Below are 115,343 nucleotides of genomic sequence, written 5' to 3'. Positions count from 1 at the left end.
ATTAGATGACTTTGCCAATAACATCATTGGTGTACGAAATGTATATCAAGGAGAGTTTACTGGTAACAGTGATCGTCAGGGCATCATTAACTTCGTGGCCGCTGCCGATGCGAACTTAGCGACACGTGTTAGCAGTGAAATCGATGATGCCATTATCAAGATCCGCGCTATTGCTGGCAGCAATCAACAGCCTTTCCGCCAAGCGATTAAAGATGATGCGGGAAGAGCTCGAATTCAAGTGGCTGTGGATGCCTTGACTAAGCTGAAAACCACACTTGAGTCTGATGTCATACCATTACTTTCTCGTTGGAAATCTTAATTTCATATTCAGAGCAATGCTAAGGCGATAGAGGTTCTTGGCATTGTCATGAAATGACGCTAAACGACGGAACCCGTTTGGTGAGTTATGTCTTAAGCAGCAAGGATGCAATTGCATAGTTGCTGCTTTGTCATTTTATTTGTGTGAGATTTTTGATGAATAACAGACACGTTTTATTACCTGCATTTTTCATTGGCTGTTTACAGCTGAGCGCCTGTGGTGGCAGTGGCGATGCACAATATGTTGATACACCCATACCTGAACCCATTGTTTATCCTGAATATACGGATATCACTGCCAGCGGCGGCGCAACGACAACCTTTGATGCAGGCAATTCAGGACATGGTTTCTCTACACCATCGGTAAATCTAACAGCGACTGAACTTGCGCTGCACATGGCGGGCGATAAGTTTTTTGAGACTTCTTTTACCACGGCGCCAAACGCTGAACACCCTGAGTTAGATGGTTTAGGCCCCGTATTTAATAACGCTAACTGCAATGCATGCCATCAACGTGATGGACGCAACTCGACTCCACAAGTCAGTGCAGGTCAGGCACGAGTCAAACTGGGATCAGATGCGGGCATCTTTTTGCGGATAAGTAAGGCTGCCAATGACGTCTGTATTAAAGGCGATGTGAGTAATGATTATTGTGCACCCATTCCAGTGCCTGATTTCGGCGGACAACTGTTTCATCGAGGCGTACTGCAAGCACGTGGTGATTGGCAACAGAATCAGTTTATTGGGCAAGCGGATGTTTACTTATCTTATGAGACAAAATCAGTGACTTACCCAGACGGTACTGAAGTCTTATTGAAGAAGCCGCTATTTGAAGTGGAAAACCCCTATGATGCGCCAGGAGAAACTAAGCAAAGCCCCAATTTGACCTCAAATCTTTTGCAAGACGATGTGTTAATGGGATGGCGTAATGGAATGCCAGTATTTGGCTTAGGTTTGCTCGAAGCGATTGCGCAGGAGGATATTTTGCAACATGTCGATGAAAATGATGCAAATCATGATGGGATTTCTGCAAGGGCAAACTATGTTTTTGATGCTGTGAAGGCACAAGCGGGTGATCAGGAACCTGTGTCTTTAGGCCGTTTTGGTTGGAAGGCGAATACCCCAAGTGTGCGTGTACAATCCCTAGGTGCACTGCGTGGCGATATTGGCATAACTAATCCTCTATTCCCCGATGAAAGTATCAAAGGTACGTCGCTACACGATGCTTATCTCACTCGAACTGGTTTTATTGATACAGGGGCAGATGAAAATGGTGCGCCTGAAGTCGGAGCTGAGTTCAGTGATGCTGTTGTTTTTTATGCTGAAACCTTGGCAGTTCCTGCAAGGCGGAATGTCGCTCAACCGAATGTAAGAGAGGGGGCGAGATTATTCACTCAACTTAATTGTACCGCTTGTCATGTGCCCTCTTATACCACTAAAACGAGTGGCGACATTGGTGGACGAGCCATGAGTGATAGCTTAAAAGGACAGAAGATATATCCCTTCACTGATTTATTATTACACGATATGGGCGAAGGGCTCGCCGATGGCCGACCAGACTTTTTAGCCTCGGGAAGCGAATGGCGTACAAGGCCACTATGGGGTATAGGTTTAACTCAGACGGTTAATCCTCAAGCCGGTTTCTTACATGATGGACGAGCCGCAACTCTAGAAGAAGCGATATTGTGGCATGGTGGTGAAGCTGAAAAGAGTCAAATTGCCTTTATGAATTTATCTAAAAATGAACGTGAGCAAGTCATTGCATTTTTAATGTCTTTGTAAAGCGTGACAGGATGATTTGTCGATTCATCCTGTTTACTGTATTTCAGTATGGGCAAACCTCAGGGTTTGCCTTTTTTTGTGAGCTTGCTAAAACTACCGCATATACCTGAGTGGTTTGGGGCTAAGCCCGTGATCTATTTCATGTAAATTGCAGGGTAAATCACCTAATATGAAATATCTTAATGGTTATTTTACTTGGGATTAATCGAGGCTAAATTGAAAAGAATTCTCATCATTTATTCTAGTGTTCACGGCCAGACCCAAAAAATTGCAACTAAGCTCGCGCAGCAGTTAACGGCCTTGGACAATGAGGTGGTTACCGCCGATATCAAGGCCGCTCCCGCGCTCAATGAGTTCGATAAAATCATCATTGGCGCCAGTATTCGCCATGGTAAACATAATCCTAGCTTGTACGAATTTATTGAAAAACATCAAGCTGTGTTGACGGATAAGGTCAGCGGTTTTTTCTCCGTTAGTTTAGTCGCGCGTAAACTTGAGAAAAACACCCCAGAAACCAATCCTTATATGCAGGCATTCTTAAGTAAAATCACTTGGCGGCCACAGTTATTACGCGTTTTTGGGGGTAACCTGAATTACCAAGGTTATAACGCCTTAGATAGAAATATCATCCGTTTCATCATGTGGTTAACGAAAGGACCAACGGATCCTGTTACGAATGTGGAATACACGGATTGGCAGAAAGTGGATGATTTTGGTGAGCAGATCCATCGCGCCTAATTCTGGCATTAAATCGCGGCGCCGCGTTTTGCCCTAGTTCACTTTATTCGCGTTCATTAAGCCGTCACGAATGCATTCATCGCAAAGGGCAAAGGAAGCATTAAGTAGGATGAAAAATATAATGAGTAAACTCAGCTCCTTGTTCCGAGTCATGATGGCGTATCTGCATGTGTGGATTGTGATATCGAGCAGTTTACTCGTGTGTGCCAGCCCGTGGATTTTTATGGGCCGACGGATACCCGATAACGCCGGTTTTTGGGACTATTTGCATGTGTATTTAGGGTTAGCGTGCGCAGTGCTGGGGATATTGTTCTTGCTCAGCAATACCTTGCAGGGCAAATGGCACCAATACTTTGGTTGGCTAGTTGGCGACTGGGCACAGTTAAAACAGGATATGGTTGGACTCACAAAAGGCAAATTCCCCGTCGCAGGCGGCAAAGGGTTATTTAGTGCCATCGAAGGTATAGGCATGCTACTGCTGGTGGCGACAGGGATTACGGGTGTCGTTTGGTTGTTATTTCAAAGCACACCCACAGCGCTGGCGTGGCGCGGTTATCATCAAATTTTTGCGCAGGCTTTTATCGGTTTCTTGATCGTACATTTAGTCTTGGCAGCGAGCCATATTCTCGATTTTATTCGCCAATAATAGGTTCAGAACTAATGTTAAGTACTTGTATTGAAAGCTTGTATCGAATGCGAATAAAAATGGCCTCCCAATTTGGAGGCCATTTTTTATGCTGGCGCGTATCTTGGATTAACGCTTGTACCTTAAACGAACCTTTGTGTCTGGTTTAGCTAAGACGTTGCTGACGCGTCACACCTATCGCGGCGGCAAAGACTAGAAATAACCAGCCTAGGCTGCCACCCGATGAGGTTTTAGCGGTTGCGGCATCTTTCTCAACGGCAAGATAGTTAATTAACCCAATTAGCTCATCTAAGGTTTTGATGCTGTTTAAGTTTACGGCGTATTTATCGTTCACGATAAAGGCGGGGACGCTGTCGATTTTGAATTCATTTTGCTGAGTGCGCCACAGGGCCAGCTTTTCATCGGTGCTTTTGCTATCGGCTAATTCGTCGTATTTAGCGGCATCGACACCAAATTGGGCGAAGACTTTTTTGATGTCATCACGGCTATTAATTTGCGGCTCATGTTGATGGCCTGGTGCACTGTGATCGTGACCGTTTGCGCCCTCAGCACCTTGGATTGCGGTAAACATGGCATGGGTTAAGGCGTCTTTATTATCAAGGCTTTGGATCACGGCCAAAGAGCGCATCACTTCGGTACCAATATCGCTATTCATAAAGTCGACATGCTTATTGTCGAAACTTATCTGTTTGTTGAGGTTTGCCTTGATATCTGGCAAATAGTTGGTTTCCATATTGAAGCAATTATGGCAATAAAATGAATAGAATTCAGTGAGTTTAGGTTCGCTGCTAGGCGCTTTGGCCGAGATTTGAGTGTAATGTGTGCCTTCAACAAAATTGGCGGCAAAGCTGCTCAAGGGCGCAATTGCTAAGGTTACAGCCAAGGCTAATTGTTTAATCATAGTTTCCTCAAATTCGGTGGGATTGAATTCACTGTGTCAGTCGTTGTTATTGTCGACATTCAACGGCCAGCATAAGCGATAGAGTGAGCTTCAACCTAGGAGTTAAGCTAGCCAAAATGCCAGCGTTGACGCATAAGTTCAGGTTAAATGGAAAGGCTTAATTATGACTGAATTGGCCCGTCGCGACTGGGGTAAATCTGTGATCCCAATGGAAGTTTCGTCTTAGATTTACTTTAGCGTCGCAATAGTGCAGACAGGATCACACCGCTAAAGCGATAGGTGTCGATAGGTAACGATTCGATAGGTGTTGATTAATGGCAAGTACTATCGCTGGTGAAATGCTTAGGCAATGTCCCTTAGTGACTGCCACGCCTCGCACACTTCGCGAAAACGCGCCGCATCACCTTCGGGTCTGTCTGGGTGCCACTTGAGCGCTAAACGGCGCCATTGCTTGCGGATATCACGGGCGGTAGCACTCTCGTCTAATTCGAAAACCCGCAGTGCATTACCCTTATTCATCAGATTGATATTTAAGCCAATATAGCTCTTATAATTGCTCCAGAAGGCCTCAAGCAATTCACGCACTACGTTTTCGCTGGTATCGTAGTTATTCCAATCGAGATAATACTCACGCAGGGACGTATCTTGCATAATCAGCAGGTTAACGTTCGATGGGACTAAGCGGAAGATTTGGATTTCCATGGCTTTGACTTGCAGCCATTGCTTTGGCAGTAATATTTCTTGCAGTTCAAACAAGGCGTTCATCAGCAGGAAGTTACGTTTGAATAAATCGTTACCCGGATTTTCATCAAGCTGGTGGATTAGCCCTTGAGTTTGTAATTCTGTGGCTAAATGATGAATTTTCCAACTTTGGTTCGAGGCTTGTAAAACCGTGAGTAATGGCCAAATCAGTGGGTTATCGCCCTTAGTGTTTGCAACTCGAATCGATTGAGGTTCTTCAGTGAGCGAGGGTTTGGCAAATAACATACTGACTGTCCCATCCTAAATTGTGAGTGTGACCAATGCGCCGATAAAACCGCTGGGCTGCAAAAAAGATGACTCGAAACTACGATAAACGATGATCCACTAAGCTATGCCGTTCTGGACTGTGCAGCAAATCATGCCATAGAGGCAAAGTGTAGGCAAAGATGAATTTTAGAGCAATACCGTGGTGGTTTACTCCTACTTTAGATGGTTTCTTGTGCAAATAAGTCGTTAATAGCAGACAGGTTTTAGGATGTTGTTGCTGAAGCGGGTTACTGCGCTAAAAAATATGCCCTTGTTTATATCACATCAAATCAAGGGCATGCTGATTGTTCACTTAAGAGGTAGAACTAGATTTCGGTGAAAATCACCTCTTGTTCTAGGCGAGATTTAGGCAATTTAGCGTTGAAATCATCTTCTGCGTGATAACCCAAGGCGACAACCACGCAGGCGCATAGACCTTGTTCTCTTAAGCCTAAGACTTGATTCATTTTAGTGGCATCAAAACCTTCAATCGGACAAGTATCGATATCTAACACGCTTGCGCCGAGCATTAAGGTGCCGAGCGCTAAATAGACCTGTTTCTCCATCCAATGTTGGGCATCTTTCATCTCAAATTTATGCATGTTGGCGAAGAAAGAGCGGCCATTATGTTGTGCTTGTTTTGCTTCCTCATTAGCTAAGCGGCCATCTTTTTCCTCTTGTTCAAGGATTTGCAGCAAATACGCTTCATCTAATTGAGTGCGAGTGCAGAGCACCACCACATGGGAAGCATTGAGGATTTTTTGGGTATTAAACGCATAATTCTCGGTTGCTTGGGCGATTAACGCTTTACCTTCGGCCGTGCTTGCTAGTACAAAATGCCAAGGCTGTGAGTTTACTGACGAGGGGCTGAATTGCAGTAGGGTTTTGATGTCTGCAATTTTTTCCGCTGGAATCGTCTTTGTTGGATCAAAGGCTTTAGTGGTGTAACGTTTTTTGGCGAAGAAACTTAAATCATTCATGTAACAGCTCCAAATCATCAGGAATACAAATTCAATGGCAGCATTTTAAGCAGGTTCAAGTAAAAAACAATGTGATCAAGACAGGTATTAGTTTCAAAAAATTTTTGAAACTGGATTTAGGATAAGTGATGAAAATGATTGAAACACAAAGAAGCTTAATTGAAGTGCTAGATAGGGATTTTGCGCATTTGTTGTTGAACTACTATCAAGATAATCAACAACATTTAGCGCCTTGGGAACCTATTCGTGGAAGTCATTATTTAACACTTGAATATTGGCAAGAGTCGTTAACTGCGTCGGAGCAAGCTTTTAGCAATGGTAGTGAATTTAAGTTTGTCGCACTGACAAAAAACAGGCAGGAAGTCATAGGCATCTGTAATTTTACAGGCGTTACCCGCGGAGCTTTTCAAGCCTGTTTCCTTGGCTATTCTATTTCACAAAGATTTGAGGGGCAGGGGTTGATGACTGAGATCTTATCTGCAGGAATAGATTACATGTTCAAGGAAGTTGGGCTTCATCGGATCATGGCAAATTATATGCCTGAAAATAAGCGCAGTGCTGCGGTTTTGGCGCAACTAGGATTTGAAAAGGAAGGTTTTGCCCGAGATTACTTGATGATTGCAGGGCTATGGCGGGATCATGTGCTGACAGCAAAAATTAATGGATGAGCTCTCGTATTAAGCTCTGATTTGGCTTTAGGTATTTGAGGGAGATCTAGGAGACTTAGTTGGAATCCTTCGCTCACTGCACGTACTGATCAAGGTAACGGCAGTGAGCGTGATTGTTTTAACTGAATTAAATTCAACTCACTAAATTCAACTGAATCAAATCAGCCAGTCTAGGTTAGCGCAGTACCTTACTTAAAAACGCTTGGGTACGGGCTTCTTTGGGGTGGCTAAATAGTTCATCGGGTGGGCTCGATTCGACCACATAACCGCCGTCCATAAAGATCACGCGATCGGATACATCCCGTGCGAAACCCATTTCGTGGGTGACAATCACCATGGTCATGCCCTTTAGCGCTAAGTCTTTCATCACGTCTAATACATCCCCGACCATTTCGGGATCGAGTGCCGATGTTGGCTCATCGAACAGCATCAAGTCTGGTTCCATCGCTAATGCGCGGGCAATGGCGACCCTTTGCTTTTGGCCGCCCGATAAACTGGCGGGGTAGGCATTGGCTTTGTCACTTAAACCAACCTGTGCCAGTAGGTCGAGGGCTTTGGTCTCGGCTTGAGCTGGCGTCATCAGTTTTAGACTAATGGGCGCTAAGGTGATGTTTTGGATGACGGTTTTATGGGGGAACAGGTTAAAGTTTTGAAACACCATGCCCACTTTTTGCCGCAGTTTATCTACGCAGGCGTTTGGCGCTGTGATCAATTGACCTTCAATCTCGATATCGCCTTGGCTTGGCTGCTCTAACAGATTGATACAGCGCAAAAAGGTACTCTTGCCACTGCCGCTTGGACCGATCACGCTCACCACTTCGCCCTGACGAATATGCTCGCTAATGCCCTTGAGCACTTGGTTATCGCCGAAGTTTTTATGCAGGTTGGTTATTTTAATCACTTTGTTTCAACCTCTTTTCAAATTTCGACAGCACAAATGTGAAGCTGTAGGTCAGGAATAGGTAGATGAGTGCGCAGGTAAATAACGGCACACTGTCCTCGAAGGTGCGGCTACGGATGATTTCACCGGCGCGCATAAGGTCGACACCACCGATAAAGCCAATAACGGCGGTTTCCTTGAGGAGCACGATAAATTCATTACCAAGTGCGGGCAGAATATTCTTGACTGCTTGGGGCAAAATAATCGATTTCATGGTCATTGCTTGGGACAAGCCAAGTGAACGGGCCGCTTCGGTTTGACCTTTATCGACGGCTTGAATGCCCGCGCGGATAATCTCAGAGATATACGCGCCGCTATTGAGACCAAAGGCGATGATGGCGGCGGTGATTTTATCGACATCTAAGGCTGAAAGCACGATGAAGTAAAGGATCACTAATTGCACAACCACTGGCGTGCCACGGATAACACCGACATAAAGATTGGCGGGGAAGCGGATATACCACTTAGACGACATCTTCATAAAGGTGGTGCCAATGCCTAACACTGCGCCTAATAACATGGCGAAGAAAGTGACGATTAACGTCACCTTCAAACCATTTAATATCAGCAGTATACCTATCATGCCGTCTTCGCCAATTGGGCTGAACAGCGAGCTGTTAATTGCGTCTATCATGCTGATATCACTTTATATGGGCAGAAACGAGCGTCTGATATTGGCCGTCGGCTTTCATCTTAGCCAGTGTTTTATTGATGCTAGCCAGCAGTTCAGGCTGCTCTTTTGACACGGCGAAGCCATAAAACTCAGCAGGAAAATCCAGTTTGATCATCTTTAATTCAGGATTTTTAGCCAGATAGTTAGCGGCAGGTTCGCTGTCGAATAACACTAAATCTACCTTTGAATTTTTAAGCTCCATAATGGCTTCGAAACCCGTATTAAAGGCGGTGATATTTTGGGTGTATTTTTTCGACATGATGTCAGCGGTTGTGCCTAACTGCACCGCAAAGTGTTTGCCTTTAATATCTTCAAGCGTATGAATGCTATCGTTATCTTTGTTAACCAGTACCACTTGGGTCGCTTCGTAGTAAGGCTCTGAGAAGTTTACGTTGGCCTGACGTTCAGCGGTAATCGTCATGCCTGAGGCGATAAAATCAATCTTGCCTGAGTTAAGCGCGACGATCAGTGAATCGAATTTCATGTTTTCGACTTTCAGCGTCTTGCCAGCATCTTTAGCGATTTGCTTGGCCAGATCGATATCAAAGCCTTTGATTTCATCACCACTTTGGCCGCCAACATATTCAAAAGGAGGGAAGGCGGCATTGGTGCCAACGACTAACACGTCATCGCTTTTTCCGCATCCAGCTAACAACAAGGTGGCAGTTAAGGTCAGGCCGCCTAATAACATGGATTTTTTCATTTAAGACTCTCTTATCGATTTCACTATCAGTGTGGCGACTATAGGCAGATGAGCATGTTGTGTCAATAATTATGCTTTTAATTTGATTAAAAATTCATTTTATTTTTATGGTTTTCAGTCGCAAGAATGAGGGCCGCTGCTTTCCCGTACAAATTTGTGTATAAGTTGTTTTTTCTGGGTTGAATTCTTGTGCCTTGGTCTATATCTATTGTTACTGTTAGGTTTTTGGCTATCTGTACTTCTGTGGTGTTTATTAGCGGCTTCTCAATGAGAGTGTCATAATTTGAACTATCGTCTATTATTCTTCGATTAAATTGGCTAGTTTAGCCGCTCTTTAACGGCAACCTTAGTTGGTGTTATTCCTATTTTATGCAGTTTAACCCTCTGGTTGATTTGATTATCAAACTAGAAACGATGTTTCAGGAGTCAAAAGTGAACTATCTCAACTCAGCATTAGTGTGTTTAGCCCTGTGCTTATCGAGTGCACTGCAGGCCGAAGAGCAAACTCAGTGGCATTACAGCTTAGGCAGCCATGATTTTGTGGTCGAGGATTCTCACACCTTAGGGGTGAATGCGAGTCTATTGTTAGAACATAAAACCCAAAGCGATATTTTGCTGACGGCGGCGCTGGATGCTTATATAGACGTAGATGTCGATAAACTCGACCCTGACCATATCCCTGTGTGGTTTAAGTCCACCTATGCTGCGAGTGGTGAGTTGTATCTTATTAATCCAGAGTTTTCATTGGGTTGGCAGTTCGATTTACAGGGCAAACGTAATACCGTTAGCTCGGTCGAGAAGCAAGCTAAGGTATTTCCTGGGCTGACGGCTAACTTTGACGGACAACAATTACAGGCCCAGTTGAAGGCGGGGGCGGGTTATTACTATCTCGAAATCGATGACGATGTGCCTAGAACCCGAGGTTACGACCGTGGCGATTTTGGCAATGGTACGTTTGCTTATACTTTTATGGGAAGTGTCGGGGCGGATGTGACGCCTAAGCTACATATGCAGGTTGCCGCGCAGACATGGCAGGACGAGGGCAAATGGTTAGAGAATCAATATCGCTTTGAGCTGAGTTACCAAACCGATTTTTGGCGTCCTAACAGCATGCTCGTGCTGAGCGCCGAGCACACGCAATACAATTTAGATCACTATGCCAAAGTCGATGTTAACTCGGCTGAGTATTTGCCTATTCTGCCATGGGATAGCGATACGCTAGTGCGTTTGAGCTTAGTGATCCCTTGGTAACATAGTGTCACTTATGAGTTAAGTGCTTCTCGACTAAAGCGATCATGGCTTGAGCTGCAAAGGACAATACTTGGTCTTTGCGCCAAAAGAGCGATAACTCCCAGCGCAGCTCGTCACTCGCCAGCGGGATATTCACGACGCCGGGTACACTGTAGCGCCGCGCGATGGAGCGCGGCAATACCATCACCCCAGTGCCCGCCGCGACTAAGGCAATCCCGAAATCGGCTTGGCTGACGCGGGTAATGTTTTTCGGGACAAATCCGGCGTGTCGGCAGGCATTGAGCACTAATTGATAGAGGGTGTATTCGGTTTCGAACATCACTTGAGGATCGGCGCTGAGATCCCTAAACGACAATATCTGTCGGGTGGATAACGGATTTTCCTTGGGAAGCACCACTACCATAGGATCGTTAAACACCCGAATACCATCATAGCCATCATCAAAATCGATAATCCCTGTGGCTAGTTCAATCTCACCCTTTTGGATCGCCGAAGTTTGTTCTACACCGCCACGGACGAGCAAGTGCATGTCAATTTGCGGATATTGCTGGCGATACTTAGCAATAATGGGAGCAAAAATCTCGGCGCTGCCCAGCGGCGCTAATCCCAGATTGAGTTCGCCCGCAGTTAAGCTGCGCTGCGCCGTGAGTTCGGCGAGCATGCGTTGTCGCCCTGCGAGCAGGTCTTTACCGTGTCGATAAACGACTTCGCCTGCGGGAGTGAGTTTGACTTGGGTGCCGCGTTTACCGCGCTCAAGCAGGGTGAGATCGAGTTCTTGTTCTAACTGGCGCACGGCTTTTGATAACGCAGGTTGGGTGAGATGGACTTTTTCGCTGGCTTTACCAAAGCCTCCGGCATCGACGATTTCGATAAAATAGCGAATAACTTTGAGGTCCATTGGGCTTCACCTTTAAATGCATTCTTAAAATTCATGTATTACATTCTTAATATTCATTTTTTTTATCAAATAAGCAAGCCTAGAATAGCCCCATAGAAAACTTTGTTCTAACCGAGAAAATCATGTCATTCCCACAAGCCGCAATACGTCAGTGTCGACATTGGGCTTTGTTATTAACCCAAATCGGCCTCTTCTGTTTACTGTCCTTCGCTTGTCACTGGTTCGCCACTTGGGCACATTCTCCTATTCCTGGGAGTGTGATTGGCTTAGGCATACTCTTATTTTTATTAGGTTTTAAACTCATTCCCGAAAATGCCGTGCAACTGGGTGCCGCTTGGTTGATTGGTGAATTATTGCTGTTTTTTATCCCGCCTGTGATTTCGGTCATTAAGTACGAAGGTTTGTTTGAGCAATACGGCACCAATATATTGTTCACTTTAGTGATGGGCAGTGTGTGCGTGATGTTTGGTACTGGCTTTGTGGTCGACAGAGTGTTTCGTTTTGAGCGCCAACTGAACATCAAAAAGCAGGCCCGTCGCCACGCTAAGGCAGCTTAGTTATGACTGACTCAAGAGTGATGGATTTTGTGTTGTCGCAGACCGGATTAGCCCTATTTAGTTTATTGCTGACGGTATTTTGTTACTTCGGCGCTAAGCGTCTCTATAAGTACCACAGAGTCTGGTGGTTAGCGCCCATAGTGTTGGCGCCGATAGTGATTACCTTATTGGTGTTTAATCTTAAGATCCCGCTGCCAACCTATTTTGAATACACCCATTGGTTGATGGCCATGTTGGCGCCCGCGACTATCGCCTTTGCTTTGCCGATTTATCGTGAGCGTAACTTGATCCGCCAATATCCGCTGACGATAGGGTTAGGTGTAACGGCCGGATTATTTCTGGGGATGATTTCTTCATGGTTGCTGGTGAAGTTTGTGCCTCTGCCGGTGGAATTGTCTAAGAGTTTGCTGGTGCGTTCGGTGTCGACGCCCTTTGCTATGGAGGCCACCAGTGCCTTTGGCGGCGTACCTGAGTTGACGGCCATGATGGTGTTAATCACAGGCGTGATTGGTATGTTGGTGTGCGAGCCGCTATTCAAATTTATGCGGATTCGTACTTCGTTAGGTAAAGGTGTGGCACTCGGCGCCTCGGCCCACGGTGCTGGCGCGGCAAAAGCCACTGAAATCGGCCAGCAAGAAGGCGTTATCGCCAGTTTGACGATGATTTTTATTGGTATCGCTATGGTGTTAGGCGCCCCCGTTTTTGCGTTGATTTTTATCTAGGTTTTGAATTTTATCGTGTGAGTTTTATGGCTTGAATTTACACACCTCAATTTTGGCAAATTTGCCTCTTCGGGCGCTAACACCTTCTCAGTTATGCGCCTTTTTTTTGCTTGTGACCCGTCCTAAATATGGCATGCTGTACCCAGTTGAAATACAAAGTATTCAGGATGATTGCAGATGTCTAATGAGCGAGATAAACCGTTAAAAACACAACAAAGCGTGAGTCTACGTCCGGTTGAAGAAACTGATCTTGAGGCGATTTTTGCCCATCAAAGCGATCCCATTGCTAACCAGCTTGCACAGTTTCCACCAAGGGATCGGGAAGCGTTTTTTAGGCATTGGCATGGGAATATTCTTGGGCAAGTCAATGTGCTAGCGAAGGCTATCGATTTCGATGGCAAGTTTGTGGGCAACATAGGCCATTGGCACAGTGACGGGCAAGCGCTGATAGGATATTGGATTGACCGTGATTACTGGGGCAAAGGCATCGCGACCCAAACCTTAGCGCAATTTTTGCCTTTAGTGAGTGCGAGGCCACTCTTTGCCGAAGTGGCTAAGCATAATCTGGCCTCCCAGCGAGTCCTCTTAAAACACGGGTTTGTGCTGACGGGTCAATTAATTCAAGAGAGCCAAGATACTGAAGCATTGCTCGAATTTGTTTTACGTTAGCTTATAACGGCTCAATCTCGGTATTTATGGCGTATGTTAATGCGTTTATACGCCATAAATCACATCTTCCAATCCTTAAAATCCCTGAACTGCAGCCGCTTTTGTTAAAAGTGTAAAAAGTCGTTCATTATTTTTATTGCCAATGATTCTACTGCCAAAACTCTCTTTTAAAGACGTAGTTGCTGTAGTAAGTCAAAAGACTGGATCTAGCCGCTTGATTATTCAAGATTAGTGACAGGTTAAGCTGGTTTTACATAAGAAAAATCGAGGAGAAACTGCTGATCTTGCAGATAAAAGTCTAATTGCATTCTATTTCTTTCACGGTAGAACTCCTATACTTAGCCAAACCTTGTGCCATAGCACAATCTATCCCTTATCTATTCAGTGAAATCTAAATGAAGATCCGTTTTCTGCTCAGTAGTTTTATCCTTGTATGCAGCAGTCTCACTGTTGCCGCGACAGCGCATTCAGCCGATTCGGCCTCTGTCACTACTAAACATGCCAACAAAAATGCACCCGCTAAAAAAGCACCTGCAAAACAGCAAGAAGTGGCATCGAGTAGCGCTATGGTGGTCGACCTTAAAACCAATGAAGTTTTATATTCGAGTAACCCTAATGCCGTGGTGCCCATCGCCTCAGTGACTAAGCTGATGACGGCCATGGTGACCTTAGATGCAAAGCTGGCGATGGACGAAAAGTTAGCGGTTAATATTAACGACACCAAAGAAATGCGCGGCGTATATTCTAGAGTGCGTATCGGCAGTGAAATTAGCCGTAAAGACATGTTATTGCTGACTTTAATGTCATCAGAAAACCGCGCAGCAGCGAGCCTTGCTCACCATTATCCTGGTGGTCATAAAGCCTTTATTAAAGCGATGAATGCCAAAGCTAAAGCACTGGGCATGAAGAATACCCGTTATGTTGAGCCGACGGGTTTGTCGTACAAAAACGTCTCTAGTGCTAGCGACCTGATTGTGCTGCTTAAGGCCAGTGAAGGTTATCCTATGCTAGGCCAATTGAGTTCGACCGAGAAAAAGACGGTCACCTTTGCTAAACCTAAATACAGCTTAGATTTTCGTAACACTAACCGTTTGGTTTATAAAGATAACTGGAATATCCATCTCACCAAAACTGGTTTTACTAACGAAGCGGGGCATTGCTTAGTGATGCGCACTGAAATGGCAAAACGCCAAGTGGCCTTTGTAGTGCTCGATGCCTACGGTAAATATACCCATATTGCCGATGCAAACCGTTTACGTAACTGGTTAGAGACAGGCAAAGTCACCCCGATCCCTGCCGAAGCTAAGCAATATAAGAAACAGCGTAGCCAGCAGCAATTAGCTAAGTTGAGTGAGACCTAGGCTTTGACCTAGAAGTCGAGCAGGAGCATATCTCTTGCCTTAACGGCTTTATAAAGACTAAAAAACCAAAGGCCAGATGAGCAATCCATCTGGCTTTTGGCTTTTTTAATACTGTAAGTCCTTGATGATTTTTGGTAAATTCCCCGTGGTATTATTACCATAGTGATTGATGTACTCAAGGAAGAAATACGCGTGGCTGTTCTGCTAAAAAAACTTCAACTGATCTATTTTCCCTTCTTATTCATGAGCCTGTTATTTATCTCTGGCTACAGCTTAATCCATTGGCTGTTGTTGATTAAATTTGAGTTTTTTAGCTTAGATGAAGATCTGGTCAATTTGGGATTACCACTGATACTGTCATGGCTCTTGTTGGTTATTTTTCTGAGGCCAAGGCTAAAACTGCTGAAGTTTGTTAAGGATAATTCGCGCTTTTTCTATCTACTTTTCGCCGTGCAGCTCGTGGCTGTGCCTTGCATTATTGCGCAGGAGTATCTTAAAACAGCAACGGGTCAGTTAACCCAATTAGCATCGATCCAAGAATTGTATCTGCATAAAAAGACACAGTATTACCAGTTACAGCAAGCTTATATTGATAAGGCGCAAATTGGTGTGCAGCGAAAGATTGAGGTGACAGGAAAAGGTAACAGTCACTTGAATATGACGCTCTATATTGCGATGCCGATTTTTGCGAGTGGCGCCGATCGTCGCCGAACTTCTGTCTTAGCTTGGTATGGTAAAACTTATCAGCAGGAGATCAGTAATAGACTCGAACCCGATGAAAAAGAACAAGCATACAAGGCATTTTTGACTCAATCCCAACGTGAGTTTGATAAGTTTGACCCGCAAACGTTTGTTTACCTTGAACGATTAGCCCCTTCGTCTCTTAAGAGAGAGTTACTTAGCGCAGCGGAAAAAAGTCCGCTTTATCAAGCTGAATACCCAACGATTGTTATGCCGAAGTTTGAGCCATTTGAAGCCCGTAATGGCAATAAACTCGCTTGGATGCTGATTTGGTTTGTTGCAGGTGCTTTAATCTGGTTTGTGCTCTTGCTACGGGTGAAACTGGATGAAGAAGCGCTTAAAGCTGAAACAGTTACAAAGCGTTTGAATCATGCGGGCACAATCGCCGAGCTTAACGATTTTTTTGAAATGATACGGCCCAAGCCGGGTTTTATTGCAACTCCTATTCTGATGTATCTCAATGTTTTAGTGTTTATCCTTATGGCATGGTCAAGCCAACATTTTATTAATTTACAGGGTAGTTTCATGCTCGAATGGGGGGCTAACTTTCGACCTAAAGTGCTTGCAGGTGAGTGGTGGCGCTTAATCACGAGTACCTTTATCCATGGCGGTTTAGCCCACTTAGCGCTGAATCTTTACGGCTTGTTTTTTGTCGGCAGCTTTCTTGAACCTGTACTCGGTAAGTGGCGACTATTTTTGGCGTATTTGATCACTGGGGTATTGGCAAGTATTGCCAGTATCTGTTGGTATGATGCCACTGTGAGTGTCGGTGCATCGGGCGCCATTATGGGGCTATTAGGCATACTCGTGATTTGGGCTTGGAAAAAGATTTTCCCTCAGGATATCAACTGGATATTGAGTATTAATTTGGCATTTTTTGTGACCATAAGTCTGGTCGCAGGATTATTGGGTGGAGTGGACAATGCTGCCCATATTGGCGGATTGTTGAGTGGGTTAGTGTTGGGTTACCTTTCGCTGGACTTTGCTCGAGGTGCTCGAGGTGCTCGAGGTGCTCGAGGTGCTCGAGGTGCTCGAGGTGCTCAGGTGGCTCGAGGTGCTCGGAAGATTGAGGGCCATAGTCCAGCTAAAAAACGTAAGCCGAGACGCAAATAAGTCGCGCTCGGCTTTGGATTTAAGAAGATTTAGGCGTGTTCAAACATTAGGAATAAGTAAACGATAAACAGCACTATATGCGTCGCGCCATGCAGAGCATTGGTGCGACCGCTGCTGAAGCTGACCTTGCAGACCATTAAGCTGGTGATTAACAGCACCATGTCGGCGGGTGACAAGCCTAAATGCACTTCTTGATCTATCACGCTGCCAATAATTAAAACCGCTGGAACAGTAAGGGCAATCGTGGCGAGCACTGAGCCGAAATACAGATTCATCGCCCGCTGTAATTGATTGTTTAACGCCGCCTTAAATCCGCCCACCGCTTCGGGTGACAAGATCAAACAGGCCACGATAAAGCCACCTAATGCCTGCGGTGCGCCTAAGGTAGCGACACTGTAATTGATTGGCATGGCTAAGGTTTTTGCCAATAAGATCACCACTAGCAAGTAACCAATCAATAGCACGGTATGATAGGCATTACTGCGTAATATGCCGTGGTGTTCCTCGTGATCTTCATGGTCGGCATCGACAAAGAAATGACTGTGGCTCTTGGTTTGTACGACTAAAAATACGCCATAGAGCAGAATCGAAATAATGATCAGCATCCAAGACATGGCTTTAGACATGCTGCCAATAGTGCCGCCTTCGGTAAAATTGGGTAGCACTAAACAGAGTAAGGCGAGGGGAATAATGACGACCAGATAGGATTTTACGCCATCTAAATTAAAATGCTGGGTGTGGTAACGCCAGCCGCCAAGTAATAAGGTGAATCCCACTAAGCCATTGATAATCAACATGACCACGGCGAACATAGTGTCGCGCGCCATCACAGGGTTGGGTTCTCCCGTCAGCATCACTGAAGAGATCATCACCACTTCGAGTGATATTACCGATAGGGTTAAGATTAAAGTGCCATAGGGATCGCCAAGCTTAATCGCTAGCGCATCAGAGTGGCGCACCACTGAGAAGATGGCCCAAGTGACAACGCCCAATAGGGCGAGTGATACGGGAATATAGGTCGAAAGCGCAGTGCCATCGGCGAGTAGGCTATCGCCACCGGTTTTAAAGAATACTAAGGTCAGTATTCCCAGTAGCAGGGCGAACTCGTCTTTCATAAATGTCTTCATAGGCAGTTTGTCCAAAGCGAAAAAAAGGCCGTCAGTATAGACATTGGTTATGGCACACTTTGCATGAAACTTCTTTTAGATTTGGGGTTAAGGATAATTATTTGAGCTAGATCGCTTTTTAATCCTAAACCCCATTTCTAGGTTAGCCGTGGTGCTCGGTTTTAATCAGTTTGCCGAGTTGATCATAGTGATTCCAATCACCTGACTCTCGGTCACTGATGTAACTGCCTTCGGTGCGTTTTTCGCCATTAGGCCAAAAGCTTTGCCATAGACCTTCCTTACGATCCCTCAGATACGTGCCTTGCTCGGCTAACTTGCCATTATTGTGATAATAGCTGGCATCGCCTTCTTTTTGGCCTTTAACCCAAGTTTCAACGAGTTGTGGCTTACCGTTCTGGTGATATTGTTTAACCTGACCATCGAACGAGCCTTTGGCATATGTTGCCTCTAGTTTGAGTTGGCCGTTACTGTAGTACTCCTTCGATTGACCATGGTTTTGCCCGTCTAAAAATTCAGTGCTGGCCGCTTGCATCCCATCCTCAAACCAGCTTTCCCATAGTCCAGTTTGATTGCCTTTATCCATAGTGCCGCTGAGTTTTAGTTGGCCATTATTGGGATAATATTCGGCATACGGGCCTGTTTTATCATTTTTATCATAGGTTTCGGAGCGGTAAACCACTTGCTTAAAGCTGTAAAACTCCCTAACTCCGTGACGCTTGTTTTCCTGCCAATGGCTTTTTTGTTGGATATTCCCTTCTGGAATCGTGCCATAGGTAGGGTCTTTTTCTTCGTAGCGATAATCAATCCACAGACCCGTTTTTTGGTTGTCGAGATATTGCCCAGCAGCACGGCGACGTCCGTGGTAATACTCAATATAATCACCATTGAGTTTGCCATCGGCGAAGGTTTGCTCCCGTTGTTTTAGGCCTTCGCGGTACTGGATCCATAAGCCTTGTTTGTTGCCGTTTTGATATTCGCCTTCCTCATTAGGATCGCCATTGGCATACCAGCGGGCAAAATGGCCATCGAGCGGATAACGGCTGGCATCCTCCTTTTTCTTCGAGGCATAATGGGCGAGTTCGCGAGGTTTGCCATTGTCATAAAAGGATTCATATTGACCAACCCATTGACCGTTAATGCGTTTGCCCCGCTCATTAACAGTGCCATCCTCAAAGTAGGACTCTGATTTACCCGTCAGTTTACCTTCGACATATTCATCTAAGCTGCGCAGTTGACCGTTGCTATGGTAACGGCGTGATTCACCGTGTCGCTGCCCCTGTTGCCATTGCTCAGAAGATTGCAGTTTGCCTGCGCTATAGCGCTCAAATAGTCCATCTCGAATGCCCATGTCGTAGTGGCTTTTTTCGAGTAAATTACCTTCGGCATCATAACGCTCCGATGGTCCATGAAGCGGATATTGGCCATTTTCAGCTAGCGTTGAGTCTTGATAACTGCGCAGTTCCTTAAGTTGGCCATTGTCGTAGAAATACTTTTGCGTACCGGCAAGTTGGTTCTGCTTATAGTTGAGATCGCTGGTGAGGTTTCCTTCGGCATTAAAATATTGCTGCTGCCCATCTAAAGCGTCGTTAACATACTGTTCTTCAACTAGTAATTTACCCGCATCGTTAAATTGCTGACACTTGCCTTGGCGTTGCCCTGCCTTATATTGGCAGAGGCTAGCGAGTTCGCCATTGGGGTAAAACGTCCGTTCTTCACCATCGAGATGATTTAGATTGAACTGGCTGGCACTCGATTTAGTCCCGTCGTCGAAGAAGGTTTCCCACAATCCTTGGCGGCGGCCTTCGGCATCGAAGCGACCTGTCACAGAAACTTGCCCGTCGGGATTTTGCTCTAAATAGGGGCCGGAGAGTTGGTTGTTCGCATAGCTTTGGCTTTGGGATAAAGTACCGTTTTCATAGAAACTTTCCCATTTACCGTGGCGCAGGTTGTCGAGGTAGCTTTCTTGGGCTTGCAGTTTGCCACTGGCATAGAAGCGTTTTACCTGCTCTTTTTTACCGTCTTTATAGTGTGTTGTTTGGGTGAGCTGGCCGCTGCTGTTGTATTCCTTCCATTCGCCCGTGGGCACGCCTTTGGTAAATTGCTGCTCCTCTGTGACTGCACCACTTAAATCGAACAGTCGCCAAGTGCCATCTTGATAACCCTGCTGATAGTTTCCTTCGATAAGCTTGCTGTTATTGGTATGAAATACTTGCCATTTACCATTCGGTATCCCCTGGGAAAATTGCCCTAAGGTATATCCTTGGTTATCGCGGACTATGGCGATATCGCCATTTAAGGGCATGCCAGTGGCGAGATTGTAATAGCTGGGAATTCCGTCTTGCTGACGAATTTCGACCATCATGGAGGAGAGATTTTGCGCGGCCTGCGCATGGAGACTCACTATGCTAGCCCCTGCAATGGCGAGGCTAATCACGCGAAATGGGGTATTGAACATGCTGATTCCTTGTTCTGGGTCTTAAGGCCAAGGTATGTGCGGCCTATATAAGAATCCTAATTTTAAACTGCTTGGTTTATCTATTGCGCTGTGCACTTACATGCAGTGCACAGCGTCTAGGCTTAAGCTAAAACCGAGGGAAAACATCATCAGAAGTGACCACAGGGGGGGGCATTTCCTGATTTAAAAACTGGCCATGATTGTAGCTATTAATCACCCGTATCCAGCCATGATCCTTAAACTCGTATTGTTTACCATCAAGCCTGCCTAGTTCGTCATAATTGGCGATTTGGAGCACATAGTCTTCTGATGAGCGCAATTCCCAATGGCCGACTCGTTTACCTTGGTCGAAGCGACCATACCAATAGCGTCTTTCAGGGTTGGGTATTGGGCGGAAACCGTACTCACCATCGGTAAATATCCAATCGCCATCCTGTTGACCATTGCGGTACACGCCTTTTTCATACACTTGGCCATTATTGGCGTAACGTTGTACTAATCCATCAGGCTTGCCATGTTTAAAGTGAATAGACTCAAGCAACTGGCCTGAGTTGGTCTCGTTATGGTATTCACCGTGGAGCTCACCATTATCATCGTGGCTATAGGTGAGGGTGGCGTCGTCTTGAAATTTCTTCCAAGTGCCTGCTTGTTTATCCTTGGCATATTGACCTTGCTCTACTAGCTGAGTTTTCCCTGTGGCAGGCTCAATTTTTACCGTTTCATAGGCGCCTTCACGCTTACCCGCCTCATAATATTCGCGGGAGAGGGTGATGACATCGTTGTAGTCAAAGGACTTGAGCTGTAAACCATTCAATTGCTTATTGAGTCGCTCCTGGCGCTCGATTAACAAGCCTTTTTTGAAGGTTTCGGAGAGTGACCAGTTTTTGAGTTTGTCTTCTTCTTGAGTCTCAATCAATTGGCCATCGCGATAGCGCTGCTGTTTACGATAAACCCAGCTATTACCTTGGTATTTGCTGTCTGTGGTTTTTTTAATTTGCCCTTGTTCATCGTATTCGATAGCTTGGAGGACATCACCCTTATCGTTGGTCACTTCCTTTAATTTGAGTTGGCCATTTTCATAGTAAGCCAGTTGTTCACCGACCTTATAATCAGCTTGATATTGATAGTGGCGCTCGACCTTGCCATCCGGGAAGTATTCAAAATAATCCCCCTGTTTTTTATCTTTAACATAAGCTTGGGTCGAAAGCAGTTTACCAAAGCCCCAACTCGTTTCGTTGCCATGTTTGAGCCCATCTACCATGGGGATTTCGAGGTGTAAGTTGCCATTGTCAAAGTACTGGGTAACACAAGTACCACTGTTGCAGACCTTGTCCCTAAGATTTCCATCCCTATCAAAGTGTTCGCTCATGCCGACCTTTTTGCCATTTTTAATGGTGGTCTTCATGCTGATTTGACCGTTGATATGGTAGAAAATTTGCTCACCTTCGCGTTGATTGTTAACGAATTGACAGTCACAATCGAGCGAGCCATCTTCTTTGTAGATTTTGACTAGCCCTTGGCGTTGGCCTTGTTTATCAAAATGGCCTTCTTCCTGTAGCTTGCCACTGCTAAAACGGAACTGATAGGGACCATGTAGTTGTCCGTCGGTGAAATTGTGGCCCGTTGCCATGCCGCTAAAGTGCATGACCTCGGTATTGAGATAATAGAGCTCAACTTTAAACTGGCCGTCTTTGACTTCAACGGGTTGTTTTAAATAAAAACTGGCTGCTTTTTTATTTTTTACTGGTTCCCAGCTTTCATCCAGCAAAATGAAATCAGCACTCACTTGGGTGCTAATAAATAACAGTGCTCCAAGGAGCCGTTTTACTGTAAATATACGCATAACCGCTCCTTTTTATGGCAAAGGTTTAAAGGTGAATTCATAGGGGATATCGACGGGCTCTTTGGCGATCGTCATATAACTCACCTTGGCGGCGGGGCCTGCAATACTCAAATAGCGACCATCGACCAGCACCTCGTTTATCCGCTGCTCAGTATTTTCGGGGAGTCGAATGGTTAACAGATTGCCTTGGGCATCTTCGACCTTAAAGTAATTTTTAAGATCGCTACTTGGCTCATTGTCATATCCGGTTTGCGTCAGCCAAGACTCTAAATCGATTAACCAAGGGCGGTCGGTTACAGCCAGTTCTAAAGGCTGCCAATGGATATCACCTTGGCAACGGATCTTACCCTTGATCTGTTTATCGTAGAAAAACTGCCGCACGCGGTCTGGGGTCATCAAACTATAGGCTGCCCCGTTTGGGGCGTTGGGATCAAACTGCCAAGTGACGGGATTTTTACCCTCATTAAAACCTTGATCTATTTCAGGTTTGCAGGCGGTTGCCAAGGCAGCTGACATGGGAATATACAGATTATGACCATTGTCAGTTACAGGTTTTATCCCTTGGATCGTATTGAACTCATTTTTTGCAGCATCTAGCGCCGGATTGATAAAGCTACCTAGGCCAGCGTTGCCAAACTCGGTGGGAGGATTAGCCAGATTTTTGTTGTAGTCGCTAAATTGTACAAAGCGGATCGTCTTGGTTTGAGTTAACTCCGGCTGGGGTTGTTGCTCAATTAACATCAGGGTTTTAGGAATTTCATCCAGCTTGAGTAACAGTGCGTTGCTGGTGAGGTGATGGCTCTCATCGGCTCCAATCAATTGCTCTAGCAGTTCCTTTTCTGTCGCCGTTAGCCAAGAGGGATAATTACCTTCGCGACGGGCCTCAGCCATCATGCCTTTAAATTGTTGGAAAGGCAGATTAATACTCTGATCCTCACTCTGCTTTGACACGACTTTAAACAGTTTAGCTTCGGCATCGAGCACTTGGATTGTTAGGTTGGCATCGCCAACCGTGTAAGGCGTTGCCAGCAGTTCATCCCACGACTTTTCGACGATCTTATTCGTCTGTGGGATAAGCGTTAGCTTGGCAGTAATATGGTCTATCTGTTTGAGTTTATTCGCTGTGTTATCCCAACCTGTAGCAATAATATCGGTTGAGGATTCAATCGAGGGATTATAATTCCTCGCCCAACCTTTACCGTGCTGCCAGAAGTGAATGTCAATCGGTTTGCCGTTAGCATCATAGGCGGTTAAGTCTTCATAACGCACATCGGCTTCCACATATTGCGGACTCATATTGTGGACAAAGCGCAATTGCAGATCTTCAGGGGTATCAGTGCCCCAAGGGCCAAGATTATCTAAAATACCTTGTTGATCAGGTAATAAGGATTGAATAAATACCTTGTTATTGGGGCGATATTCCTGCGCTACATCGCTAATGCGGTACAGCTCCTTTTGCCTATCATCCCTATCGCGCTCAGCATCAAAGCTATCATCGGCATGCCAAAGCGTGCTCATGATGTAAGGGCGATCCTTAGGTGTCATAACGGTTCGGTGGGTGAAGGTACGCCCTTGGCGCTCTTCCCGTTGAAAAAACGCCATGCTCTCTAACCAACCAGTTTTGCGGTTAACTTCGAACTTGCCATAGGCCTTATACTTGTCTTTCTCCCCTTGTAATACGGCGATCAGCTTATCTTCACTGACCTGCTCAACCGTCCAAGTTAAGCGCGCATCCATGGGGGCTTTGATGCTATAACCGACGCTAGGCTCAAGCGCCACAGGCAAGGTTGGGGCTTGTTTAAACAAGTTATTAAGATTTTGCCAGCGCTCAAATAACTCCTTGATATCTTTTTGATCCATCTTGGCAATGGGAGTCAGTTCGCGGACTTCACCATTGTTAAATTCCACATTAAAGCCATCTTTAACCAACTGAACGATTTCATTGGACTTGCCTTTGGGGTCAATATTGCTCACCGGGATCGGCATGCCATAATCGCTAATTTGCAGCAGGTTAGGTTGGATAAAAAAGCGGGCGTTATGGGTTAACGGTGTGGTTAAGCTGGCCGTCTTACCCTCTGCATCTTGTAATTGGTAATCCAGCAGTAATCGTGCCTGCAACACCTTGCGAGTTTCGAAACCATCGTTGAGGCTTATGGTGGAAATAATCTGATACTCGCGATCTGTGGGTATATTCGTCGTAACCGATTCTGAGGACGTCGTTGAGTCATCGCAGGCGGTTAACAAGAGTGTGATACTTGCCACTGTCAGTGCGATTGCGGCGTGAACTGCCTTGTATTTCCCTGTGGCCATTTGTGCTCCCTTGGCTACGCATGTTATTGAAATGTAAATATATTAATCTTGGTTTGGCGACATTATACACAAAAACTATCTGAGGCAATAAAACGACGTCATCAAAATGTGAGCTTAAAAGGCGAGCAAGCAAGGTAAAGAGACTGTCCGTACTTATTTGTTTACGACGAGGTTTAGGTCAGCCTTGCGGCAGTAAAGACGAGCTTAAGCGGATGATTAAGCGGGGCATAAAACAAAACCCAAACCAAGGCGTGCTTGATTTGGGTTTACGCTGGGATCCGCTTTTTCTATTTCGATGCTCGAGATCAGTGATTGATACTCGAGGACAGAAACCTGTTATCGAAAACAAGCTACAGCGAGAGGATCACGCTGGCGATTGCTGCACTCATGAGGTTAGCAAATACACCGGCGGCAATGGCGCGAAAACCATTACGGGCGATAAATTCGCGGCGCTCTGGCACCATGCTACCCAGTCCACCGATCAAAATTGCCATGGTTGAAATGTTCGCAAAACCACACAGGGCAAAAGTGACAACTGCCTGAGAATGGGCACTCAGTTGGTATTCTACTTTCATTAACTGGATAAAGGCAACAAACTCATTGACCACGATTTTTTGGCCAATAAGCGAGCCCGCAGTAATGGCTTCATGCCAAGGAATACCCAGCAGCCACGCCATAGGCGCGAACAGATAACCGAGCAAGAATTCGAAGCTTAACTGGTAACCGAACCATTCACCCACAGCGCCTAACATGCCGTTCAGCAGGGCGATAACGCTGACAAAAGCCAGTAGCGTGGCACCGATCCCCACAGAAATCCGCATGCCAGACATAGCGCCATCGGCTAAGGCTTCAACCACATTGGTGGCGCGTGGCAGTTCGACTGAGGTGATTTCATCTGAGTTGTTTTTGTCATTTTCGTTGGGTGGCATGAGGATTTTTGCCATCAACAGACCCGCAGGTGCTGACATAAAGGCTGCGGCAATCAAATAGTTAAGATCGACACCTAAAGCGGCATATCCCACTAATGTACCGCCCGCGACTGAGGCTAAACCACAGCTCATGACCGCGAAGAATTGCGAATCGCTCATGTGCTTTAAATAGGGTTTGATCACCAGTGGCGCTTCAATCATGCCGACGAAGATATTCGCCGTGGCAGATAAAGACTCGGCGCGGCCCGTGCCCAATAAACGCTGCAGACCACCACCAATAATGTTGATCACCTTAGGCATAAGACCAATATGGTATAGAGCTGAAATCAGCGCCGAGAAGAAGATGATGATACCTAACACATTGATCGCAAATACGAAGCCGACTTTACCCGTGGCGAGATCGCCAAACAGGAAACCAATCCCTTCGTTGCCATAGGCTATCACGCTCGACACGCCCGCCGTAACAGATTGCAATACGGCCTTACCCGCAGGGACGTAGAGCACTAACAGGGCAAATATAATTTGTAAGCCTAGGGCTAAAATCACAGTGCGGTAGGGAATGTTCTTGCGGTTCACTGACAGTAACCAAGCAAAAAACAAGATGCTAATCATGCCTAATATCGCGGTCATAATGGGTTTATTCTTTTGAGTGATAGAAGAAGTCGCGCATTGTAGGCCGAGTCAGCGTAAGGGCAAGTCGAGGGCGTTACTGGGCTGTTACGATAAAAGCGTAGAAAATAGCAACAGTTTAAGTTGCTGTTTATGCAGGATAATAAAAACGATTTTGGCTACTGTTGCCCAGAGGAAATAATATTTGTGTCTGCGGCAATAATAGAAATCACGCCACAGACGACTTTAGGCTGGTGCAGTCGTCTGTGCTGGTTTGAAATGCAGCTTAAGTGGCTGTAGTTTAAATGACAGTAGCTTAAGTGACTGTAGTTTAAATGACAGTAGCTTAAGTGACAGTCTTACCTAACCAAGGTTTGAGCTTTTTATCCCAGTAGGGCGGGTGGCCGATATGGGACTTTAAACATTCGATAATCACTTTGTACTTAGTCGGTAAATGGCGCCGCCTTGGGTAAACCACATAAACGGGCATCTGTTGCAGCGGTTTCCAATCGGGTAAGAGTTGGATGAGCTTGCCGCTTTGAAATTCATCACTGAGTAAATACGTGGCCACATAGCCTATGCCTCGCCCTGCAATCACGGCATTACGCACGGCTTCGGCTAAGTCGACACGGTAATTGCCTGCCACATTGACGGTTTGCTCAAGGTCATCCTTAGCAAAACTCCAGCGATCATAATTACGGCTTTTACTTTGATAGATAACACAATTGTGCTGAGCTAACTCCCGTGGATGGTGCGGGATGCCGTGCTTGAGCAAATAATCGGGGGAGGCAACCACCACAAAGTTAGTCTCGGCGAGGTGCTGGGCGATATAACCTTCGTTCAGCTGTTCATGGTTAGTGATCCACAGATCGAGGCCTTCCTCTAGCATGTCGGCCTTATGGTCGAACAGGCTCAGCTCAAATCGTAATTCGGGATACTTTTCCTGCAACACTTCCAGCGCGGGGATGATGTGTAAGGTGCCAAAGGATTGAGAGGAACCTAGGCGAATCGTGCCGCTAATGTCGTCGCGGGCATCCAGCATCATGGCATCGGCATTTTGCGTTGCTTCAAACACTTGCTCACAATAACGCGCGAATTGCTGGCCAGCGTCAGTTAACACTAAGGTGCGAGTAGTGCGTTGCACTAACAGTAAGTTCAGCTCGGCTTCCAACGCGCCAATTTGTTTGCTGACATAGGAGGTCGAGGTTTTTAACTTAGCTGCCGCTTGGGTAAAACTGCCACTGGTCACCAGAGTGTGAAATATCACCATCTGGCTAGCTCTATGTTGTATCACGCCAAGCCCTCTAGAATCTAAATCGCTATTTTAAGCTAGCCTAGCCCTAACCGACAGCCGTTTGTGCCAATCGTGTGTTATTTCAAACCAAGCTTACAAAACAGCACACGTTAAAGTCAGTTGCCCTAAGTACGATTCTTCCTTTACTCTTTAGTTAAATCTTAACACCCACAAGCTAGGGAAGTGACCTGTGGTTAGCTTGTTCAACGGAGGAATAACGATGACACAGCAAGACAAGCAAGCCGTAGCAGAAACAAGCCAGATGAGTGTTCAGAAAGTACAACCGATACCGCAGGAAGCCTTTGACTGGTATGACGAATATGCCCACGGCATTATCGATCGCCGTGAGTTTATGGGGCGGCTCGCAGGACTGGTGGCGCTAGGGTTTACCTTGACAACGCTCACGGGTGCACTGATGCCCAATTACGCCTTCGCCGAACAAGTGTCGTTTAATGACCCCAGTATTCAAGCCAGTTATGTGAAGTTTCCTTCGCCCAATGGTTACGGTGAAGGGCGCGGCTACTTAGTCATGCCCGATGAGTTATTGCTCGCGGGCAGTGCCGCAGGAGAGCCGAAAACCTTAGATCCCAGTAAAAAAGCCGCAGTGGTATTGGTGGTGCATGAGAACCGTGGCCTGAATCCCTATATCGAAGATGTGGCTCGCCGCTTAGCCGCGCAGGGGTATATCGCCTTCGCCCCCGATGCGCTTTATTCCCTTGGTGGTTATCCGGGCAATGACGATGCGGGCCGCGCCATGCAAAGCAGTTTAGACAGAGCCAAAATCGAGCAAGATTTTATCGCTGCTGCGCAGTTTTTAAAATCCCATCCTCAAAGCAATGGCAAACTCGGTGCCGTGGGTTTTTGCTTTGGCGGCTATATCGTCAATATGCTCGCCGCGACCATTCCCGATGAGCTTAATGCTGGTGTACCTTTCTATGGCACGCCAGCCGCAGTGGAACTGCGTAGCCGCGTTAAAGGTCCACTTATGTTGCAGTTTGCTGGGCTCGATCAGCGGGTAAACGACACTTGGGCCGAGTACGAAACTCAGCTAAAAGCCAACAAAGCCGATTATGTCGCTTATCTTTACCCGAATGTGAATCACGGTTTTCATAACGACTCCACTGGCCGATACGATAAAGCTACCGCCGAGCTCGCATGGGCGCGCAGCTTAGCCTTCTTCGATAATCGACTGCGTGGTGAGTAAAGCTCGGTTCACTCTGATCCCGCTTATTCTGATTAAGTCGATGAGTGACCGATTCTCGCGCTCTATATTAATCAAGCAAAAGCCGACGCTAGCGTCGGCTTTTAGCTTAAATCTCCCAAATACTTATGCGGGTTAGTCGTGCTCGAGGATCACTTCTTTCAAGCTTTGGATGGTCTTCACATCGAGATTACCAGCTTGTGTGCTCCAGGTGAGTCTTAGGTAATTGGCTAAGTCTTTAATCTGCTCGTCGCTTAACTCATCAGCATATCCCGGCATGGCATAAAAGCTGGTGGTAGCGTTGTAATGCTGGCTCTGAATACCTTTTAGTATTACGGCGACGATATTATGAGGACTCGCTTTATCTAAGGTGGCGTTTCCTGCCATCGCGGGGGCGACGTTGGGGCGACCTTCACCATTTTGACCATGGCAACCGGCGCAGTAACCTTTGTAAAGCGTATAACCTGGCAGTTCAGGTTTATGGCCGTTAAAGGTGAGCGCTTGTGGTTGAATATCTTCATCGGTATCGAGCAGATAACTGCTTACCGCGCGCATATCATCATCGGTTAAGTGGCTAAAGCTGTGATACACCACGGGATACATGCCGCCAAAGACAGTGCCTTTACGGGAATAGCCTTCAGTAAATAGCGACTTAAGATCCTCATGGGTCCAGTTTTGCCTGTTAAGCTCAGCGGGGCGAATGTCCGATGCCTCTAGCCCTTCGATAATCGCGCCCTCAAAGTGCTTGTCCTGCTCCATGGCAAACAGCGTGTCTCTTGGGGTGTGGCATTCACCGCAGTGCCCTAGGGCATTGACTAAGTAATTGCCGCGGTTCCAATGCTCACTTTTTTCTTTGCTCGGGGTAAATTCCTTAGCATCGTGTGCGACTAAGTTCCAAGCTTTTAGGCCAAAACGCAGGTTAAACGGAAAGTACACATCATTGTCGCGATTAGCTTGCTTGATAGGTTTAGTACTCATCAGATAGGCATAAATCGCCTGAGTGTCTGCGTCCGTGAGCAGGCTGTAGGAAGTGTAAGGCATAGCAGGATAAAGGTTGCCGTTGACGCCAACACCGTGGTGCATGGCATTAAAAAACTCCTCGTAACTGTATTTGCCAATCCCAGTTTCTTTATCAGAAGTGATATTGGTCGAGTACACAGCGCCAAAGGGGGTTTCGAACGGCAAACCGCCCGCGAGTTCGCGACCGCCGACCGCAGTATGGCAGGCCACACAGTCGCCTATCTTCATCAGATACGCGCCGCGTGCGATGTCGTTATTCGTATTGCCGCCTTCATCGGCAACGCTGCTGGAACAGGCGAGCAAACCTAGCCCTAAACTCAGGAGTAGATTGTGGCTCAACAGATTTTTTATCCTACTAATGTGCGGGAAATAGCGCGAGAAATGGCGCAGATTGGCTGATGTCATCACAGGGTTAGCCCCTTAGTTTTGAGGATCAGATCTTTGACCGCCGCATAGTATTTTACGTAGCCAGTACAGCGGCATACGTGTTCACTCAAGGCATCTTCTACGACTTTTTCAACTTGATCTTTAGCGATAGGTTGTCGCTCTAATCGCTCAAGCAGTGCGGTTGATTCGTTGACAAAGCCCGAGGTGCACCAACCACATTGAAACGAAAAGTGCTCTAAAAAAGCCTCTTGCACTGGGCTCAGGGCGGTGATTTCGCCAAGGGAGTTTTGTCTAGCATGACCTTCGACAGTGCGGACGCGTTTACCATTAAAACGCTCTACACCATTGATGCAGGTACGAACCACTTCACTCATGCCTTGCTCGTCGTCGACGATCACAGTACAGGCGTGGCATACGCCTGCGCCGCAACCAAACTTAGTGCCTGTGAGGTTCAAGTATTCATGTAGAAACTCAATCATCATCACACCATCGGCGACTTCAATCGGGCCTACGGCTTGGTTATTAATGGTCAGTTTAATAGACTGGCTCATGCCATGGCCTCCTTAATTTTTTTCGCTGTCATAGGTAAATCGTAAAAGCGGACATGGGTTGCTTGATACACGGCTTCAATCAGCGCCGCGACCACAGGGATCATCACCACTTCGGCGATACCACGGCTGGGATCGTTATCAGATAACTGCGGCAATATGGTATGACGTTGATCCCACACGCCCACATGCCGCGCTAGCGGCACCTGATAGCGATTGAGGTTCCACGTACCATTGCCAGCGCCGGCTTCAAATGGCGGTAAGCCTTCATGCAGTGCATGGCCAATCCCCATCGCAAGGCCACCTTGAATTTGCCCTTCGACTAATTCTTTAACAATCACTTTGCCCGCCTCTAACCAAGTATGAGAACTCAGCAGCGTGACTTCGCCATTGCCTTCGTTTACGGCAACTTCAACCAAAGTGGCGCAGGGGGCGTAGTAAGTCACCATGGCATTGTTCAGTTCGGCCTTGGGATAACTCATGGCTTGACGATCGATCAAGTGATAGCCGTTAGACTTCATGCTGGCTTGGCGCGCTTTGATACTCATAGTCGTGTCGGAAGTGGCCGCAAACGTCGCGTTCCCTTCGCCGTATTGCAGCGCCAGCGCATCGAGTGCTAAACGCTCTTTAGTGCCAAGAATGTCGAAATCGGCTTCGGCCCAAGCCCAGCGATTAAAGGCATGACCCATCACGCCGACCACTAAGCCCATGTCGTGGGCGCGTTTCGCGAGGATATCGATCGACAATGGCGGAAAGCCCAAGGCGGTTAACTTGCCATCGACCCAGCGACCATCGCGGGCGTTATGCAAATTAGTCGAGCCCATTGGCGTGTTAAAATACAACTCGTTCCAAATCGATACCGCCGCAGGCCACAGGCCGTGACGATAGATCACGTCGGCGGCGATGCGGGTGACATGGCTTTGATAATAGGCCGACATAGATGCCGACGAGGCCATGGCTTTAACCGGTGTCCAGCGTGGATTGGCCGCCATTTCATCTTGGCGTTGCTGCGAAATAATATAAGGATTATCGGTTTGCACTAATTGCATCGCATCCCAAATATCCACTTCGGCGAGTTTTACCTCATCGGCAAAGTTGCCGAGGGCATCGCTGACCACCACGGCTTGGGAGGTTTGCGTGCCAGTGCCCATTTCGATAAAGCCGATTTCTAGGGTGATTTTACCGTCTTTCGCTAGGCGAACCGCCGCACTTGGCGCCGCTGCACCTGTACCATAATCTTTAGTGGCGATACCAAAACCGACGCCGTAACGCATCCCCGGATGTTTGGCCTCATAGTCCTTTTTATTCACCGCACGGTTTTGCCACACGGGATCTTGTTCGGCCATGTCGAGCATTTCGCGGTAACGCAAAGTGCCGTTAGGGATCGCGCCTTGCGTATTACGCTGGCCGGACTCCATCACGTTGGCGGCGCGCAGTTTAAAGGGATCAACCTTTAACTCGTCGGCTATCTCGTGGATCATGCATTCCATCGCCGTCATCGATTGCAGCGTGCCATAACCGCGCATCGAACCCGCATCTGGGTTACGCGACGCATAGGCGGTGGCGATAATATCGTTGCGCGGTGTGTAGTAAATGCTTTGCATCGCCGTCGCGCCAACTGAGGTTACAGACGGAGTAAAGTTGACTCGTCCACCGCCGTCGACTGTCATCTGCGAAGTTAAGGCTTGGATTTTTAAGGTCGATTTATCCACCGCTAAGCGGCTTTTCATGATGAACGGATGACGTTTAAGCCCAGACTGGAATTGCTCGAATCTGTCATTGGCGAGTCGGATTGGCCCCTTGGCATAAATGGCCGCGAGCACGCCGTAATAGGGGAATATCGAATGGTCTTTCGCGCCAAATCCACCGCCGATATAAGGCGAGTGCACCACCAGATGTTTTACCTTGCCTGCCAGTGGGCCAGATAACAGCATGTGCACTGCCATCTCTTGAAAGTCCTGCGGCGACTGCGAGGTAATCACAGTATGAAATGTTTGGCTAGTTGCGTCATACCAGCCATTGAAGGCTTCGGGTTCCATCATCATAGGATCGATGATCTGGGTGCGATATTCCCGCTCTAACACTTGCCATTGTTGATTAGCTTGGGCGCTAGCAATCTGCTTATCTATCTCGCCCGCATAATAAAGCCCGCGCTCAGACACTGTTCCTTTGGCATTCGGATTGCCTAACCATTCTGGCTTGCGATCTTTTACGCTAGGGAAAAATAGCCCATCGTGGAGCGGGCTATATAAATCTTCCCTTGCGCCATTTTCACCTTCCACTCGAATAAGGCGCCAGCTAGCGTACGGGTCTTTGGTGTCCGACACAAACGGCGTTTGCTCACCAAAGCGCAGTAAGGTCTGATCAAATTGCAGCAAGGACTTAGCTTGCTTAAAGGCGGGGAAACTGTCGAACAACAATATTGCCACCGCATGACCTAAGTAGTCGGCGGTTTGCCCTTCGGCCAGCAACATGTTGTCACCGTAAAAATCGGGCAGCTTGATTTTATCACGGGCCAGATCGGCCGCAGTGATCACTTTATAGGGCTTAGCAGACGCGGGCAGGTGGTCGAGGGAAAAGCCTTGATAAACATGGGATGCATCGGCAGCGCGTAGAATAAAAGCGTAACCTTGCTGCTTGGGCCAGCCTTCCATGTCCATAGCGCGGTAATCACGGCCATAGACCTTTTGGCCTGTGACCTTCGCTATGCCGTCGTTACGAAACTTAGGTTTGGATTGACCATTAACCTGAGTTTGCCATTGGGCTGCCAGTTCAGGTGAGACAATTGCCGCATTCGCGCGACTCATTTCCCACAACAAAGGGGCCGAATATACGGCAACCCCGCCAATCACACATTGCTTGATAAAGGTCCGGCGTGATGTATTAGATGGTTCCATATCTCAACCTCAGTTGTGCTTCCGTGTCATATCAGCCGCGCTGCTTGGTATCGCCCGATATAGGCTTGTTGTCGATCGACTTTTTATTGATTGTTGCGACATAACTTTGATAAACACTGAATGTAAATTTACATTAGCCACGTTAGCATGTAGGGCTGAAAATGCAAATTTAGGTCGCAAATTGCAGCAGTTTTAATCAAGCAAAATTCGTGTGTAGCACCTGTGTTATCAGGCTTCTACAGTGATGTTCGCACTGTGATTCAACTCAGTTACGTTATGGCGGTATTTTGTTCAGCGCCCTTTGCTTAGTCCCCCTTTGCTAATGTGTTCACTGAGCCCATTTTCCCATGTCAAAATTGGCTCGCTTGCCAAAACAGACCGCCTGACACAGCGAGACTTCATTGCCACTGCAAGATAAAGCGATAGTGCTATTTGATGGCGACAGGTTTAGTCACATGCAGTCATATCAAAATGGTTAAATCAGCGCTTGCTTAATTACTTGATTTGTAATGCTAAAGTTATAGACAAGTGTACGCTATGTCGCTATCTTAGGTTTTTAACAAGGATGAGCTTTAATCGCGTACCCGCGATTCGAGTCACTTGCATCAGGACGATGTGTCTTTTCTCTTTCTTAGATACCCAACTCCTCCTGCAAATTCGTGAATATACTTTGGCACTTATGCTTGTTGCCATAGTGCTTATTGGCATTTTGCCCAATGTTCAGCAGTTGACGTTTTGAGCTAGTGCGACCTTGTTTTAATTGATGGCTTGGCTGACAGGTGTTGGCGAAGTGCGGTAGCAATGGGGAAGCTTTGTCGGTTCACAATTTGTCGTTTCACAGAGTAGTGAACTGGTAATTTTGCGGCCTAGCGGCCGAGGTGAATCAAGGTCGTGGGTCTTCAACCCACACCCGACCAAGAGGGGATCAACAGCAATTCCCTCTTGGATCTCCCTTGCCGCCCCCCAACGGAGTTGAAAGCCCCTTGTGCTCATTGCCAAATTTGCTATCGCTTCCGAAGGATGCGTCCCTGCACCTGCGAAAGCTAGCTCGCCATCTATGGCGAGACTCACGCAATTTGCCTATTCGCCCTGCGGCAACTCCGAGGGGAAATGTATTCTGCGGCTATTGTGTTCGCTTAGTATTTGGTGTGATTAAAGTTTTGATACTGGGCTTCATAGGTGCAGTCAGCAACATCTTAATGTTGCTCGGATTTTAACGGCATAAATCGCATTTTTATCGGTAATGGACTTTGGAAGTTAGGGATGAAATCAGTTTTACAAATTACGTTAGGGATCTTGTTAGCGGGCTTGGTCACTTTATTAGTGCGAATTGGCTATTTGAGTTATGTCGAATACCGCCTGACACAAGGGCTTAATGAGTTTGCTATGCAACAAAAGCAAACGGAACTTGCTCGCCAGCAGGCTGCGAAAGATCGCCAGCTTGCTGAGTATCAGATTCAGCAAGAGTTACAGCAAAATGCGGCTGAAAAATCCAGACTAGCCAAGCAAAACGAGGCCGCTCGAATACGCAAAGCTGAAGCATGGCGCAAGTATTATCTAGTCCCCGAAGACTGTAAAAACTTTAAGTCCGACGAACACATGGTCAATTGCATCAACCACAAAGCTGATGCAAAAGTAGAATTTGATAGGGCGTATAATACAGGAACATTAGTTCTGACGAAGTAAAATTGAAATTCAGTATTTTTTGTTTATTTAATATTCACTATTTTGATATGAAGAGCTCGATGTAATATCGTTAAGGTGAGACGTTCTCTGGCCAAAGTTATAAATAAAATTAGTCAAAAGGTTATATATGTATAAAGTAAAGGAAGTTAGTATAAATGGCTTTTGGTATCGGTTAAATGCTAACTGTAAATTTAATGATAATGTAAATATAATAATAGGCCGCAATGGCACTGGCAAAACAACATTCATGAATATATTGCATTCAGCACTCTCTGTGGATCTGGATGGTCTTGCTGAAAATGATTTTAACGAGGTGGAAATAAAACTAGCTCTTAATCGTAGGAGTAAAACTATTAAGGTTAAAAAAATACAAAGTGATAACTCATATTTTTGTCATATAGAATATCAGATATCTACTAAAAAGTTTAATCTTAGAGCGATTAATCAAGATGAACAACGGATGCCAACAGCATATAAACGAAGATTTCTTGAAGAGGCATCATTATTAAGAGATGAGTTGGGTAAGTTAGTGTCATTAACATCTTTGTCTGTGTATAGATTAAGGAATGGCGATGACTATGAGGTTAAAGGTAAAAATGGAAAGAAGACTATTTCACCTGTGGATTATAAGTTGTCACAGTTAAAATCTGAGTTGACAAAATACCAGTTTGAGCTTGCATTAAAAGCAAGAGCTATTTCAGCCGAGTTGCAAAAAGATGTGCTAGCCTCAATTCTTTATTCTGGAAATAAAGATACTGAAATATTTATCCCCAAGAATTATAACAAAAGCAATGAAAAAAATAGTTTGATTTCAGCATATAGCAGATTGAGTGCAATGGATTCTAATATTAGGAAAAAAATATCATATCATACATCCTCTATAGAGGAAGCTGTTGATATGTTCAGGCGTTCGGAAGAAAAGCCTGATTTTTCAGAAGTGAATTTTGCTGCATTGGAGGCTTTTGTTAGAACTAAAAAAATTATTGATATGTCACTGCAGGCAGAGGAAGAAACCAATCTTATTTATAATCAAATAGCTCTTTTTTTAAAGATATTAAAAGAGTTTATGCCAGAAAAGAGTTTTAATTTTGAATCTAGCGAATTGATAATAACTAGAGCAGATAGTAATGAGATTTCCAGTGATAAGTTATCATCAGGAGAAAAGCAGTTGCTGATTTTGTTAATAGAAACCTTGTTGCAGAAATCTGAACCATATATTTATTTGACTGATGAGCCTGAACTGTCGTTGCACATTGAATGGCAGAGAAAAATAATACCTGCAGTTATACAGTTAAATCCTAATGCTCAGGTTATTGCTGCAACGCACTCACCGGAAATTGCTTCAAAATTTAGAGATCAAATAATTGATATGAAAGGTGTCGTTAATGTCTGAGTGTGAGTATTCAAATGACGCACTAAATGTGATGAGTCTTTTTTACTCAGCAGATAAAATATTATATGTTGAAGGAGAGGATGATGTGGTTTTTTGGGAGTTTATTTTAAGTTATTTTAAGGTGGGCAGCTTAAAGGTTCAAGATGTTGGGTGAAAAGAGGAACTTAGTAAGATAGTTTCTAAAGTTATTTTTGAACAGATTGATGCACTTATTGCTTCAGACCTTGATTTTTCTATTTTTGGTCCTGATCACGTTGTAAGTGATAGCGTAATATATACATATGGTCATTCTATTGAGAACTCATTTTTATGTGATGATGTTATTTGTAAGGTAATAAAGTCTCATGGAAGAATTAAAAACGATCCAGAAAGTAGAGTTGATTGTAATAATTGGATTTTGAATTTTTTTCAAGATTTTCATGATTTAATTATTTTTGATATATTAAATGTTTTAAAATCTACAGGGTTAGATGTTGTTGGTGATAATTGTACGAGATTTATGAAATCTCAGTTATCGCCCGCTTCATCAGCGGAGAAAATAAAGACACATATGGTCAAGTTTAAACTAAATGAAGTTTTTGATGTTCATAAAGTTGAAATAGAGGAAAAGATCACGCAGTCTAAGAGAATATCATCAGATTTTATAAGAGGGCATTTTTTGTTTTCTGCTGCATTAAAGTATACAAATCATAGGATTAAATCTGCTCGTTCAAGTAAAAATATATCTGTTAATGCCTTCTTTAGTAGCGCGATCCTCGCATTTGAAACAGTCTTTAATGAGCAGCATCCACATTTTAACCATTATTCATCTGAAATACAGAGGCTAAATATTTAAGAATGGATTTGAGGGGCATAACTCTTTCAATTTGAAAAGTTAAATCTAATGCCACAGAAGTTCACAGATCCCCTGCAAAGTTGCTGAAGGGCGTTGAAGACTTTTTATTAAAAGAATAGAGCGTGACGCAGACAGGACGTCTGCGTAGCTTTCGGTGAAGGGGCGAATGAAAATTGATGATTTTCGTGCTTATGAGCGAGAGGCAGGGATTGCCGAACTGGAGGGCTTTACAGGGATGTAAAGCGGAACCATCGGAAGCGTTAGCGATTTTCGAATAAGCACGAAGCCACTAATCAATGCATGTAACTTCGCTAGGGGCGGCAAGGGGAGATGCAAGAGGGGGATTGCTGTTGATCCCCTTCTTGCCCTGGTGTGGAATGGAATTCCACGATTTTGATTTTGTTATTTATTTCAAAAGATAAGGTTTGCAATAGCTCGAAACAGAGCAGATTTATTGGAGGTAAATTGAAGTTTTTAGTGATTATCTTCGGCATAGCTGTGTCGATATTTATGCATGGAAGTTGGTTGTCTGTCGATAACAAATGGTGGTGGGATTTACTGTTATCTTTCAATGTAAAAGCATTAAGTGAAAACTTGGGGATGGTTGTATTTTGCTTTTGGATACATCTTCCACTGATGATCATATTTTCTTTAGTATGTGCTTTGATTATTAATCGAGTTGGGTATCCAAGGTATTTTATTTACTCTGTGTTAGGTACTTCATTTTTTACATTTGTTGTGCTGCCATCACTGCCTGTTTTCGATGTGTTATTAGCTGGCGGGATGAGCCCATTACGTTTTATCGATATCTTTGTAAAAACACTCATGTTTCTGACCTTGTTCTTTGTTTTTGATGGACTTGCAAACAAGTGTAATAGGCTTAATTTATTGGGTTAATTTTCACTTTCAAGATGTTTTGCTGATTGTGTTTATTGATTTATTTTAGGGATGATTTAAGAGCTTTATGAAAAAAATTAGTTTTTGGGGTATGAGCATAGTGCTTGCTTTGACACTTGTTATCGGCCTTGCAGTTGATTTGATAGTTGAATTTAAGTCTGAATCGATTTTTATGCAGATGAATATTTTTAGCTTCAAGTTATTATTTTCGTTACTTAGCATGCTTTGTGTATATATTGCTATTGCAGTCACTTTTAATTTTAAAGTGTTACCTATGCTTATAGGTAAAGATTATCCGTCAAATTACTTTAGGTGGTCTAAATTTCGATATCTAGAAGTTTTCTTTTTATTTAACCTATGGTCTATGGGTGATCTGCAATATTTCACCGTCGTAATAGTTAACTTTGCTTTGGTTGAGTTGACTCACTTATATTTAGTTTATAGAAGTATCAATAATAAGCTTGAGTCTACTATATAAATTGGTAAGTTGAGGGTAATAAGGCTTGTGGCGTTGGCATAATTCTTTCAATGCGAATAGTTCACTCTAATGCCACAGAAGTTCACCGATCCCCTGCGAAGTTGTCGAAATACGCAGATAGCTCTTAGTTGTTAGAGTGGGGCCGTGGCGACATCATGGATGATGGCGCAGGCTCGGGGGCACATGGATGTGCCATCTGAGCCGTTAGGCGATTTTTATTGGAGTATGAGACAGGTAACTAATGCATGTAACTTCGCTAGGGTGAGTGCTGCGTAGCAGCGTTTCGAACGAGAGCTAGGGATGGCGAACTGGCAGTTAGACATGGACGTTGTTCGGCAAGGGGAGATGCAAGGCGAATAATCACCTTTTGTGATTGCGCTTATGGGCGAGAGGCAGGGATGCCAAACTGGCTGTTGTATATGGATATACTTGGGGATTGCTGTTGCTCCCCTTCTTGCCCTGGTGTGGAATGGAATTCCACGACTTTGATTTTGATTTAAAAAATCAAACGAAGTTTGAATCAGCTTCTAAAACCGCGTTAGCGTAATCCAAACCCCGATGGTGATTGCACCTAATAGCGAGAGGCAAGGATTGCCGAGCTGGCTTTTGTGTATGGATAATCTGTTCAACCACGTTTATGTAACACCATAAATGTATTTTTATAGGGCATAAGGATTTTAAAATTAGACAGTTAGCTGGTTGGTGAATTGGCCAACTGCATTAACCACTTTTTGTGCACCATCTTGAATCTCTGACATAACCTCACCCGATTGGGTTGAGAGTGTTAACCCCTGTTGCGCTTGTTGCTTACCTTGCTCAATCATATTGACTGCACTTTCGGTTAACATTTTATTTTTTGATACTACCTCTACAATTTCCTCTGTCGCTTTACTGGTACGTGAGGCAAGTTGCCTGACTTCATCTGCAACGACTGCAAAACCGCGTCCTTGTTCTCCTGCGCGAGCGGCTTCAATTGCTGCATTTAAGGCAAGAAGATTGGTTTGATCGGCGATGCCACTGATACTTTTTACTAGCTCACCAATCATTTGAGATTGCTTATCTAATGCTTCAATGCCTTTGGCTGCATCATTCATTTGCGTCGCTAATTTATTCATCATCACAACTGTTTCTTGTAGCACTAAGCTCCCTTTTTTTGCAAAAGCATCGGTTTGTTGGGATGTGCTATAGGCTATGTCAGCCGCTTCGGATACGGCCAGTTCTCTGTTGACTTGATCTGTGATAACAGTGGCAAATTTTACGACTTTGTAGAGTTCGTTGTAGCTATCAAAAATAGGATTATAAGAGGCTTCTAACCAAACGATACGGCCATAGCTATCCACACGTTTAAAGCGATTCGCGACAAATTGTCCCTTGCATAGCTGATCCCAAAAATGCTTGTATTCTATTGAGTTATATTCTTCTGGTTCGCAAAAAATTCTATGGTGTTTACCAACAATTTGATTCTTAGTGTATCCCATCGCATTTAAAAAGTTATCGTTAGCAGTAATGACTGTACCGTCTAAGTTAAACTCAATAACAGCGGTAGAGCGCTGTAATGCTTGGTTTAAATCTTCATGTTTTTTCGAGCTTTCAATAGTACGGGTTAGATCGTTTGCATAAATAGAAAAGTGTTTTAACTTGCCATTACTGTTTTTGACGGGCTGTAAAATGGCTCGTAACCAAGCTTCCTCACCATCGCCCTTAACAATTTGCAGTGCGCCTACCCAATGCTCGCATTGCTTTATGGCATTGCACATTGCTTTATAATGACTTGTGTTTCGAGCTCGCGCTGGCACCATTTCCGTTAAGTGTTTGCCGATAGGTGAGCTTTTTTGAAATAACATGTCGTCAGTAAAATTAGCGTTGATTGCGATAATTTTTCCATCAGCATCTAACGCTAATACTAACATCTCACTGTCAAGGCTTTCCCTAACTTGCCGCATTGAAAATAACTCTTCTTTCAATTGTTCATGTTCAGCCTTTAATTTTTTGTTAAATATGATCATATTGATTTCCAAGAAGTCTTAAAACGTCATTTTTATGATGAGAAACTGAGTATAGTCGATAATTTTTTTTCTACTTATACGATGCAGTCTGCTAATTAGATCAAATTGTTATGCCGATAGCTTTATATATCGCCTTTAGCGTTGAACTAAGGCTATATCACTATCACGTTGTTGTGGAGTCATCATTTAGACTTACTGGTTGGTTTTTTGAATACTGTGTTTGGATATTTTTTTCTCAAGCAGGAAGGATGTGTAATTGTTCATGATATTGAATTTATTGGTTTATTTCTTTATGGTTTAAGTGTTGTTGGTGTTGGGTGTGTATATCACGGTTTATTGTGGGTAAGTTATTATTTCGGGTCTTAGTATGACCTATGAATATACCGTAATTATTCAGAAAATCACTTTGTGTGGTCTACATTTCGATATCTAGAGTTCTCCACCCACTTCACTAGTCGTTAATGGGTAACGGCCATATTCCATTATCGGAATAATCAATTTCGCTTTGGTTGAGTTGATTCACTTGTCTTTAGTTTATAGAAGTATCAATAGTCATCTTGGGTCAACAATATAACTTGGTAAGTTGAGGACAATAAGAAGTGTGGAACTGGCATCACTCTTTCAATACGAAAAGTTAACTCTAATGCCACAGACGTTCACCGACCCCCCCTTCTTGCCCTGATGTGGAATGGTAGTCTACGACTTTGATTCTGATCTTGGTTTCAAAAATGAAGTTTGAGCTATTAGTGCATGCTACTTCGCAAGGCGCGTTTTGGCTGCTGCTGAACAGATAAGCAAGGAGGATAGGGTGCACATCCTCCTTGGTCTACGTTTGATTTCCATAAGCAGAGCTTAGATTACTCCTTCAAAAATCTTCAGCGTTTCCCTTAACCTCCTACTTGATAATTCGCTACAGTCCAAAGCCACCGTCGATATCTATGTAGGCATTGCGTAGGCCAATACTGGCATCGGAGATGAGATAGTTAATCGCCGGAATAATGTCTGCTGGCGTTAATACTCTGCCGACAGGGGTGGTGCTCAATGACTCAAAAAAGCCATTGATGGTAGCGTCATCCATGCCGGCTTTGGCTTGGATTTCGGTTGCGGTCACCCCGGGGCGCACTGAGTTAATGCGTATGCCTCGGGCTGCAAGTTCAAGATTTAGCACTCTTGCGAAACCTTCAAATGCGGCTTTGCTGGCGCTGTAAACCCCCGCTTCAGAAAACGCTTTTTGTACTGCAACGCTAGAGATAAATACCACGCTACTGGGGTTGTTTAAACAGGGTAATAAGGCCTGTAGGGTGAATACTGGGCCAGTAAAGTTAATCGCCATTGTGCTGTGAAAGTTATCGGCACTCATCTGCTCAAACGGTGCTGGGTAAAACACGCCAGCGTTTAAAATCAGGCCATCGAGTGTAATCTCATCCCTTGCTAACTGTGCAGCCATTTGCTGGATTTGCGCGATATTGGCGCTGTCACACAGCACTGGGATAACATTGCCGTCAAGTTGCTTTACGGCATGGTATAAGCGGCTTTGGTCGCGGCCTGAGATGATTAACTTCGCACCTTGTTGCAACAAAGCGTGCGCGGTCGCCAAGCCAATACCCGCAGTGGCGCCTGTGATTAAAATTGTTTTATTGTGAAGACTGGTTTGCATCTGTGTGCTCCTGATGAGTGATGAGTCCGTGGTGAGTCGTGAAGCTTGACGCAGAAAAGCATAACTCGGAGAATGGTTTCCAATAAGGTATGTAATAAGAAATGAATTGTTTCTTTACTGGAACCAATATGGCTATTGATACTTCGGCATTGCACCTGCAATTACCTAATTTATATATATTTCGTTGTGTCACTCAGTTAGGCAGTTTTCAAGCCGCTGCTGATGCGCTGCAGTTGCCTCGTTCGTCCGTTAGTAAGAAAATTGCCCAGCTTGAACACCAACTTGGGCTTAGGTTGTTGCAGCGCAGTACGCGCCAGCTCAATTTAACCGATTCGGGTACTGAGTTGCTGGCCATCACCGATTCACTAACAGAATTGCTTAGCAATACCGCTAAGCTCACCGAGCAAGCGCAAGCTAAACCCAGTGGGCGGGTAAAAATCAGTAGCTCAACCATCCTAGGTCAACGCTATCTGCTGCCTTTACTGCCTAAGCTGAAACAACTTTTTCCCGAGATAGTGATAGACATCAATCTTGATGATCGCGTGGTCGATTTAATTGAGCTAGGGATAGATATTGCGCTGCGGGTCGGTGAGTTGCCCGATTCTTCATTGGTCGCGCGCCGTATCGGTACGAAATCATGGGCCTGTTTTGCCAGTCCCGCCTACCTTAAGCAGGCCGCTAAACTTGAGGTGCCCAGCGATTTAGCCGCGCATCAATGTTTAATCTTTCGTCATCAAAAGCTCGCCATGGATTGTTGGCACTTTCGTAGCCCAAATGGCGAAATTGAAACTCAACACATTGTGGCATCAAGCTCCACGGATGATGGCCGAACCTTAGTCGAACTTGCTTGTATGGGCATGGGGATCATTCGGGTCGACCCCATGTTAATTCAGCCAGAACTGAGAGCCAGCCAGCTAGTACCAGTGTTAGCCAAGTGGCAACACACAGATCCTGCGCCGATTCATTTAGTGTGTTTAGGAAAAGATGCGCGAAGCCGCGCCGTCAACGAAGTGTGGCAATATTTAAGTGAACACCTCAGTCAAGCACTCGCTGCCATAGAAAGTGACACCAATCGCTCATCAGTTATGAGGCATAACACTTATCTGTTAGAGGTTGAATAGGCTTAATTTTTTCACTGCGAAAAGTTAGCTCTAATGCCACAGACGTTCACCGATCCCCTGCGAAGTTGCTGCGTAGCTTTCGGGGACGGGGCGAATGGAAATCGGTGATCTTAGTGCTTATGAGCGAGAGGCAGGGACAACCGAACTGGAGGGCTTTACAGGGATGTAAAGTGGAGCCATCGGAAGCGTTAGTGATTTTCGAATAAGCACGAAACAAGTCTTTTATGTGATTGATTTTTTTAATGAAGCAATTCATAAAAGAGAAAAGATAGGACATGCATAACTCTTTCAATGCGAAAAGTTAACTCTAATGCCACAGAAGTTCACCGATCCCCTGCGAAGTTGCTGAAGGGCGTTGAAGAAAATAGCGTGACGCAGACAGGACGTCTGCGTAGCTTTCGGGGGGAAGGGACGCCCCATCGGAAGCGTTAGCGATTTTCGAATAAGCACGAAGCCACTAATCAATGCATGTAACTTCGCTAGGGGCGTCTTGGAGAATCCAAGGAGGATAGGACGAGCAGTCCTCCTTGGTCGGGTGTGGGGTGAAGCCCCACGACTTTAACGCTTAATTCAAACGAAGTTTGAAAGTTTAAGCCCTGCGGGTGATTGCAGATCCCAATCACTCGGGATCATAATCCAACACTGGCGCCAGCCACTTCTCCGTTTCGGCAATGCTCATCCCTTTGCGCTTCGCGTAATCTTCCACTTGATCGCGGCCTATATTACTCACGCCAAAGTAGCGCGATTTCGGGTGGGCGAAATACCAGCCGGATACTGCCGCTGTGGGGAACATGGCGTAGCTTTCGGTGATATTCAAGTCGATAGTTTCATCGGGCTTGAGCAAGTCCCATAACAAGCCTTTTTCTGTGTGATCAGGGCAAGCTGGGTAACCCGGTGCTGGGCGTATGCCTTTGTATTTCTCGCGTATTAAGGCTTCGTTACTTAACTGCTCGTCGGCCGCATAACCCCAAAATTCTTTACGTACCCGTTCGTGCATCCGCTCGGCAAAGGCTTCGGCCAAACGGTCGGCTAAGCATTTGAGCATGATGGCGTTGTAGTCGTCGTGGTTGGCTTCAAAACGCGCCACATGTTCGTCTATGCCGTGGCCTGTGGTCACCGCAAAGCCGCCCATGTAATCGGCGACGCCTGAGTCTTTTGGTGCAACAAAATCGGATAGGCAGAAGTTGTCGTTGCCGACACGCTCAAGCTGCATCCGCAGGTGATGTGTGGTCATTTCAACTGTGGTGCGCGACTCATCGGTATACAGCTCAATGTCGTCGTAATTGACGGTATTGGCAGGGAATAAGCCAATAACCGCTTTCGCCGTGAGCCACTTTTCTTCGATGATTTGCTTGAGCATGGCCTGACCATCGGCGAACAGCTTTTGCGCTTCTTCACCGACCACTTTATCGGTGAGGATTTCAGGGTAATGGCCGTGCAGTTCCCACGAGCGGAAAAACGGTGTCCAGTCGATACGCTCGACTAGGTCTTCTAACGGATAATTATCAAACACTTGGCGACCGAGCACGTTTGGCGTGAACGGAGTGTAGTTGGCCCAATCGTGTTGGCAGCGGTTTTCACGCGCCGCTTCGAGTGACACTATCTCTTTGCGCTTGGCTTGGGATAAACGCTTAGTGCGCATGTCGTCGTATTCGGCATAGGTTTCGTCTATAGTCGCTTGGCGAGTCTCGTTGTTGATGAGCTTACTCACCATAGGCACGGCGCGGGACGCATCGGCAATATAAATAGCGCCATGGGGATAATGGGGCGCAATCTTCACCGCTGTGTGGATTTTCGAGCAAGTGGCACCGCCGATAATCGCCGGAATGGTTAAGCCTTCACGGTGGAAGGTTTTCACGTTATGCACCATTTCGTCCAGACTCGGCGTGATGAGGCCCGACATGCCGATGATATCGATATTGTGTTCTTTCACGGCGTCGAGAATTCGCTCCACCGACACCATCACACCTAAATCGAATACCTCAAAACCGTTACAGGCGAGCACCACGCCGACGATATTTTTGCCGATATCATGCACGTCGCCTTTTACCGTCACCATCAAGATCTTGCCGTTAGATTGGCCTTCGACCTTTTCCAGCTCGATATAGGGGTTTAAGTAAGCCACGGCTTTTTTCATCACCCGCGCCGATTTCACCACCTGCGGCAGGAACATCTTGCCCGAGCCGAACAAGTCGCCGACCACGTTCATGCCGTCCATCAAGGCGCCTTCAATCACATCCAGCGGACGTTTCGCTTCTTGGCGAGCGGCTTCGGTATCTTCATCAATAAATTCGGTAATGCCTTTGACGAGCGCATGGGATAAGCGTTGGCTCACCGGCCAGCTGCGCCATTCTAAATCTTCTTTCTTGCCCACCTGCGCGCCATCACCGCGGAATTTCTCTGCGATTTCAAGTAACTGCTCGGTATTACTTGAGCCTTCCACTGGGCAGGGCAAGTTAAGCACCACGTTTTCGACCCGCACTTTAAGCTCAGGATCGATATCGTCGTAAATGGCTAACTGACCCGCGTTGACAATGCCCATATCCATGCCGACTTTGATGGCGTGGTACAGGAAAACGGCGTGAATCGCTTCGCGCACTGGGTTGTTACCGCGGAATGAGAACGACACGTTCGATACGCCGCCCGAAATCATTGCGTGGGGCAGGGTGGCTTTAATTGCTTTAATGGCATCAATAAAATCGACGGCATAGTTGTCGTGTTCATCGATACCGGTGGCGATGGCAAAAATGTTCGGGTCGAAGATGATGTCTTCTGGCGGAAAGCCGACCTTATCAACCAGCACCCGATAAGCGCGGGTACAGATTTCGATTTTACGCGCCTTAGTGTCGGCCTGACCTTGCTCGTCGAATGCCATGATAATGGCCGCCGCGCCGTAGCGTTTCACTAAGGTGGCTTGCTCGATAAACTTGGCTTCGCCTTCTTTGAGGGAAATAGAGTTAACTATGCCCTTGCCTTGAATACATTTGAGGCCAGCTTCGATCACTTCCCATTTAGAGGAGTCGATCATAATAGGTACGCGGCTGATGTCGGGCTCAGAGGCAATTAAGTTTAAAAACTTGTGCATGATCTCGGCGCCATCGAGCATGCCTTCGTCCATGTTGATGTCGATGATTTGCGCGCCGCTTTCAACCTGCTCGCGGGCGACATCGAGCGCTTGCTCAAACTTGCCTTCTTTGATCAATTTTAAAAACTTAGCCGAGCCTGTGACGTTGGTGCGCTCTCCCACGTTAACGAACAGGGATTGGGCATCGATAGTCAGTGGTTCCAAACCTGCCAAGCGGCAAGCGACTGGAATGTCCGGCAAAATACGTGGATCGTGACGGCTCACTGCTTCGCGGATCACGCGGATATGTTCAGGCGTACTACCACAACAACCCCCGATAATATTGAGCATGCCTTCGCGCGCCCAATCTTCGATCACATTCGCCATGTCTTCTGGGGTTTCATCGTAACCGCCAAACTCGTTCGGCAGTCCCGCATTCGGATGCGCCGACACATAACACTCACTGATGCGGGATAATTCTTCCACATAGGGGCGTAATTCTTTTGGCCCAAGTGCACAGTTAAGACCGATAGATAAGGGCTTGATATGGCGCAGGGAATTGTAAAAAGCTTCGGTCGTTTGGCCAGTCAGTGTGCGGCCAGAGGCATCGGTAATGGTGCCCGAAATCATGATAGGTAAGCGGTCACTCGAATGCTGACCAAATAAGTCATCGAATACGGATTCAATCGCAAACAGCGCGGCCTTGGCGTTTAAGGTATCGAATATGGTCTCGACCATAATGATATCCGCGCCGCCTTCAATCAGTGCCTTAGTGGATTCTCGGTAAGCGCTGACTAACTCATCGAAGCTGACGTTACGATAGCCTGGGTCGTTCACATCAGGGCTAATCGAACACGTACGGTTAGTGGGGCCTAACACCCCGGCGACGTAGCGTGGAATGCCTGTGGCCGCAAACACTTCATCACAGGCTTCACGGGCGAGGCGCGCGCCGACTAAGTTAATTTCGGCGGACAGCGACTGCATGTCGTAGTCAGCCATGGCAATAGTCGTAGCATTAAAGGTGTTGGTTTCAATGATGTCTGCACCGGCGTTTAAGTAGTCGGTGTGAATTTGTTTGATGATGTGGGGTTGCGACAACACCAATAAATCGTTGTTGCCTTTGACGTCAGTGTGCCAATCTTTAAAGCGTTCGCCGCGATAGTCCTCTTCTTCCAGCTTGTAGCCTTGGATCATAGTGCCCATGGCACCGTCTAAGATCAGAATGCGCTCTGCAAGCTGTTTGCGAATGTCTGCTAATATCTGGCCGGCTTTAGTTGAGGGTATCGTCATAAATAATTACCTTAAATACAGCTAAGTTAAGTCCAAGCATCGACCCTTGTTATGCAAAGTGCATTTTATTCTGGTCTATCGACATTTGTTTTTGGATACTTGTTTTTTATAAAATGTTTTTGGACATTTAAACGTATAGACGTCCATAATACGCGACTTATGATTGTCAGGGCAAGGTCAAAATTGACTGACGACAATTGAGTCCTATCACCACTTTTCACCCAGTTTAACGGCTCTTTTTGTAGGACTAGTTGTAGGGCTAGGGCGTAATTGAGTATATAGGACGACGGGTCTAATGTGGGGCTTCAACAAAATTTGCCATGAGTGATAGACATAGGAATACGATGAAACAAGTTCGATTGTTATTGTTACGCCACGGTGAGTGCGAAGGCGGCGCCATTTTACGCGGCCGTGTGGATGTGCCTCTAAGCGAAAAGGGCTGGCAGCAAATGTCGGCAGCGGTTGAGTCACAGGCCAGCGTGTGTAGCGCGATTTATAGCTCGACCTCACGCCGCTGCGCCGAATTTGCCCAAGCCTTTGCCGCCGAGCTGCATTCGACGGCGGCGCTGGTATCTGAGTCAAGGCCATTGCAGGCGCAGCTTTTATCGGGTTTACAGGAAATTGATTTTGGCGATTGGGACGGTCGTCGGCTCGATGAACTGTATCAACAAGCGGGCGAACATTTAGCGGCCTATTGGCAAAACCCTTGGCAAACACCGCCGCCCAATGGGGAAACTATGGCCAGTTTCGAGTCGCGGGTGAATGGGACGATTGACCAGATACTCGCCGCCGAGTTTGAACGGTTGATTCTCGACTCAGATAACGCCGAGCAGGCAGTGGGCGCTAGTGTGGGTACGAGCGAACTGGCTGCCAAAGTATGGGTCGTGACCCACGGCGGAGTGATCCGTCACTTAATGGCGCGCGCCCTTGGGGTTGAACGGGCGGTGGGCTTTTACAGTCAACTCGATTTACCCGTGGCGGCCGTGGTGAGCATTAATGTGCTGCAAGATGAACACGGCGTTTGTTACTGGCGTTTAGATTGGCCGAGCGGGCGCTGCGAGTGATCCGCGTTGCCCTAAGGTGAAGATTTTTCTTGTCTTACCAGCGTGATTGTCGATTGCCTATTAAGGTAAATATAGGATAATGCTTTTTCCTGACGTCCCCTGACGCACGCGGCCTTGCAAGGCTGGTGGCAGTGTACCGGATGACGTCACAGAAATAGGTGTTGGGAGTTTTGAGTCGTGCGAGGGTGTTCTGTGGCAACTATTGCCGAGGCACGCTGCAAAGGCTTGAAATCAATCTCAACATAATAGGGAATCGGGGCTGACTGCTCGTCAGTCAGCCCGAACTGTGCCCGCAACTGTGAGTGACTTTTTATATTGTTTTCAATAGAAAAGTGACGAGTCAGGAGACCTGCCTATTTCTGTTATCGCTGCGTGCAGCCTTAGTTCTCGAGCGGGTGACTCGAGGGAGCCGATGACAATGTGCACAACCTTTTTTAATTCAGGTTTGGACTCGCTAGGAGCACCGCGTTGGTGAAACTCTCTGCCATCCAAACGAGCCATGCTTTGAATGACAGCGACACTCGCCCATCAGCGAGCCAGACGGTCGCGCTCGATGTCAGCCAGTTAAGCTGGTGTATCGATGGCAAAACCATTCTTTCCAATATTAACTTTGCGCTGCCAACGGGGCAGATGTTGGGTTTGATTGGGCCTAACGGTGCGGGTAAGTCTAGCTTGCTACGCTGTTTGTATCGCTTTGTTCGCCCGACTCAGGGCAAAATTACCTTGTTTGATCAAGATATTGAGCGCTTGTCGCCCAAGGCGTTTGCTTGCCGCGTCGCTGTAGTGCAGCAAGACACGCCGCACTATTTTGATTTAACCACAGAGCAATTGGTCAGCATGGGCTTAACGCCGCATAAGGGCATGTTCGATACCAATTCGAGCTGTGATGGCGAGCGCATTGCAAAGGCATTAGAGAAAGTCGGCCTGAGTCATAAGATGCATCAACAGTACGAGCACTTATCCGGCGGTGAAAAGCAGCGTGCCTTGATCGCCCGCGCCATAGTGCAGCAGCCACAACTGCTGATCCTCGATGAGCCAACCAACCACCTCGATGTGCGTTATCAAATTCAAATCCTCGAATTAGTGCGTAGCCTTGGCATCAGCGTGATTGCCTCTATTCACGATCTCAATTTAGCCAGCGCCCTGTGCGACAGTTTATTGTTGATCCATAACGGTGAAGTCAGCGCTATGGGCACGCCAACTGAGGTATTAACCGAGGCGCGAATTGGTGATGTGTTCGGCGTGTGCGCTCAGGTGTCGACCCATCCACAACATAAAAAGCCCTTAATCAGCTACTTTTATGGCTACCATGATTCGACGCACAACATGGCTAATGCTTTGGCTGAGCGAGGCGAGGGCGGATGATTCAGGGAGTAAACAGCATTTCATCTTACATTTGGGGCGTATCGTGACACCTTTGACGAGACAACAACTGATGCTGGTCGCATTAGGCATAATCACTTTGATAACCCCCATTGCCGCCACGAGTTTTGGCGCGGCGAACATCAGTTTTATGGATGTTATCCAAGTGTTTATCAATAAAATGGCCAACCTCACTCAAGCCAATGGCATGACGGAGCGCATCGTGATGGAGCTCAGACTGCCGCGTATTTTACTGGCCTTTGTGGCGGGTGCGGGCTTGTCTTTGGCGGGCAGCGTGCTGCAAACCGTGACCCGCAATCCATTGGCCGACCCTTATCTGTTTGGCATTAGCTCAGGCGCGTCCTTTGGCGCTGTGGTGATGTTGACGTTATTCACGGGCTCTGGATTTTTTGAGAATGCGGGTATGGCGGCGAACTCGGGGATTTTTAGTGGTTCGGGCGCCTTGTCAGGGCTACTGTGGTTTAGCTTGCCCTTCGGCGCTTTTATTGGTGCCAGTTTGTCGGTACTGATAGTGCTGGCCTTGTCTGGCCTTGGGCTCAATAGCCAAGTGGAGCGCATGTTGCTCTCTGGCGTGGCGACCTCCTTTATGTTCGGCGCGCTAACGAGTCTGCTGCTGTATTTCGCTAGTCCGCAGGCGACGGCTTCTGTGTTGTTTTGGAGTTTAGGCAGTTTCGCTAAGGCCAGTTGGTCCTTATTAGTGCTGCCGACACTGGTGATTGGCGCGAGTTTGTTCATTATTTTAGGCATGAAACGGCAGATCATGGCGTTGCAAGCGGGGGATGAAACGGCGCATACCTTAGGGGTGAATGTGCCTAAGTTGCGACTCAATATGTTGCTGCTCTGCTCCTTGATTACCGCGATTTTGGTCGCTACCTGCGGCGGGATTGGGTTTGTCGGTTTGATGATCCCCCACACAGTGCGCATGCTGTTTCCAGGTCGTCAGCCGATTATTTTAACGGCGCTGGTGGGCGGATTATTTATGGTTTGGATTGATGTGCTGGCGCGCTGTTTGTTGGGCAATCAAGAGTTGCCCGTGGGCATTATCACAGCGGCCATAGGTAGCATGTTCTTTTTGCTGATTTTGCGTAAACGCAGAGTCATGCCGTAAGCACCTAGTCAGAACGTAATCCTAGAGTCATCTAGCAAGCGCAGACTGGCGGGATAATCAGCATTTTTGTTGATATCTGCCCCGCGATTGGAAATGCAAAATTGGACATGTTAGTCATAGACGCAGGATGCGTTGTGGTTATTTAAGATAATAAGTGGAGTGTGGATGTCTCAGTCAGCCGTGTCTTTTCAAATCAGCCCTGTGAGTAAAACGCAGGATCCGCTGATCCAGCAAAAAATTGATCTTAAGACTAAGCCGCCCGGCGCCTTAGGTCAGCTTGAATCCTTAGCCTTACAGATTGCCCGCGTGCAAGCGACTGATTTGCAACAAACGGATCAGCCACAAAATACTGTGCTGAAAATCGTTCATCCAACCATGTTAGTGTTTACGGGTGATCATGGTATTGCGGCAGAAGGCGTGTCGATTGCCCCAAGCGAAGTGACGCGCCAAATGGTGCAAAATTTTGCCCATGGCGGCGCGGCGATTAACGTTTTTTGTCGGCAGGTGGGCTTTACGCTCGAAGTGATCGATTGCGGTATTTTAACGCCAGTCGAAGGGGTTGAAGGCATTATTGATCAACGTCTTGGCGCGGGCACAGGGGCAATTCATTTAGAGCCCGCTATGGCGCTGGAAACCGTCGATAAAGGCTTTGCGATGGCGCGCGATTTGATTGAGCGTCACCATCAAGCAGGTTGTAACTTAGTCGCCTTTGGCGAAATGGGTATAGGCAATACCTCGGCTGCGGCAGCCATTATGGCGGCGATCATGCAGCTCGATGTGATTGATTGTGTCGGCCGTGGCACGGGCATTAATAGTGAAACCTTAGAACGTAAACTGATGCTGATTGAGCTGGCGTTATTGCTGCATCAAAGCGCCTTAACTGGGCCAAAATCAGTGTTAGCTTGCCTAGGAGGTTTTGAAATTGTGCAGATGACGGGCGCGATGTTAGCCGCCGCCGAGCGCAAAATGCTGGTGGTTGTGGACGGTTTTATCGCTACTGCTGCGGCATTAGTCGCGGTGCAAATTGCCCCCAATGTGCGCGATTATTTGATTTTCGCCCACCAGTCAGACGAGCAAGGCCATAAGCGGATGTTAGAATTTTTGCAGGCGAAACCTTTATTATCACTCGGGCTGAGATTAGGCGAAGGTACGGGCGCAGCCTTGGCGTTGCCGCTTATTCAAGCCTCAGTAAATTTTTACAATCAAATGGCGAGTTTTAGTGATGCGGGGATTGAGGCTGTTGTATGATGTGCTCTGCTAAGTCGCTTATTTTACTTATTTAAAATAATAACTTTTTAGCCAACCGTTTTAATCTTAAACCTTGCAGCAAGTGTTAATTCACTAAGGATGCTTTATGTCAGAACGCGAAAGCTGGCACAAAGAGATAGATTTGTTTTTAGTTGCCATGGGCTATTTTACCCGCATTCCTATGCCTAAATGGGTCGAAGTCGATAGCGATAAGTTGAATAAGGCCAGCCGTTATTTCGGTCTCGTCGGTCTTTTGGTCGGCCTGTTAAGTGCCATTGTATTTTGGCTGACGCAGAACTGGCTCCCCGCCGGCGTCTCTGTGCTGTTAGCTATGTTGGTTGGCGTCTTGCTCACGGGCGGATTTCACGAGGATGGCCTAGCCGATACCTTCGACGGTTTTGGCGGTGGTTGGACGGCGGAAGACAAACTGCGGATCATGAAGGACTCGCGCCTTGGCAGTTATGGTGCACTGGCGTTGATGTTGGCCCTGCTGCTGAAATGGCAGTTGTTAGTCGAGTTGGCATTGTACGATCCTGTGGTCGCGGGCTCGGCGCTTATCGTCGCGCACACAGTGAGCCGCGTGGTATCAGCCAGTATCATCTTTAGTGAAAAATATGTCCGCGATGACGAGACCAGTAAGTCTAAGCCGCTATCGCAACATCAAGGCATTAATGAGCTGCTTATCCTGATCGCCAGCGGCGTATTAGTGTTGTTATTCCTCAAGGGGTTAGCGGCATTGTCATTGCTGTTAGTGATGATAGGACTGCGCCGTTTGATCATAATGATCTTTAGACGCCAGATTGGCGGTTACACGGGTGATACCTTAGGCGCGGCGCAGCAAATAGCTGAAATCGTGTGTTATTTTGTATTGCTCGTTGTGGGTAACATACTGTGATCCACCTCGTCCTAGGCGGCGCCCGTAGCGGTAAGAGTCGCTACGGTGAAGCCTTAGTGCGCCAGTACACTGCGCTCGGCTTCGATGCCTGCTATGTGGCCACGGCGCAGGCGCTGGATGATGAAATGGCGACCCGTATCGCCAAACATCAAGCGGGACGGACGGACGATGGTATCGAATGGCAATTGTTTGAAGAGTCGCTCGCCCTTACGGCACTGTTAAAGCGCTTAGCAAAACCTGGGCGAGTGATTTTAGTAGACTGTTTAACCCTTTGGCTAACGAATCAATTACTTGCATCGAACCTTAACATCGATGATGAACCCGCGCCGACTGAGTGGAATGCGACTGACTTTGCCACTTCCACCTTTGCCGTTTCAACCTCTGACGATAAAGCTCATGCGAGTTGGCAGGCCGAGAAAACCGCTTTTGTGGATTCCCTCGTCGAGCTTGAGGGAGTGGTGATTTTGATCAGTAACGAAGTCGGTTCTGGCATAGTGCCCTTAGGTGAGTTGAGCCGACAATTTGTCGATGAAGCGGGCTGGTTAAATCAAGCCGTGGCGACCTTAGCGGACAATGTCACCTTAGTGGTCGCTGGTTTACCCTTAGCATTGAAACCTCTTTAGACTTTGGGCTCAGTCCACGTTTTAAGCTTAAGTTGCATACTTAAGTGATTTTTGACTGAGCTGTTATGTTAATGACTGCAAACTAGAATAAGCCTTTTAAACCTATGTCCTCTCCAAACACAGACAACACAGCCTGTGCTAATGCACTCGATACCGCTGACACTCTTGCAGTTAATACGCCAGCAATTAATACGCTTGCGGTTAATTCACCTCGGCGCGCGGCAGTCTTGATGGTGCAGGGCACAACATCGGATGCGGGCAAGAGCACCTTAGTCGCAGGCATTTGTCGTTTGCTCGCCCGTCAGGGGATTAAGGTTGCGCCTTTTAAGCCGCAAAATATGGCGCTCAATAGCGCTGTCACTATTGATGGCGGCGAGATTGGCCGCGCACAGGCCTTGCAAGCCGTGGCCTGTTATCTTGAGCCCCATACCGATTTTAATCCCATACTGCTTAAATCAAGCTCGGACACGGGCGCGCAAATTATCGTTCATGGCAAAGCCCTGACAACACTCGAAGCCTCGGCCTTTTTTGGACCTAAATCTAAGGATTACAAGGCAATGGCGCTTGGCGCTGTGCTGGAATCATTCGAGCGATTAAGCGGTCAGTATCAAACCATAGTGGTTGAAGGCGCGGGTAGTCCGGCGGAGATCAATCTACGCGAGGGCGATATTGCCAACATGGGATTTGCCGAAGCCGTAGATTGTCCTGTGATTATCATTGCTGATATCGATAAGGGCGGCGTATTTGCCCATTTGGTCGGGACCTTGGCCTTGTTATCAGAATCCGAACAGGCGCGGGTAAAGGGCTTTGTGATCAACCGTTTCCGTGGTGATATTAGCCTGTTGCAATCTGGCCTCGATTGGCTTGAAGCTTATACGAGCAAGCCTGTTTTAGGCGTGTTGCCTTATCTGCATGATTTACATTTCGATGCCGAAGATGCGCTGATAAGCTCGCCGACTAAAGGCGCTAACAGCCGCTTAAAAGTGCGGGTATTAGTGTACCCAAGGATCAGTAATCACACGGATTTTGATCCGCTGCGGCTGCATCCCGATATTGATTTTGACTATGTGTCGTTGCAAACCCAAGCCGCGAGTCACGCGACTCATTTGCCCGCCGCCGATTTATTGATCTTGCCCGGCAGTAAGAATGTGCGCGCCGATTTAGCCTTTTTACGCCAGCAAGGTTGGGATAAAGATATTGCCACACACCTGCGTTACGGCGGCAAAGTGCTCGGCATTTGCGGCGGCTACCAAATGTTAGGCCAAAGCATTGCCGATCCCTTAGGCATTGAAGACTGTGCGGGTGATACCGCTGGACTTGGCTACCTGCCGCTGAGCACAGAACTCAAAGCCGAAAAACAGTTACGGCGAGTGAGAGGTGAGCTAACGTTACTTGGGCAAAAGGTTGCTGTTAAGGGCTATGAAATCCACTGCGGTGAATCAAGCTATCTTATCCCTAGGCTTGAACAAACGAATGCGCCCTTGCAGTTAATCCCTGATTCCACATCTATGAGCTTTGCCGATGGCCTGCAAAGTGATGACGGGCAAATCCTTGGCACTTATTTACATGGGCTGTTTGATAGCCCCGATGCGTGTCAGTTGATTTTGCGCTGGGCGGGATTAAACGATGCTAAGGCGATAGATATCAATCAAATACGTGAGCAGCAACTCGATCGTTTAGCCGATGTGTTAGCCGAGCATTTAGACATGCAAAAATTACAGCCAATTTTAGAAGCATAAGTTTTAAAAGCAGACATTTTTAGCCGCAGAGTGAAGAGAAGACCATGACAGCACAGAACGACAACGAACAAGCGCAAATCAAGGCCGAACGCCACAAGGCTCGCCAACAGAAAGTGAAAGCCGGTGTGGATGCTAAAATTGCCGCCGCCCAAGAAGAGAAGGGCATTTTGCTGGTATTAACCGGTAACGGTAAAGGCAAATCGACCTCAGGTTTTGGCACTGTTGCCCGCGCCGTCGGTCACGGTAAAAAAGCCGCGGTAGTGCAATTTATCAAAGGCACTTGGGAGTGCGGTGAGCGCAATTTACTCGAAGGTGCAGGGGTTGAGTTTCATGTGATGGGCACAGGTTTTACCTGGGAAACCCAAGATAAAGAAAAAGATACCGCCGCCGCTGTACTCGCTTGGGAAGCCGCCGAAGCCCTGCTGCAAGATGAGTCGATTGACTGCTTGATGCTGGATGAGCTGACCTACATGGTGAGCTATCACTATTTAGATGTGGAACGTGTGCTTAGCGCACTTAAAAATCGCCCACCCATGCAGCATGTGATTATCACTGGCCGTGCTTGCCACCGTGCCATCATCGAGCTTGCAGATACGGTCAGCGAAGTGCAGCCGCTGAAACACGCCTTTGAAGCGGGTATCAAGGCACAGCAAGGTTTTGATTACTAATCGAACCTTAAATGTCGGCGCATAAGTGACGCAGCATTGTTGGTTGCAATGTTAAGTAAGACGCGCGAATGGCTTTAGTACAGGCATAAAATGCGCTAAGTTTGAGGACTAGTAACTGCCTATTAGTGACTAGCAACTAGCGACAATTTGTTGTTAGCTACTATGGGTTAGCCTCTAGCCGTTCAGTGTTCAAAGCGTTCTCAAGGATGATCCTATGAATAAGCGTATCGTGATTTGTGCCGATGGGACTTGGAATCGGCCCGAGAAAGATCTTAAGGTCGATTTCCCCACCAATGTGCTGCGCCTCGCGCGTGCTATCAGCCCGATAGCGGCTGATGGTAAACCCCAGCAGGTATTTTATGATTGGGGTGTGGGTTCCTATTACGATCAAACTATCGGTGGTGCGACAGGGCGCGGTTTACATAAAAACATCATGGATGGGTATCGCTATATAGTGCAAAACTATTCCCCAGGCGATGAGATTTATCTCTTTGGTTTTAGCCGCGGTGCTTACACTGTGCGTTGCTTGTGTGGCTTGATTAATAACTGCGGCATACTTAAACGCCCCGATGCGGCGTTGATTCAACAAGCTTTCGACCACTATAAAAAAAGCAGTGCGCCCTTTGCGCCTGATGGTGAAAAATCCCTCGAATTTAGAGCGAGATACAGTCATGAATCACGGGAAATCAAGTTTGTTGGCGTGTGGGATACCGTGGGTGCTATGGGGATCCCTATTTCATTTTTAGGCTTGTTCGAAGATAAAGACGAGTTTTACGACACTAAAATTGGCCGCAATGTGCGCGTTGCCCGCCATGCCTTAGCCATAGATGAACATCGCAGTGATTTTGAGCCGACTATTTGGCAACTACGCGACAATATGGACATGCAGCAAGTGTGGTTTGCGGGCGCCCATAGCAATATTGGCGGTAGTTATAAACCCGATAAAGACGGTTCATTGTTGTCGGATATTGCACTGTTGTGGATGATATCCGAGGCGCAGAAATTTAATTTAAGCCTAGAGCCACACTTAGCCGCGAGTGTGCATCCAAATCCGCTCGCGACCTTACATGACTCGAGACGCAGTTTTTATCGGATAAAACAGGAATATTTACGACCACTCGACCCTGAGCAAATCCCAGTACTTTTGCATCATTCGGTGAAGACCCGCTGGGATCAAGATCCTCAGTATCGCCCCAAGAATCTACAAACTTATATCGAACACTATGGCTGGCCAGAGCAGCTAGTTTAACTCTATAACCCCAAGTGACCTGAAGCTACTACGCCTGCATCTTCAGGCGGTTTGGGGATAAATACTAAGGCATATCATGATTAAGCGACACTTAGCTGGACTCGTTTTTGGGCTCAGCTTGTTTTTTCCCCATAGCGTATTGGCCGAGCCCGCTAAACGCATTATTGCGCTCTCGCCCCATGCGGTGGAAATGCTTTACGCCATAGGTGCGGGCGATGCCATAGTGGCCGCAACCGATTATGCGGATTATCCCGAGGCGGCAAAAAATATCCCGCGTATTGGGGGTTACTATGGCATTCAAATGGAGCGGGTGATGGAGCTTAATCCCGATCTGATTGTGGTGTGGGATTCGGGTAATAAAGCCGAAGATATCAACCAGCTTAGGACGTTAGGATTTAACCTTTATGGTAGCGATCCTAAAACCTTAGAAGGCGTCGCCAAGGAGCTTGAAGAGTTAGGCCAACTTACGGGGCATGTTGAAGAAGCAAGCAAGGCTGCGGCCGCTTATCGCGCTGAGCTTATCCGATTGCGGGTTGAAAATGCTAAAAAATCAGAACCTAAGGTATTTTATCAACTCTGGTCGACCCCCTTGATGACAGTCTCTAAAAACAGTTGGATCCAACAGATCATCAGTGTGTGCCATGGCCAAAATGTGTTTTACGATGCTGCCAGTGATTATCCGCAAGTCAGTTTAGAAAACGTCTTGCTGACCTTGCCCGAGGTGATTTTGCAGAGTGAAGAAGAAGGTAATGTGAAAGGGGTTGATTGGCGCCAATGGCCAGAAATTCCTGCCGTGAAGAAACAGCATATTTATCAACTCAATGCCGATTTATTACACCGCGCGACGCCCAGAGCTTTACTTGGCGTTCAAGCCTTATGTGATGCCTTGGATAAAGCGCGTTAAATAAAAACGCCTGACAGATTATTCCGTCAGGCGTTTAGTCCGATGTCGCTATTGTTTAAGGAGTTAGAAAGGTGCGTTTATATCGACCACATCAATCAGCTTGTGGTTTACAAACTCTTTCAATCCTAAATCAATCAACTCGCGGCCATAACCTGAGCGGCGCACGCCACCAAAGGGCAAGTCGGCCTTGACCATAGTCGGATGATTAACAAACATCATGCCAGTGGAAACCTGTTTCGCGACCGCGAGCCCGCGCTGGGTATCGGCGGTAAACACTGAGCCACCCAATCCAAAGGGCGAGTCATTGGCGATGGCAATTGCCGCTTGCTCATCTTTCACCCTGTGGATACTGGACACAGGGCCGAAGAATTCCCAATAGAAGGCTGGGTTATCTGGCGTCAGGTTTGTCAGTATTGTTGGTTGCACAAAGGCGCCTTGCTGCGGCACTTTTGGCCCCACTTCGGTCGCGGTTGCGCCGTGTTTTACGGCATCACGGATCTTCTGCTTCAACTCATCGGCCGCACCTTGGGAAGACAGCGGTGCCAGCGTGGTGGTGGGATCCATAGGATCGCCCGCTTTTAACGCTTCGATTCCCTTGATATAGCCCTGCATAAATTCATCGTAAATGGCTTCAACTAAGATCATCCGCTTAGATGAGGTGCAGACCTGACCCGCATTCCAATGACGGCCAAATACAGCCCAGTCGATGGTTTTGGGGAGCTCGGCATCTTCCAGCACGATAAAGGCATCTGCGCCACCCAGTTCGAGGGTGGACTTTTTCAGCGCCTTACCGGCCTGAGCCGCAATGTGCGATCCCGCATCTTCTGAGCCTGTGAGGGCGACCCCATGCACTTTGGGTGAGTTGATGATCTGCCCTATTTGTTCTCGGGTGGCGTACAGGTTTTGGAATGCGCCTGCGGGCAGTCCGGCATCGCGCATTAAGCCTTCAAAGGCCGCAGCGCACTGGGGCACGTTGGATGCATGTTTGAGTAGTAAGGTATTTCCGGCGGCAAGCTGCGGCGCTAAGATGCGCGCAATTTGGTAGTAGGGAAAGTTCCAAGGTTCGATGGCCAATAATACGCCCAGCGGTTCGTTAACCAGTATCGCTTCACCTTCGGCGGGATCGGCAACCGGCAGTTTTTGCGGTGCCAGCAGTCGCTCGGCATGTTCGGCGTAGTATTCGAAAATTTGCGCCGACAGTTCGACTTCTGCCTCAGCTTCTGCGGTAACTTTGCCCATTTCTAAGGTCAGCAATTTAGCGTAAGCAGGCTTGCTGTCTCTGAGGATGTGAGCGGCTTTAGTGAGTACGGCGGCCTTGTCGGCAAAAGGCGTGGTTCGCCAACTTAAAAATGCCTGATGGGCGGATTCTATCGCCTGCGTGACTTCGGTATCTGTTGCATTTGGAAATTCTTTAACTAGCTCTCCCGTAAAGGGATTGATCGTTGCATAAGCCATATGTTCCTCCAAGCGTTCAACGAATAGAGAGTAAATGCCAACTCTTGGCATTGAGGGTGGAAATATCGTGTCTGTTGTCATCTCCCTTGCCATCTTGCTGACCATAGAGGTGAGGCAAGGGGTTGATTGATGAGCTTTAAACTCGCGCAGTGGCAGGCTGAATTTTAGCCACATTCGTTAATGTTGATAAACATATCAAAGGGATAATGGGCGCCTGCCAGAGGCGTTGTTAACTGTTTTAAACCGTAAGCTTTTTATAGCGTTCAGCCATGGCATTGGCGGCGATCATGGCTTGGTAGACATCGTCGGCAGTTAACTGCCTCGGCATATTGCCCATAGTGTCGCCCTCTGCGCAGGCTATCTCAGCCACTTTGCGCCACTCTGCTTCGACAAAGGTTTTCAGCCCCAAATCGGCGAGCGTGAGCGGCAGTCCCGCGGTTTTGATGATGTGGATAACGTTATCTATTTCGCTTTTTGGGGCATTTTCGAGTACTAGCTGGGTGAGCAAGCCAAACACCACTTTCTCGCCGTGTTGGGCTTTATGTAGGTCAGCTACTGCCGACATACCATTGTTCACAGCATGGGCTGCGGCTAATCCGCCCGCTTCGGCCCCGACACCACTGAGATAAATCGTCGCTTCAATGGTTTGCTCAAGTGCGGGAGTGACTATCTTGTTTCTCACCGCATCCATAGCGGCTTCAACATTTTCAGTCAGTAACTGATAGCAAAGCTGCGCTAATCCCAGCCCAGTGCGGGAAGGTTTTTTCAATACGAGATTGACACCATCGGACTGATAACAGGCGCGGGCTTCAAAGTAAGTGGCCAGAGCATCGCCTATGCCTGCTGCAAAAAATCGGGCGGGAGCCGCGGCGATAATGGCTGTGTCGGCCACAACAGCATCAGGATTTTGTGGCAGAAACAGATAGCGTTCAAACTCACCGGTTTCGGAATAGATCACGGCAAGTGCCGTACATGGCGCATCGGTTGAAGCAATGGTTGGGTAGAGCAACACTGGCCGTTTTTGATAGAAGGCGACGGCTTTGGCGGCATCTAAGGTTTTTCCCCCGCCAACTCCAACAATTACATTGGTATGATGCTGCTCTGCCAGCGCACCTAAGCGCTTTATCTCGGCTTCGCTGCACTCATAGTTGAATTTTTCGAGATGGTTGCTGATCCCATTTTGATCCAGCCCTGCGACCGCTTCATTCTCAACTCGGCTGAGGATAAATTCATCGCAGATGATAAAAGCATTGTCACCAAAGTCCTTAACATAATCATGCATTTGAGCTAATAAGCCCTTGCCGATAATGAATTTTTTAGGGGAAGTGACGGTACGCGGAACGACAGTGCTCATAGAGCCTCCTTTGCACTTATGACGGTTATCCTTTCATGCTTACCCTAGCATACGCTTAATTTATCGTCGCAGCATGAGTGGTGGTAATATTTTTATTATTCAGCGTAAATTACTACTTTAGTGCTTAATTATTAGATTAAAAATGTGGTTTATTATTTTATAGGTCGAGTTAAATGCTTGGGTGTTTCTTTCTGGTTTTTTCTGGTTTAAGGCAGGGGTGAGGGCTCCGAGAGCGAGGTGAACTCAGTTGGTGAAGAGATGTAAGACGGAGCGGGCGAGCTGATTTAAGACTGAGTGGGCGAAGCGATGTAAGGCATCTAAGAAAGTGATGAAAGCTAAAACTGGATTGTGTGAATAGCGGAAATGCCTGCTGTGGAAAACAGCATAGTCATTAATTTAATGGGAATTTATTACCTCAAACCCGCCCTAAGCCTTGCTCGCTGTTCATGCTTTATGTGATGCTCTGTACTGTCGTTAGTTTGTGTCCTCGCTAGATGCAATCGTTAGCTGAGATAAAAGATAAGTAATCAAGGAGTGAAGATGGCAGAGCAGAATGCGTTAGGGCAAGAAGCCAGTAAAGGCACGTTAATATTCCTCTGTGGCAAAATGGGCGCAGGTAAATCCACCTTATCGCGACAACTTGCCGAGGCCGAAAACCGCGTTTTAATCTCGGAAGATGAATGGCTGGCGGCGCTGTATGCCGATGAAATTAATGATTTTGATACTTACCTGAAGTATTCCGCTCGTCTTAAACCCTTGCTTAAAAAGCATGTGCAGGAACTGCTCTGTTCGGGTGTGTCTGTGGTGATGGACTTTCCCGCGAATACCGTGAATCAGCGCCTGTGGTTTCGTAGCATTTTTACCGATTGCGGCGCCCCCCATAAGTTGATGCATTTGAATCACAGTGATGCGCTTTGTTTGAGCCAACTCGATAAACGCAGACAAAGTCACCCTGAGCGCGCTATGTTCGATACCGAGGCGATGTTCTGGCATGTGAGCGGTTATTTTCAGCCGCCGACTCTGGATGAAGGCTTTGATCTTGAGGTGATTGAGAGCTAAATGATTGAAAAATTGATTGAAAGCCAAGCGATTGAAAGCTTAGTGACTGAAGCTTAGTTACAGAAGCAAGTGACAGAATAAAAACAATAGGGAATATCATGTATCAAGTGCTTGAAGACGTTGCCTCAGCCAATGATTTTATCCGTTTACGGCAGATTTCGGGGTTAAGTCCTCGGCCATTGGCGGGCGCTATTAAGGCCTTACCTAGGAGTTTATATGGCGTGCAGATAAAGCTTGCCGATCAAACTGTGGGTATGGGGCGTGTGGTTGGGGACGGCGCGCTGAACTTTGAAATTGTTGATATTGCGGTCGATCCTGAACACCAAGGCAAAGGTTTAGGACGGCTGATTATGCAGCACATTATGGCCTATCTTGACCGTGAGGCTTTTGAGGGTGCGTATATTACCCTGATGGCCGATGTGCCTGAACTCTATGAAAAATTTGGCTTTAAATTCAGCAGCCCCGCAAGTGAAGGCATGTACATAGTAAAATAACGCTGTTAACCCATACACTTTTAACTAAAATTCTCGTAGCGGCACTCGCAACAGGACTCGACGCTGTAGAGCTTAAACAGCAGTACTCGCAGTAGCAGAGCTAAAACAGCAGAACTCAAACAGCAGATCTAAAACAGTAGAGCTTGAATAACAGAACTCGAACAACAATCAAAGGAAGCTTAACCTATGAATACTTTACTTATTTGCCTATTTGTTGCCATGTTATTGCCGTATCTGGCGAAAGGCCCCGTCGCTTGGGCGATGGCCAAGGCGGGCGGTTATGATAATAATCATCCCCGCGCCCAGCAAGCACAGCTAACCGGTTTTGGTGCTCGCGCCTTGGCGGGGCATCAAAATGCCTTCGAGTCCCTGTTAGTGTTTGGTCTGGCGGTATTAGTGGTTATCGCCACGGGCAAAGTGAACCCCACCGCTGAGTGGCTGGCAATTACCCATGTCGCCGCCCGCTTTGTGTATCACATCCTATACCTTGCCAATAAAGGCACCCTACGATCCCTCTCATGGTTTGTCGCTATCTTCAGTGCCTTCGGGATTTTCTTTCAGGCTTTTTAATGCTGGGTATTAAAGGACTTGGGCGAGATTTTTAATATTTTCCCGCAGCTCATCGGGCGTATGAGCTGCATAACCCAGTAAGATCGCTTGCCTTGGATAGGGCGCTTGGCAATACCGAGACAAAGGTTGCGCCCCTAAACTGAGTTGGCGGCATTTGTTGATCACTTCGTCTTCGGTTAAGCCGCCTTTTAGCCAACACACGAGGTGAATCCCTGAATCTGAGGTCTGAACTGACAATTTGTCGGGCAGATACTGCTCAATTGCAGTGATTAACGCCGTTTGGCGCGCTAAGCAGGCTTTTCGCACTCGCCGAACATGCCGCGCGTAATGTCCCTCTGCGATAAACAGCGCCAATGTGGCTTGTTCTAGGTAAGCCGTGTGCGAGTCGGCGTAATGTTTGGCAAGGTTAAAGGCGTCCACCAGTTTAGGCGGAACGACGAGAAAGCCGAGTCGTAGCTCTGGTAATAGCATCTTGGAAAAGGTGCCTGCGTAGATCACCCGCTGTTGTTTATCGAGTCCCTGCAATGCCTGTATCGGGCGGGCGCTATAACGAAACTCGCTATTATAGTCATCTTCTAAAATCCACTTATTCTGCTCAGCGGCCCAATCGAGTAAGGCTAATCGCCGTGGCAGACTAAGCGTTCCGCCGAGGGGGAACTGATGCGAAGGTGCGGTAAAAGCCAGTTTCACTGAGGGCCATTGCTGTATCGCCTCGGCTATCTTTGTACCTTCATCATCAAGGCTAACTGGGCGGACTTGCAGATTTTGCGAGAGAAAAGCGCCTAAGGCGCCATCGTATCCGGGTTCATCGAGCCAGACTTCATCTCCCTGTTGTAGCAGTACCTGTGCCGTGAGATTAATGGCTTGCTGAGTGCCATTGACTATGATGATTTGCTCGGGCGTGCAATTTAGCCCTCGGGTTTAACGGGCATAGTCACTGATCGCTTCGCGTAATGGTAAATGCCCAGCACTATGGCTATGTTTCCCCTGCGTTTTGCGCGATTGTCGCCAGACCCTGCCTAGCAGGCGGCCCCAAAGTTGGTGCGGGAAAAGATCAACACATCCCACGCCTATGTTGAACATGCTGTGGCGGGTATTTCCCTTGTCCCTCAGTCGCGCCATCTCCAGCAACTGTGGATTGAGTTCCAATGCAGAATCAAAGGCTTGAACGCTGACATCACTGCGGTTTGGGATATCGATCAGTTCGTCGGGAATCGTATCAGACACATAGGTGCCTGAACCTGGCTTAGTCAGCAGGTAGCCTTCATCAATTAGGCGATCAAACCCTTGCAGTACTGAGTTTCGCGAAATCTGCATGGTTTCCGATAAGGCTCTGCTGGAGGGCAGCTTCATTCTAGGATGCAAGCGTCCATCGAGAATCGCCTCTCTAAAGGCATGGTAAAGCTGGTCTTTGAGGATGCCATCTTTGAGTTGCAAGTGAGGGAAGTTGGATTGTGATTTTTTCATAAGCCAAACTGGTACTGTAAAAAATACAAAAAGTGTACCTTATGTGGTACCGCAATTGAATCTAGAATCCGGTTTCAGCAAATCTGATGACAATATTCATTCCCAAGGAGCGAGCCTATGTCAAATTCATCACTCACTGTAACCATTGAACAGGTTAAAGAAACAGACTTTTCACTCTGGTTACCACACTGGCGTGATTACCAGACTTTTTACAAAGTGGCACTTTCGGAGGCGATCACCCAAACCACTTGGCGTCGGTTTTTTGATCGTCAAGAACCGCTTTATTGCGCCGTTGCGAGGGAGGGCGAAAACCTGCTTGGTTTTGTGCACTTTGTGTTTCATCGTTCCACTTGGGCGGAAACTGAGTATTGCTACCTTGAAGATCTGTTTGTCGCCCCAGCGGCGAGGGGCAAGCTTGTCGGTAAGCAACTGATTGAGTTTGTTCAGCAAGCGGCGAATGAGCGAGACTGTGCACGCTTGTATTGGCATACACATGAGACGAATCACACAGCGCAAAAACTCTATGATTGGATTGGCGGTAAGTCGGGCATGATTGAGTATCAAATGCCGCTCTAGCTGCCGCGGCATCTATTATCTGCCGCTTGCTGTTCTAACAAGTGAATCCGAATCCTAATGCTTTCACCATTAGGATTTGATCTCTATGACTTTGGGTTGTCTTTCAATACCTTTTCTATCGCCTTAAATTCCATGTTGTGGAGGGCGTTATCAATCCGCTGAAATCCATGTGATATATGCATTTCACTTAGAAAAATCAAAGTCGTGGGGCTTCACCCCACACCCGACCAAGGAGGACTGCTCGTCCTATCCTCCTTGGATGCTCCATGACGCCCCAACGGAGTTGAAAGCCCCTTGTGCTCATAGGCAATTTTGCTATCGCTTCCGAAGGATGCGTCCCTGCACCTGCGAAAGCTAGCCAGCCATCCATGGCTGGACTCACGCAATTTGCCTATTCGCCCTGCGGCAACTCCGAGGGGATGGTATATTCCTTAGACTCTGGCGTTATTGGTCAACTCTTAAGGCATAAAAGTTATGCTTATCCTAGTTATGTCCCGACTTTCCTTTAGTGCTACACAACTAGTGGGTGATTTCTCTGCCTAGAAAGGGCCCAACACTGTCGTCATGGTGGAAAACTTCCACGCTAAAAAAGGCAAGGCCGCGAACATTGAATATTGCTACTACATCAACTCCAAAGATCTCAGTGCCGGGCAAGCGATAAGAGCTCATTGGGAGATAGAATCTATGCACTGGATCCTAGATGTAAGTCTGCAAGAGGATGCCTGTCAAATCTATCGGGAAAATGCAGCAGAAAACTTGGCGGGTCTTCGTCATATGGCACTTAATATGCTGCGCGCTGAAACAACCAAGATAAGCGTGCCAATGAAGCAGAAACGTTGCATGATGACCCCCAGATTTTCTGGAATGCGTGTTATTAGCTGGTTTTGCCTCTATGGCCAATTAATGCACACTCATGTGGATGCGTTGGGATTAAGCTATGCAGCGCAGGAACGCAACCGTCAATAGCCATACTCATCAGTTGCTGTTTTCTGTGATATTGAACTTAAAACGAATTTTGTGCAAATATAGCCAAAAGGTGAGAAGCCTATTTATTGACACTCAAGGAGGAACGCTTGTGACTGATTTGAATAAAAATGCTCGAGATTTAATTGAATATTATTGCTCTATGGAAGTTGCTCCAGAGTATGCATTACTAGTCAAAGGTTTTTGGGGGTGCGGCAAGTCACATCTAGTCGAAGATGTTATTAGTAAAATGAAAAGTACTAATAGTGATCTCAAGTTTCTTCGAGTCAGCCTTTATGGCATTGGAGATATTACAGATATCGAAGCAAAGTTTTTTGAGCAGCTAAACCCTATCTTATCTAGTAAAAAAATGATGTTTGCTGGTCAAATTGCAAAAGGAATTTTAAAGGGAGCGTTAAAAATTGATTTGGATGGTGACGGAAAGGCCGATGCATCTGCAAATATTAGTGTTCCCGAAATAAATCTAGCTAAATATTTAACGGATACTAAACATTGTATTTTGGTTTTTGATGATCTTGAACGATGCTCAATGGATATTCAAGTTATCTTAGGTTATATCAATTACTTTGTAGAGAAGGATGGCTATAAAGTTGTTCTCATAGCAGATGAGTCGAAACTGATAGCGTTTTCGAATTCAAATCCCGAGTCTCAGATAAAATATCAAAAAATAAAAGAAAAGCTTATTGGTAAAACAATAGAAGTGAAACCAGATGTCGAAGGTGTATTTGACTATTTTGTAAAAAATCTGATTTCACTCGCTAACCAAAAAGCACTTGCTAAGTATAAAGCAGTCATAATTAGTACCTTTATCCATTCTGGATATAACAACCTAAGATCATTAAGAAAGTGCTTTCTAGATTTAGAATTGTGGTTCAGTAAGTTAGACGCTGATATTAGGGATAAAGAAGAGCTAATGGAGCATTTTCTTACTTTATTTATCGCGGTTTCAATGGAAGTGCATGCCGGAAGTTTACTTACTAATAATGTGGGTAAATTTTTCGGTTATGATTACCAGCGGAATGATAACTCAGAAAAAGAGGTAAATCCTGACGCGAAAAATAAGGGAAATTTACAAGATAAATATCCAATTGATTTTTATGATTCAATTATTGATATAAGTATTTGGAAAGAGTTTTTTGAAAGTGGCTGTACGAATTTTGTGCAAATAAACGCTGAATTTAGAACTTCTAAATACTTTGCTTTTGAACAGACTCCTAATTGGAAAAAATTATGGTACTTCTACAATTTAGATGATCATGAATTTACTAAGCTACAAGCCTTGGTAATCACAGAGTTTAATAACAGAGAATATCAGAATCTATGTGTATTAAAGCATGTTGCAGGTATGTTTTTGCGGCAATCACAATATGAGTTATTGAATAAAACGCCGCAGGATATTGTTAACGATGTGGAAGCTTATCTATATGACATTAAGAAATTAAACCTTTTTGAAATCACTGATGACCAACTCGAATCATTAAATGGATTTGGTTCATACCAAGGTTTAGGTTATACCTGTAGAGAACATCCTGACTTTCAGTTAATATCAAAATGTATTAATGATTATGTTATTAATGCTAATGAGAAGATAACGCAAGTGGATTCAGTTAAGTTAATCCAAATCATGAATTCAGACCCGAAACAGTTTATTTTATTTTTTGAGTGGTCTGACAAACAAAAACACTACAAAAATAAACCAATATTACAATTTATAAAACCTGATGAATTTCTTAATGCTTTTTTAAATTTACCAAATGAAACCAAGCGTCAGTTTATACCAATAATCAAAGATCGTTTAAATCAAGTTCTTGGTAAAGACCATGAGTTGTACCCTGAATTTGAATGGTTTAAATTGTTTAAAGAACAGCTTGAAGGCCATCTAAAGACTGCTTCAAAATCGATATCTACCATAATCCTTGAGTTTGTAATTCAGCAAATATCTGAAAATATTGATTTTATTGAAAGGCGGCTGACACATGACACATTGAGCTAATCCTGTATATTTTTAAAAAAGTCGGGACAGACATAATTCTTTTCAGAATAAGTGGCTAACACCGTGGCTACAGGAATACGCCAATTCCCTGCGAAGTTGCTGAAGGGCGTTGAAGAAAATCGCGTAACGCAGACAGGACGTCTGCGTAGCTTTCGGGGGGAAGGGACGCCCCATCGGAAGCGTTAGCTATTTTCGAGTAAGCACGAAGCCAGTCACTAATGCATGTAACTTCGCTAGGGACGCCGGGGGATTTCCAAAAGGGGAATAGGCGCTTTTTCCCTTTTGGTCGGGTGTGGGGTGAAGCCCCACGACTTTGACTTTTCTTTTAAAGACAATGATAAAAAAACCAATCAGTTGGTTGCAAAACTCCACATGGCTTGAATCAATCCATTATTAACTTCAAACACCACCATTACCTCAAAGGGTTGATCCCTAATCCCGCTGATGCGTTCGTGATCGACGACTTTATTGCCCACCACCATACGGCTGACGATTTCGGCATGTAAGTTGGGCAGGTTAAAGCGTTCATTCTTATAGAAGTCACTAAAAGCGGCTTTACCTTGGATGACGGGCGCTGTTGCGGGTGGACGATAGATGCACACATCATCACTGAATTGGGCGACAAAAGTAGCGAGATCGCGCTGGTTATAGGCTTCAAGCTGAGCTTGAACCAGCGCTTCTGGTGAGCTTTCTACTGCTTTGGCTTTAGTTCTGGCACTTGCACCGATGCCTGTGGCTTCAGTCATATTCACTATCCTAATGTTTTTATTACAACAACTTAAGCTGTGTTTGTCCCCATTGGGTGGCGAAAGGCATCGCCTCCTGCGGACTCAGGACAAACTCCTGTTCGCATCCATCGCCGCGGGGTGTTTCCCAGAATTTGATGGTCTTTGCCTCAAGGGTGAGCTGATAATATCCCGAGCCGTCTGATGAGGGACATTCTGGATCTAACTCTTTACCTGCAAACAATTTTTCTCTTAATGCTGGGGGTAAAGGATGGCTCATACCATCGAGCATGCTTTGCGGTTTGGTGTCGGCGAGAAACCACTGCCACGGGTGGAAAGGTTTGCCGTCGGTAAGGGAGAAACTCACAAATTCTTGGCTGATACCATTGGCGCCATAACCTGCGGCCCAGCGATATAAGCGTACACTGAGCCAATGTTGATTAATAAAAATTGGTTCGGCAAAGGTTTCGTCAGTCACAAAACTGCCCATTTGTGCCAGCATTCTGCGGCGGGTGTCAAAGGTTTGTGCTAGTTGGGCTTCATCGGTGAGCTTATGTTCAAGCCATTGATTAATTGCCAAGATCCCCGTTTGTGGGCCTTTAAATTCGATCCCTACTTCTGTACCGAACGTCAGCGGGCGATACTCAATATTTTCATAGGGTTGCCATTTCCCTCGGCTGAGTTTTGGCCTTGTTTCTAGTGGCAGGTTATACGTATCGGCGCCGCAATCTTCTATATAATCTGGGCTGATTGCTCGCTCAAGTTGTACGGGGAACGATTTACTCGCGCTATCTTTAAACCAATGGCCGCTCAGTTTTTGTGGCGTGACAGTATCAAACTGCCAGTTTCCCGTGTTGCCTTCTTCTTTCCACAGTTCATCTTGCTGCTCGAGCCTTATCGGCGTTAAGTAGCGTTGATAGTAATAACTGCCTGTTCCATATTGATTAAAGCAAACTCTGACTTTGCTTTTGCCTAATTGTCCCTGCCAGATCCCCGTCAGTTCATTGGCCGCAAAGGTCGGTAAGGGGAGCGTGGAAGCAAGCAACAGGCTTGAGGATAAAACCGAGAACAACATCCTTGTTTGCATACATATTTTCTCTTAAAAGGTCATAGGTTAGAGCTGTATTTTAAGCGAGAGACACTAGCCGATTGTGGTCTAAAAATCAAAATGAATCTGGGGCATAAAAAAGTCGCCCGTAGGCGACTTGATGTTAAAGACTTAAGGCTTACTCAACCTGCCAATCAATGGCTTCGCCTGCACGAATCGGCACTACGTTAGTGTCGCCCAGCGGGTAAGTTGCAGGGACATCCCATGGTTTTTTCACTAGCGTGATCGTGTCGGCGTTACGTGGCAGATTGTAAAAATCTGGGCCATTGAAGCTTGCAAATGCTTCGAGTTTATCTAGCGCATTCACCGATTCGAAGGCTTCGGCATATAGCTCAATTGCGGCATGGGCCGTGTACGAACCCGCGCAGCCACAGGCGGCTTCTTTCTTATCTTTAGCGTGGGGCGCCGAATCTGTGCCTAAGAAGAACTTCTTGCTACCGCTTGCTGCAGCGGCCAATAACGCCTGCTGGTGGGTATTGCGTTTTAAAATCGGTAGGCAGTAAAAATGTGGGCGAATACCGCCAGCCAGCATGTGGTTGCGGTTATACAGCAAATGGTGGGCTGTAATAGTCGCGGCAACATTATCAGAGGCTTGGGTGACAAAATCGACCGCATCCTTAGTGGTGATATGTTCAAGCACGATTTTAAGTTCTGGGAAATCGGCAACGATTTTGCTGAGGATATTTTCGATAAAGACGCGCTCGCGGTCGAAAATATCAATCGATGAATCCGTGACTTCACCGTGCACTAAAAACAACATACCGACTTCTTGCATGGCTTCGAGGGCTGGGTAGATGTTCTTCAAATCGGTTACGCCTGAATCCGAGTTGGTCGTCGCGCCCGCAGGGTAGAGTTTCGCGGCGACAATTTTACCCGAAGCTTTGGCTCTGCGGATTTCATCTGGGCTAGTTTTGTCAGTTAAATACAACACCATCAAAGGTTCGAACTGTGAGCCCGCTGGCACCTGCGCTTTAATGCGGTCGTAATAAGTCAGTGCGGTTTCGGTATCGATAGCGGGGGGCACTAAGTTTGGCATCACGATGGCGCGGCCCATATAGCGGCTGATGTCGCGCACTGTATCTTTAAGCTGGGCGCCGTCTCTTAAATGAATATGCCAGTCGTCTGGGCGAGTGATTGTTATTGTGGTCATAGGGTTTGGTCTTTTGATCGTTTTTGCTGCGAGGGTGGCAGGATCTTATGTGGCAAGGATTTTACTGTAAAGGGAAACTCGGTAGTTTCGGCCAATAAATCTGTTAGGACATGTAATTGAAGCGCTTAGCCACATGGCCCGCGCTATGTCACTGTTTTTAGCATCGGACACTTTTGATTAATCTACAGCGGACACTTTTCGATTTAAACCCCAGTGTCCGCGGACACTTTTATCAATTAAATCAAGTTAACGTTATGAATAATATTATGTTTACTGATTTGGCATAGGCTTTGCTATCTCTGTGGTATAGATTTCGAATAGTGTCCGTTGATTGCGCTCCGGCACTGATGATTCCGACAGGGAAGCGAGTAAAGCCATGATTAAAGATACTAGCGGCCAAGATACCGTACTTGTGCCATCGTCCACTAAACGTCTTAAGTTACCTCTGTTGATCGGCGGTTGCGCCTTATTAGTCAGTGCCTTAGTGTGGGCGAGCTTGGGCGCAGATAACGTGAGCAAATCCTTAAGCCGCAGCGACATCACCACGGCAACACTCTTTGTTGGAACCTTAACCCGCGATGTTGCGACCACAGGTAAAATCGTGGCGGCGAATGCGCCTATTTTGTATAGCACTGAGGAAGGCACAGTCACTCTGCTGAGTAATCCTGGCGATAGCGTTAATAAAGGCGATGTGGTTGCCAAGCTTGATAGCCCAAGATTAACCAATCAGCTAGAGCAGGCTAAATCGATTTTGGCAGGAATGCAGAGTGCGTTAGAGCGTGCCAAGTTGGACGCGAGACGCGATCAACTGCAAGTAAATCAAACCTTAGACATGGCCGCGGTGGATTTAGAAGCCGCAGACAGGGAGCGCCGCCGGGGTGAGTTATTAATTACAAATAAGCTGATCAGTGAAATCGATTACGAGAAAGGTAAGGACGATTTACACAAGGCTAAGCTTAAATTTGCCCATGCCGAGCAGGAAGTGGCGCTAACAAAAGACACGCTCACCTTCGAAATTAAAAATAAAGCCTTAGAGGTCGAGCGCCAAACCCTTGCCGTGCATGAACTCGAACGCCAAGTTGAAGCTTTGAATATCAGAGCGCCCGTGGGCGGCATTATCGGCAACTGGATCACAGAGCAGAAAACCCGCCTTAGCGCTAACCAACCGATTCTAACCGTTGTGGACTTAAGTGCCTATGAGGCCGAACTTGCGGTGCCTGAGTCCTACGCCGACGATTTAGGTTTGGGCATGGAAGTTGAGCTGAGTTTCGGCAGCGTGAAGTTAATGGGCAAGTTATCGTCCATCTCCCCCGAAGTGCGTAACCGTGAAGTGACCGCAAGGGTGCAGTTCGTTCAAGATAACAGCTTGAAACTGCGTCAGAACCAACGTATCTCTGCCCGAGTTTTACTGGAGCACAGACCCGATGTACTAATGGTGAAACGCGGCGCCTTTATGACTAGCGGTGGTGGCAATGAGGCTTACCAAATTGAAGGCGATTTAGCCAGCCGCCGCGAGATCAAACTCGGCAGTACCAGCATGAGCCAAGTCGAAGTACTCGAAGGCGGTAAAGCCGGAGATGAGTGGGTGATATCCAGTGTCGAACCTTTTAATCAAGCAGAACAGGTCAGGATTCATTGATGACCGATATTCGTAAATTACTAAATAACCAATCTGATGAATATAACGGCGCAGCGATCAAGGTGAATGACGAAACCTGCTGCGACATGGACAAGAATAGGAGCCGAATATGCGTGATAAACAATTTGATTTCAGTGTGTTGATGTCATCAAAAATGTTTGGCGTGTTGGCCTTACTGCTACTGGTGGTCGCGGTGGAGTTGAGTATTGGTGAAGCCAATAGCTGGTTTTTCCTTGGACTGAATATCTTGGAATGGACCAATCCATTGGAGGAGGTTCGCCAAGTGGGTGAGGTTTCACTCGAAAGTGCCGACTTTATATTGGGCGTTTTTGTGTGGCTTGTAGAATCTGTCGTTGAGCCATTTTTCGGCTGATGACGCTGCCATGCATCACGTCGTTTAGATGCAGCGTCAGGGCGTAAAATTGATTTGATTATTTTAAGGAAATTAACATGTTATCAATGAAGAGTGTGAGCAAGGTTTTTAAAACGGATTTAGTGGAAACCCACGCCCTGCGCGATTTTAACCTCGAAGTGAATGAAGGCGAGTTTGTTGCGGTAACGGGTCCTTCTGGCTCAGGTAAAACGACTTTTTTAAATATCGCGGGTTTGCTCGAAGGTTTTACCCACGGTGACTATTTTCTCGATGGCATTAACGTGTCTAACCTGAGCGATAACAAGAGCGCTGCTATCCGTAACGAGAAAATCGGCTTTATCTTCCAAGGCTTTAACTTAATTCCCGACCTTAACTTGGCAGAAAATATTGAAGTGCCGCTGCGCTACCGTGGTTTTAATGCCAAGGAACGCCAACGCCGCGTACAGCAGGCATTAGAACAAGTGGGTTTAGCTTCACGACTCAAGCATTTTCCCACTCAGCTTTCGGGCGGACAGCAACAAAGGGTGGCGATTGCCCGTGCATTAGCCGGTGAACCCCGCTTCCTGCTCGCCGATGAACCGACTGGTAACCTCGACAGCTTAATGGCGCGCCAAGTGATGGAATTACTTGAAAATATCAACCAAGCGGGCACGACTATTATCATGGTGACCCATGACCCTGAACTCGCTCGCCGCGCCCAGCGCAATATTCAAATTGTCGACGGTCAAGTGTGTGATTTTACCATGTATCAGCCCCATGGCAGTGTACAAACTGTGGCGACCCCGCACCCATTAGACAAACTTGTCGCCAACGCTGACTAAGGATACGCATTATGTTTTTTTATTATGTTGATTTAGCTTGGCGCAGCATTAAGAAAACCCCTGCGCTCTCGCTGTTGATGGTGTTGGCGATTTCGATTGGTATTGGTATCACGATCACCACGTTAAACGTGTACAAGATGATGTCGTTTAATCCTGCGGGTGAACGCTCAGATGAGTTAAATGCGGTACAGCTTTGGAGCCAAGGCCCCGATTCTTGGGATGAGTTTAACTCGTTAGTGACTTATCAAGATGCGATGAATCTGCGCAACAATACCTTACCTAAACGCCAAGCGGCGATGTTTCGTACTGGGATGGCTGTGCAAACGGAGGATGCTAATTTTGCGCCTATTTTAGAAAGCATTCGGGTGACGGACAGCGACTTTTTTAAGCTGTTTGACGTGCCATTTTTGTACGGCAATGTGTGGGATAAATCCGTTGACACTGAACCTGCTTATCAAGTGGTGATTAACGATAAACTCAATCAAAAGCTGTTTGCGGGCCAAAACAGTGTCGGCAAGGTTATCTATCTTAATCGTAAACCTTATCAAATAGTGGGGGTGATTAAAGCCTGGGACCCTAAGCCTAAATATTATGATCCTACTAACGGTGCTTTTAACGACACAGAACAAATTTTTGTGCCGTTTTCGCTGACACCTATCGAAGAGTTTGATGTATGGGGTAATACCTCGGGTTGGAAGTTTGAGACGATGAATAGTTACAGCGATCGCCTTAACTCTGAAAAAGTGTGGCTGCTGTATTGGGTTGAGTTACCCAATAAAGATGCAGTAACCAGTTACCGTTCTTGGCTCAGTAATTATGTCGCAGAGCAAAAAGCATTGGGCCGCTTTACCGATAAAAAATCTGCCGCTGACTCAGTCAAAGTCTCCGATGTCGCGACTTGGCTTGAATACAATAATGTGGTGCCCGAAGACAATAAAATCTTGGTTGGCTTGAGCGTACTATTTTTAAGTGTTTGTTTAGTCAATATATTAGGTTTAATGCTCACTAAGTTCCTCAAGCGAGCGCCTGAAGTTGGGGTACGCCGCGCAATCGGTGCTAGCCGAGCCCAAATCTTCGCTCAATATATGGTGGAAGTAGGCATGATAGGTTTATTAGGCGGCTTACTGGGACTCGCTTGGGCCTACGCGTCACTTTACGGCTTATCGGCACAGTTTGAGGTCTCGAAGGGGTTAACCCATTTATCGGCGAGTATGTGGATTATCACTCCTAGTATTGCGGTAGGCACAGCCTTGTTGGCTGGCTTGTATCCCGCGTGGGTCGTGTGCCGGACTAAACCTAGCGTTTATCTGAAAAGCCAGTAAGGGACTTATTATGTTACATATTAAACCTATTCTCAGCAGTTTGTTGCGCAGTAAAAGCGGTCCTGTCTTACTGCTTATTCAGATTATTTTGTCTGTGGCAATTGTGGCGAACGCGAGCTTTATTATTCAGGAGCGTTTAGCCCTGATGCAGCGCGTTTCGGGAGTCGAAGAGTCTGAAGTCTTGACCTTTAGCTTGTTCAACTTCGATCCATTGATCGATAAAACCGCGCAAAACAAAATTGATCAGCAAATTTTACGTGGGCTACCCAATGTGATTGATGCGACCTCAACCAATATGTTGCCATTAAGCGGTGGCGGCTGGTCGAGCACCTTCAATCTGGGGCCCGATCCGGATAGCGCTAAATCGACACCGCAATTTGCCATGTACTTAGGGACAGATCACACCCTTGAGACCTTAGGCCTTAAGCTGATTGAAGGGCGTAACTTTTACCCCCATGAACTTAAGGACAATCTCGATAGCCCGAGCCGATTAGCGATCATCTCCAGCGCGTTAGCGAAAGCGATTTGGCCTGATGAATCACCACTTGGCAAAGTGTTGTACGAGGGTAAAGATGCACAGATCACTGTGATAGGGGTTGTCGATAAACTGCAAGGCGCGTGGATTGACAGTTCTAGCCTTGAAAACAGTGTGATTCAAAATGTGGATTATGGCAGCAGTTCTTACATGGTTCGGGCCAAACCTGAGTTTCACGCCGAGCTTAAAGATGCGATAAAAAAAGCGTTGCTGGCCGAGAATCCTAACCGAGTTCTCGATGGCTTTAAGTCAATTGAGGCCTTAAAAGATAGCTCATACCGCGATCATAAATTGATGATTACCGTGTTGATCATGATGGTGGTGTTGCTGCTGCTGATCACCTCGCTCGGTTTAACCGGTATGGTGATGTTTAATATCCAGCGCCGCACTAAGCAGATAGGTACCCGCCGTGCACTGGGTGCGAAAAAGCGCGACATTGTCAGTTACTTCCTCGTAGAAAATTATTTGATTTGCTTAGCGGGAGGCGTGTTGGGCGGCTTGTTAGCGATACAGTTAGGGCAGCAGTTAATGAAAATCTATAGCTTGCCTATGTTGGATTTAAGCTACCCATTATTTACTGTGGCAGGTTTGTTTATTGTCACCACGCTGGCGGTTTACTTACCGGCGCGTAAGGCGGCAAATATTTCGCCAGCAACGGCAACCCGCAGCGTATAGCGAAATATTTGATGTCACTCAAGGTACGATAAAAGCCCAATAAAAGTGCGATAACAATAGGATGTTATTGCACTTTTTGTTACTTTACGGTTAATAGTTTTATATAGGACAACACTCATACTTATGGATACTATCCTCATCGTCGACGACAATCACGCCATCTGCCAAGCCCTAGGTTTGATGCTAGAACTCAATGATTATCGGGTGCTGACTTGCCATAGTCCGGAGGACGCCCTTGGATTATTGGCGACGCAAGATGTGGATTTAGTGATCCAAGATATGAACTTTACCCGAGATACCACCTCGGGCGAGGAAGGCAAGCAACTGTTTTACGCCCTGCGCGAACGCCAAGGGGATCTGCCGATCATTTTGATGACGGCGTGGACGCAACTCGAAACCGCCGTTGAATTAGTCAAAGCGGGCGCGGCCGATTACATGGGTAAACCTTGGGATGACGCTAAGGTGCTCAATAGCATTACCAATTTGATTGCGCTTTATAAACTCTCCCGTGCTAACCATCGTCTCGAACGGGTGAATCATCAACGCCAAGTGGCGATCGCCGATGCGGACCTCTGTGGGATTGTCTTTGGTAGCGGCGCGATGCAGCGTTGCATTGATTTAGCCTTACAACTGGCGCGCTCCGATGTGTCTGTCCTCATCACTGGCCCTAATGGTGCGGGTAAAGACAAGCTTGCCGATATTCTCCATGCTAATTCTCCCTTAAAAAACAAGCCTTTTATCAAGGTCAATGTCGGCGCTTTGCCGATGGATTTATTAGAGGCAGAGTTGTTTGGTGCCGAGGCGGGGGCTTTTACGGGGGCGACTAAAGCGCGTATTGGTCGCTTTGAAGCGGCCGACGGCGGCACACTGTTTTTAGATGAAATCGGTAACTTGCCCTTATCTGGCCAAGTAAAACTGCTGCGCGTGCTGCAAACCGGTGAATTTGAACGCTTAGGTAGCCATAAAACCCAAAAAGTGAAAGTGCGGGTGATCAGTGCGACCAATGCGGATCTGGCCCAAGATATTGCCGAAGGGCGTTTTCGCGAGGATTTGTTTTACCGCTTAAATGTGATTGAACTGGCGTTGTCACCATTGAATCAACGTACTGATGATATTTTGCCTTTAGTACAGCATTTTATCGGTAGCGATTTTAGCTTGAGTAAGCCTGCATTGCAGGCGTTGTTGCACCATCGCTGGCCTGGTAATGTGCGTGAGCTGGAAAACGCCTGTAAGCGAGCGGTATTGTTGGCGCAAAGCCATGTGCTGACTGAAGCTGACTTTGGTTTAGCACCTGTCATTAGTACCGTAAGATCTGCGACTTCCCATATTTCGGCAGCTTCTGCGCCGCGACACTTAGATCAGCGACAGCCCGAACCGCGCAGCTTTGAACAGAGACAATCTGATCCTCAGCCCGTTTATGTGCCAAGTTCTATTCCCGCTAATGCCACTTTTTCTGATAGCTCTGCCCGCGACCAAACACAGTCGACTAATGAGGCGATAGAGGTGAGTCGCGAAGATATCGAAGCGGCGCTAAAACAGCACCATGGCGTGATTGCTCGGGTCGCCAAAGCGCTTGGGCTCAGTCGTCAGGCGCTGTATCGGCGCATGGATAAGTTTGGTTTAGATAAGTCATAGGCCAAGTGCAGATGCTAGTTTGTAGCTTTTAGACAACAGCTTCTAGGCGAGAGAAAGGCTATTGATTAAGGAATGTCAGTGTTAATCCGAACTAAAATTATCATTTATTCAATGGTTTGCTGCGCATTTGGCGTCTTGCTTAGTTTTGTCTTGGTGAAATATATCTCACCTGAAACTTCGGCTGTCGCCACATCTAAGGCAATCGAAATCCCCGATGTGAATGTACAACTCGACTTTGCTGATCTGGAAAAAACCACTGCTGCCATTGAGCTTGCCCTTAAAAATACTGAACAATTGCAGCTAGCGGCAGCAATGCAAGCGCGCCAGAGGACCGAGCAGATTAAGGCTGAACTGCAAAAACTTGAACAACTTAAGCAAGAACAGTTACAAATAAAACTCTTCAAGTTAGAACAACTTAAAGAAGGGCAGTTTAATTTCAGCGCCCATATTGCAGAGCCTTTACGAGTAGAACCGCTCTCGATTTTACCGCCCAAAGCCCCAGCATCCCCTGTGGCACCCACTGAAATAGCAGACAACGAGCGAGTCTCGAGTTTAACCTTAGGTGAAGCTTTACTGGTGTTATTGCTCGCTTGTGGCGCGTGTGGCCTAAGTGTCGCTTGGTTAACACGGCATCTGGGTCGTAGCTTGGATTCCCTCGAAATAGGTCTGCTGAACTTTAGCGATAATGATTTTAGTGTGAGTATTCCAGAACATGGTGAAGGTCAGCTACAAACCTTGGCCCAGTTATTTAATTATTCTGCGGCAAAATTACGCCAAGAAAGGCAATACATTTACCAGCGAGAGTTGTTGCTGGATAAGGTGATCCAAAGCTCTCCCAATGTGATGCTATTGCTCGACGATCATCAGCGACTCATTTACGCCAATGATGCGGCGCGTCACCTATTCCATAAAAAGGGCAAAATGGAAGGCTTGAGCCTAGATGAATTGCTGCTGGACTTGCCCGAGGTATTGGCCTTGGCGCTTAAACATGAAAAGAACGGCCTCTTTGCTATGGGCGAAGATGATGTGGAAACTTGGTATCTGAGTCGTGGTCAATTTTTATTGAATAACCAACAACATAACTTGATTTTACTTAAGCAGATGACCCGTGAGCTTAATCGTCAAGAGGTGGCAGTGTGGAAGAAAGTGATCCGCATTATTAGCCATGAACTTAATAACTCAGTGGCGCCCATCGCCTCTATGGTGAACTCGGGGCGTTTACTGACTAAAGATCTGGATAATCCAAAACTTAAGCTGATTTTCGATACCATAGAGAATCGCACTGGCCATCTGAGTCAGTTTATCTTCAATTATGCCCGCTTTGCTAAGCTGCCGCTCCCGCAGCGACGTCAGGTCAATTGGACACAATTTACGACTCAGTTAACCCAGCATTATCCCTTTAAACTTACGCATGATTTGCCTGAGGTCGATGGCTATTTCGATCAAGGACAGTTGGAGCAAGTGCTTCTCAACTTGCTAAAAAATGCCCATGAATCGGGTTCAAACCCTGAGGATGTCACCCTGTCGATTCGGCAACAAACCTTAGTGGATGGTGCTGGTTTCAGTATTGTTATCGAGGATCGCGGTACTGGCATGTCAGGCGAAGTTTTAGAGCAAGCGTTGTTGCCGTTTTACTCGACTAAACAATCGGGTACAGGGCTTGGTTTACCTCTGTGCCGTGAAATTATTGAAGCCCATGATGGCAGTATTAGTATGCACAATCGCAGTGACGGTGGCCTGTTGGTTCGGCTGTGGTTACCACAATGACTATGGTTACCACCATGGGGCCACAATAATCCGCACGTTTTGTATCAGCACAGCAATGCGACCCTAGGGTCGCATTTTTATTGCTTCTTCATTTGTTTGTTTACCCTATGACTCCGGTCTTAACGGCTTCTTAGCGTATTAGCCAAATGGGCTATTTTTGCCTTTTTACCTTAGCTCTTCGGGCTAATTTGCCCCCCAGCGTAATGACGGGGGATCTTCAACCCTGTTAACCTGCTTTATCGAAAATTGACGCTAAAACTCCCGTTGTTAAAACAGAGGTTGGCGCGGTTTTTAAGGTTCGATTAAAAGGTTAAGGAGGGATAAGTGAAACAGTTCAAACAGCGTCTGCTTACTTACGTTTTATGTCCATTCCTGCTGCTGGCTTCCCCTATCACTCTTGCCGACAACGACATTGAAATTAGTGGCTTAGTGATAGATAGAACCTTGACTCGGTTTGGTAAGGATTTTGGCTTCTACTACTCAAGCTATTGGCGCGAGCTGCCCTTTACTCAAGGCTTTAACGTGACCTTGTATGAGACAGTGTTTCCGCAGGCGGGGACGGTTTTAAGCTTAGAAGTCAACGGAACACGGATTTACACCACCCATTTTGGTCGTCGTGCAAATCCGGTTAAAGAGAGTGCAGAGCAGGCGATTTTGATCACGATTGATTATTTAGCGCAAGTCAGAGCCAATGCAATAACAGGTGATTTTTCAGGAACATCGGACGATTTTTAGGATAATAATAATGACATACAGGACGTTACTTGCCCTTGTCACGCTATGTGTGGCAAGCAGTGGCCAAGCCACTGAATTGATCTATACGCCAGTGAATCCCAGCTTTGGCGGCAATCCACAAAATGGGGCTTTCTTATTAAATAAAGCCCAGGCCCAGAATGACAATAAGTCCAACTCGTCCGAGAAGGACTTTATTACTCGCTTTAAAGAATCCTTAGAGCGTAATCTTATCAATTCTATTACCCGAGGGATTGCTGATGGTGAAATCACCGATGGTGATTATAATACTGGCGATTTTCGTATAGAAATTAACTCTATAGGAGATAAAGTTATACTGACTATCACTAATATTGCCACGAATGAAGTGACAATCATTGAAATGTCAGCGTTTGGAGGTGGCAACTAATGGCCCGTCTAGTGTTAGTGAGTTTATTACTGTTAAGCATGTCGGCCTGTAGCTTGATCCCCAAACCCGATTTGAATATCACGCCTGCCGAGGTTAACCCCTTGAGTGAAGTGATGCGTGGGCTGCAAACTCAACCAGGACCTAAGTTTCCCATTCCAGTTGCTGTGTATTCCTTTCGCGATCAAACTGGCCAATATAAACCACAGGCGAACGTGAGTTCGTTTTCGACCGCCGTGACTCAGGGCGCAACCTCTATGTTGATGCAGACCTTGCTCGATTCTAAATGGTTTACCCCAGTGGAACGTGAAGGGCTACAAAACCTGCTGACCGAGCGCAAAATTAGTAATAAACAGAGCGGTACTAAGGGCGATGAAGTGCCCGTATTATCCACCGCCAGATTGTTACTCGAAGGTGGCGTCATTAGCTATGAGACTAACACCAGCACAGGCGGTAGCGGTGTCGAATACTACGGCATTGGCGCTTCGGAAATGTATCGTGAAGATCAGGTGACCATTTATTTGCGCGCCGTCGATGTGCACACAGGTAAAGTGATGATGTCGGTTTCGACCAGCAAACGTGTTTTATCCCAAGAAATGCGCGCTGGCTTGTTCCGTTACACCAGTTTAAATCGCCTCGCTGAGGCAGAAATCGGTTTTACCACTAACGAGCCAGTACAGTTTTGCGTGTTGCAAGCCATTGAATTAGCGGTCGCTGAGCTGATTGATAAGGGCATTAAGCAAGGCTACTGGAGTCCAACTCAAGTCACCCAGCCAGTAGAGAAAGCGCAGGAATTGAGTCAGAGTTAGGCGCTAGACGTCGGAGTTAGATATCGCTGAAAGCAGGCCTCTGCTTTAACTCTTAGTCACTATATGTGTGAATACGTAAAAGAAAACCGAGCCAGTTAAACTGACTCGGTTTTGTATTGGATTAAATTCTGCTGTGGTTGGACGTTGGCAGTGTTGTGGGCTGTGTGGTGTTAGTTCGCTTGCATGGCCTTCCAAAACAGTTCAAAACTGGCATCGCGATACCTTGTATTCGTACCTAAGTGCGGGTTATCGATAAAGAATCGGGTTGCCGCCAGATATTGGCCATGGCAGTTTTCTAGCATCAGCTCCAGCGGATAGTGGGCGATTAATCCCTCTATTTGTCCTTGCTTAATCAGCTCGCTAATAAAGCCTAAGATGCTGTTCATCGCCTGATCGCGCACCTTAGTGGCAATCATGGGCGACATTGAATATTGCTGAAAAAACAGCTGTTTGACAGGGTTATCCAGCGACCAATCAATCGCACTTTGCCATAGTTGTAGGGCATTGAGCTTTAGATCGCTGCCATTATGAGTGTTCAACAGCAAGGCATCGGCAAACTCTTGTTTTATGGTAAGAAATAAAGATTCCATCAAGGCTTCCTTGGAAGGGAAATGATGGAATAAGGTGCCCGTTGCTACACCTGCTTGCTTAGCTATCGAGGCCGTGGACGTGCCATGAAATCCTTGGCTGACAAAGAGTGCTAAGGCAGTGTCGAGAATGGCTTGGCGTTTATCTGTCATGGTTTTTATAGGTTGCGGCGTTAATGGCTGATTCAAGATTTATCCCCCAATGACTAGCGCAAAAATAGCTTCATTAAGATGCGCTGGATAACAGTGCCGTAGGGCGGGTGCACAAATTTGCCTGTGTTGAATCGACCACGGCTGAGTACCGTTTTAGCGTGGCTGAAGGTTAAAAAGCCTTCCTTACCATGGTAATGCCCCATGCCAGACGGGCCGATTCCGCCAAAGGGCGCATCGTCGGCGGCGACATGGAACACGGTTTCGTTAATGCACACGCCGCCAGAATGAGTCTGTTGGAGGATTTTTTGCTGACTTTTCTCATCGAAACTCATCACATACAGCGCTAGCGGTCTTGCTCTGTGGTTGATGTACTGAATCGCTTCATCTAAGGTGTCGTAACTAATAATCGGTAACAATGGGCCAAAAATTTCTTCTTGCATCAATAGCATATCTTCACAGGTATTCGTGATTAGCTGAGTCGCGAGTTTACGATGTTGACTATCGATAGCTTCGTCTGTCGCCGAAATAACATGGGCACCCTTAGCTTTCGCGTCGTCGAGCACTGTCATCAAGCGGTTAAACTGACGTGTATTAATGATGCTGCCATAGTCTTTGTTGTGGTTTATCGCGCCGTACATGGCATTAAATTTAGCTCGGTAGGCGGCAATAAATTCATCCACTTGGGCTTTAGGGCATAGAACATAATCGGGTGCCACACAGATTTGTCCGGCATTCAAACACTTACCATAAATCATTCGTTCTACTGCTATCTCAAGCGGCATATCGGGGGCGATAATGACTGGCGATTTACCGCCCAATTCGAGTGTCACTGGGGTGAGATTATTGGCTGCGGCGCGCATCACATGACGGCCAACTGTGGTCGAGCCGGTAAAGAGTAAATGATCAAAGGGTAGGGCTGAAAACGCTGCGGCGACATCGGCTTCACCTTCTACAACTGCCACGTGGGACTCATCGAAGACGTGTGCCAGTAGTTGTTTGATCACTTGGTTAGTCGCAGGGGTGAATTCAGACAATTTGAGCATGGCGTGATTACCCGCGGCAATGGCGGTCACTAGCGGGCCAATTGATAGCATGACGGGGAAGTTCCACGGCACTATGATGCCGATAACGCCCACAGGCTGATAATGCACAGTGACTTTGGCTGGGGCGAGCAAGATCCCCGCATGGCGAGCGCTGGGTTTGAGCCATTTTTTTAGATTTTTCAAACTGTAATTGATGTTGTTGATGACTGGCATAATGTCTGATATTAGGCTGTCATCAATCGATCTATGGCCATAGTCTTGGCTTAAGGCTTCGACTAAAGGCGTTTTAAATTGCAGTATGGCCGCTTTAAGTCGAGTTAATTGGTCCACTCGCGTAGCGTAGTTTGGATTCGGCGCCGCTAAATAACTGCTGCGTTGGCGTTGGAGCAATTGAGTCAGTGGCGAGGCATTAAGCTGTTCGGTGGCCATATTCATAGTGGTCGCTCCAAGGGAAATGGTAGGCTGAGTCTTATTCGGTACTTTATTTAACTAATCGTCTCGATTGAGTCTTTTATTAAATCAGTACCGACTGATTAGTCGGTTTATCCTAGCTTGCTTAGTGAGATGGTGCAAGTTATCTGATGTATTTTTGAGCAAGATCACGGCTTATTGAGGCGTTAGCTTTTACACTAATTCAAGGGTTGTTGCATAAGGAGTATGTATGGCATTGTTAAAGCACGGAATTACGATTGGTATTGAACGCTATGGTGATGATGATTTTTTTGTTGCCTTTAAGGCCATCGGTACTTTAACTCATCAAGACTACGAAATGATGGTGCCAGTGTTGGAGTCGGCACTGGCGGGCGTAAAAGATCCTGATATCTTCGCCTTAGTGGATGTGACCGAGTTAGATGGCTTGGAATTACAGGCTGCTTGGGATGATCTGAAACTTGGGGTGAAGCATATTCGTCATTTCGAGAAAATAGCCATAGTCGGCAAAACGACTCTGCAGGAAGTGTTGGCTAAATTGGCAAACTGGTTTACGCCTGCTGAGGTCAGATTTTTTGTTGATAATGGCGACGCCGTTGCTTGGTTAAAAGACTAGTTACTCAGTAATCCATTAGCATCATAGAAGGAGTACAGAATATGCGTACAGGTCAAATACTCTGGCCCACAGATTTTTCGGAAACTGCGGCCCATGCACTGAGTTATGCCATTGAAATGGCTAATCTATACCATGTAGGACTCAAAATTTTACATGTAGTTGAACAGCCGATCGGTGATGAAAACTTTATGATTCTATCGATCACTCCAGAAGAGTTGGCTAAGAGCATGGAGGACGCGGCCGCAATTAAGATGCAGGCGCTGTTAGCCGGGTTAAACACTGAGCTTCCTGTCACGACCTTGATCCGCCGTGGCGATCCTGTGTATCAAATTTTAGAAGAGGCCAACAGTAAAGATATTGGCATGGTGGTGATAGCGAGCCATGGCCGAACTGGGATTTCGCATTTTTTACATACTAATGTCGCAGAAGCGGTCGCTAACGGTGCGGCTTGTCCTGTGCTGGTGGTGAAATAACTGAGTTAGTAGCTTGACTCAATAAACCCGAAGGACGCTTATTGCGTCCTTTCTTTTTGATTGATAAAGAATATTTAATTGAAATGGGTACGCAAGAAGCATAGCTAACTACTATAAATTAGTGGTATTTTGGCTTTAATAGATAGCCTGATTAAAACTCAAATGATGGATAAGCTTATGCGTACTCAAGAAGTGTTATGCCCTACGGATTTTTCATCCACCGCAGCCCATGCGCTCAAATATGCGGTTGAAATGGCTAATCTTTATCATGTTGATATTCGATTGTTGCATGTGACAAGTCCTGCCCGTGGCGCCCATTGCTATGGTATTGCGGTTGATATTCCCGCCACATTGGAAAATGAGCTGCAAGCTTTTGTCGATGCAAAAATGCAAAGCATACAGCAGGAAATGCAACAAGGCCTCACCGAGGGGCTCAATATCAAGCTCGTGGTGCGTCATGGTGATGCGATTGATGAGATTTTAGCGGAAGCCGTCGATGTAGGTATGGTGGTGATTGCTAGTCATGGTAGCAGCGGTTTAGCGGATTTTTTAAAGCCACATGTCACACAAGATATTGTTAAGTATGCTAAGTGCCCTGTGCTGGTGGTGAAATAAAGCGCTTAGATAAGACTTAGTAAGAATCGTTTTTAATGATTTTAGGTTCTGTTAATTTGGTCGACGCCTCAGCTTCAGTCTCGAAGGACATCAGGCGTCGATATTTTTCCTGCAAGGCCACTAAGCTACCATCTTGGGTAATTTGTTTGAGTCCCACATTAAAATCATCCCGAATTTGTTCACTGAGAAAGGCAAACTTATATTCTGTTGGTGGAAATATTTTGTGGCAAATGGCCTGTTGTTTTAAATCTTTCTCAGTGAGTTTTCCCTCAAGGTAAGCCTGCTTTAAGTAATATTTGAAGATGTTTTTATCCATCACTACGACATCGGCCCTGTGTTTCATCAGCATATAAACCTGCTGCACTTGCCTTGCTTGTTCTTGGTAGCCGCTATTAGCCTTAGCCATTTTGGCAAATTCTTCCCCCAATAACGATGATGCACGCTGAAAGGAAACGACTTGCTTGTTATTTAAGTCGTCTATATTGTTGATAGTAAAGTTATTATCTTCTAGGCTAATAGCGCAGTTTTGGTAGGTTATCGCAACATTGGAGTAAAAGACGTTGTCGAGCATGCCATCTTTAATGTTGATGATACCATCGAGTTTACCTTCCCTGAGTTCATGGAATGTACGCGCCAGTGGTAAGTATTGGATAGAAGCGGTATGGCCTTTAACAGCGAGGGCTTGGTTTAGTAATTCGAGTTCGATTCCGCTATTGGTTTCTTGGATAACATAAGGTGGAATAGACAGGCTGACACCTATCTTAATTTCTGCCGCTTGGCAAAGCTGAGCGCCGCATAAGGTGAGAAACCCCATCAATTTAAAGCGGTTACAACGAGCCACTGAGCTATTTGGCTTATTTAGATTTTGCGTCATAAGTTACCAATACCTCCGCGGTACACACTTACAGCTGTGTTTGTTACTCGCCAGTCTTTCCATGACTCTATTGAGTAAGTGTAGTGTGTCTGTGAACTCAGCACGGTTTTATTTATTCAAATACGCTAAACAATGGGCGAATTAAAAAGATGAGCCAGGTTCGCGCAGAAAGGCGATTTCCTCTGCTGTCGATTCTCTGCCTAAGATGGCGTTCCTATGTGGATAGCGGCCAAATCTGTCGATAATTGCCTTATGTTGCAGTTCAAATGTTAAGTTGGCTACCGCCGCTTCACGATTAAACAGTTTAACCGCAACTTGATGGATCATTGCCGACTCGCTGTGCATATAGGGCATAAAGAGAAAGGGGACTTGTTTAGGTTTGAGTGCTAAATCAACCTGTTGGGCAACAGCTTCTTGAGCGAGCACTAAAGCGATGGCATCGGCTTCGAAAGCGGCAGGCGTATCTCGGTAAATATTACGGGAGAATTGGTCGAGCACTATGATCTCCGCTAATCGGCCTTGGGGCGTGACTCGCCAATGGGAAAGCTCTCCACGCTTAGCTTGAGCTAATATGTCCCCAAAGCGCTGTTTGATTTGTGCATCAAATTCAACATCTTTAATCCACCAAAGCTTTGGTTCAATTTCTTCAAACCAAAATGTCAGTACTTGTTCGGCTGTGGTTGTCTGGCTCATTTTAGCGTCCCTTCATAGGTGATGAGTGCTGTTAGAAATAACAGTTGTTGGGGGATAATGACAAGTTGTTTTGCTTGATTTAGGAGAGATAGGTTAGCAGAAAAACTGATCATCTTTCGTAAGTATTTAGTGCTGGCTATTGCCTTATTGCCTGAATATAAAGTAGTTTTGATGATAATTACTTTAGTCTCTAGGCAGGTCTTTCTATGTCATCTTCAATGCCGGTATCGCAACAAGTTACGAAGCAACATAAGGCGTTTTTGCGTAAGCTTTATTTAGCGCATTTGATGGATGATGACCGCCATAATCTATTATCACTCAATAAGTTAACTGGAATGCCGCGCCGCACCTTACAGGATGCCATCGCCGCATTTGAGGATATAGGTATTCGAGTCGAGTTTGTCCAGGAAGGCAGTCGTAACAATGCAGGTTATTACCGCATAGTGACATGGGGCCCAATCAGTAGTGCATGGGTTGATACCCATCTCACTGAAATCGCCGATCTGATTGGTGTTGTTGAGAGTGGCGAAACGGCAGCATGAAGCGGTAAATTCTGAGTTCGGCAATCACGTCATAACATAATAGGCGGCAAATCCTGCCCAACTTAGCACGAGTAGAGCGATAGCAACCCAAGTGGCTCGGGTGAACTGACTCTGGGAGTCGATGATCTCGTCAGCATCGTCTAGATTATCTATGTCGTTCACTGTGCGAGTTTTTGCTTTCAACTGTTGTTTACGGGCTTTATCCCGCTCACGGGCTTTAGCTTTAAGCAGTTTTTTATACTCGGCGATGCCTTTTTCAATCCCTTGGGCAATGAGCTTAGTTTGCTCTTTAGTTTGTCCTGGCTTTTGAGTGGCTTTGGCTGCGGCCAGTGCTTCTTGCTGAGTTTCTGTCGAGATAGTGGGTTTCATCTGGAAGTTGCCTAAATTGTTGCCGTTTGAGTTAATGCGGCTTGAGTTAACGCGCCTGCGGCTGAAATATACTCGTGAATACGAGAGCCAATATGCCCGCGAAGCTGCTCGCTCATTCGTTAGTCAAAAGCGGGCCCAATATGTTATTGCCAGATTATACCCACATTAGACATTAAAACTTACAGCCAATATCTTCATTTCATTAAAAAATCAGCGGATGTCCACCCTGTGGAGCAGCAAGGTACACAGGTTCATAGTCCCATACTTCCCGAATGGTATTGACCGACAAGGCCTCAGCTGGCGCGCCTTCGCTTACGATTCGCCCTTGTTTTAATACGATTAATTGATCGCTATAGCGAGCGGCTTGGTTGAGATCATGCAATACCACTATCACAGTGTACGCCTGTTGATGAGCTAAGTGTTGGGCTAACTCAAGCACTCTGTGTTGCTGGGCGAGATCTAATGCCGATGTTGGCTCATCCAGTAATAGTATGGGCGGGAACGGCGATTGACTGAGTTGAGTCAAGACGCGGGCGAGCTGGACTCGCTGTTTTTCGCCGCCGGAGAGGGTTGGATAACTGCGCTTAGCCAGATGGGTTAAGCCCACTTGCGCTAGCTGCTCGGCAACTAAGGTTTCCCCCTCTTTATGACTAATAGTTAAGGGGTAAAGACCCATAGAGACCACTTCAGATACTGTGAAGGGAAACGTGAGACTGGCGTGTTGTGGCAGTACGGCTAAGGATTTTGCCAGTTCGCGCCTGGGCCAATCCGCCAGTTGGCTATGGCCTAGGCGGATACATTGCCTTGGCGTACTGATTTCTTGGCAAAGGGCTTTGAGTAGCGTCGATTTCCCCGCGCCATTGGGGCCGAGTAGGGCGGTTACTGCACCGGGTTTAAATTGCACATTAATATCGCTGAGCACCGTTTTCTGCCCAATGCTGACATCGAGCTGACTAATGCAGAGCTCAGTGCGCTCAAACTGTGCATTAGCTGAATGAGTTAGATGTGCTCTAGGTGCTAATTCAAAATCTGATCTTGATTCTGATTTGGCATAGGAAGTGGCAGTCATAACGCCTCGCTTAGATGAGCTTACTGCGTTGTTGCAGTAGTAAGAAGATGAAGAATGGCGCACCGATGAGCGCGGTCACTAACCCAACCGGTAACTCTGCTGGCGGCAAGAAGGCGCGAGCGCCGATATCGGCTAAGGCTAATAGGGCTGCACCTAAAAGGGCGCTGATGGGCAGCAGTTGGCGATGATCTGGCCCTAACATCATCCGCACTAAATGCGGTACCACTAGGCCGATAAAGCCAATAATTCCGGTCGCTGCGACGCTTACGCCAACGCCTAAGGCGCAAAGTAAAATAAGTCGAAGCTTGAGCCTATCGACATCTATCCCTAAGTGGCGCGCTTCGGATTCGCCAAGCAATAAGGCATTGAGCGCCGCCGCATCTTGGCGAAATAGCCAGCTTAGTAATGCTAAAGTCACGAGACACAGGCTGACATACATCCACTGCGCACCTGCTATCGAGCCCATCTGCCACAAGGTTAAGTCACGTAGCGCCATGTCGTTGGCAAGGTACGTGAGCATGCCAATTCCTGCGCCTGCCAGTGCTGCAATAGCGACCCCCGACAGTAGTAATAACACGACCGATGTTCCGGTTGGGCTACTGGCGAGGCGATAGACAACAAGGGTGGTGATTAAACCCGATACAAAGGCACTGATGGGGATCATGAATGGATTTGCATTGGGTAACAGCACGATACAGATGGCCGCGCCAAGAGCTGCGCCAGATGACACCCCGATAATACCGGGATCCGCCAAGGGATTACGAAACAGTCCCTGCATCACTGCGCCGCATTGAGCGAGCGTGGCGCCCACCGCCAGTGCCAATAATGTCCGCGGCAAGCGAACAGTGTTGACTACCAGTTGTTCGTGGGGCGCAATATTGCCGATGTTTTGCTGGGTCGCCCAATTAAGCACTGCGCTTAGGGCATCCACTAGGCTGATACTGACAGGCCCAGTGCTGACCGAGAGTAAGCAGCTTAGGGCTAACAGTGTGACTAAACCGGGCCAGAGCCAGCGATTGAGGAACATCTCAACTATCCTTTCTATTTTTATCAGGTGATTAATCTGGTGTGTGAGTCAGTGGCGCTAATCTGCGAGTCCGATTAGTGGCTTATACAAGCCATTCAAATAAGTGACTCATATAATCAACATGAGCTTCCCTGATGAGTGACGGTATTGATAACTATGCAGGTTACTGATTTTGTTTGAGCAACGTGCTAGCAAGCGTATCGGCTGCGCTAATGGCGCTGATGCCTAAACCGCCGAGAAGGGCTTGTGGCGCGAGTGTTTGTATATGGCCGTTTTTACCCGCGGGGGTATGGGCAATTAGCGGCATCTCTTTTATCAGTTCTTGGGCAATTTGCGCGTTAGTTTGCTCGGCGGGTTTATCGCTGCGCTTTGACAGCAAGATAATGTCGGGCTGCAAGGACAAAATCCCTTCCTGAGACATACTTTTGTAGCCATCAAACTCGGCGATATTCTGTGCGCCTGATAGCGCGATAATGGTATCAGCGGCAGTGCCTTTACCGCCGACCCGTGCGCCACGGCCTTCTTGTAGCAGCATAAAGAGGATTTTTGGCTGAGCGCCAGCATCGCTTATTTGCTGTTTTTTATCCGCCAAGCTTTGCAGTTGTTGATGTAAGTCCTGCTTTAACTTAATGGCGTTATCTGGGCGATTGAGTAATTGACCTAAGGTATCCACATTGCTCATTAGCTGCGGCTCATCGTTCGTTGCGGGTAACTGCACAACTTGGATATGGGCTTGTTTTAATACATTGAGCGTGGTCTCAGGCCCCATGACATCCGAGCCGACAACGAGTGTTGGCGAGAGCGCAATAATGCCTTCGGCGGAGAGCATTCTGTGATAGCCAAGCTTAGCCACATGGGCTAAACCTTCAGGTACATAGCTGGTGGAATCTATGGCGATCAGCTCATTACCCGCATCGAGGGCGAGCACGAGCTCAGTGACGCCCGTGCCCGCACTCACGAGTCTTATCTCATGTTCAGAATGCGTTTCAGCACTAAAGGCGCTGGACGATAGCAAAGCCGCAAATGCTGAGGCGATAAATACCACTTTGCTTAATGGCTTAAATCGGCTTAACGGATTAAATGCGCACTTAGGCTTATGCGGATGGCCAAGGGCGCTAGTATCTATTTTTAATGACATTTTAGTTGCTTGAAACAACATGGTTGAACTCCTAATACAAACTTGTTCGCCACAGGCTTAGATACAGTTTCTAATCATCAGACTCTTAAAGTAGTGGCTTTAAAAATCAATATGTTAAGTTCAGTAGATTAAAATCAGTAAGTTAAAAGTCGTGATTAACTGCCTGCATCTTTTCGTGTTGGTTTTGGTCTTTAGCTAGAGAGGCCGTACTAGCTGTCTCTGGCTCATTATTTAGCTTGCTCATTTGGCTTTTGGGGGCTGATAGCGGGCTTGGCAACGCGCTAATGCTCCATCAATATTTGGGTCTGGCTGATGGACTGCGTCTGTAGCAGCGCGAGCAGTTGCATCAAAGGTTCCACGGGCGCGGCCTTATCGGCGGCAATAACTACGGTCGCCTCCGGCATAGTCTTAAAATGTGCGGTAAACGCGGCGGTAAAAGTCGCTAAATCATCAAATGTCTCACTATCGATTGCCCAATAAGGCGCTGTCGCCATGATATTGATGGCAATCGTTGGCTTATTGTCGATTGCAGTGATGGCCGAACTTGGGCTTTGCGGCACATCTACCGGCAAGCTGAGTAGTTGGGTGTTTGCCGTCAGCAGTAGAAATACCAACACGATAAAAATAATGTCGATTAACGCGGTTAAATCTAGGCTCGGAAGTTGCTCAGGCGAAGCAATGCCTGCCTGCGAGCGCGGTGATGCATCTGCACTTATCATGTCTGTGGCTCAATCTGGGAATGAGAGTTGAATGCCGACTTTTGCGCAGTGCTGCTGTTGCTGACTTGGCTGAATGCTTGGTATTGATTGCTATCGATTGAAATATCTTCGATACCCGCTAACCACAGATTGAGCTGATTGAGCACGTGCCCTGCGCGCAGGCATTGACCTTGAGCCCAAATGCCAAAAAGATGGGCGGCGGTAATGGCGGGCACTGCGATAATAAGTCCGGCGGCTGTGGTGTTCATCGCAAGGCCGAGTCCGGCGCTGAGTTGCGCTGGGGTAACTGGGCCTTGTGATTGCCCAAGCTGGGCAAACATGTCGATGAGGCCTAGTACGGTGCCAAGTAGGCCGAGTAATGGGCTGATAATGCCAATCACTTGTAAAACCTTGAGTCCGGCTTGCAAGTCGCGTTGCTGTTTGTTGAGCCACAGACTGAGTAATTCTTCCCTTAGCACTTTGGGCTGGTGGACTTGTTTGAGTAACAAGGTCGCGCCACGGGCGAGTAAATCTTGCTGTGCGCTGGTTTGTGTTAGCAGCGCGCTGACGTTTTCAGTGGTCGCCGTCGAGCTTGATTGGCGCAATGACGTTACCCAAGCCTGTTTTTTCGGCCAGATTGATAGCAGAGTTTGATGCAAAAACAAGGCGCTACGTTCAAGGCAGATCATCAAGGCCAAAAAAGCACATAACAACAAGGGCCAAGTCAGCACGCCAAGCTGAGTCTGTAGGGTTGAGAAATCAGTTATGGGCATTAAGCCTCTCCAATCGATTGAAAAATCAGTTTTATACGTCAGTGAGTGGATCAAAAAGTGAGCTTGACTATAGCTAACTATTTAGCGCTTTATCTTTTGTACTGCAGGCTTTCCTGCTGCCTGTTTTCCTATGGCTAGCTTTTCAGCGATAAGATTGAGGCCCGCTAGTTAAGCGCGAAACGAATCGGCACTCTGACCTTGTAGTGACTCGCTAACCTTGGCGTCGGCGCCGCAAATTGCCAGTTTTCAACCGCAGCGATTGCTGCTTGATCTAGCAGGCTGAAGCCTGAGCTTGTGACTAACGTCAGTGCCAGTTGCTCGCCAAGTTCGTTAAACATCACTTCTATGGTTGCAGTGCCTTCGAATCCTTTCTTACGCGCTATCCGTGGATAAGTCGGTTGCGGTGGCGCTGTAGCAAACAGCGGTTTGGCTAATTCCACTATGTTCGTTTGGAGGCTGTCGTTAAATGGGGCATTGTCAGATGCTGCACTGGCCACATTCTGGGTAGCTTTTGCATCTAGTTCGGCTACGTTAGCGATTAAATTCGTTAGTTCATGTGCTGTTTTGGGCTCTGTTTTTAGCTCTAATTCTTGTTCAACATGTTCGGGTCGCTTATGTGCTAAAGCGTTCTTCACTAAAGGATCTGCATCTGGATGACTTTTAGTCGTGGGCTTTGCGGCTGAAGATTTTTTGACTAACTGGCTGTCAATTCGTTGATCCGCTTTGGTTTTTTCAACAGCCTCGATAACCGTTTTATCGACAGATTCCGCTGTTGATACTTTTCGCGCGGTGCTGTTTACGCTTGCTAGCTTGGATTCTGCTTGCGTTATGGGCTCGACATTGGCGTTGTTGCTTGTCGCAGCAGAAAAATTGAGGGTGACACGATTCGCGCTGGGAGCGTTCGATGCTTGATTTGCACTCGATGCTTGGGCGCTTTGCAGCATAGTGATAGCAGGCTGCGAGGCGATAACCCCCGTTTGTATGGCAACAGTTAACGCGCCAAAGGCAAGATATCGTTTCGGTGTCACAGCAACCTCTTTTTCCTAATAAAGCACTTCTGCTCATTTATCTTCGCTAATTAAGATATCTCAATATAAACAAGATCGCAAATGATAATGATTTGCATTTGATCTATTTTGTTATCTCAGGTAGAGTGCCTGCAATAGCTCGAATGAGCGCTTAAAAAAACAGCTAAACCGACAATTTATCCTACTTCATGGATACTGATTGCCTTGGACTCTGTCTGGAAAGGGCTCAAATTTGAAAGAGCCTAATTTGGAATGGAGCATCTGTAACAGACTCAATCTCAAAAGGATTGGTGTTTGGAAAGAGAGTCTGGGGTCAGTATTGAATTGCACGGATATAGCTGATTATCACTTGAGGATGAAGAGATGAAGAAAAAGCCGTTAGTGATCGCCATGGCGATAGCACTGAGCAGTACGGCCCTAAGTTTTACGTTAGCGGCAGAAGAAAATGTTAAGCCTGTTGTGCAAGGTGATGCGGATAAAAAACTCGTTACGACAGAGTTTGATGAAGTGTTAGTGAGCGCAACCCGCATCAGCGAGAAAGCCTCCGAAACCAGCCGCAGCGTAGCCGTGGTGGGTGAAGAGCAACTTGCGGTAGCTCAAGCATCATCCGTGGCTAATGCCCTTAAAAACGAGGCCAATATTACGCTGACGAATGGCCCAAGAGCTTCATCTCAAGGGGTTGAAATCCGTGGTTTAAGTGGCAGTCGAGTGCTGCAGACGATTGACGGCGCAAGACAAAATACCGGCTCTGGCCACAGAGCAACTTACTTTATGGATCCTGAGTTGCTGAAATCCATAGAAGTGCTGCGCGGTCCAGCCAGTAGTTTGTGGGGCAGTGGCGCACTGGGTGGCGTCGTCGCGCAAAATACTAAGTCAGCGCAGGATTTCTTAGCGCCCAATGAAACCTTTGGTGGCTATTTCAAACAAGGTTATGAAATCAATGGCTCGCGCACTAAAACCAGTGGCGCGATTTATGGTCAGCAAGACAGTATCGATTGGTTACTGAACGGCTCATACACCGACTCTAACAATATCAAAACCGGTAATGACGAAACCCTAAGCAACAGTTCATCCCATGGCAGCAGTGGTTTAGCTAAATTCGGTTGGCAAGCCGATGAGGCATCACGCTTAGAGTTATCTGCGAGAGTTAATAAGATCAATGAATTAGTGCCAAGTAATCCTTCTGCGGCAGCCAGTAATTCAATACCTTTGGTGCGTCGCAAGACAGACGATCAAAATATCACCTTAGATTACAGTTTCAATCCAGCCAATAACCCGTATCTGGATACTAAGATGCAAGTGTATTGGAACAGTACCGACTACGATGAAGACCGTATTACTAAGGGCCAGCTAGACAGCACTGAGTATCGCACTGTGGGCATTAACCTCAATAACAGTTCGCGCTTGGGCAATACATTGTTGACCTACGGCGTTGATGGCTTCCGCGATACTATAGAGACGACGCGTGATGATTCGGGTCAAGTGGGCCAGCGTCCGGGAAATATTGATGGTGAAACCACAGTATGGGGCGCTTTTACACGGGCAGATATTGAGCTTATTAAGACGTTAAACCTGGATGCAGGTCTGCGTTATGACAGCTTTAAAAATGATAGTAATAATCTCAATTTATCCTCCGATGATAATGAGTTATCGCCATCACTAGGGCTAGTTTGGCAGACTCAATCTTGGTTGACCTTAAGTGCCCGTTACGATCAAGCCTTCCGCGCACCTTCGGTAGAGGAAATGTATTCTAGCGGCACCCATTACTGCATTCCACCTATTCCGGGATTTTTGCCCCAAGGTCTATGCAACACCTTTGCGACCAATCCGGATCTAAAGTCTGAAAAAGCCCGCAACAAAGAAATCAAAGCAGACTTACGTTTCAGTGAGTTAGCCGGTGATGATGAATTAGCGTTGACGTTCAACATCTTCCGTAACGATGTGGACGATTTCATCGTGCAGCAAGTGTCTAATCCTTGGCATGGTATTCCTGGGTTCGAGCAAACGACCTCATGGAATAACGTCGAAGACGCGCGTTTAACTGGCTTTGAAATTAGCGGTCGTTACCGAATTGGCCAAACTCGCTTAGCGATGAATTATGGCCAAACCCATGGTGAAGATCGTAAAAATGGCGGCGATATTGAAGGTATACCCGCCAATAAATTTAACGTTGATTTATCCCAAGGCATTATGGAAGGCGACATGAAGCTCGGCACTCGCGTCACTTATGTGGCGACGCAGTCGAATACGCCTGATGGCTTCAAAGTGGCGAAATACGACGATTACACCCTATGGGATGTGTATGTTGCGTGGGAGCCGACTATGGGCGCGATGGCGGGTGTGAGAGTGGATTTTGCCATCGAAAACATCGGCGATGAGAAGTACCAACAAGCGTGGCAAACCTTGTATCAACCGGGTCGTAATATGAAGTTATCGGCGCGCTATATGTTCTAAGCCCAGCATTAAAGTGCTGACTTCCGTTTCGGCAAATGCTTAGTGTTAAATCTGAGCAAGCGGTAAACGGGAGTCAGCGTTTAATGCCAAGCCACTCAATAGTCACTACCGCTGGAGACAGTAAAATGAAGATGACACTCGATAGCGAGCTCGATGTCGCGCCAGATTTAGGCTCTGAGCAACGTCAGCTAAGTGAGCAAAATCAGCTAAGTGAGCAACAAACGCAACTGCGACAACGATTTGAGCAACAAGCTGATTTAATGCCAGCGCAGCTCGCCAGTGAATTAGGCATTGCCGAGCTCGAAGTCGTTGCCGCCTTGCCGCCCGAACAAGTGGTGTTTGTGCCGTTAACTCAGCTCGATACATTACTGCAAGCCTTACCCGAATGGGGAAAGTTAACCACTATTGTGATGTTATCGGGCAGTGTATTTGAATTTAAAGGGGATTTTCCCGAGGGAAAATATGCCCACGGTTATTATAACCTCTACAGCAAGGGCGACGGTTTGCACGGGCATCTCAAATTAGATGCCATGCGTGGCATCGCTTTGATCAGCAGACCTTTTAGAGGCAGCGAGAGCCATTCGATTAACTTCTTCGGCAGCGAAGGGGAGGTCGTATTCAAAGTATATTTAGGTCGTGATAAACAAAGAGCGCTGTTTCCTGAGCAAGTTCGCCAATTTAAAGCACTCGCGACTGCCTTTGCCTCGGTGTAATCACACCTCTGAATTGCAGCATTAACGACAGTATTTAAGGAACACAGCAAATGAAGCCTGAAATGACCGAACAAGAACAACGTTTAAGAGACAAGCTTTTACCTGAGATAGAAGCCTTCAAACAGCAAAGGGAAACCTTACAACTGGCCACGCTAGGTATTGATGGCCAGCCGAATGCGAGTTATGCACCCTTCGCACTGGCCGATGACGGTTTTTATATTCTAGTGAGTGACTTAGCCCGTCATGGTCATAACTTAAAGCACTCATCTAAGGTCTCTGTGATGCTTGTTGAAGATGAAACCGCCGCAAAATCGGTTTTTGCCCGCAAGCGTTTGACCTTCGATGCGATTGCCGAGGCCGTGCCCCGCGATACGCCGGCCTTTATTAAGGGCGTTGGTGTGTTATCGGCTCGTTTTGGTGAAATGTCCGATAACCTTGCGGCGTTAACTGATTTTAACTTATACAAGCTCGCGCCCCATCAAGGTCTTTACGTGAAAGGTTTTGGCCAAGCATTTAGCCTGAGCGGCGCAGAGTTGTTAGATGTGGATTGGAAGCGCGATGGCCACCATGGCACGTCCAAAACACCGGCAAACCAGCAAGTCGCTTAAGTCGCGCTAAGCGATGGCAATAAAACCAACCCGCACTCGTTGCGGGTTTCTTTTATGCTTTTCTTTTGAGTAAAACCACCCTTTGCCCTTGAATTTACCCGCAACAGGTAGCATCTCTTAAGCAAAGCTGCGCGGTTAACGGCTTGCAGATACCCAGTTCAGGCGAATGTTATGCTTGAATGGCAGTTCCCTACCCGATGGATATCCCAGTGACCGAGCCGACCGTCGAATTAGCTAAATCTTCCGAACCCATTAAAGCGGGCGCAGAGCCATTGCCCGAAAAGTTAATTCCAGTCACGCCTACAATAAGCGCTGATGCTTCGAAGGTTAAACCAACCTCAGCGCAGCAAAGATCGGTATTGCCTTGGATTATGGGTTTTCTTAAACCCTACAAACTGAAAGTCGTCGCGGCGATTATTTGCTTGATGATAGGCTCGCTCGCTTGGCTATCATTGGGCCAAGGTGTGCGCTTAATGGTTGATGAAGGCTTTGTGCGTGACAATGCGCAGCGGCTGAATGAAATCATACTGTTAGTGCTCGGAATTACCGCCGTCAGTGGCACAGCGGTGTTTTGCCGCTTCTATTTAATGACTTGGCTCGGCGAGCGGGTCAGTGCCGATATTCGTCTAACTGTTTACAATCAACTGCTTAAACTTTCGCCCGCCTTTTACGCTAAGGTTCGCACCGGCGAAGTGATCTCCCGTTTTACCGCCGACTCTACTTTGCTGCAAACCGTGGTGGGCTCGAGTTTATCTATGGCACTGCGCTCTAGTGTGACGGTACTTGGTGGTTTAGTCATGATGGGGATCACCAGCGTTAAGATGACCTTATTAGTGTTATTGGCTGTACCTTTAGTGTTGGGACCTGTGATCTTTTTCGGCCGTAAAGTGCGTACGCTGGCGCGAGAAAGCCAAGACAGGGTTGCCGATCTCGGCGCTTATGTTGATGAAACACTTCATGAAATTCATACGGTACAAGCCTATGGTCATGAAGATAAAGACCGTAGCTTATTCAATACCCGCGTCGAAGATGTGATGTCTGCGGCAAGCGGGCGGATCCGTTACCGTGCCTTGCTGATCTCAACCGTGATGTTTTTAAGTATCGCGGCGATTGCTATGGTGACTTGGGTCGGTGCCCACGATGTGATGGCGGGTAAGATGACGGGCGGCGAGTTATCCGCCTTTATGTTTTACGCTGTGATGGTTGCAGGCGCTGTGGCGACCATTAGCGAAGTAATCGGCGAAATTCAGCGGGCTTCTGGCGCCGCCGAGCGTTTAATTGAACTGGCTGAAACGCCAGTGGATATTCCCGTTGCAACTCATCCTATTGTTTTACCCGCCAAGGTCAGTGGCGAGTTAATGATTGAAGGACTCAACTTTGCCTATCCAGAGCATGATGCCTTAGTGCTAAAACAGCTCAATATGGCTATTGCCGCGGGTGAGCGGGTCGCCTTAGTCGGCCCAAGTGGCGCGGGTAAGAGTACCTTGTTCCAGTTATTGCAGCGCTTTTATGTGCCTAGCGCTGGCAGTATTCGACTGGAAGGAATTGATATTGCTAAGCTTCTGCCACATGACCTTCGGGCGCAGTTTGCTCTGGTGCCGCAGGACTCAGTGATTTTTGCGACCAGCGTACTTGAAAACGTGCGTTATGGCCGAGTCGATGCGACTGAGCAAGAAGTGATTGATGCTTGTATTGCAGCCCGTGCCCACGAGTTTATTAGCGAGTTTACTGACGGTTATCAAACCTATTTAGGTGAGCGTGGCGTGCGGCTTTCTGGTGGGCAAAAACAGCGGATCGCCATTGCACGGGCGATTTTAGCCGACAGACCCATATTGTTACTCGATGAAGCGACCAGCGCTTTAGATGCGGTAAGCGAGCAGAAAGTGAAGCAAGCGCTGGACGTATTGATGGCGGGTAAAACCACCTTGATTATTGCCCACCGCTTATCGACGGTAATCAATGCCGATAGGATTTTTGTGTTCGATAAGGGCGAGATTGTTGCCTGCGGACGCCACCAAGAGTTGATGCAATCGAATGCGTTATATCGTGAATTTGCCAGTCTGCAATTGTTAACCGAAGAGGCCAATGCCAGCGCCTTGAATGAGACAATTTAGGTAAAATAAAACCCAGTTGCTAGCCGAAACGCTCAAGCTAGCTCACTGGGTCTTTTATTGTGCTTTTGTTGCTAAGCTTTGTTAATCAGCTTTGTCTTTAAGTACGGCACTGTAAGTACTGCACTTTAAGTGCGGTCTTCAAGCCTTATCTTTTAGCTCGCGGCGCAGAATTTTTCCTACGGTACTTTTAGGTAATTGCGTCATAAATTCAATGACTTTTGGCAATTTATAGGCGGTCAATTGCTCTCGGCAATAGGTTAGAATGGCCTCTTTAGCCTGTTGATGATCTTGGCTATCATCCTTGAGCACGATAAAGGCTTTAACCGCTTCGCCCGAGTGTTCATCTTTTACTCCCACCACGGCGCATTCGATCACACTTGGATGGCTCGCCAGCACGTTTTCCACCTCGTTGGGATAAACGTTAAAGCCTGAGACTATGATCATATCCTTTTTGCGATCAACAATTTGATGGAAACCTTCCGCTGTTGCTATGGCAATGTCACCGGTTTTAAAGAAACCCTCAGGAGTCATAGCGTTGGCGGTTTCCTGCGGATTATTCCAATAACCTCGCATCACTTGTGGGCCACGCGCGGCTAATTCACCCGCTGTACTTAAGGGAACTTCAAGGTTGTTTTCATCTAAGAGTTTAACTTCAGTGCCAATCACAGGTTTACCAATAGTGCCAAGCTTTTGATAACCTGGCGCATTGAGTGAAATCACTGGTGAGGTTTCAGATAATCCATAACCTTCGCTGATCATATTGCCTGTGGTCTGTTGCCAAATATTCGCCGCTGCAGCAGTGAGTGCAGTGCCGCCAGAGATAGTGATTTTTAAGTGGCTAAAGTCCAGCGCCTTAAACTCGGGTTGATGGCATAGGGCGACAAACAGGGTATTGAGGCCTGCAAATCCCGTGAAGGGGTATTTGGCGAGTGTCTTAATTAAGCCACTAATATCCCGTGGATTTGGAATTAATACCGAGCAACCGCCGCACTCGAAATACAGCACTAAGTTCACCATAAAAGCGTAAATATGGTAAATCGGCAGCGGCGCAACAAAGATATCTTCCCCTTCGGTGATCACGCTCGCGATGCGGGATTTTACCTGCGCCGCATTGGCGAGCATATTGCCGTGGGTCAACATGGCACCTTTCGATAATCCGGTCGTGCCACCTGTGTATTGCAACGCCGAGAGGTCGTCGAGATTTGAGATAAATCGGCTAAAAGGAAGGTCAGCCCCTTGCTTTAAAATCTGACAAAACTCGACATTCTTAAGCCCTGTTTTTGGCTGCACATGCGGATCGATCAAATCTAAAGGATGGGTGGAGATGACGAGTTCTATTTGAGTGCTGTCGATGACTTTGGCCAAGGTCGGCAATAGGTCGGATAACACCACGAGCGCTTTAGCACCAGAATCATTGAACTGATGAATAAGCTCGCGCTCGGTATATAAGGGATTCGTATTAACAAGGATAAGCCCAGCCCTGATTGCGCCGTAGGCCGCGATGACAAATTGGGTGATATTGGGCAATTGAATGGCGATGCGATCGCCGGGTTTGAGTGTGGTCTTATTTTGTAAATAGGCGGCAAAGTAACGAGAGTCGCGTTCTATCTCATTAAAACTGCTGGTTTTACCAAGGCAGGCATAGGCGGGTTTATCGCCATAACGCAGGCTGGTTTTCTCGATCAGATCGACCAGTGATGAGTAGTCTAGTTTGAGTTGAGAGTCTTGATCGTATGCCATGCTGAACTACCTCAAAGATGATGTTTATTAGTTGTTATTATTCTGGAGTTAAACAGGTGTTTAGATTAGAGGGTGTTAGCACTAGAGGTCAATGCTTATCGCGAAAAACATCGCTATGCCAATAACGGTATCTTTATGTAACAAATAGTATTTTTACTCTAAAGCTGAGGCGTTAACGATAGCGTAATTATCGTATCATCGATAAAGCGTAATAAAGCGTAAAGGGAGAGCATTCGAGATCTGTCTTTTGGGGATGAGTGTTTGATTTAGAACGGCGCTTAGGTTGATTCCCCAAGCGCCGATTTAGCGGTTAATGTAGACGGTTACCGATATTAACCGCTAAAAGAAGCCTAGGGACTGAAGAATCCAGTTTCTTGACTCACTTGCTGGCTTGGCTGCTTCACATCCGTCACCGAGAATTGGATCATTTTACGCCCCGAAGGGATGGCATCCTTATCGGCTAATACTGTTACTGGGTAGTCCACTTGCTCGCCCGCGGCCAAGGTAATAATAGGATCGGCAATCAAGCTAAAGGGCATTTCACTGTCGACGGCGAGTTGATACTGCTTAGTGTCCTGCGTTTTGTTGCGGATCTTCAGCTGATAGGTATTTTCAATCTTATTGTCAGCCGTTTCGCGGTACAGGCTCTGACGGTCTCGGATCACGTTAAGCTGGATCTCGCTGCGGCTATTTAAATCTAAACCTATCACTATCAGCATGATCACGACCGCTGCGCCATAGCCTAAGAATCGCGGCGAGCGCCAATAGGAGTAGTTGACTCCCTTAAGATCATTCTCACTCATGTAGCCGATAAGGTTCGGTTTATAATCGAATTTCAACATGGTTTCATTACAAGCATCGACACAGGCACCGCAGTTGATGCACTCATATTGCAAGCCGTTACGAATATCTATCCCTGTTGGGCAGACTTCGACACATAAATTACAGTCAACACAATCACCAAGATTACTCTCTCTGAGATTGGTTTCTTGCTTACGTTTACGCGGGCCGCGGGATTCACCGCGCTTGGCATCATAGGTCACGGTTTTAGTGTTGGCATCGAACATTACCGCTTGGAAACGTGAATAGGGGCAGCAATGTAGACACATTTGCTCACGCATCCAGCCCGCATTCAGATAAGTACAAATGGCGAAAAACCAGACCCAGCTAGTCACCCAAAAGCTGGCATTGCCCGTAAAAATGTCGATATAGAGTTCGCGGGCGGGTATGAAATAGCTGATAAAACCACAGCCAGTGAGCAGGGCGGCGAGACCCCAAAGTAAGTGCTTGGTGCTTCTTTTACCGATTTTGCTGCCAGACCAGGACGCTTTATCGAGTTGCTTGCGTTTGTTGCTGCTGCCTTCGATGCGCGTTTCTATCCACACATAGATAAAGGTCCACGCCGTTTGTGGGCAAAGATAACCGCACCAAACACGGCCCCAGAACACGGTAATAAAAAACAAACTAAAGGCCGCGGCGATAAAAATCCATGCAAGTAGGGTAAAGTCCTGTGGCCAGAGCGTGATGCCAAAGAAGAAAAACTGTTGCTGGCTGATATCTAACAATATCGCTTGGCGGCCATCGATGGAGATAAACGGTAGGGCGAAAAATAGCACGATCAGCAGGCTATTCATCATGGTTCGCAGGCGCTGAAAATCACCTTTCTGCTCACGAAAATGGATGTTGCCTGAGGGCGTATTGCTCCCTGTTGCAGTTTCGCTGGAGAGGATTTTAATCGGAATGTGCAGCTCGACTGAGGAAGGTTTCGCGCTCACACTTTTATTCACATTTGGAGAATTGGGGGTAACTTCGCTCTTGGGCATAAAAGGGTCCTAACGGCTTAAATAAGATTCGCCTCCCTATAGCAAGCGCTAGGCCAAGTTTTAACTGATTCAACCTTATGATATATATGGTTATTTTAATGCTTTGGTTAGATGTTGATCGCGATATATCACACATTGGCGATATATCGCGTTTTTTGCTTGTGTGATTTGAGTTATATTTCACTCGATTGACGTTGGATCCCCAGTTTTTTCATCCGCGATCTCAGTGTACTTGCGGGAACGCCTAGCACATTCGCCGCGCCGAGTGGGCCGGATATTCGCCAGTTTAAACGCTTAAGGGTTTGTTCTATATGCAAGGCTTCCGCTTCTGCTAAGGTTTGTCCTTGGGCCTGAGCTAAGGGGTTATTGCTCGGCATCGCATGGATCTGCAAAATATCGCCTTGGGAAAGAATGGCTTCGCGTTCGAGAATATTTTGCAACTCGCGCACATTGCCCGGCCATGTGTAAGCCATCAGTTTTTGTAACCCTTTTTGGCTCACGCCGCGGATTTTTTTACCTAACTTACGATTCAAATTATGCAGTATATGGCTGACGAGTTCGGGGATATCTTCAATCCTCGCACGCAGTGGCGGTACTTGAATTGGGAATACATTCAAGCGGTAATAGAGATCCATCCGAAATAATCCTTGCTCGACTCGCTTGAGTAAGTCGTGGTGACTGGCGGCGACCAAGCGAATATCCACTTGTATGGTTTCGCTGCCTCCGAGGCGTTCGAAGGATTGCTCTTGGATGACCCGCAGTAGTTTTGATTGGGCTTCTAAACTGAGTTCTGCCACTTCGTCGAGGAACAGTGTGCCTTGGTGAGCAAGTTCGAAGCGACCTTTACGGCGGCTGGTGGCACCGGTAAATGCGCCTTTTTCGTGACCAAAGAGTTCACTTTCTAACAAGGATGCCGAAAACGCGGCGCAGTTGACACTGATCATAGGTTTATCTTTGCGGCGACTGAGTTGATGTAAGTTACGGGCTACAAGTTCTTTGCCTGTGCCATTTTCACCACAAATGAGCACAGTACTGTCGGTATTGGCTACCATATGCAATTGCTGGATCATGTGGCGGATCACGCTACTGCCACCCGAAATATCCACATCACCCGTTTTGTCAGCTAGTTCTGCCTGTAGGTAATGATTCTCGGAGGCAAGTCGCTCCGAGAGCGCTTGCACTTGCGCCAACGCTTGACGTAATGACTGCTCCGTTTGCTTTTGGATACTAATGTCACGAAATATCGCGACTACGCCAATGAGTTCATTATCACGGTAAACGGGCGTAGAACTGTAATGCACGGGAAAGCTACTCCCATCTTTACGCCAGAACACATCATGGGTGATTTCGCGGGTAATGCCATCCTTTAATGTGTTGTAAATTGGGCAATCTTCTTGGGGATAATGGCTACCATCGGCATGGCTGTGATGATGACAGTTATGGATATTTTTGCCCAGTAACTCTTCATTTTTCCAACCTGTCATGCGTTCAGCCGCGGGATTGATAAACACCGCATTCCCGCTTAAATCAAATCCATAAATACCTTCACCGACAGCGTTAAGCAGTAACTGATTTTCAGGCAAGAAATGCTTATCGACTGATTTTTGATTATTGACCGAAATCTTATTTGTCATCTGCGGTACTCAAGCTTGGCTGGTATTGCCCGAGTATACCTTAAGTTGCATGTCGCGATATATCGTGTCTTTGATTGAGTTAGTGAGTATTTCCCACTTTATGGTGACTTATGGGTTTTACATTTTGGCGCCCTAAAGTGCATTTTACCTAACGACACACCTTAAAAAATATTCACTTATAACAAACTGATCTAAAAGAGAAATGACTAATATTCATTCAAAAGTCTGATTTAATATTGGATATTGTCTTATTTATGTTATAAAAATGTTCTTGTTATGTAAAAAATAACTTTGTATTGACCGTAGTTGCAAGGTTTAGGGATGAGAATCGCATAAAGCAGGTCAGGTATTCTAAAAAAATAATAAGCAGTTGGGATGAATATGATGACCTCAAAGAAGCAGAAGTTTGGATTAAGTGCAGTCAGTTTGGCGATTACATTAGCTTTGTCTGGTAGCTTCATTAGCCCGCAAGCCATGGCTGAGGAAGAAGACGCTGCTGTTAAAAATGAAGGCGTGGAAAAGATTGCGGTTGTTGGTTCACGTGCGGCACCACGCTCAATCGGCGATTCCCCCGTTCCAATTGATATTATTAGTAGTGACGACTTAAAAAAGAATGGTTCCACTGACATGATTGATATGTTGGTGACCTCAGTACCTTCGTTTAACTCTCGCGCTCAACCCATCAGTGATGCGGCAACCTTAGTACGTCCCGTTAACTTACGTGGTTTGCCTTCCGACAGTACCTTAGTGTTAGTCAATGGTAAGCGTCGTCACCGCGCAGCTGTGATTGCGTTCCAAGGCGGCGGCATTAACGATGGTGCTCAAGGTCCTGATATTTCGGTTATTCCTGGTTCTGCATTGAAGCAAGTCGAAGTGCTGCGCGACGGCGCTGCGGCGCAATACGGCTCTGATGCGATTGCTGGGGTAATGAACTTTGTCTTAAAAGATAATTCCGATGGTGGCTCCATCACAGTAACCCAAGGTGAATATTACGAGGGTGACGGTGCCACAACCACAGTCGAAGGCGATGTTGGTTTACCGCTGACAGATAATGGCTTCGTTAACTTAAGCTTCCAGTATAAAAATGCGGATGCAACCAGTCGAAGTGTGCAGCGTCCCGATGCGGCTAACTTAGCAGAGCAGGGTAATACTGCGATTAATGACCCCGCTCAAGTATGGGGTAATCCTGAAATCAATGATGACTACTCAGTGTTCATCAACTCAGGCTTAGACATTAATGCCAATATGCATGCCTATGCCTTTGGTAACCTGTCTTCCCGCGATGCTGTGGGGGGATTTTATTATCGTAATCCGCAGGACCGCAGTAATGTGTATACCCCTCCAGAAGGCGGTAACTTATTAGTCGGAGCTATAAATGGTGATCAATCGTCTTGCGTGCTAGTGCCAATTCCTAAAAATGCGGACGGTTCTGATGGCAACGTGTTAGATACAGACGCATACAAGGCGATGGTTGCCGATCCCAATTGTTTTGCCATGAACCAAATTTTCCCCGGTGGTTATACACCGCAGTTCACTGGGACCATTGAAGATATGTCTTTCTTCGCCGGTGTAAAGGGCGATATCGGCGAGTGGAATTACGATTTCAGCGCCGGTACCGGTAGTAACAAAGCCAGCTTCGGCCTTAAAAACTCGTTAAACCCATCATTGGGATTAGATACCCCAACTGATTTCGATACCGGTGCCTATGAGCAAGTTGAAACCACAGTTAACTTAGACTTCTCGCGTTTTATTACTATAGGCGGCATCGAAGACATTAGTTTTGCTTCTGGTTTTGAATGGCGTAATGAGTCGTTTGAGATTTTTCAAGGTGATGAAGCCTCTTGGATTGCCGGCCCCTATGCCGAGCAAGGCTTCAGCATCGGCTCGCATGGATTTAAAGGCTTTGGCCCAGAATCTGCGGGTAAAAATTCGCGCCACAATATTGGTATTTATACGGATTTAGAAGCCTATTTAAGTGATGACTGGTTACTCGGTTTAGCGCTGCGTTACGAAGACTTCTCTACCTTCGGCGATACGTTAAATTACAAGCTGACGGTGCAGTATTCTGCAACCGACGAATTGTCATTCCGCGCTTCACACAGTACGGGCTTTAGAGCGCCAACTGTGGGCCAAGAAAACGTCGTCAACACACAGACATCGATTATTGATGGTCAGTTGATCCAGACCTTTATTGCACCACCCACCGATCCACTTGCGGCATTTTATGGCGGGGAAGTGTTAAAGCCTGAAGAGTCAATAAGCTATGCGCTAGGTGCTGTCTATGAGTACGAAAACTTTTTCTTAACGGTCGATTATTACAACATTGGCGTTGAGGGCCGTATTGCGCAGTCGAGTAAGATTGATGTTGAAGCTAAAGACTATGATGCACTGCGTGCAGCGGGCGTTGAGTTCCCTGAGTTGATCCAAGGCGTGAGTTATTACACTAACGACTTTGATACTACCACTCAAGGTATCGATATCGTCGCCTCCTATGATGCGGAAATTCTGTCGGGTAATGCTAAATTTAGTCTTGCCTATGGTTGGACCGATACCAGCGTTGATAAATTCGATCCAGAAACCACTGATGAAGGTAAAGTTCGCCGTTTAGAAGATGGTATTCCAGCGCATCGTGCAACCTTAAGCTGGGCGCAGTCATGGGATCAATTAAGCATGTCACTGCGTGGTAACTACTTCGGTGAGTACTATGCGACTCATGCTGATGATACCTCTGATTGGGGTTCTGAAATGGCCGATGCTGCTGTCACCATAGATTTGGAAGTGAGCTATGAGTTATTTGATGGCTTAACGCTGGCGGTAGGGGCAAATAACCTATTCGACCAAAAAGCGCAAAAGCTGAAAGTGGGCGATGATTACGCTTATTCTCAACTTGGTGGCGTTTACTATGAAAGTGGGCCGTTCGATTACAACGGTGGCTTCTACTATGGCCGTGTAAATTACCGTTTTTAATGAGTAAGCCAATTTATAGAAGCGATTTCTAACCCACCTTTCAAGAAATTTGGCTTTTATAGATTTGAAGTGAAGTGAGCAAAAAGGCTGCAGTGCAGCCTTTTTTATTGGTTGATTTTTCGTTAGCTGCGATTCGTTTGTGCGGCAGCAAGGCCATTCAACACATCACTCATACTGAGTTTTGACGGCAAAAGAATGCCATTGGGTGCGCTTGGACCGTAGATTTTATTGTATGGCGTACCAGGTACACCTTCATGGCGCATATAGCTTTCAATCGTTTTGTTGGCCTCACTCCAGTTGCCTTGCATCAGGATAATGTTGTCTGCCATTAAGGCATTCACAATTTGTTCCCTGTGGGTAACTTCGGCTTTATTGGTTTGGCAAATGGTGCACCAATCTGAAGTAATATCGACAAATACGGTATAGCCTTGGGCAACCAGAGGCGCAATTTGCTCGGGTGCTAAGGTGTGCCATTGCAGTTTTTGATAGGCTTGATAATCCTCGCCTTTATGCACAAACCCAATAATCGCGCCAAGTCCTAAGGCGAAAAATCCCAGTACAAATATCACCGCCAGCGGTATGGTTTTTCCTTTTTGTCTTTGCCAAAGCAGCAGCAAGATAGCGCCGATTAATAGACAAAGAATGATAATACTGATCAGAGTAATAGTGCTCATAAAACTTCCTGCTGGAGAATGGCGTGCCTTTATTAAACATTGAGGCTTAGGAATACAGACTTAGATTCGTGCTTATCTTAGCGGTTAACGGCTTAAAGCAGCATGAATTTATGGGATTTCATTTGAGCTGCCCTTTGACGCATTCAGTTGCAATTGTGTTTTGCGCCTGCTGTGGAGTCTTTGTAAGCTGGGCAAGATGATAGTTACCGCTATAACAAAAATAAAAGGAAATAAGATGACACCTTTACCATCGTGTCGACGCTCGTCGGCTAGGCCGCTTTGGTCATTATTCGTGTTGCCGTTGATCGTATTCTGCTCGAGCCTGAGCTATGCCGAACCCGCCAAAAAGGCCGAAGATAAAGCCGACAAGCTTGTCCCTGAGGTGGTTAAAACCGAGCATAAGATGACGATTCAAGGGCAAAAAGTCAGTTATCAAGCGATCAGTGGCGAGACTATTTTAAAGGATGATAAAGACGAACCGCTGGCGAGTATTTTCTCTATTAGCTATTTACGTAACGATATTAAAGATAGCAGTACACGCCCAGTCACTTTTATCTTTAACGGCGGTCCGGGTTCGGCCTCGCTCTGGTTGCACATGGGCTTATTCGGTCCTAAACGTGTGGTGGTGCCGGATGCAAAGGACGATGGCGCAGCACCTTATCGCATTGAATCAAACGATTACTCTATGCTCGATGAGTCCGATCTCGTGTTCATCGATCCCGTAGGTACTGGCTTTAGCCGCGCTTTGGGCGATAAAAAAGGTGCGGATTTTTGGGGCGTGAAAGAAGATGCCCAGTCGATTGCCGAGTTCATTCGCCGCTGGTTGATTGAGCATAAACGTTGGAACTCCCCTAAATATTTGGCCGGCGAGAGTTACGGTACTACTCGCGCGGCAGCACTTGTGAATGAATTGCAGGGCGGTTGGACTGACATTTCGGTCAATGGAATTATGCTGATTTCATCCATTCTCGATTTTAGTCATGCCCGCTACCAGCCGGGTAACAACCTGCCATACATTGGTTTTTTACCGACCATGGCGGCAACGGCTTTTTACCATAATAAAGTCAGCGCTGCGGATAAAGCTTTAGGGCTGGAGGCTTTTATTGAGGAAGCGCGCCAGTTTGCGATCAAAGATTATGCCCTCGCGTTGTTGCAAGGCAGCCGCTTAACCCCCGATGCCTATCAAGCGGTACGTCAAAGTTTGGCGCGTTTTACGGGGTTAAGTGAGCACTATTTAGATCGTGTTAATTTGCGCGTGAGCGCCAGTCGATACACTAAGGAGCTGATCAGAGATCAAGCTTTGACGATAGGGCGGTTAGACAGCCGCTACACAGGTAAAGACTACGACAGTGGCGGCGATTCAACCGACGATGACCCATCAGGTTATGGGATTGATGGCGCTTATACGGCTGCCATGCATCAATATCTGTATGACGATTTGGGCGTGACCTTATCCCGTCCTTTCAATGTACTTTCCGTTGATGTGAACCGGAGTTGGAATTGGAATATCAGTGGTAAGCAGATGCACTATGTCAACGTTGCGCCTTATCTTGGTCAAGCGCAGCGTGAGAACAAAGATCTGCGGATTTTTGTCGGCAATGGTTACTTTGACTTTGCGACGCCATTTTTTGCCACCGAAAATACCTTTGCCGATAACGGCATAGATAATAGTCGTGTGAGTATGCATTACTATAAAGCGGGACACATGATGTACGTTGAGCCCGAATCCTTAACTCAGTTAGTGAAGGATATCCGTGCTTTTTATCAGCCTAAATAGCCGTTAATTTATCGACAAACGGATGGATTAGCGTTAACGCCTTAATGGCGCAATGCTAGAATAGCAAGCAAGTTTAAGGCCCCAGAGTTTAACTACATCAAAGGGGCCTTTTTATTCGGCGTAAGGTGTGTTCAATGAGTTTTAGTACTTGGTTAGGTTTATTGGCGATTTGTTGTTTGGGGGCTATGTCGCCGGGCCCAAGTTTAGCTATGGTGGTGCGCCATACCTTAGGCGGTGGACGGGGCAAGGGCATAGTGTGTGCGTGGGCACATTCGATAGGCATTGGGATTTATGCGTTGGTGACGTTACTCGGCTTAGCGGTTGTACTTAAAAAGGCGCCCTTAGTCTTTAATGGCATTGCGATTCTCGGTGCTTTGTATCTGGCTTGGATGGGAGTTCAGGCGCTGCGTTCCAAGGGCGGTATGCAAGCTAAATTGGCCGCAGGGGAGGCGACAGATACCTTGACCGCCGCCCGTGATGGTATCGCCATTTCCTTATTTAATCCTAAAATCATGCTGTTTTTCCTCGCGTTATTCAGCCAATTCGTGATGGTGGCCGACAGCATGACGGCTAAAGCTTTAATCGTTTTTACCCCTTTAGTGGTCGATGGACTTTGGTATACGCTTATCGCTTTATTGTTATCCCACTCAAGCGTGTTGCCTAAACTACGGGAAAAGGCAGGGTTAATTGATAAGTTGTCCGGCGTGGTGTTGATACTGCTGGCATTCCGCGTGGTATACACGCTTTAGTTATTGATTGCAGGTCATCTGTTTCAACAAACAAAAACGCCATCAATCGATGGCATTTTTTATGTTTTCGCTATGCATGAAAGGCGTGCTTAGCCTTTAAACATTTGCACTGAATTGTCGGTCTCTTCTGCCACCGCTTCTTGGAGAATTGGCGGATTCGCGATGTGATCGTCTAAGTTGTCACTCAGCATTTCTTTGAATTCACTGCTAAACCATTCTAATGCACTTTCTTTCTCGGCGCCGAGATCCGCTGATTTAATTGCGGCTTCGAAGGCGTTAAAACGTGCCGCGGCAAAACGGAGTGCTGTGCCCACTTTACCTACATCTGCTTCTTGTTGACTTAGCTGATTGGCTAAGGCAATAAACTGATCGGCAAGTTCGTAAATGGTGGTGTTGCTCGTGTCGGTCATGGCGTTCACTCTAAAAGTAACAGATTAAAGTTCGATTCTAACTTAATTGACGTAAGAAGGAATCGTCAGGCATTAACTATTGGGATCTGTGTCGGTAATGACGACTCCGGTTTGGGAGTCATAACTGATCGAGAGTTTGTCGTTTGTTCGATAGAAATAAGTGCACTGGCCAGGATTGGTATAACTGGCTTTGTAGTCGGTTTCTGTCGCATCAACATTTAAGCGCGAGACACTCGGTTGGGTATTTTGGAATAATACTTCCCATACCGAGATACAGTCTTCGACATTATCAAGCGACGGTGAGGCTTCATTACCAAAGATATAGTGCTGTGCAGGCCAGCCGAAGGCGTTAAAATCCACTTGTTCAGATTGCGCAGTGCCAAATACGGGTAAGTCTTCTTTTGGACCTGAGCCCACTTTTACCGCCCAAACGGAGCGGGCCAGATTAATGGCTGACTTAAAGCCACCGCCTGCGGCTTTGACTGTGGCGATTTGCGCATCTTGCTGCACATTGATAAATTTTGGCAGGGCCACTACCGCTAAAATACCGAGCACTATGATGACCACCACAAGCTCTATTAAGGTGAAACCCGTTTGATGTCGTTGTATCAATTTATCAGAATGTTGGATCATCATGGCGTATTAGACAGTGCGAGAATGGGCGCACTATAGCATTTAAATTCGAATGTTTTAAATTGAAAGTCTTAAAGCGAAACACTGCAAACATAGCCTTATCACTTATCGACAAGCATAACCTTCAAACTTGCCATTCTACTGCAGGGCTTTTAAGCTAACCCGATAATAGGATTGAGGAAGTAAAATCGTGACTCAGGCGACATGGCAAACATTTATCGATGAGCAAAGGGCTTTGCCTTATTTTCAGCAACTAAGTGCATTTGTAGACAATGAACGTAGGGCTGGGAAAGTGGTTTATCCCCCCGAAGCCGATGTTTTTAATGCTTTTACTATGACTCCGCTTGAAAAGGTTAAAGTGGTATTGATTGGCCAAGATCCCTATCACGGCCCAGATCAAGCCCATGGTTTATGCTTTTCGGTCAAACGCGGTATTAAACCGCCGCCTTCCTTAGCCAATATGTACAAGGAATTAGCGACAGATATTGATGGCTTTACCATTCCATCCCACGGGGATTTATCCGCATGGGCGGAGCAGGGGATATTAATGCTCAATACGGTGCTGACCGTTGAGCAAGGCAAGGCGCACTCCCATGCCAAAGCGGGTTGGGAAGTGTTTACGACTGCCGTGCTGGAATTATTAAATCGCCAGACTCAGCCGATTATCTTCGTGCTTTGGGGCAGTCATGCCATCAAAAAAGGTCAAGTGATTAACGCACCGCAACATCAAGTGCTTACTGGGCCGCATCCTTCACCTTTATCGGCCTATCGGGGTTTTTTTGGCTGTGGGCATTTTTCTCAAGTGAATCAATTATTACTTGAGCGGGGCGAGGCGCCGATCCGCTGGCAGGTTTAATCTTAGGGTTGCGGGTTTGAGGCAATAAAAAAGGTCTTACTGAGTAAGACCTTTTCTTTGGGCTAAAAATGAATTAGCGAGTAATCAATGATTACGGTCGACCGAAATCTTAGCTAGCGCAACTAAGGCTTGCTTGTAGTCGCTGTCGGGTAGAATCGATAATGCCTCGATGGCTTTCTCTGATTCTTCAATCGCTTTTTGCTGGGTGTAGTTTAACGCGCCGCAATGGTGCAGTGCTGCCACTATTTTATCTATGGCCTGTGTACCATCGCCTTGCTCAATTGCTTGACGTATGAGGTGTTTCTCTTCGTCTGTGCCATGGGCAATGGCATAGATGAGTGGCAGAGTTGGTTTACCTTCAGCAAGATCATCACCTATGTTCTTGCCTAGCTCATCACTGTCGGCGGTATAGTCGAGTAAATCGTCGGTAAGCTGGAAGGCGGTACCAAGGTATTTACCATAGTTACCTAAGGCGGTTTCTTGCTCTGGCGTCGCACCCGCTAACACACCCGCAAGCAGAGTGGCCGCTTCAAACAACTTAGCGGTTTTGCAATAAATGACCCGCATATAGCTTTCTTCTGTGGTGTCAGGATCGTTGCAATTCATCAGTTGTAAGACTTCGCCCTCGGCCAACACGTTCGTGGTATCCGCTAACACTCTGAGCACTTTCATGCTGTCGAGTTCAGTCATCATCTGGAATGAACGGGTATAAAGAAAATCCCCGACCAGCACGCTGGCGCTATTGCCGAACAGTGCGTTGGCGGTTTCTCGTCCGCGGCGCAATGTCGATTCATCAACTACATCATCGTGGAGCAATGAGGCCGTATGGATAAACTCAATAATCGCCGCTAGCTTAAGATGCGCTTCGCCTTCGTAGCTCACCGCACGCGCGGCTAATACCGACAGCAGAGGACGAAGACGTTTACCACCACCATTAATAATGTAAAAACCTAATTGATTAATTAGGGCGACATCTGATTCAAGCTGTTTATATATCAGCTGATTGACTGCTTGCATATCAGTGTCAGCCAGTTGACGAATAGCGTTTAAATCCATAGTAGACTCTGGTTGTGGGGTCATTACGTACCGGCCCCTGTTTAGGCTCACGTGTTATAATGAAATGAATTTTACCTAAAATTCTGACATATGACAGCACTAGCTCAACTAATGTGAGAGTTAATCCGGTCTTTTTTTATTCTTTCCTAATTAGGGCTTGCCAGAGTTATATTCTTCGCGTAAACTCCGCGCCCATTGTCAATAAAGTTTTTATAGCACCCTGCCTCATCCAAGAATGAGCCCGCGTGTTAGGAATTGGAGTAAAATAGCTATGTACGCTGTTTTTCAAAGTGGTGGTAAACAACACCGTGTAGCCGAAGGCCACACTGTTCGTTTAGAAAAGTTAGAAGTTGCAACTGGTGAAACTATCGAATTCGATCAAGTTCTTTTGATCGCTGATGGCGAAACAGTGCATGTTGGTGCTCCTTTAGTAGCTGGCGGTAAAGTCGTTGCTGAAGTTGTAAGTCACGGTCGTGGCGATAAAGTAACTATCGTTAAGTTCCGTCGTCGTAAGCATCACGACAAGAAAATGGGCCACCGTCAGTGGTTCACTGAAGTTAAAATTACTGCTATCAACGCATAATAGGAGTCTAACTCATGGCACATAAAAAAGCTGGCGGTTCTACTCGTAACGGCCGCGATTCAGAAAGTAAACGTCTAGGTGTTAAGCGCTTTGGCGGTGAATCAGTTCTAGCTGGTAACATTATCGTTCGTCAACGTGGTACTAAATTCCACGCTGGTGTAAACGTAGGTATTGGTCGT

At 46.6% G+C, this 115,343-nt stretch carries 99 protein-coding genes, 4 pseudogenes and 1 riboswitch (2 of these 104 cut by a window edge); of the genes and pseudogenes, 59 read left to right on the top strand and 44 right to left on the bottom strand.

Annotated elements, in window-relative coordinates:
• The 4 genes from Q4Q50_RS08195 to Q4Q50_RS08180 form a co-directional block, all read left to right on the top strand.
• A protein-coding gene (locus Q4Q50_RS08195) for an imelysin family protein (protein ID WP_311899008.1) crosses the window boundary here: on the top strand, nucleotides 1-319 show its 3' portion. It extends 842 nt beyond the left edge of the window; 319 of the gene's 1,161 nt are visible here — the last part of the coding sequence; its start codon lies beyond the left edge, outside the window; it ends in the stop codon at nucleotides 317-319.
• Nucleotides 320-474: 155 nt separating this feature from the next.
• On the top strand, nucleotides 475-2,100 hold the full coding sequence (locus Q4Q50_RS08190; RefSeq protein WP_311899007.1) for a di-heme oxidoredictase family protein: 1,626 nt from the start codon (nucleotides 475-477) through the stop codon (nucleotides 2,098-2,100).
• Nucleotides 2,101-2,316: 216 nt separating this feature from the next.
• Nucleotides 2,317-2,838 (top strand): menaquinone-dependent protoporphyrinogen IX dehydrogenase, encoded by a 522-nt coding sequence (hemG, locus tag Q4Q50_RS08185; RefSeq protein ID WP_311899006.1) that lies wholly within the window; start codon nucleotides 2,317-2,319, stop codon nucleotides 2,836-2,838.
• 118 nt (nucleotides 2,839-2,956) lie between these two features.
• A complete protein-coding gene (locus Q4Q50_RS08180) occupies nucleotides 2,957-3,484 on the top strand; it encodes a cytochrome b/b6 domain-containing protein (protein ID WP_311899043.1) in 528 nt (175 codons plus the stop codon).
• 145 nt (nucleotides 3,485-3,629) lie between these two features.
• Here the strand turns inward: Q4Q50_RS08180 and Q4Q50_RS08175 are convergent, their stop codons facing one another.
• The 3 genes from Q4Q50_RS08175 to nfsB all read right to left on the bottom strand — a co-directional run bounded on the left by Q4Q50_RS08175 (nucleotide 3,630) and on the right by nfsB (nucleotide 6,373).
• Nucleotides 3,630-4,385: a DsbA family protein gene (locus tag Q4Q50_RS08175; protein ID WP_311899005.1), complete on the bottom strand. Its 756-nt coding sequence runs from the start codon at nucleotides 4,383-4,385 to the stop codon at nucleotides 3,630-3,632.
• Between the two features lie 342 nt (nucleotides 4,386-4,727).
• Nucleotides 4,728-5,372, bottom strand: coding sequence for a DNA-J related domain-containing protein (locus Q4Q50_RS08170; RefSeq protein ID WP_071940128.1), 645 nt, complete (start codon nucleotides 5,370-5,372; stop codon nucleotides 4,728-4,730).
• A 347-nt stretch (nucleotides 5,373-5,719) separates the two neighbouring features.
• Complete coding sequence (gene nfsB / locus Q4Q50_RS08165; protein ID WP_311899004.1) at nucleotides 5,720-6,373, bottom strand: oxygen-insensitive NAD(P)H nitroreductase; 654 nt, start codon at nucleotides 6,371-6,373, stop codon at nucleotides 5,720-5,722.
• 128 nt (nucleotides 6,374-6,501) lie between these two features.
• On the opposite strand from nfsB, the gene rimJ reads away from it, so the two are divergent.
• Nucleotides 6,502-7,041 carry a ribosomal protein S5-alanine N-acetyltransferase gene (gene rimJ, locus Q4Q50_RS08160; RefSeq protein ID WP_311899003.1) on the top strand — a complete coding sequence of 180 codons (540 nt, stop codon included), beginning with the start codon at nucleotides 6,502-6,504 and terminating at the stop codon, nucleotides 7,039-7,041.
• Nucleotides 7,042-7,216: 175 nt separating this feature from the next.
• Here rimJ and Q4Q50_RS08155 read toward each other — a convergent pair whose 3' ends face one another.
• The 3 genes from Q4Q50_RS08155 to Q4Q50_RS08145 are packed head-to-tail and all read right to left on the bottom strand — an operon-like array spanning nucleotide 7,217 to nucleotide 9,357.
• Nucleotides 7,217-7,942 carry an amino acid ABC transporter ATP-binding protein gene (locus Q4Q50_RS08155; RefSeq protein WP_028761645.1) on the bottom strand — a complete coding sequence of 242 codons (726 nt, stop codon included), beginning with the start codon at nucleotides 7,940-7,942 and terminating at the stop codon, nucleotides 7,217-7,219.
• Nucleotides 7,935-8,615, bottom strand: coding sequence for an amino acid ABC transporter permease (locus tag Q4Q50_RS08150; RefSeq protein ID WP_115335381.1), 681 nt, complete (start codon nucleotides 8,613-8,615; stop codon nucleotides 7,935-7,937). Before Q4Q50_RS08150 ends, Q4Q50_RS08155 begins: the two co-directional genes overlap by 8 nt.
• 7 nt (nucleotides 8,616-8,622) lie before the next feature.
• Entirely contained in the window at nucleotides 8,623-9,357 is a 735-nt protein-coding gene (locus Q4Q50_RS08145; RefSeq protein WP_311899002.1) for a basic amino acid ABC transporter substrate-binding protein, read from the bottom strand.
• A gap of 432 nt (nucleotides 9,358-9,789) precedes the next feature.
• Here Q4Q50_RS08145 and Q4Q50_RS08140 point away from each other — a divergent pair, with 432 nt between their 5' ends.
• Complete coding sequence (locus Q4Q50_RS08140) at nucleotides 9,790-10,608, top strand: hypothetical protein (protein WP_006082864.1); 819 nt, start codon at nucleotides 9,790-9,792, stop codon at nucleotides 10,606-10,608.
• 7 nt (nucleotides 10,609-10,615) lie between these two features.
• On the opposite strand, the gene Q4Q50_RS08135 is transcribed toward Q4Q50_RS08140, so the two are convergent.
• Nucleotides 10,616-11,506: a LysR family transcriptional regulator gene (locus tag Q4Q50_RS08135; protein WP_012088404.1), complete on the bottom strand. Its 891-nt coding sequence runs from the start codon at nucleotides 11,504-11,506 to the stop codon at nucleotides 10,616-10,618.
• A gap of 122 nt (nucleotides 11,507-11,628) precedes the next feature.
• Here Q4Q50_RS08135 and Q4Q50_RS08130 point away from each other — a divergent pair, with 122 nt between their 5' ends.
• The 5 genes from Q4Q50_RS08130 to Q4Q50_RS08110 all read left to right on the top strand — a co-directional run bounded on the left by Q4Q50_RS08130 (nucleotide 11,629) and on the right by Q4Q50_RS08110 (nucleotide 16,669).
• Nucleotides 11,629-12,063, top strand: a complete 435-nt coding sequence (locus tag Q4Q50_RS08130; RefSeq protein WP_006082862.1) for a CidA/LrgA family protein — start codon at nucleotides 11,629-11,631, stop codon at nucleotides 12,061-12,063.
• 2 nt (nucleotides 12,064-12,065) lie between these two features.
• Complete coding sequence (locus tag Q4Q50_RS08125; RefSeq protein ID WP_311899000.1) at nucleotides 12,066-12,785, top strand: LrgB family protein; 720 nt, start codon at nucleotides 12,066-12,068, stop codon at nucleotides 12,783-12,785.
• Nucleotides 12,786-12,962: 177 nt separating this feature from the next.
• A complete protein-coding gene (locus Q4Q50_RS08120; RefSeq protein ID WP_259483545.1) occupies nucleotides 12,963-13,454 on the top strand; it encodes a GNAT family N-acetyltransferase in 492 nt (163 codons plus the stop codon).
• Nucleotides 13,455-13,849: 395 nt separating this feature from the next.
• On the top strand, nucleotides 13,850-14,815 hold the full coding sequence (gene pbpG / locus Q4Q50_RS08115) for a D-alanyl-D-alanine endopeptidase (protein ID WP_220592148.1): 966 nt from the start codon (nucleotides 13,850-13,852) through the stop codon (nucleotides 14,813-14,815).
• A 192-nt stretch (nucleotides 14,816-15,007) separates the two neighbouring features.
• Nucleotides 15,008-16,669, top strand: coding sequence for a rhomboid family intramembrane serine protease (locus Q4Q50_RS08110; protein WP_311898999.1), 1,662 nt, complete (start codon nucleotides 15,008-15,010; stop codon nucleotides 16,667-16,669).
• A gap of 29 nt (nucleotides 16,670-16,698) precedes the next feature.
• Here Q4Q50_RS08110 and Q4Q50_RS08105 read toward each other — a convergent pair whose 3' ends face one another.
• The 6 genes from Q4Q50_RS08105 to Q4Q50_RS08080 form a co-directional block, all read right to left on the bottom strand.
• Nucleotides 16,699-17,796, bottom strand: coding sequence for a calcium:cation antiporter (locus tag Q4Q50_RS08105; protein WP_259483547.1), 1,098 nt, complete (start codon nucleotides 17,794-17,796; stop codon nucleotides 16,699-16,701).
• A gap of 142 nt (nucleotides 17,797-17,938) precedes the next feature.
• Nucleotides 17,939-20,251: a toxin-antitoxin system YwqK family antitoxin gene (locus Q4Q50_RS08100; RefSeq protein ID WP_311898998.1), complete on the bottom strand. Its 2,313-nt coding sequence runs from the start codon at nucleotides 20,249-20,251 to the stop codon at nucleotides 17,939-17,941.
• A 127-nt stretch (nucleotides 20,252-20,378) separates the two neighbouring features.
• Nucleotides 20,379-22,094 carry a toxin-antitoxin system YwqK family antitoxin gene (locus tag Q4Q50_RS08095; RefSeq protein WP_311898997.1) on the bottom strand — a complete coding sequence of 572 codons (1,716 nt, stop codon included), beginning with the start codon at nucleotides 22,092-22,094 and terminating at the stop codon, nucleotides 20,379-20,381.
• A gap of 12 nt (nucleotides 22,095-22,106) precedes the next feature.
• A complete protein-coding gene (locus tag Q4Q50_RS08090; protein ID WP_311898996.1) occupies nucleotides 22,107-24,404 on the bottom strand; it encodes a hypothetical protein in 2,298 nt (765 codons plus the stop codon).
• Between the two features lie 350 nt (nucleotides 24,405-24,754).
• A complete protein-coding gene (locus Q4Q50_RS08085) occupies nucleotides 24,755-25,963 on the bottom strand; it encodes a NupC/NupG family nucleoside CNT transporter (RefSeq protein WP_311898995.1) in 1,209 nt (402 codons plus the stop codon).
• 325 nt (nucleotides 25,964-26,288) lie between these two features.
• A complete protein-coding gene (locus Q4Q50_RS08080) occupies nucleotides 26,289-27,236 on the bottom strand; it encodes a LysR family transcriptional regulator (RefSeq protein WP_126491273.1) in 948 nt (315 codons plus the stop codon).
• 220 nt (nucleotides 27,237-27,456) lie between these two features.
• On the opposite strand from Q4Q50_RS08080, the gene Q4Q50_RS08075 reads away from it, so the two are divergent.
• Nucleotides 27,457-28,440 carry a dienelactone hydrolase family protein gene (locus tag Q4Q50_RS08075; RefSeq protein WP_311898994.1) on the top strand — a complete coding sequence of 328 codons (984 nt, stop codon included), beginning with the start codon at nucleotides 27,457-27,459 and terminating at the stop codon, nucleotides 28,438-28,440.
• A 132-nt stretch (nucleotides 28,441-28,572) separates the two neighbouring features.
• On the opposite strand, the gene Q4Q50_RS08070 is transcribed toward Q4Q50_RS08075, so the two are convergent.
• The 3 genes from Q4Q50_RS08070 to Q4Q50_RS08060 are packed head-to-tail and all read right to left on the bottom strand — an operon-like array spanning nucleotide 28,573 to nucleotide 33,289.
• Nucleotides 28,573-29,862 carry a c-type cytochrome gene (locus Q4Q50_RS08070; RefSeq protein ID WP_311898993.1) on the bottom strand — a complete coding sequence of 430 codons (1,290 nt, stop codon included), beginning with the start codon at nucleotides 29,860-29,862 and terminating at the stop codon, nucleotides 28,573-28,575.
• Nucleotides 29,862-30,395 (bottom strand): (2Fe-2S)-binding protein, encoded by a 534-nt coding sequence (locus tag Q4Q50_RS08065; RefSeq protein ID WP_006082848.1) that lies wholly within the window; start codon nucleotides 30,393-30,395, stop codon nucleotides 29,862-29,864. The genes Q4Q50_RS08070 and Q4Q50_RS08065 overlap by 1 nt, the downstream gene beginning before the upstream one ends.
• Complete coding sequence (locus Q4Q50_RS08060) at nucleotides 30,392-33,289, bottom strand: xanthine dehydrogenase family protein molybdopterin-binding subunit (RefSeq protein ID WP_311898992.1); 2,898 nt, start codon at nucleotides 33,287-33,289, stop codon at nucleotides 30,392-30,394. The genes Q4Q50_RS08065 and Q4Q50_RS08060 overlap by 4 nt, the downstream gene beginning before the upstream one ends.
• A 1,263-nt stretch (nucleotides 33,290-34,552) precedes the next feature.
• Here Q4Q50_RS08060 and Q4Q50_RS08055 point away from each other — a divergent pair.
• The 6 genes from Q4Q50_RS08055 (at nucleotide 34,553) to Q4Q50_RS08030 (ending at nucleotide 38,578) form a co-directional block, all read left to right on the top strand.
• Nucleotides 34,553-34,975 (top strand): hypothetical protein, encoded by a 423-nt coding sequence (locus Q4Q50_RS08055; RefSeq protein ID WP_311898991.1) that lies wholly within the window; start codon nucleotides 34,553-34,555, stop codon nucleotides 34,973-34,975.
• 127 nt (nucleotides 34,976-35,102) lie between these two features.
• Nucleotides 35,103-36,368: an AAA family ATPase gene (locus Q4Q50_RS08050; protein ID WP_311898990.1), complete on the top strand. Its 1,266-nt coding sequence runs from the start codon at nucleotides 35,103-35,105 to the stop codon at nucleotides 36,366-36,368.
• Entirely contained in the window at nucleotides 36,361-36,522 is a 162-nt protein-coding gene (locus Q4Q50_RS08045) for a hypothetical protein (protein WP_311898989.1), read from the top strand. Before Q4Q50_RS08050 ends, Q4Q50_RS08045 begins: the two co-directional genes overlap by 8 nt.
• Before the next feature lie 18 nt (nucleotides 36,523-36,540).
• Nucleotides 36,541-37,203, top strand: a complete 663-nt coding sequence (locus Q4Q50_RS08040) for a DUF4435 domain-containing protein (protein ID WP_311899042.1) — start codon at nucleotides 36,541-36,543, stop codon at nucleotides 37,201-37,203.
• A 465-nt stretch (nucleotides 37,204-37,668) separates the two neighbouring features.
• Complete coding sequence (locus tag Q4Q50_RS08035) at nucleotides 37,669-38,100, top strand: hypothetical protein (RefSeq protein ID WP_311898988.1); 432 nt, start codon at nucleotides 37,669-37,671, stop codon at nucleotides 38,098-38,100.
• A 67-nt stretch (nucleotides 38,101-38,167) separates the two neighbouring features.
• Nucleotides 38,168-38,578: a hypothetical protein gene (locus Q4Q50_RS08030; protein WP_311898987.1), complete on the top strand. Its 411-nt coding sequence runs from the start codon at nucleotides 38,168-38,170 to the stop codon at nucleotides 38,576-38,578.
• A 683-nt stretch (nucleotides 38,579-39,261) separates the two neighbouring features.
• Here Q4Q50_RS08030 and Q4Q50_RS22365 read toward each other — a convergent pair.
• The 3 genes and pseudogenes from Q4Q50_RS22365 to Q4Q50_RS08020 form a co-directional block, all read right to left on the bottom strand.
• Nucleotides 39,262-39,657 (bottom strand): annotated as a pseudogene (locus Q4Q50_RS22365) (methyl-accepting chemotaxis protein); the annotation flags it as partial.
• A gap of 150 nt (nucleotides 39,658-39,807) precedes the next feature.
• Nucleotides 39,808-40,488 (bottom strand): annotated as a pseudogene (locus tag Q4Q50_RS22360) (PAS domain-containing protein); the annotation flags it as partial.
• Nucleotides 40,489-41,494: 1,006 nt separating this feature from the next.
• Entirely contained in the window at nucleotides 41,495-42,241 is a 747-nt protein-coding gene (locus tag Q4Q50_RS08020) for an SDR family NAD(P)-dependent oxidoreductase (protein WP_311898986.1), read from the bottom strand.
• Nucleotides 42,242-42,369: 128 nt separating this feature from the next.
• Between Q4Q50_RS08020 and Q4Q50_RS08015 the strand changes: the two genes are divergently transcribed.
• Nucleotides 42,370-43,362, top strand: coding sequence for a LysR family transcriptional regulator (locus Q4Q50_RS08015; RefSeq protein ID WP_310802787.1), 993 nt, complete (start codon nucleotides 42,370-42,372; stop codon nucleotides 43,360-43,362).
• A 619-nt stretch (nucleotides 43,363-43,981) separates the two neighbouring features.
• Here the strand turns inward: Q4Q50_RS08015 and metH are convergent.
• Nucleotides 43,982-47,716, bottom strand: a complete 3,735-nt coding sequence (gene metH / locus Q4Q50_RS08010; RefSeq protein WP_311898985.1) for a methionine synthase — start codon at nucleotides 47,714-47,716, stop codon at nucleotides 43,982-43,984.
• Between the two features lie 344 nt (nucleotides 47,717-48,060).
• Here metH and Q4Q50_RS08005 point away from each other — a divergent pair, with 344 nt between their 5' ends.
• From Q4Q50_RS08005 to Q4Q50_RS07960, 10 genes are all read left to right on the top strand, one after another.
• Complete coding sequence (locus tag Q4Q50_RS08005) at nucleotides 48,061-48,780, top strand: histidine phosphatase family protein (protein WP_311898984.1); 720 nt, start codon at nucleotides 48,061-48,063, stop codon at nucleotides 48,778-48,780.
• A gap of 204 nt (nucleotides 48,781-48,984) precedes the next feature.
• Nucleotides 48,985-49,151, top strand: a riboswitch (cobalamin riboswitch).
• Between the two features lie 100 nt (nucleotides 49,152-49,251).
• Nucleotides 49,252-50,145 carry an ABC transporter ATP-binding protein gene (locus tag Q4Q50_RS08000; RefSeq protein ID WP_259503600.1) on the top strand — a complete coding sequence of 298 codons (894 nt, stop codon included), beginning with the start codon at nucleotides 49,252-49,254 and terminating at the stop codon, nucleotides 50,143-50,145.
• Nucleotides 50,114-51,271, top strand: a complete 1,158-nt coding sequence (locus Q4Q50_RS07995) for a FecCD family ABC transporter permease (protein ID WP_311899041.1) — start codon at nucleotides 50,114-50,116, stop codon at nucleotides 51,269-51,271. The genes Q4Q50_RS08000 and Q4Q50_RS07995 overlap by 32 nt, the downstream gene beginning before the upstream one ends.
• Before the next feature lie 165 nt (nucleotides 51,272-51,436).
• Nucleotides 51,437-52,519, top strand: coding sequence for a nicotinate-nucleotide--dimethylbenzimidazole phosphoribosyltransferase (cobT, locus tag Q4Q50_RS07990; RefSeq protein ID WP_311898983.1), 1,083 nt, complete (start codon nucleotides 51,437-51,439; stop codon nucleotides 52,517-52,519).
• Between the two features lie 106 nt (nucleotides 52,520-52,625).
• On the top strand, nucleotides 52,626-53,414 hold the full coding sequence (locus Q4Q50_RS07985; RefSeq protein WP_259503602.1) for an adenosylcobinamide-GDP ribazoletransferase: 789 nt from the start codon (nucleotides 52,626-52,628) through the stop codon (nucleotides 53,412-53,414).
• Nucleotides 53,411-54,037, top strand: a complete 627-nt coding sequence (gene cobU / locus Q4Q50_RS07980) for a bifunctional adenosylcobinamide kinase/adenosylcobinamide-phosphate guanylyltransferase (protein WP_311898982.1) — start codon at nucleotides 53,411-53,413, stop codon at nucleotides 54,035-54,037. The genes Q4Q50_RS07985 and cobU overlap by 4 nt, the downstream gene beginning before the upstream one ends.
• Nucleotides 54,038-54,141: 104 nt before the next feature.
• Nucleotides 54,142-55,776, top strand: a complete 1,635-nt coding sequence (locus tag Q4Q50_RS07975) for a cobyric acid synthase (protein WP_311898981.1) — start codon at nucleotides 54,142-54,144, stop codon at nucleotides 55,774-55,776.
• A gap of 44 nt (nucleotides 55,777-55,820) precedes the next feature.
• Entirely contained in the window at nucleotides 55,821-56,444 is a 624-nt protein-coding gene (gene cobO, locus Q4Q50_RS07970; protein ID WP_286993898.1) for a cob(I)yrinic acid a,c-diamide adenosyltransferase, read from the top strand.
• 214 nt (nucleotides 56,445-56,658) lie between these two features.
• Nucleotides 56,659-57,693: a T6SS phospholipase effector Tle1-like catalytic domain-containing protein gene (locus Q4Q50_RS07965; protein ID WP_311898980.1), complete on the top strand. Its 1,035-nt coding sequence runs from the start codon at nucleotides 56,659-56,661 to the stop codon at nucleotides 57,691-57,693.
• 76 nt (nucleotides 57,694-57,769) lie between these two features.
• Nucleotides 57,770-58,597 (top strand): cobalamin-binding protein, encoded by an 828-nt coding sequence (locus Q4Q50_RS07960; RefSeq protein ID WP_311898979.1) that lies wholly within the window; start codon nucleotides 57,770-57,772, stop codon nucleotides 58,595-58,597.
• A 63-nt stretch (nucleotides 58,598-58,660) separates the two neighbouring features.
• Here the strand turns inward: Q4Q50_RS07960 and Q4Q50_RS07955 are convergent, their stop codons facing one another.
• Both Q4Q50_RS07955 and Q4Q50_RS07950 read right to left on the bottom strand, forming a co-directional pair.
• Entirely contained in the window at nucleotides 58,661-60,052 is a 1,392-nt protein-coding gene (locus Q4Q50_RS07955; RefSeq protein WP_311898978.1) for an NAD-dependent succinate-semialdehyde dehydrogenase, read from the bottom strand.
• A 238-nt stretch (nucleotides 60,053-60,290) separates the two neighbouring features.
• Nucleotides 60,291-61,406, bottom strand: a complete 1,116-nt coding sequence (locus tag Q4Q50_RS07950; RefSeq protein WP_259542037.1) for a glycerol dehydrogenase — start codon at nucleotides 61,404-61,406, stop codon at nucleotides 60,291-60,293.
• Nucleotides 61,407-61,946: 540 nt separating this feature from the next.
• Here Q4Q50_RS07950 and Q4Q50_RS07945 point away from each other — a divergent pair.
• From Q4Q50_RS07945 to Q4Q50_RS07935, 3 genes are all read left to right on the top strand, one after another.
• Nucleotides 61,947-62,465 carry a P-loop nucleotide/nucleoside kinase family protein gene (locus tag Q4Q50_RS07945; protein WP_259542036.1) on the top strand — a complete coding sequence of 173 codons (519 nt, stop codon included), beginning with the start codon at nucleotides 61,947-61,949 and terminating at the stop codon, nucleotides 62,463-62,465.
• 98 nt (nucleotides 62,466-62,563) lie between these two features.
• A complete protein-coding gene (locus tag Q4Q50_RS07940; protein WP_259542035.1) occupies nucleotides 62,564-62,959 on the top strand; it encodes a GNAT family N-acetyltransferase in 396 nt (131 codons plus the stop codon).
• Nucleotides 62,960-63,145: 186 nt separating this feature from the next.
• Nucleotides 63,146-63,529 carry an MAPEG family protein gene (locus Q4Q50_RS07935; RefSeq protein WP_006085871.1) on the top strand — a complete coding sequence of 128 codons (384 nt, stop codon included), beginning with the start codon at nucleotides 63,146-63,148 and terminating at the stop codon, nucleotides 63,527-63,529.
• Nucleotides 63,530-63,538: 9 nt separating this feature from the next.
• Here the strand turns inward: Q4Q50_RS07935 and pdxR are convergent.
• Nucleotides 63,539-64,996 (bottom strand): annotated as a pseudogene (pdxR, locus tag Q4Q50_RS07930) (MocR-like pyridoxine biosynthesis transcription factor PdxR).
• A gap of 117 nt (nucleotides 64,997-65,113) precedes the next feature.
• Here pdxR and Q4Q50_RS07925 point away from each other — a divergent pair.
• The 3 genes and pseudogenes from Q4Q50_RS07925 (at nucleotide 65,114) to Q4Q50_RS07915 (ending at nucleotide 68,549) form a co-directional block, all read left to right on the top strand.
• Nucleotides 65,114-65,572, top strand: a complete 459-nt coding sequence (locus Q4Q50_RS07925; RefSeq protein ID WP_259542031.1) for a GNAT family N-acetyltransferase — start codon at nucleotides 65,114-65,116, stop codon at nucleotides 65,570-65,572.
• Between the two features lie 546 nt (nucleotides 65,573-66,118).
• Nucleotides 66,119-66,476 (top strand): annotated as a pseudogene (locus tag Q4Q50_RS07920) (ISAs1 family transposase); the annotation flags it as partial.
• Nucleotides 66,477-66,647: 171 nt separating this feature from the next.
• A complete protein-coding gene (locus tag Q4Q50_RS07915; protein ID WP_311898977.1) occupies nucleotides 66,648-68,549 on the top strand; it encodes a P-loop NTPase fold protein in 1,902 nt (633 codons plus the stop codon).
• Nucleotides 68,550-68,899: 350 nt separating this feature from the next.
• Here the strand turns inward: Q4Q50_RS07915 and Q4Q50_RS07910 are convergent, their stop codons facing one another.
• The 3 genes from Q4Q50_RS07910 to pyrC all read right to left on the bottom strand — a co-directional run bounded on the left by Q4Q50_RS07910 (nucleotide 68,900) and on the right by pyrC (nucleotide 71,532).
• Nucleotides 68,900-69,295, bottom strand: coding sequence for a nuclear transport factor 2 family protein (locus tag Q4Q50_RS07910; RefSeq protein WP_311898976.1), 396 nt, complete (start codon nucleotides 69,293-69,295; stop codon nucleotides 68,900-68,902).
• Between the two features lie 22 nt (nucleotides 69,296-69,317).
• Nucleotides 69,318-70,361 (bottom strand): hypothetical protein, encoded by a 1,044-nt coding sequence (locus tag Q4Q50_RS07905; RefSeq protein ID WP_311898975.1) that lies wholly within the window; start codon nucleotides 70,359-70,361, stop codon nucleotides 69,318-69,320.
• A 139-nt stretch (nucleotides 70,362-70,500) separates the two neighbouring features.
• Entirely contained in the window at nucleotides 70,501-71,532 is a 1,032-nt protein-coding gene (gene pyrC / locus Q4Q50_RS07900; protein ID WP_311898974.1) for a dihydroorotase, read from the bottom strand.
• 376 nt (nucleotides 71,533-71,908) lie between these two features.
• Between pyrC and Q4Q50_RS07895 the strand changes: the two genes are divergently transcribed.
• From Q4Q50_RS07895 to Q4Q50_RS07850, 10 genes are all read left to right on the top strand, one after another.
• The gene (locus tag Q4Q50_RS07895; protein WP_311898973.1) at nucleotides 71,909-73,171 is read left to right on the top strand and encodes an efflux RND transporter periplasmic adaptor subunit; all 1,263 of its coding nucleotides are present in this window, start codon (nucleotides 71,909-71,911) and stop codon (nucleotides 73,169-73,171) included.
• 109 nt (nucleotides 73,172-73,280) lie between these two features.
• Entirely contained in the window at nucleotides 73,281-73,544 is a 264-nt protein-coding gene (locus Q4Q50_RS07890; RefSeq protein ID WP_063883753.1) for a hypothetical protein, read from the top strand.
• A 77-nt stretch (nucleotides 73,545-73,621) separates the two neighbouring features.
• Nucleotides 73,622-74,365 carry an ABC transporter ATP-binding protein gene (locus tag Q4Q50_RS07885; protein ID WP_259213469.1) on the top strand — a complete coding sequence of 248 codons (744 nt, stop codon included), beginning with the start codon at nucleotides 73,622-73,624 and terminating at the stop codon, nucleotides 74,363-74,365.
• A gap of 11 nt (nucleotides 74,366-74,376) precedes the next feature.
• A complete protein-coding gene (locus Q4Q50_RS07880; RefSeq protein ID WP_311898972.1) occupies nucleotides 74,377-75,687 on the top strand; it encodes an ABC transporter permease in 1,311 nt (436 codons plus the stop codon).
• Nucleotides 75,688-75,697: 10 nt separating this feature from the next.
• A complete protein-coding gene (locus tag Q4Q50_RS07875) occupies nucleotides 75,698-76,897 on the top strand; it encodes an FtsX-like permease family protein (protein WP_006085859.1) in 1,200 nt (399 codons plus the stop codon).
• 123 nt (nucleotides 76,898-77,020) lie between these two features.
• Nucleotides 77,021-78,532, top strand: coding sequence for a sigma-54-dependent transcriptional regulator (locus Q4Q50_RS07870; protein WP_259581793.1), 1,512 nt, complete (start codon nucleotides 77,021-77,023; stop codon nucleotides 78,530-78,532).
• Between the two features lie 78 nt (nucleotides 78,533-78,610).
• Nucleotides 78,611-80,299 carry a sensor histidine kinase gene (locus Q4Q50_RS07865; RefSeq protein WP_311898971.1) on the top strand — a complete coding sequence of 563 codons (1,689 nt, stop codon included), beginning with the start codon at nucleotides 78,611-78,613 and terminating at the stop codon, nucleotides 80,297-80,299.
• Between the two features lie 324 nt (nucleotides 80,300-80,623).
• On the top strand, nucleotides 80,624-81,034 hold the full coding sequence (locus Q4Q50_RS07860) for a curli production assembly/transport protein CsgE (protein ID WP_311898970.1): 411 nt from the start codon (nucleotides 80,624-80,626) through the stop codon (nucleotides 81,032-81,034).
• Nucleotides 81,035-81,044: 10 nt separating this feature from the next.
• Nucleotides 81,045-81,440, top strand: coding sequence for a curli assembly protein CsgF (locus Q4Q50_RS07855; protein ID WP_105251643.1), 396 nt, complete (start codon nucleotides 81,045-81,047; stop codon nucleotides 81,438-81,440).
• On the top strand, nucleotides 81,440-82,246 hold the full coding sequence (locus Q4Q50_RS07850) for a CsgG/HfaB family protein (protein WP_106649656.1): 807 nt from the start codon (nucleotides 81,440-81,442) through the stop codon (nucleotides 82,244-82,246). Before Q4Q50_RS07855 ends, Q4Q50_RS07850 begins: the two co-directional genes overlap by 1 nt.
• Before the next feature lie 170 nt (nucleotides 82,247-82,416).
• Here the strand turns inward: Q4Q50_RS07850 and Q4Q50_RS07845 are convergent, their stop codons facing one another.
• Together Q4Q50_RS07845 and Q4Q50_RS07840 are read right to left on the bottom strand one after the other, a co-directional pair.
• Nucleotides 82,417-83,022: a TetR/AcrR family transcriptional regulator gene (locus Q4Q50_RS07845; RefSeq protein ID WP_311898969.1), complete on the bottom strand. Its 606-nt coding sequence runs from the start codon at nucleotides 83,020-83,022 to the stop codon at nucleotides 82,417-82,419.
• A gap of 17 nt (nucleotides 83,023-83,039) precedes the next feature.
• Complete coding sequence (locus tag Q4Q50_RS07840) at nucleotides 83,040-84,464, bottom strand: coniferyl aldehyde dehydrogenase (protein WP_311898968.1); 1,425 nt, start codon at nucleotides 84,462-84,464, stop codon at nucleotides 83,040-83,042.
• A gap of 226 nt (nucleotides 84,465-84,690) precedes the next feature.
• Here Q4Q50_RS07840 and Q4Q50_RS07835 point away from each other — a divergent pair, with 226 nt between their 5' ends.
• From Q4Q50_RS07835 to Q4Q50_RS07825, 3 genes are all read left to right on the top strand, one after another.
• Nucleotides 84,691-85,074: a SpoIIAA family protein gene (locus Q4Q50_RS07835; protein WP_063883744.1), complete on the top strand. Its 384-nt coding sequence runs from the start codon at nucleotides 84,691-84,693 to the stop codon at nucleotides 85,072-85,074.
• Between the two features lie 41 nt (nucleotides 85,075-85,115).
• The gene (locus Q4Q50_RS07830) at nucleotides 85,116-85,547 is read left to right on the top strand and encodes a universal stress protein (protein ID WP_126491301.1); all 432 of its coding nucleotides are present in this window, start codon (nucleotides 85,116-85,118) and stop codon (nucleotides 85,545-85,547) included.
• A gap of 177 nt (nucleotides 85,548-85,724) precedes the next feature.
• Nucleotides 85,725-86,162, top strand: a complete 438-nt coding sequence (locus Q4Q50_RS07825; protein WP_106649657.1) for a universal stress protein — start codon at nucleotides 85,725-85,727, stop codon at nucleotides 86,160-86,162.
• Between the two features lie 16 nt (nucleotides 86,163-86,178).
• Here Q4Q50_RS07825 and Q4Q50_RS07820 read toward each other — a convergent pair whose 3' ends face one another.
• On the bottom strand, nucleotides 86,179-87,036 hold the full coding sequence (locus Q4Q50_RS07820) for a substrate-binding periplasmic protein (RefSeq protein ID WP_220592178.1): 858 nt from the start codon (nucleotides 87,034-87,036) through the stop codon (nucleotides 86,179-86,181).
• 141 nt (nucleotides 87,037-87,177) lie between these two features.
• Nucleotides 87,178-87,729: a DUF924 family protein gene (locus Q4Q50_RS07815; protein WP_311898967.1), complete on the bottom strand. Its 552-nt coding sequence runs from the start codon at nucleotides 87,727-87,729 to the stop codon at nucleotides 87,178-87,180.
• A 206-nt stretch (nucleotides 87,730-87,935) separates the two neighbouring features.
• On the opposite strand from Q4Q50_RS07815, the gene Q4Q50_RS07810 reads away from it, so the two are divergent.
• Complete coding sequence (locus Q4Q50_RS07810; protein ID WP_300477461.1) at nucleotides 87,936-88,271, top strand: winged helix-turn-helix domain-containing protein; 336 nt, start codon at nucleotides 87,936-87,938, stop codon at nucleotides 88,269-88,271.
• 24 nt (nucleotides 88,272-88,295) lie between these two features.
• Here the strand turns inward: Q4Q50_RS07810 and Q4Q50_RS07805 are convergent, their stop codons facing one another.
• The 7 genes from Q4Q50_RS07805 to Q4Q50_RS07775 form a co-directional block, all read right to left on the bottom strand.
• On the bottom strand, nucleotides 88,296-88,640 hold the full coding sequence (locus Q4Q50_RS07805; RefSeq protein ID WP_268650328.1) for a DUF2956 domain-containing protein: 345 nt from the start codon (nucleotides 88,638-88,640) through the stop codon (nucleotides 88,296-88,298).
• A gap of 202 nt (nucleotides 88,641-88,842) precedes the next feature.
• The gene (locus Q4Q50_RS07800; RefSeq protein WP_311898966.1) at nucleotides 88,843-89,709 is read right to left on the bottom strand and encodes a heme ABC transporter ATP-binding protein; all 867 of its coding nucleotides are present in this window, start codon (nucleotides 89,707-89,709) and stop codon (nucleotides 88,843-88,845) included.
• Between the two features lie 10 nt (nucleotides 89,710-89,719).
• The gene (locus tag Q4Q50_RS07795) at nucleotides 89,720-90,736 is read right to left on the bottom strand and encodes a FecCD family ABC transporter permease (protein ID WP_012588394.1); all 1,017 of its coding nucleotides are present in this window, start codon (nucleotides 90,734-90,736) and stop codon (nucleotides 89,720-89,722) included.
• 163 nt (nucleotides 90,737-90,899) lie between these two features.
• Nucleotides 90,900-91,895, bottom strand: coding sequence for a hemin ABC transporter substrate-binding protein (locus Q4Q50_RS07790; protein WP_311898965.1), 996 nt, complete (start codon nucleotides 91,893-91,895; stop codon nucleotides 90,900-90,902).
• A gap of 260 nt (nucleotides 91,896-92,155) precedes the next feature.
• Entirely contained in the window at nucleotides 92,156-92,593 is a 438-nt protein-coding gene (locus tag Q4Q50_RS07785) for an ExbD/TolR family protein (RefSeq protein ID WP_006080498.1), read from the bottom strand.
• A complete protein-coding gene (locus tag Q4Q50_RS07780; protein WP_311898964.1) occupies nucleotides 92,590-93,345 on the bottom strand; it encodes a MotA/TolQ/ExbB proton channel family protein in 756 nt (251 codons plus the stop codon). The genes Q4Q50_RS07785 and Q4Q50_RS07780 overlap by 4 nt, the downstream gene beginning before the upstream one ends.
• Nucleotides 93,346-93,509: 164 nt before the next feature.
• Complete coding sequence (locus Q4Q50_RS07775) at nucleotides 93,510-94,373, bottom strand: energy transducer TonB (protein ID WP_311898963.1); 864 nt, start codon at nucleotides 94,371-94,373, stop codon at nucleotides 93,510-93,512.
• A 363-nt stretch (nucleotides 94,374-94,736) separates the two neighbouring features.
• On the opposite strand from Q4Q50_RS07775, the gene Q4Q50_RS07770 reads away from it, so the two are divergent.
• From Q4Q50_RS07770 to Q4Q50_RS07755, 4 genes are all read left to right on the top strand, one after another.
• Nucleotides 94,737-96,827: a TonB-dependent hemoglobin/transferrin/lactoferrin family receptor gene (locus tag Q4Q50_RS07770; RefSeq protein ID WP_311898962.1), complete on the top strand. Its 2,091-nt coding sequence runs from the start codon at nucleotides 94,737-94,739 to the stop codon at nucleotides 96,825-96,827.
• Nucleotides 96,828-96,952: 125 nt separating this feature from the next.
• Nucleotides 96,953-97,540, top strand: coding sequence for a heme utilization cystosolic carrier protein HutX (gene hutX, locus Q4Q50_RS07765; RefSeq protein ID WP_371824879.1), 588 nt, complete (start codon nucleotides 96,953-96,955; stop codon nucleotides 97,538-97,540).
• A 50-nt stretch (nucleotides 97,541-97,590) separates the two neighbouring features.
• Complete coding sequence (gene hutZ, locus Q4Q50_RS07760) at nucleotides 97,591-98,148, top strand: heme utilization protein HutZ (protein WP_311898961.1); 558 nt, start codon at nucleotides 97,591-97,593, stop codon at nucleotides 98,146-98,148.
• A 209-nt stretch (nucleotides 98,149-98,357) separates the two neighbouring features.
• Nucleotides 98,358-100,262 carry an ABC transporter transmembrane domain-containing protein gene (locus Q4Q50_RS07755; RefSeq protein WP_311899039.1) on the top strand — a complete coding sequence of 635 codons (1,905 nt, stop codon included), beginning with the start codon at nucleotides 98,358-98,360 and terminating at the stop codon, nucleotides 100,260-100,262.
• A 138-nt stretch (nucleotides 100,263-100,400) separates the two neighbouring features.
• Here Q4Q50_RS07755 and Q4Q50_RS07750 read toward each other — a convergent pair whose 3' ends face one another.
• From Q4Q50_RS07750 to Q4Q50_RS07740, 3 genes are all read right to left on the bottom strand, one after another.
• Entirely contained in the window at nucleotides 100,401-102,002 is a 1,602-nt protein-coding gene (locus Q4Q50_RS07750) for an AMP-binding protein (protein ID WP_259520666.1), read from the bottom strand.
• A 350-nt stretch (nucleotides 102,003-102,352) separates the two neighbouring features.
• A complete protein-coding gene (ccoG, locus tag Q4Q50_RS07745; RefSeq protein WP_311889544.1) occupies nucleotides 102,353-103,825 on the bottom strand; it encodes a cytochrome c oxidase accessory protein CcoG in 1,473 nt (490 codons plus the stop codon).
• Nucleotides 103,826-103,998: 173 nt separating this feature from the next.
• A complete protein-coding gene (locus tag Q4Q50_RS07740) occupies nucleotides 103,999-105,459 on the bottom strand; it encodes a sigma-54 interaction domain-containing protein (RefSeq protein ID WP_107946700.1) in 1,461 nt (486 codons plus the stop codon).
• Between the two features lie 381 nt (nucleotides 105,460-105,840).
• Here Q4Q50_RS07740 and Q4Q50_RS07735 point away from each other — a divergent pair, with 381 nt between their 5' ends.
• Nucleotides 105,841-108,426, top strand: a complete 2,586-nt coding sequence (locus tag Q4Q50_RS07735) for a TonB-dependent receptor plug domain-containing protein (RefSeq protein ID WP_311899038.1) — start codon at nucleotides 105,841-105,843, stop codon at nucleotides 108,424-108,426.
• Nucleotides 108,427-108,548: 122 nt separating this feature from the next.
• Here Q4Q50_RS07735 and Q4Q50_RS07730 read toward each other — a convergent pair whose 3' ends face one another.
• Nucleotides 108,549-109,100 (bottom strand): thioredoxin family protein, encoded by a 552-nt coding sequence (locus Q4Q50_RS07730; protein ID WP_220592193.1) that lies wholly within the window; start codon nucleotides 109,098-109,100, stop codon nucleotides 108,549-108,551.
• Between the two features lie 235 nt (nucleotides 109,101-109,335).
• Here Q4Q50_RS07730 and Q4Q50_RS07725 point away from each other — a divergent pair, with 235 nt between their 5' ends.
• Nucleotides 109,336-110,877 carry a S10 family peptidase gene (locus Q4Q50_RS07725; protein WP_311889543.1) on the top strand — a complete coding sequence of 514 codons (1,542 nt, stop codon included), beginning with the start codon at nucleotides 109,336-109,338 and terminating at the stop codon, nucleotides 110,875-110,877.
• A gap of 134 nt (nucleotides 110,878-111,011) precedes the next feature.
• Nucleotides 111,012-111,626: a LysE family translocator gene (locus tag Q4Q50_RS07720; protein WP_220777044.1), complete on the top strand. Its 615-nt coding sequence runs from the start codon at nucleotides 111,012-111,014 to the stop codon at nucleotides 111,624-111,626.
• 89 nt (nucleotides 111,627-111,715) lie between these two features.
• On the opposite strand, the gene Q4Q50_RS07715 is transcribed toward Q4Q50_RS07720, so the two are convergent.
• Together Q4Q50_RS07715 and Q4Q50_RS07710 are read right to left on the bottom strand one after the other, a co-directional pair.
• Nucleotides 111,716-112,036, bottom strand: coding sequence for a DUF3144 domain-containing protein (locus Q4Q50_RS07715; protein WP_106649673.1), 321 nt, complete (start codon nucleotides 112,034-112,036; stop codon nucleotides 111,716-111,718).
• Nucleotides 112,037-112,108: 72 nt separating this feature from the next.
• On the bottom strand, nucleotides 112,109-112,672 hold the full coding sequence (locus Q4Q50_RS07710) for a pilus assembly FimT family protein (protein WP_006080520.1): 564 nt from the start codon (nucleotides 112,670-112,672) through the stop codon (nucleotides 112,109-112,111).
• Between the two features lie 187 nt (nucleotides 112,673-112,859).
• On the opposite strand from Q4Q50_RS07710, the gene ung reads away from it, so the two are divergent.
• A complete protein-coding gene (gene ung / locus Q4Q50_RS07705) occupies nucleotides 112,860-113,525 on the top strand; it encodes a uracil-DNA glycosylase (protein ID WP_115335329.1) in 666 nt (221 codons plus the stop codon).
• Nucleotides 113,526-113,609: 84 nt separating this feature from the next.
• On the opposite strand, the gene ispB is transcribed toward ung, so the two are convergent.
• Nucleotides 113,610-114,581 (bottom strand): octaprenyl diphosphate synthase, encoded by a 972-nt coding sequence (gene ispB, locus Q4Q50_RS07700; protein WP_037391117.1) that lies wholly within the window; start codon nucleotides 114,579-114,581, stop codon nucleotides 113,610-113,612.
• 271 nt (nucleotides 114,582-114,852) lie between these two features.
• Here ispB and rplU point away from each other — a divergent pair, with 271 nt between their 5' ends.
• Together rplU and rpmA are read left to right on the top strand one after the other, a co-directional pair.
• Nucleotides 114,853-115,164, top strand: coding sequence for a 50S ribosomal protein L21 (rplU, locus tag Q4Q50_RS07695; protein WP_006080526.1), 312 nt, complete (start codon nucleotides 114,853-114,855; stop codon nucleotides 115,162-115,164).
• Between the two features lie 14 nt (nucleotides 115,165-115,178).
• A protein-coding gene (gene rpmA / locus Q4Q50_RS07690; protein WP_006080527.1) for a 50S ribosomal protein L27 crosses the window boundary here: on the top strand, nucleotides 115,179-115,343 show its 5' portion. The gene runs 90 nt beyond the window's last position; only the first 165 of its 255 coding nucleotides appear in the window; its start codon is at nucleotides 115,179-115,181; its stop codon lies beyond the right edge, outside the window.

Origin of the sequence: Shewanella scandinavica, from assembly GCF_031932065.1 — a bacterium.
GTDB classification, from domain to species: domain Bacteria; phylum Pseudomonadota; class Gammaproteobacteria; order Enterobacterales; family Shewanellaceae; genus Shewanella; species Shewanella baltica.
The sequence above is the reverse complement of the archived record's forward strand: the minus strand, read 5'-3'. Positions and strand labels throughout refer to the sequence as shown.

Coding starts and splice junctions, on each gene's coding strand:
- Q4Q50_RS08170 (WP_071940128.1), bottom strand. CDS start 5,372: ATGTTATTTGCCAAACCCTCGCTCACTGAAGAACCTCAATCGATTCGA.
- Q4Q50_RS07820 (WP_220592178.1), bottom strand. CDS start 87,036: ATGACGCAAAATCTAAATAAGCCAAATAGCTCAGTGGCTCGTTGTAAC.
- Q4Q50_RS08015 (WP_310802787.1), top strand. CDS start 42,370: ATGGCTATTGATACTTCGGCATTGCACCTGCAATTACCTAATTTATAT.
- Q4Q50_RS08100 (WP_311898998.1), bottom strand. CDS start 20,251: ATGTTCAATACCCCATTTCGCGTGATTAGCCTCGCCATTGCAGGGGCT.
- Q4Q50_RS07815 (WP_311898967.1), bottom strand. CDS start 87,729: ATGAGCCAGACAACCACAGCCGAACAAGTACTGACATTTTGGTTTGAA.
- Q4Q50_RS07800 (WP_311898966.1), bottom strand. CDS start 89,709: ATGACTGCCACTTCCTATGCCAAATCAGAATCAAGATCAGATTTTGAA.
- Q4Q50_RS07880 (WP_311898972.1), top strand. CDS start 74,377: ATGTTTTTTTATTATGTTGATTTAGCTTGGCGCAGCATTAAGAAAACC.
- Q4Q50_RS07770 (WP_311898962.1), top strand. CDS start 94,737: ATGAAGAAAAAGCCGTTAGTGATCGCCATGGCGATAGCACTGAGCAGT.
- Q4Q50_RS07795 (WP_012588394.1), bottom strand. CDS start 90,736: ATGTTCCTCAATCGCTGGCTCTGGCCCGGTTTAGTCACACTGTTAGCC.
- Q4Q50_RS08075 (WP_311898994.1), top strand. CDS start 27,457: ATGACACAGCAAGACAAGCAAGCCGTAGCAGAAACAAGCCAGATGAGT.
- Q4Q50_RS08085 (WP_311898995.1), bottom strand. CDS start 25,963: ATGACCGCGATATTAGGCATGATTAGCATCTTGTTTTTTGCTTGGTTA.
- Q4Q50_RS07885 (WP_259213469.1), top strand. CDS start 73,622: ATGTTATCAATGAAGAGTGTGAGCAAGGTTTTTAAAACGGATTTAGTG.
- Q4Q50_RS07875 (WP_006085859.1), top strand. CDS start 75,698: ATGTTACATATTAAACCTATTCTCAGCAGTTTGTTGCGCAGTAAAAGC.
- Q4Q50_RS08030 (WP_311898987.1), top strand. CDS start 38,168: ATGAAAAAAATTAGTTTTTGGGGTATGAGCATAGTGCTTGCTTTGACA.
- Q4Q50_RS07985 (WP_259503602.1), top strand. CDS start 52,626: ATGTCAGAACGCGAAAGCTGGCACAAAGAGATAGATTTGTTTTTAGTT.
- Q4Q50_RS07950 (WP_259542037.1), bottom strand. CDS start 61,406: ATGAGCACTGTCGTTCCGCGTACCGTCACTTCCCCTAAAAAATTCATT.
- Q4Q50_RS08175 (WP_311899005.1), bottom strand. CDS start 4,385: ATGATTAAACAATTAGCCTTGGCTGTAACCTTAGCAATTGCGCCCTTG.
- Q4Q50_RS07895 (WP_311898973.1), top strand. CDS start 71,909: ATGATTAAAGATACTAGCGGCCAAGATACCGTACTTGTGCCATCGTCC.
- Q4Q50_RS08145 (WP_311899002.1), bottom strand. CDS start 9,357: ATGAAAAAATCCATGTTATTAGGCGGCCTGACCTTAACTGCCACCTTG.
- Q4Q50_RS07925 (WP_259542031.1), top strand. CDS start 65,114: ATGTCAAATTCATCACTCACTGTAACCATTGAACAGGTTAAAGAAACA.
- cobT (WP_311898983.1), top strand. CDS start 51,437: ATGTCTCAGTCAGCCGTGTCTTTTCAAATCAGCCCTGTGAGTAAAACG.
- Q4Q50_RS08020 (WP_311898986.1), bottom strand. CDS start 42,241: ATGCAAACCAGTCTTCACAATAAAACAATTTTAATCACAGGCGCCACT.
- cobO (WP_286993898.1), top strand. CDS start 55,821: ATGACAGCACAGAACGACAACGAACAAGCGCAAATCAAGGCCGAACGC.
- Q4Q50_RS07725 (WP_311889543.1), top strand. CDS start 109,336: ATGACACCTTTACCATCGTGTCGACGCTCGTCGGCTAGGCCGCTTTGG.
- Q4Q50_RS07995 (WP_311899041.1), top strand. CDS start 50,114: ATGCTTTGGCTGAGCGAGGCGAGGGCGGATGATTCAGGGAGTAAACAG.
- Q4Q50_RS07935 (WP_006085871.1), top strand. CDS start 63,146: ATGAATACTTTACTTATTTGCCTATTTGTTGCCATGTTATTGCCGTAT.
- Q4Q50_RS07785 (WP_006080498.1), bottom strand. CDS start 92,593: ATGATAAGTGCAGATGCATCACCGCGCTCGCAGGCAGGCATTGCTTCG.
- pyrC (WP_311898974.1), bottom strand. CDS start 71,532: ATGACCACAATAACAATCACTCGCCCAGACGACTGGCATATTCATTTA.
- Q4Q50_RS07730 (WP_220592193.1), bottom strand. CDS start 109,100: ATGAGCACTATTACTCTGATCAGTATTATCATTCTTTGTCTATTAATC.
- Q4Q50_RS07870 (WP_259581793.1), top strand. CDS start 77,021: ATGGATACTATCCTCATCGTCGACGACAATCACGCCATCTGCCAAGCC.
- metH (WP_311898985.1), bottom strand. CDS start 47,716: ATGACGATACCCTCAACTAAAGCCGGCCAGATATTAGCAGACATTCGC.
- Q4Q50_RS08125 (WP_311899000.1), top strand. CDS start 12,066: ATGACTGACTCAAGAGTGATGGATTTTGTGTTGTCGCAGACCGGATTA.
- rplU (WP_006080526.1), top strand. CDS start 114,853: ATGTACGCTGTTTTTCAAAGTGGTGGTAAACAACACCGTGTAGCCGAA.
- Q4Q50_RS07910 (WP_311898976.1), bottom strand. CDS start 69,295: ATGACTGAAGCCACAGGCATCGGTGCAAGTGCCAGAACTAAAGCCAAA.
- Q4Q50_RS07805 (WP_268650328.1), bottom strand. CDS start 88,640: ATGAAACCCACTATCTCGACAGAAACTCAGCAAGAAGCACTGGCCGCA.
- Q4Q50_RS08095 (WP_311898997.1), bottom strand. CDS start 22,094: ATGCGTATATTTACAGTAAAACGGCTCCTTGGAGCACTGTTATTTATT.
- Q4Q50_RS07710 (WP_006080520.1), bottom strand. CDS start 112,672: ATGATGATCCAACATTCTGATAAATTGATACAACGACATCAAACGGGT.
- ispB (WP_037391117.1), bottom strand. CDS start 114,581: ATGGATTTAAACGCTATTCGTCAACTGGCTGACACTGATATGCAAGCA.
- Q4Q50_RS07740 (WP_107946700.1), bottom strand. CDS start 105,459: ATGACAAATAAGATTTCGGTCAATAATCAAAAATCAGTCGATAAGCAT.
- Q4Q50_RS07945 (WP_259542036.1), top strand. CDS start 61,947: ATGGCAGAGCAGAATGCGTTAGGGCAAGAAGCCAGTAAAGGCACGTTA.
- Q4Q50_RS08130 (WP_006082862.1), top strand. CDS start 11,629: ATGTCATTCCCACAAGCCGCAATACGTCAGTGTCGACATTGGGCTTTG.
- Q4Q50_RS08050 (WP_311898990.1), top strand. CDS start 35,103: ATGTATAAAGTAAAGGAAGTTAGTATAAATGGCTTTTGGTATCGGTTA.
- Q4Q50_RS07835 (WP_063883744.1), top strand. CDS start 84,691: ATGGCATTGTTAAAGCACGGAATTACGATTGGTATTGAACGCTATGGT.
- Q4Q50_RS07810 (WP_300477461.1), top strand. CDS start 87,936: ATGTCATCTTCAATGCCGGTATCGCAACAAGTTACGAAGCAACATAAG.
- nfsB (WP_311899004.1), bottom strand. CDS start 6,373: ATGAATGATTTAAGTTTCTTCGCCAAAAAACGTTACACCACTAAAGCC.
- ccoG (WP_311889544.1), bottom strand. CDS start 103,825: ATGCCCAAGAGCGAAGTTACCCCCAATTCTCCAAATGTGAATAAAAGT.
- Q4Q50_RS07790 (WP_311898965.1), bottom strand. CDS start 91,895: ATGTTGTTTCAAGCAACTAAAATGTCATTAAAAATAGATACTAGCGCC.
- Q4Q50_RS08005 (WP_311898984.1), top strand. CDS start 48,061: ATGAAACAAGTTCGATTGTTATTGTTACGCCACGGTGAGTGCGAAGGC.
- Q4Q50_RS07735 (WP_311899038.1), top strand. CDS start 105,841: ATGATGACCTCAAAGAAGCAGAAGTTTGGATTAAGTGCAGTCAGTTTG.
- Q4Q50_RS07955 (WP_311898978.1), bottom strand. CDS start 60,052: ATGGCTTATGCAACGATCAATCCCTTTACGGGAGAGCTAGTTAAAGAA.
- Q4Q50_RS07890 (WP_063883753.1), top strand. CDS start 73,281: ATGCGTGATAAACAATTTGATTTCAGTGTGTTGATGTCATCAAAAATG.
- Q4Q50_RS08190 (WP_311899007.1), top strand. CDS start 475: ATGAATAACAGACACGTTTTATTACCTGCATTTTTCATTGGCTGTTTA.
- Q4Q50_RS07905 (WP_311898975.1), bottom strand. CDS start 70,361: ATGCAAACAAGGATGTTGTTCTCGGTTTTATCCTCAAGCCTGTTGCTT.
- Q4Q50_RS08065 (WP_006082848.1), bottom strand. CDS start 30,395: ATGAGCCAGTCTATTAAACTGACCATTAATAACCAAGCCGTAGGCCCG.
- Q4Q50_RS07855 (WP_105251643.1), top strand. CDS start 81,045: ATGACATACAGGACGTTACTTGCCCTTGTCACGCTATGTGTGGCAAGC.
- Q4Q50_RS07715 (WP_106649673.1), bottom strand. CDS start 112,036: ATGACCGACACGAGCAACACCACCATTTACGAACTTGCCGATCAGTTT.
- Q4Q50_RS07975 (WP_311898981.1), top strand. CDS start 54,142: ATGTCCTCTCCAAACACAGACAACACAGCCTGTGCTAATGCACTCGAT.
- Q4Q50_RS08090 (WP_311898996.1), bottom strand. CDS start 24,404: ATGGCCACAGGGAAATACAAGGCAGTTCACGCCGCAATCGCACTGACA.
- Q4Q50_RS07840 (WP_311898968.1), bottom strand. CDS start 84,464: ATGAATATGGCCACCGAACAGCTTAATGCCTCGCCACTGACTCAATTG.
- Q4Q50_RS07960 (WP_311898979.1), top strand. CDS start 57,770: ATGATTAAGCGACACTTAGCTGGACTCGTTTTTGGGCTCAGCTTGTTT.
- Q4Q50_RS07720 (WP_220777044.1), top strand. CDS start 111,012: ATGAGTTTTAGTACTTGGTTAGGTTTATTGGCGATTTGTTGTTTGGGG.
- Q4Q50_RS07750 (WP_259520666.1), bottom strand. CDS start 102,002: ATGGCATACGATCAAGACTCTCAACTCAAACTAGACTACTCATCACTG.
- hutZ (WP_311898961.1), top strand. CDS start 97,591: ATGAAGCCTGAAATGACCGAACAAGAACAACGTTTAAGAGACAAGCTT.
- Q4Q50_RS07780 (WP_311898964.1), bottom strand. CDS start 93,345: ATGCCCATAACTGATTTCTCAACCCTACAGACTCAGCTTGGCGTGCTG.
- Q4Q50_RS07940 (WP_259542035.1), top strand. CDS start 62,564: ATGTATCAAGTGCTTGAAGACGTTGCCTCAGCCAATGATTTTATCCGT.
- Q4Q50_RS08105 (WP_259483547.1), bottom strand. CDS start 17,796: ATGAAGACATTTATGAAAGACGAGTTCGCCCTGCTACTGGGAATACTG.
- Q4Q50_RS08070 (WP_311898993.1), bottom strand. CDS start 29,862: ATGACATCAGCCAATCTGCGCCATTTCTCGCGCTATTTCCCGCACATT.
- hutX (WP_371824879.1), top strand. CDS start 96,953: ATGAAGATGACACTCGATAGCGAGCTCGATGTCGCGCCAGATTTAGGC.
- Q4Q50_RS08055 (WP_311898991.1), top strand. CDS start 34,553: ATGAAATCAGTTTTACAAATTACGTTAGGGATCTTGTTAGCGGGCTTG.
- Q4Q50_RS07830 (WP_126491301.1), top strand. CDS start 85,116: ATGCGTACAGGTCAAATACTCTGGCCCACAGATTTTTCGGAAACTGCG.
- Q4Q50_RS08135 (WP_012088404.1), bottom strand. CDS start 11,506: ATGGACCTCAAAGTTATTCGCTATTTTATCGAAATCGTCGATGCCGGA.
- Q4Q50_RS07825 (WP_106649657.1), top strand. CDS start 85,725: ATGCGTACTCAAGAAGTGTTATGCCCTACGGATTTTTCATCCACCGCA.
- Q4Q50_RS08120 (WP_259483545.1), top strand. CDS start 12,963: ATGTCTAATGAGCGAGATAAACCGTTAAAAACACAACAAAGCGTGAGT.
- Q4Q50_RS07850 (WP_106649656.1), top strand. CDS start 81,440: ATGGCCCGTCTAGTGTTAGTGAGTTTATTACTGTTAAGCATGTCGGCC.
- Q4Q50_RS08150 (WP_115335381.1), bottom strand. CDS start 8,615: ATGATAGACGCAATTAACAGCTCGCTGTTCAGCCCAATTGGCGAAGAC.
- Q4Q50_RS08060 (WP_311898992.1), bottom strand. CDS start 33,289: ATGGAACCATCTAATACATCACGCCGGACCTTTATCAAGCAATGTGTG.
- rimJ (WP_311899003.1), top strand. CDS start 6,502: ATGAAAATGATTGAAACACAAAGAAGCTTAATTGAAGTGCTAGATAGG.
- pbpG (WP_220592148.1), top strand. CDS start 13,850: ATGAAGATCCGTTTTCTGCTCAGTAGTTTTATCCTTGTATGCAGCAGT.
- Q4Q50_RS07965 (WP_311898980.1), top strand. CDS start 56,659: ATGAATAAGCGTATCGTGATTTGTGCCGATGGGACTTGGAATCGGCCC.
- Q4Q50_RS08045 (WP_311898989.1), top strand. CDS start 36,361: ATGTCTGAGTGTGAGTATTCAAATGACGCACTAAATGTGATGAGTCTT.